Annotated in this window: 103 protein-coding genes (2 of these 103 only partly in view); 45 read left to right on the forward strand and 58 right to left on the reverse strand. The window is 66.9% G+C overall.

All coding sequences use genetic code 11. From position 1 onward, the window contains the following. The 4 genes in view from CHB86_RS19595 to CHB86_RS19610 are tightly spaced (each overlapping or abutting the next) and all read right to left on the reverse strand, a layout consistent with a single transcriptional unit that may run on beyond the window. On the reverse strand, positions 1 to 4,166 hold the 5' portion of the coding sequence (locus CHB86_RS19595; RefSeq protein ID WP_176442942.1) for a non-ribosomal peptide synthetase. 568 nt of this gene lie to the left of the window's left edge; the window shows 4,166 of its 4,734 coding nt (coding positions 1-4,166); its start codon is at positions 4,164 to 4,166; the stop codon falls past the left edge of the window. After that, entirely contained in the window at positions 4,163 to 8,341 is a 4,179-nt protein-coding gene (locus CHB86_RS19600) for a non-ribosomal peptide synthetase (RefSeq protein WP_089234808.1), read from the reverse strand. The genes CHB86_RS19595 and CHB86_RS19600 overlap by 4 nt, the downstream gene beginning before the upstream one ends. Beyond that, positions 8,338 to 8,571, reverse strand: coding sequence for an acyl carrier protein (locus CHB86_RS19605; RefSeq protein WP_089234809.1), 234 nt, complete (start codon positions 8,569 to 8,571; stop codon positions 8,338 to 8,340). Before CHB86_RS19605 ends, CHB86_RS19600 begins: the two co-directional genes overlap by 4 nt. Next, entirely contained in the window at positions 8,564 to 10,237 is a 1,674-nt protein-coding gene (locus CHB86_RS19610) for an amino acid adenylation domain-containing protein (protein WP_089234810.1), read from the reverse strand. Before CHB86_RS19610 ends, CHB86_RS19605 begins: the two co-directional genes overlap by 8 nt. A 603-nt stretch (positions 10,238 to 10,840) precedes the next feature. Between CHB86_RS19610 and CHB86_RS19615 the strand changes: the two genes are divergently transcribed. Continuing rightward, a complete protein-coding gene (locus CHB86_RS19615; protein WP_217898343.1) occupies positions 10,841 to 11,353 on the forward strand; it encodes a 4'-phosphopantetheinyl transferase family protein in 513 nt (170 codons plus the stop codon). A gap of 170 nt (positions 11,354 to 11,523) precedes the next feature. On the opposite strand, the gene CHB86_RS19620 is transcribed toward CHB86_RS19615, so the two are convergent. Beyond that, positions 11,524 to 11,922, reverse strand: coding sequence for a hypothetical protein (locus CHB86_RS19620; protein WP_089234812.1), 399 nt, complete (start codon positions 11,920 to 11,922; stop codon positions 11,524 to 11,526). Positions 11,923 to 12,462: 540 nt separating this feature from the next. Here CHB86_RS19620 and CHB86_RS19625 point away from each other — a divergent pair. The 3 genes from CHB86_RS19625 to CHB86_RS19635 are packed head-to-tail and all read left to right on the forward strand — an operon-like array spanning position 12,463 to position 16,030. Continuing rightward, positions 12,463 to 13,485: a TerC family protein gene (locus tag CHB86_RS19625; protein WP_089234813.1), complete on the forward strand. Its 1,023-nt coding sequence runs from the start codon at positions 12,463 to 12,465 to the stop codon at positions 13,483 to 13,485. Then, complete coding sequence (locus tag CHB86_RS19630) at positions 13,482 to 14,117, forward strand: exopolysaccharide biosynthesis protein (RefSeq protein WP_089234814.1); 636 nt, start codon at positions 13,482 to 13,484, stop codon at positions 14,115 to 14,117. The genes CHB86_RS19625 and CHB86_RS19630 overlap by 4 nt, the downstream gene beginning before the upstream one ends. Further along, positions 14,114 to 16,030, forward strand: coding sequence for a potassium transporter Kup (locus tag CHB86_RS19635; RefSeq protein ID WP_089234815.1), 1,917 nt, complete (start codon positions 14,114 to 14,116; stop codon positions 16,028 to 16,030). Before CHB86_RS19630 ends, CHB86_RS19635 begins: the two co-directional genes overlap by 4 nt. Positions 16,031 to 16,130: 100 nt before the next feature. Here the strand turns inward: CHB86_RS19635 and ftsH are convergent, their stop codons facing one another. The 6 genes from ftsH to CHB86_RS19660 form a co-directional block, all read right to left on the reverse strand. Next, the gene (gene ftsH / locus CHB86_RS19640; RefSeq protein ID WP_089234816.1) at positions 16,131 to 18,083 is read right to left on the reverse strand and encodes an ATP-dependent zinc metalloprotease FtsH; all 1,953 of its coding nucleotides are present in this window, start codon (positions 18,081 to 18,083) and stop codon (positions 16,131 to 16,133) included. 107 nt (positions 18,084 to 18,190) lie between these two features. Beyond that, the gene (locus CHB86_RS24750) at positions 18,191 to 18,340 is read right to left on the reverse strand and encodes a hypothetical protein (protein ID WP_176442944.1); all 150 of its coding nucleotides are present in this window, start codon (positions 18,338 to 18,340) and stop codon (positions 18,191 to 18,193) included. 78 nt (positions 18,341 to 18,418) lie between these two features. Beyond that, positions 18,419 to 18,916, reverse strand: a complete 498-nt coding sequence (locus CHB86_RS19645) for a c-type cytochrome (protein ID WP_089234817.1) — start codon at positions 18,914 to 18,916, stop codon at positions 18,419 to 18,421. A 48-nt stretch (positions 18,917 to 18,964) separates the two neighbouring features. Next, complete coding sequence (locus CHB86_RS19650; protein ID WP_089234818.1) at positions 18,965 to 20,323, reverse strand: FAD-binding oxidoreductase; 1,359 nt, start codon at positions 20,321 to 20,323, stop codon at positions 18,965 to 18,967. Positions 20,324 to 20,526: 203 nt separating this feature from the next. Next, on the reverse strand, positions 20,527 to 21,879 hold the full coding sequence (locus CHB86_RS19655) for a GAF domain-containing protein (protein ID WP_089234819.1): 1,353 nt from the start codon (positions 21,877 to 21,879) through the stop codon (positions 20,527 to 20,529). After that, a complete protein-coding gene (locus CHB86_RS19660) occupies positions 21,876 to 22,367 on the reverse strand; it encodes a hypothetical protein (protein ID WP_089234820.1) in 492 nt (163 codons plus the stop codon). The genes CHB86_RS19655 and CHB86_RS19660 overlap by 4 nt, the downstream gene beginning before the upstream one ends. A gap of 362 nt (positions 22,368 to 22,729) precedes the next feature. On the opposite strand from CHB86_RS19660, the gene CHB86_RS19665 reads away from it, so the two are divergent. From CHB86_RS19665 to CHB86_RS19680, 4 genes are all read left to right on the forward strand, one after another. Then, positions 22,730 to 23,737 (forward strand): AraC family transcriptional regulator, encoded by a 1,008-nt coding sequence (locus CHB86_RS19665; protein WP_089234821.1) that lies wholly within the window; start codon positions 22,730 to 22,732, stop codon positions 23,735 to 23,737. A 60-nt stretch (positions 23,738 to 23,797) separates the two neighbouring features. After that, positions 23,798 to 24,694, forward strand: a complete 897-nt coding sequence (locus CHB86_RS19670; RefSeq protein ID WP_089234822.1) for a LysR family transcriptional regulator — start codon at positions 23,798 to 23,800, stop codon at positions 24,692 to 24,694. Positions 24,695 to 24,789: 95 nt separating this feature from the next. Then, positions 24,790 to 25,413 carry an NAD(P)H:quinone oxidoreductase gene (wrbA, locus tag CHB86_RS19675; protein ID WP_089234823.1) on the forward strand — a complete coding sequence of 208 codons (624 nt, stop codon included), beginning with the start codon at positions 24,790 to 24,792 and terminating at the stop codon, positions 25,411 to 25,413. Positions 25,414 to 25,675: 262 nt separating this feature from the next. Continuing rightward, entirely contained in the window at positions 25,676 to 26,569 is an 894-nt protein-coding gene (locus CHB86_RS19680) for an EamA family transporter (protein ID WP_089234824.1), read from the forward strand. A 67-nt stretch (positions 26,570 to 26,636) separates the two neighbouring features. On the opposite strand, the gene CHB86_RS19685 is transcribed toward CHB86_RS19680, so the two are convergent. The 4 genes from CHB86_RS19685 to CHB86_RS19700 form a co-directional block, all read right to left on the reverse strand. Then, positions 26,637 to 27,131 carry a P-loop nucleotide/nucleoside kinase family protein gene (locus CHB86_RS19685; protein WP_089234825.1) on the reverse strand — a complete coding sequence of 165 codons (495 nt, stop codon included), beginning with the start codon at positions 27,129 to 27,131 and terminating at the stop codon, positions 26,637 to 26,639. A gap of 215 nt (positions 27,132 to 27,346) precedes the next feature. Beyond that, the gene (locus CHB86_RS19690) at positions 27,347 to 27,847 is read right to left on the reverse strand and encodes an anthrone oxygenase family protein (RefSeq protein WP_089234826.1); all 501 of its coding nucleotides are present in this window, start codon (positions 27,845 to 27,847) and stop codon (positions 27,347 to 27,349) included. A 69-nt stretch (positions 27,848 to 27,916) separates the two neighbouring features. Next, positions 27,917 to 28,342, reverse strand: coding sequence for a DUF4345 domain-containing protein (locus tag CHB86_RS19695; protein WP_089234827.1), 426 nt, complete (start codon positions 28,340 to 28,342; stop codon positions 27,917 to 27,919). A gap of 34 nt (positions 28,343 to 28,376) precedes the next feature. Further along, positions 28,377 to 29,204, reverse strand: coding sequence for an NAD(P)H-binding protein (locus tag CHB86_RS19700; protein ID WP_089234828.1), 828 nt, complete (start codon positions 29,202 to 29,204; stop codon positions 28,377 to 28,379). Positions 29,205 to 29,439: 235 nt separating this feature from the next. Here CHB86_RS19700 and CHB86_RS19705 point away from each other — a divergent pair, with 235 nt between their 5' ends. Together CHB86_RS19705 and CHB86_RS19710 are read left to right on the forward strand one after the other, a co-directional pair. Beyond that, positions 29,440 to 30,480, forward strand: coding sequence for an ABC transporter ATP-binding protein (locus tag CHB86_RS19705; protein WP_089234829.1), 1,041 nt, complete (start codon positions 29,440 to 29,442; stop codon positions 30,478 to 30,480). A 3-nt stretch (positions 30,481 to 30,483) separates the two neighbouring features. Next, positions 30,484 to 31,002 (forward strand): HD domain-containing protein, encoded by a 519-nt coding sequence (locus tag CHB86_RS19710; RefSeq protein WP_089234830.1) that lies wholly within the window; start codon positions 30,484 to 30,486, stop codon positions 31,000 to 31,002. A 3-nt stretch (positions 31,003 to 31,005) separates the two neighbouring features. Here the strand turns inward: CHB86_RS19710 and CHB86_RS19715 are convergent, their stop codons facing one another. The 9 genes from CHB86_RS19715 to CHB86_RS19755 all read right to left on the reverse strand — a co-directional run bounded on the left by CHB86_RS19715 (position 31,006) and on the right by CHB86_RS19755 (position 41,594). Further along, the gene (locus CHB86_RS19715) at positions 31,006 to 32,715 is read right to left on the reverse strand and encodes an ABC transporter permease (RefSeq protein ID WP_217898344.1); all 1,710 of its coding nucleotides are present in this window, start codon (positions 32,713 to 32,715) and stop codon (positions 31,006 to 31,008) included. Positions 32,716 to 32,719: 4 nt separating this feature from the next. Then, the gene (locus CHB86_RS19720) at positions 32,720 to 33,697 is read right to left on the reverse strand and encodes an ABC transporter substrate-binding protein (protein ID WP_089234831.1); all 978 of its coding nucleotides are present in this window, start codon (positions 33,695 to 33,697) and stop codon (positions 32,720 to 32,722) included. Positions 33,698 to 33,892: 195 nt separating this feature from the next. Then, on the reverse strand, positions 33,893 to 34,957 hold the full coding sequence (locus CHB86_RS19725) for a dipeptidase (RefSeq protein ID WP_089234832.1): 1,065 nt from the start codon (positions 34,955 to 34,957) through the stop codon (positions 33,893 to 33,895). Between the two features lie 274 nt (positions 34,958 to 35,231). Continuing rightward, the gene (locus CHB86_RS19730; RefSeq protein WP_176442945.1) at positions 35,232 to 36,212 is read right to left on the reverse strand and encodes an aldo/keto reductase; all 981 of its coding nucleotides are present in this window, start codon (positions 36,210 to 36,212) and stop codon (positions 35,232 to 35,234) included. Between the two features lie 40 nt (positions 36,213 to 36,252). Then, positions 36,253 to 37,488 carry a D-mannonate dehydratase ManD gene (manD, locus tag CHB86_RS19735; RefSeq protein WP_141134939.1) on the reverse strand — a complete coding sequence of 412 codons (1,236 nt, stop codon included), beginning with the start codon at positions 37,486 to 37,488 and terminating at the stop codon, positions 36,253 to 36,255. A gap of 27 nt (positions 37,489 to 37,515) precedes the next feature. Further along, positions 37,516 to 38,340 carry a sugar phosphate isomerase/epimerase family protein gene (locus CHB86_RS19740; protein WP_089234834.1) on the reverse strand — a complete coding sequence of 275 codons (825 nt, stop codon included), beginning with the start codon at positions 38,338 to 38,340 and terminating at the stop codon, positions 37,516 to 37,518. Between the two features lie 48 nt (positions 38,341 to 38,388). Then, positions 38,389 to 39,321 carry a carbohydrate ABC transporter permease gene (locus CHB86_RS19745; RefSeq protein ID WP_245838205.1) on the reverse strand — a complete coding sequence of 311 codons (933 nt, stop codon included), beginning with the start codon at positions 39,319 to 39,321 and terminating at the stop codon, positions 38,389 to 38,391. A gap of 6 nt (positions 39,322 to 39,327) precedes the next feature. Continuing rightward, positions 39,328 to 40,233, reverse strand: coding sequence for a carbohydrate ABC transporter permease (locus CHB86_RS19750; RefSeq protein ID WP_089234835.1), 906 nt, complete (start codon positions 40,231 to 40,233; stop codon positions 39,328 to 39,330). A gap of 107 nt (positions 40,234 to 40,340) precedes the next feature. Then, complete coding sequence (locus CHB86_RS19755) at positions 40,341 to 41,594, reverse strand: ABC transporter substrate-binding protein (RefSeq protein ID WP_217898345.1); 1,254 nt, start codon at positions 41,592 to 41,594, stop codon at positions 40,341 to 40,343. A gap of 479 nt (positions 41,595 to 42,073) precedes the next feature. Between CHB86_RS19755 and CHB86_RS19760 the strand changes: the two genes are divergently transcribed. From CHB86_RS19760 to CHB86_RS19775, 4 genes are read left to right on the forward strand one after another with little or no spacing between them, the layout of a single operon-like run. After that, positions 42,074 to 43,150, forward strand: a complete 1,077-nt coding sequence (locus tag CHB86_RS19760; RefSeq protein WP_089234837.1) for a LacI family DNA-binding transcriptional regulator — start codon at positions 42,074 to 42,076, stop codon at positions 43,148 to 43,150. Further along, on the forward strand, positions 43,147 to 43,884 hold the full coding sequence (locus CHB86_RS19765) for an SDR family oxidoreductase (RefSeq protein WP_089234838.1): 738 nt from the start codon (positions 43,147 to 43,149) through the stop codon (positions 43,882 to 43,884). The genes CHB86_RS19760 and CHB86_RS19765 overlap by 4 nt, the downstream gene beginning before the upstream one ends. Positions 43,885 to 43,920: 36 nt before the next feature. Further along, the gene (locus tag CHB86_RS19770; protein WP_089234839.1) at positions 43,921 to 44,949 is read left to right on the forward strand and encodes a hydroxyacid dehydrogenase; all 1,029 of its coding nucleotides are present in this window, start codon (positions 43,921 to 43,923) and stop codon (positions 44,947 to 44,949) included. A gap of 54 nt (positions 44,950 to 45,003) precedes the next feature. Then, on the forward strand, positions 45,004 to 46,074 hold the full coding sequence (locus CHB86_RS19775; protein ID WP_089234840.1) for an ABC transporter ATP-binding protein: 1,071 nt from the start codon (positions 45,004 to 45,006) through the stop codon (positions 46,072 to 46,074). Between the two features lie 58 nt (positions 46,075 to 46,132). On the opposite strand, the gene CHB86_RS19780 is transcribed toward CHB86_RS19775, so the two are convergent. After that, a complete protein-coding gene (locus CHB86_RS19780) occupies positions 46,133 to 47,077 on the reverse strand; it encodes an AraC family transcriptional regulator (RefSeq protein ID WP_141134940.1) in 945 nt (314 codons plus the stop codon). A 193-nt stretch (positions 47,078 to 47,270) separates the two neighbouring features. Here CHB86_RS19780 and CHB86_RS19785 point away from each other — a divergent pair, with 193 nt between their 5' ends. Then, a complete protein-coding gene (locus tag CHB86_RS19785) occupies positions 47,271 to 49,238 on the forward strand; it encodes a TonB-dependent receptor domain-containing protein (protein WP_176442946.1) in 1,968 nt (655 codons plus the stop codon). Positions 49,239 to 49,301: 63 nt separating this feature from the next. Here the strand turns inward: CHB86_RS19785 and CHB86_RS19790 are convergent, their stop codons facing one another. Next, positions 49,302 to 49,598, reverse strand: coding sequence for a DUF2218 domain-containing protein (locus tag CHB86_RS19790; RefSeq protein ID WP_089234843.1), 297 nt, complete (start codon positions 49,596 to 49,598; stop codon positions 49,302 to 49,304). Between the two features lie 129 nt (positions 49,599 to 49,727). On the opposite strand from CHB86_RS19790, the gene CHB86_RS19795 reads away from it, so the two are divergent. The 4 genes from CHB86_RS19795 to CHB86_RS19810 are packed head-to-tail and all read left to right on the forward strand — an operon-like array spanning position 49,728 to position 53,342. Continuing rightward, positions 49,728 to 50,636, forward strand: coding sequence for a siderophore ABC transporter substrate-binding protein (locus CHB86_RS19795; protein WP_089234844.1), 909 nt, complete (start codon positions 49,728 to 49,730; stop codon positions 50,634 to 50,636). Positions 50,637 to 50,687: 51 nt separating this feature from the next. Continuing rightward, a complete protein-coding gene (locus tag CHB86_RS19800; RefSeq protein ID WP_089234845.1) occupies positions 50,688 to 51,641 on the forward strand; it encodes an ABC transporter permease in 954 nt (317 codons plus the stop codon). After that, the gene (locus tag CHB86_RS19805) at positions 51,634 to 52,578 is read left to right on the forward strand and encodes an iron chelate uptake ABC transporter family permease subunit (protein WP_425445434.1); all 945 of its coding nucleotides are present in this window, start codon (positions 51,634 to 51,636) and stop codon (positions 52,576 to 52,578) included. Before CHB86_RS19800 ends, CHB86_RS19805 begins: the two co-directional genes overlap by 8 nt. Then, positions 52,575 to 53,342 (forward strand): iron ABC transporter ATP-binding protein, encoded by a 768-nt coding sequence (locus CHB86_RS19810; RefSeq protein WP_089234846.1) that lies wholly within the window; start codon positions 52,575 to 52,577, stop codon positions 53,340 to 53,342. Before CHB86_RS19805 ends, CHB86_RS19810 begins: the two co-directional genes overlap by 4 nt. 13 nt (positions 53,343 to 53,355) lie before the next feature. On the opposite strand, the gene CHB86_RS19815 is transcribed toward CHB86_RS19810, so the two are convergent. Genes CHB86_RS19815 through CHB86_RS19835 form a run of 5 tightly spaced genes read right to left on the reverse strand, consistent with a single transcriptional unit; the run spans position 53,356 to position 56,135 of the window. Then, positions 53,356 to 54,309, reverse strand: a complete 954-nt coding sequence (locus tag CHB86_RS19815) for a TonB family protein (protein ID WP_089234847.1) — start codon at positions 54,307 to 54,309, stop codon at positions 53,356 to 53,358. Next, positions 54,306 to 54,695, reverse strand: a complete 390-nt coding sequence (locus CHB86_RS19820; protein ID WP_089234848.1) for an ExbD/TolR family protein — start codon at positions 54,693 to 54,695, stop codon at positions 54,306 to 54,308. The genes CHB86_RS19815 and CHB86_RS19820 overlap by 4 nt, the downstream gene beginning before the upstream one ends. A 3-nt stretch (positions 54,696 to 54,698) precedes the next feature. Next, the gene (locus CHB86_RS19825) at positions 54,699 to 55,037 is read right to left on the reverse strand and encodes an ExbD/TolR family protein (RefSeq protein WP_089234849.1); all 339 of its coding nucleotides are present in this window, start codon (positions 55,035 to 55,037) and stop codon (positions 54,699 to 54,701) included. A 31-nt stretch (positions 55,038 to 55,068) separates the two neighbouring features. Continuing rightward, positions 55,069 to 55,752 (reverse strand): MotA/TolQ/ExbB proton channel family protein, encoded by a 684-nt coding sequence (locus tag CHB86_RS19830; protein WP_089234850.1) that lies wholly within the window; start codon positions 55,750 to 55,752, stop codon positions 55,069 to 55,071. Beyond that, entirely contained in the window at positions 55,749 to 56,135 is a 387-nt protein-coding gene (locus CHB86_RS19835; RefSeq protein WP_245838221.1) for a hypothetical protein, read from the reverse strand. The genes CHB86_RS19830 and CHB86_RS19835 overlap by 4 nt, the downstream gene beginning before the upstream one ends. A 509-nt stretch (positions 56,136 to 56,644) precedes the next feature. Here CHB86_RS19835 and CHB86_RS19840 point away from each other — a divergent pair. Beyond that, positions 56,645 to 58,141 carry a hypothetical protein gene (locus CHB86_RS19840; RefSeq protein ID WP_089234851.1) on the forward strand — a complete coding sequence of 499 codons (1,497 nt, stop codon included), beginning with the start codon at positions 56,645 to 56,647 and terminating at the stop codon, positions 58,139 to 58,141. Next, the gene (locus CHB86_RS19845; protein WP_089234852.1) at positions 58,138 to 58,545 is read left to right on the forward strand and encodes a GtrA family protein; all 408 of its coding nucleotides are present in this window, start codon (positions 58,138 to 58,140) and stop codon (positions 58,543 to 58,545) included. The genes CHB86_RS19840 and CHB86_RS19845 overlap by 4 nt, the downstream gene beginning before the upstream one ends. Positions 58,546 to 58,628: 83 nt before the next feature. Here the strand turns inward: CHB86_RS19845 and CHB86_RS19850 are convergent, their stop codons facing one another. From CHB86_RS19850 to dctP, 5 genes are all read right to left on the reverse strand, one after another. Then, entirely contained in the window at positions 58,629 to 60,035 is a 1,407-nt protein-coding gene (locus tag CHB86_RS19850) for an amidase (protein WP_089234853.1), read from the reverse strand. A gap of 126 nt (positions 60,036 to 60,161) precedes the next feature. Continuing rightward, complete coding sequence (locus tag CHB86_RS19855) at positions 60,162 to 60,866, reverse strand: cyclase family protein (RefSeq protein ID WP_089234854.1); 705 nt, start codon at positions 60,864 to 60,866, stop codon at positions 60,162 to 60,164. A gap of 70 nt (positions 60,867 to 60,936) precedes the next feature. Further along, on the reverse strand, positions 60,937 to 62,280 hold the full coding sequence (locus CHB86_RS19860; protein ID WP_089234855.1) for a TRAP transporter large permease: 1,344 nt from the start codon (positions 62,278 to 62,280) through the stop codon (positions 60,937 to 60,939). A 135-nt stretch (positions 62,281 to 62,415) separates the two neighbouring features. Continuing rightward, positions 62,416 to 62,946: a TRAP transporter small permease gene (locus tag CHB86_RS19865; protein ID WP_089234856.1), complete on the reverse strand. Its 531-nt coding sequence runs from the start codon at positions 62,944 to 62,946 to the stop codon at positions 62,416 to 62,418. A gap of 50 nt (positions 62,947 to 62,996) precedes the next feature. Beyond that, positions 62,997 to 64,064, reverse strand: a complete 1,068-nt coding sequence (gene dctP, locus CHB86_RS19870; RefSeq protein WP_089234857.1) for a TRAP transporter substrate-binding protein DctP — start codon at positions 64,062 to 64,064, stop codon at positions 62,997 to 62,999. Between the two features lie 131 nt (positions 64,065 to 64,195). On the opposite strand from dctP, the gene CHB86_RS19875 reads away from it, so the two are divergent. Beyond that, positions 64,196 to 65,119, forward strand: a complete 924-nt coding sequence (locus CHB86_RS19875) for a LysR family transcriptional regulator (protein WP_089234858.1) — start codon at positions 64,196 to 64,198, stop codon at positions 65,117 to 65,119. Positions 65,120 to 65,156: 37 nt separating this feature from the next. Here the strand turns inward: CHB86_RS19875 and CHB86_RS19880 are convergent, their stop codons facing one another. Together CHB86_RS19880 and CHB86_RS19885 are read right to left on the reverse strand one after the other, a co-directional pair. Further along, positions 65,157 to 65,486: a hypothetical protein gene (locus tag CHB86_RS19880; protein ID WP_141134941.1), complete on the reverse strand. Its 330-nt coding sequence runs from the start codon at positions 65,484 to 65,486 to the stop codon at positions 65,157 to 65,159. Positions 65,487 to 65,759: 273 nt separating this feature from the next. Next, positions 65,760 to 66,689 carry a LysR family transcriptional regulator gene (locus CHB86_RS19885; RefSeq protein WP_089234860.1) on the reverse strand — a complete coding sequence of 310 codons (930 nt, stop codon included), beginning with the start codon at positions 66,687 to 66,689 and terminating at the stop codon, positions 65,760 to 65,762. Positions 66,690 to 66,795: 106 nt separating this feature from the next. Here CHB86_RS19885 and CHB86_RS19890 point away from each other — a divergent pair, with 106 nt between their 5' ends. From CHB86_RS19890 to CHB86_RS19900, 3 genes are all read left to right on the forward strand, one after another. Further along, a complete protein-coding gene (locus CHB86_RS19890) occupies positions 66,796 to 69,231 on the forward strand; it encodes a GcvT family protein (protein WP_089234861.1) in 2,436 nt (811 codons plus the stop codon). 224 nt (positions 69,232 to 69,455) lie between these two features. Next, positions 69,456 to 70,193, forward strand: a complete 738-nt coding sequence (locus CHB86_RS19895) for a dienelactone hydrolase family protein (protein WP_089234862.1) — start codon at positions 69,456 to 69,458, stop codon at positions 70,191 to 70,193. Positions 70,194 to 70,290: 97 nt separating this feature from the next. Next, a complete protein-coding gene (locus tag CHB86_RS19900) occupies positions 70,291 to 70,827 on the forward strand; it encodes a histidine phosphatase family protein (RefSeq protein ID WP_089234863.1) in 537 nt (178 codons plus the stop codon). A gap of 24 nt (positions 70,828 to 70,851) precedes the next feature. Here CHB86_RS19900 and CHB86_RS19905 read toward each other — a convergent pair whose 3' ends face one another. The 6 genes from CHB86_RS19905 to CHB86_RS19925 form a co-directional block, all read right to left on the reverse strand. Further along, entirely contained in the window at positions 70,852 to 71,256 is a 405-nt protein-coding gene (locus tag CHB86_RS19905) for a c-type cytochrome (RefSeq protein ID WP_089234938.1), read from the reverse strand. A 107-nt stretch (positions 71,257 to 71,363) separates the two neighbouring features. Then, on the reverse strand, positions 71,364 to 72,566 hold the full coding sequence (locus CHB86_RS19910) for a lytic murein transglycosylase (RefSeq protein ID WP_089234939.1): 1,203 nt from the start codon (positions 72,564 to 72,566) through the stop codon (positions 71,364 to 71,366). 148 nt (positions 72,567 to 72,714) lie between these two features. Then, positions 72,715 to 73,254, reverse strand: coding sequence for a CIA30 family protein (locus CHB86_RS19915; RefSeq protein ID WP_245838208.1), 540 nt, complete (start codon positions 73,252 to 73,254; stop codon positions 72,715 to 72,717). 127 nt (positions 73,255 to 73,381) lie between these two features. Continuing rightward, positions 73,382 to 73,792 carry a Hint domain-containing protein gene (locus CHB86_RS19920; RefSeq protein WP_176442947.1) on the reverse strand — a complete coding sequence of 137 codons (411 nt, stop codon included), beginning with the start codon at positions 73,790 to 73,792 and terminating at the stop codon, positions 73,382 to 73,384. Between the two features lie 139 nt (positions 73,793 to 73,931). Continuing rightward, entirely contained in the window at positions 73,932 to 74,108 is a 177-nt protein-coding gene (locus CHB86_RS24755) for a hypothetical protein (protein WP_176442948.1), read from the reverse strand. Between the two features lie 219 nt (positions 74,109 to 74,327). Beyond that, positions 74,328 to 74,750: a GlcG/HbpS family heme-binding protein gene (locus CHB86_RS19925; protein WP_089234865.1), complete on the reverse strand. Its 423-nt coding sequence runs from the start codon at positions 74,748 to 74,750 to the stop codon at positions 74,328 to 74,330. Between the two features lie 307 nt (positions 74,751 to 75,057). Between CHB86_RS19925 and CHB86_RS19930 the strand changes: the two genes are divergently transcribed. Then, a complete protein-coding gene (locus CHB86_RS19930) occupies positions 75,058 to 76,164 on the forward strand; it encodes an alkene reductase (protein ID WP_089234866.1) in 1,107 nt (368 codons plus the stop codon). 26 nt (positions 76,165 to 76,190) lie between these two features. On the opposite strand, the gene CHB86_RS19935 is transcribed toward CHB86_RS19930, so the two are convergent. Next, complete coding sequence (locus tag CHB86_RS19935; RefSeq protein WP_089234867.1) at positions 76,191 to 77,138, reverse strand: NUDIX domain-containing protein; 948 nt, start codon at positions 77,136 to 77,138, stop codon at positions 76,191 to 76,193. Between the two features lie 62 nt (positions 77,139 to 77,200). Next, positions 77,201 to 78,388: a GAK system CofD-like protein gene (locus CHB86_RS19940; RefSeq protein WP_089234868.1), complete on the reverse strand. Its 1,188-nt coding sequence runs from the start codon at positions 78,386 to 78,388 to the stop codon at positions 77,201 to 77,203. A gap of 73 nt (positions 78,389 to 78,461) precedes the next feature. Here CHB86_RS19940 and CHB86_RS19945 point away from each other — a divergent pair, with 73 nt between their 5' ends. The 7 genes from CHB86_RS19945 to CHB86_RS19975 are packed head-to-tail and all read left to right on the forward strand — an operon-like array spanning position 78,462 to position 84,845. Further along, positions 78,462 to 78,911, forward strand: coding sequence for an NUDIX domain-containing protein (locus tag CHB86_RS19945; RefSeq protein ID WP_089234869.1), 450 nt, complete (start codon positions 78,462 to 78,464; stop codon positions 78,909 to 78,911). After that, on the forward strand, positions 78,904 to 80,541 hold the full coding sequence (locus CHB86_RS19950; protein WP_089234870.1) for a phosphotransferase: 1,638 nt from the start codon (positions 78,904 to 78,906) through the stop codon (positions 80,539 to 80,541). Before CHB86_RS19945 ends, CHB86_RS19950 begins: the two co-directional genes overlap by 8 nt. After that, a complete protein-coding gene (locus CHB86_RS19955) occupies positions 80,534 to 81,418 on the forward strand; it encodes a GAK system ATP-grasp enzyme (protein WP_089234871.1) in 885 nt (294 codons plus the stop codon). Before CHB86_RS19950 ends, CHB86_RS19955 begins: the two co-directional genes overlap by 8 nt. Continuing rightward, on the forward strand, positions 81,415 to 82,500 hold the full coding sequence (locus CHB86_RS19960; RefSeq protein ID WP_089234872.1) for an HprK-related kinase B: 1,086 nt from the start codon (positions 81,415 to 81,417) through the stop codon (positions 82,498 to 82,500). The genes CHB86_RS19955 and CHB86_RS19960 overlap by 4 nt, the downstream gene beginning before the upstream one ends. 3 nt (positions 82,501 to 82,503) lie before the next feature. Next, positions 82,504 to 83,208, forward strand: a complete 705-nt coding sequence (locus tag CHB86_RS19965) for a histidine phosphatase family protein (protein WP_089234873.1) — start codon at positions 82,504 to 82,506, stop codon at positions 83,206 to 83,208. Positions 83,209 to 83,232: 24 nt separating this feature from the next. Next, positions 83,233 to 84,582, forward strand: a complete 1,350-nt coding sequence (locus tag CHB86_RS19970; protein WP_089234941.1) for a metallophosphoesterase — start codon at positions 83,233 to 83,235, stop codon at positions 84,580 to 84,582. After that, positions 84,579 to 84,845 (forward strand): amphi-Trp domain-containing protein, encoded by a 267-nt coding sequence (locus CHB86_RS19975; RefSeq protein ID WP_089234874.1) that lies wholly within the window; start codon positions 84,579 to 84,581, stop codon positions 84,843 to 84,845. Before CHB86_RS19970 ends, CHB86_RS19975 begins: the two co-directional genes overlap by 4 nt. Before the next feature lie 89 nt (positions 84,846 to 84,934). Here CHB86_RS19975 and CHB86_RS19980 read toward each other — a convergent pair whose 3' ends face one another. After that, positions 84,935 to 85,915, reverse strand: a complete 981-nt coding sequence (locus CHB86_RS19980; protein WP_089234875.1) for a zinc-binding dehydrogenase — start codon at positions 85,913 to 85,915, stop codon at positions 84,935 to 84,937. A gap of 237 nt (positions 85,916 to 86,152) precedes the next feature. Here CHB86_RS19980 and CHB86_RS19985 point away from each other — a divergent pair, with 237 nt between their 5' ends. Continuing rightward, the gene (locus CHB86_RS19985; RefSeq protein WP_176442949.1) at positions 86,153 to 87,784 is read left to right on the forward strand and encodes an FAD/NAD(P)-binding protein; all 1,632 of its coding nucleotides are present in this window, start codon (positions 86,153 to 86,155) and stop codon (positions 87,782 to 87,784) included. A gap of 45 nt (positions 87,785 to 87,829) precedes the next feature. Here CHB86_RS19985 and CHB86_RS19990 read toward each other — a convergent pair whose 3' ends face one another. From CHB86_RS19990 to CHB86_RS20020, 7 genes are read right to left on the reverse strand one after another with little or no spacing between them, the layout of a single operon-like run. Beyond that, positions 87,830 to 88,807 carry an N-carbamoyl-D-amino-acid hydrolase gene (locus CHB86_RS19990; protein ID WP_089234877.1) on the reverse strand — a complete coding sequence of 326 codons (978 nt, stop codon included), beginning with the start codon at positions 88,805 to 88,807 and terminating at the stop codon, positions 87,830 to 87,832. Continuing rightward, positions 88,804 to 90,054 carry a Zn-dependent hydrolase gene (locus CHB86_RS19995; RefSeq protein ID WP_089234878.1) on the reverse strand — a complete coding sequence of 417 codons (1,251 nt, stop codon included), beginning with the start codon at positions 90,052 to 90,054 and terminating at the stop codon, positions 88,804 to 88,806. The genes CHB86_RS19990 and CHB86_RS19995 overlap by 4 nt, the downstream gene beginning before the upstream one ends. Beyond that, the gene (locus CHB86_RS20000; RefSeq protein ID WP_089234879.1) at positions 90,051 to 91,301 is read right to left on the reverse strand and encodes a diaminopropionate ammonia-lyase; all 1,251 of its coding nucleotides are present in this window, start codon (positions 91,299 to 91,301) and stop codon (positions 90,051 to 90,053) included. The genes CHB86_RS19995 and CHB86_RS20000 overlap by 4 nt, the downstream gene beginning before the upstream one ends. Before the next feature lie 13 nt (positions 91,302 to 91,314). Continuing rightward, a complete protein-coding gene (locus tag CHB86_RS20005; protein ID WP_089234880.1) occupies positions 91,315 to 92,088 on the reverse strand; it encodes an ABC transporter permease in 774 nt (257 codons plus the stop codon). Next, the gene (locus CHB86_RS20010) at positions 92,088 to 92,951 is read right to left on the reverse strand and encodes an ABC transporter permease (RefSeq protein ID WP_089234881.1); all 864 of its coding nucleotides are present in this window, start codon (positions 92,949 to 92,951) and stop codon (positions 92,088 to 92,090) included. Before CHB86_RS20010 ends, CHB86_RS20005 begins: the two co-directional genes overlap by 1 nt. Then, entirely contained in the window at positions 92,948 to 94,054 is a 1,107-nt protein-coding gene (locus CHB86_RS20015; RefSeq protein WP_089234882.1) for an ABC transporter ATP-binding protein, read from the reverse strand. Before CHB86_RS20015 ends, CHB86_RS20010 begins: the two co-directional genes overlap by 4 nt. A 1-nt stretch (position 94,055) precedes the next feature. After that, on the reverse strand, positions 94,056 to 95,123 hold the full coding sequence (locus CHB86_RS20020) for an extracellular solute-binding protein (protein WP_089234883.1): 1,068 nt from the start codon (positions 95,121 to 95,123) through the stop codon (positions 94,056 to 94,058). A gap of 323 nt (positions 95,124 to 95,446) precedes the next feature. On the opposite strand from CHB86_RS20020, the gene CHB86_RS20025 reads away from it, so the two are divergent. After that, complete coding sequence (locus CHB86_RS20025; protein ID WP_089234884.1) at positions 95,447 to 96,343, forward strand: MurR/RpiR family transcriptional regulator; 897 nt, start codon at positions 95,447 to 95,449, stop codon at positions 96,341 to 96,343. Positions 96,344 to 96,556: 213 nt separating this feature from the next. Here CHB86_RS20025 and pta read toward each other — a convergent pair whose 3' ends face one another. Further along, positions 96,557 to 98,692, reverse strand: coding sequence for a phosphate acetyltransferase (pta, locus tag CHB86_RS20030; protein ID WP_089234885.1), 2,136 nt, complete (start codon positions 98,690 to 98,692; stop codon positions 96,557 to 96,559). A 574-nt stretch (positions 98,693 to 99,266) separates the two neighbouring features. Here pta and CHB86_RS20035 point away from each other — a divergent pair. The 7 genes from CHB86_RS20035 (at position 99,267) to CHB86_RS20060 (ending at position 106,094) form a co-directional block, all read left to right on the forward strand. Beyond that, the gene (locus CHB86_RS20035) at positions 99,267 to 100,265 is read left to right on the forward strand and encodes a LacI family DNA-binding transcriptional regulator (RefSeq protein WP_089234886.1); all 999 of its coding nucleotides are present in this window, start codon (positions 99,267 to 99,269) and stop codon (positions 100,263 to 100,265) included. Continuing rightward, positions 100,262 to 101,284, forward strand: coding sequence for an ABC transporter substrate-binding protein (locus CHB86_RS20040; protein ID WP_089234887.1), 1,023 nt, complete (start codon positions 100,262 to 100,264; stop codon positions 101,282 to 101,284). Before CHB86_RS20035 ends, CHB86_RS20040 begins: the two co-directional genes overlap by 4 nt. A 4-nt stretch (positions 101,285 to 101,288) precedes the next feature. Next, positions 101,289 to 102,116 (forward strand): ABC transporter permease, encoded by an 828-nt coding sequence (locus CHB86_RS20045; RefSeq protein ID WP_089234888.1) that lies wholly within the window; start codon positions 101,289 to 101,291, stop codon positions 102,114 to 102,116. Next, positions 102,113 to 102,892 carry an ABC transporter permease gene (locus tag CHB86_RS20050; RefSeq protein ID WP_089234889.1) on the forward strand — a complete coding sequence of 260 codons (780 nt, stop codon included), beginning with the start codon at positions 102,113 to 102,115 and terminating at the stop codon, positions 102,890 to 102,892. Before CHB86_RS20045 ends, CHB86_RS20050 begins: the two co-directional genes overlap by 4 nt. 168 nt (positions 102,893 to 103,060) lie before the next feature. Further along, positions 103,061 to 104,026, forward strand: coding sequence for an ABC transporter ATP-binding protein (locus CHB86_RS20055; protein WP_089234890.1), 966 nt, complete (start codon positions 103,061 to 103,063; stop codon positions 104,024 to 104,026). Continuing rightward, the gene (locus CHB86_RS24935; RefSeq protein WP_217898347.1) at positions 104,026 to 104,334 is read left to right on the forward strand and encodes a hypothetical protein; all 309 of its coding nucleotides are present in this window, start codon (positions 104,026 to 104,028) and stop codon (positions 104,332 to 104,334) included. The genes CHB86_RS20055 and CHB86_RS24935 overlap by 1 nt, the downstream gene beginning before the upstream one ends. Next, complete coding sequence (locus CHB86_RS20060; RefSeq protein ID WP_217898348.1) at positions 104,331 to 106,094, forward strand: adenine deaminase; 1,764 nt, start codon at positions 104,331 to 104,333, stop codon at positions 106,092 to 106,094. Before CHB86_RS24935 ends, CHB86_RS20060 begins: the two co-directional genes overlap by 4 nt. Here CHB86_RS20060 and CHB86_RS20065 read toward each other — a convergent pair. Further along, positions 106,086 to 107,243, reverse strand: coding sequence for an amidohydrolase (locus CHB86_RS20065; RefSeq protein ID WP_089234892.1), 1,158 nt, complete (start codon positions 107,241 to 107,243; stop codon positions 106,086 to 106,088). The two genes, CHB86_RS20060 and CHB86_RS20065, sit on opposite strands and share 9 nt — an antisense overlap. 47 nt (positions 107,244 to 107,290) lie before the next feature. Here CHB86_RS20065 and CHB86_RS20070 point away from each other — a divergent pair, with 47 nt between their 5' ends. Beyond that, on the forward strand, positions 107,291 to 107,971 hold the full coding sequence (locus CHB86_RS20070; RefSeq protein ID WP_089234893.1) for a phosphoribosyltransferase: 681 nt from the start codon (positions 107,291 to 107,293) through the stop codon (positions 107,969 to 107,971). Between the two features lie 210 nt (positions 107,972 to 108,181). Continuing rightward, on the forward strand, positions 108,182 to 108,613 hold the full coding sequence (locus tag CHB86_RS20075; RefSeq protein WP_089234894.1) for an RbsD/FucU family protein: 432 nt from the start codon (positions 108,182 to 108,184) through the stop codon (positions 108,611 to 108,613). Between the two features lie 16 nt (positions 108,614 to 108,629). On the opposite strand, the gene CHB86_RS20080 is transcribed toward CHB86_RS20075, so the two are convergent. Together CHB86_RS20080 and CHB86_RS20085 are read right to left on the reverse strand one after the other, a co-directional pair. Beyond that, positions 108,630 to 110,258, reverse strand: a complete 1,629-nt coding sequence (locus CHB86_RS20080) for an FGGY-family carbohydrate kinase (protein ID WP_089234895.1) — start codon at positions 110,256 to 110,258, stop codon at positions 108,630 to 108,632. A 51-nt stretch (positions 110,259 to 110,309) separates the two neighbouring features. Beyond that, positions 110,310 to 111,905 carry a fucose isomerase gene (locus CHB86_RS20085; protein WP_089234896.1) on the reverse strand — a complete coding sequence of 532 codons (1,596 nt, stop codon included), beginning with the start codon at positions 111,903 to 111,905 and terminating at the stop codon, positions 110,310 to 110,312. Positions 111,906 to 112,362: 457 nt separating this feature from the next. On the opposite strand from CHB86_RS20085, the gene CHB86_RS20090 reads away from it, so the two are divergent. Then, positions 112,363 to 112,947, forward strand: the 5' portion of a protein-coding gene (locus CHB86_RS20090; protein ID WP_176442950.1) for a LacI family DNA-binding transcriptional regulator. Its footprint extends 432 nt past the window's final position; only the first 585 of its 1,017 coding nucleotides appear in the window; it begins with the start codon at positions 112,363 to 112,365; its stop codon lies off the right edge, out of view.

A 112,947-nucleotide genomic window follows, 5' to 3' on the forward strand; every position in this document is an offset into this window, starting at 1 on the left:
CTGAATTCGCCGTCGGCATCAGGCATTCGCACCGAGACGGGCACCCGCGCCTGCTCCCCCGGTGCGATCGTCCTTTGCAATGGTGTCCGATGTCCAATCCGGGCGATCTCTGGCCGAGCGCCCGTGACTGCACGGGCGACAAGGAATAGCCCGCTTCCCTCGCTTGGCGTCCAGACCTCCTGACCGAGGTTCCGGATCGAGACCTCCACCTCGAACACCGCGCCACGCGCCGCGGTTTCGGGCGCGCTCACATCCCCCCACTCCAGCAGATGAGCTCCGCGCGGAAGAGGCCAGCCGCCGCGTTTGCGGGCCTGCTCCAGCCGGTCTCGGATCTTGCCGGCAAGAAGCCGCTCGTTGCGGCCCCAGTACATGTCGGAATACCCGCAGGGCAGCGAGTCGACCGTCCAGCTGCGATAGAGCCTGTCCCAGGTCTCCTCCGGCCGTTCGAAACGGCTGTAGGGGTTCGTCATTGCATGCTGCGCAACGATCAGGTCCACGTGCCCGGAATAGGGGATCGGCGGCTCTCCCTGGACCAGGATCAGCGTCGCCACCGGCCGGCGCAGGTTCAGCAGCATGTTGGCGACATTCAAAGCGACGATGCCCCCTTGGCAATGCCCGCCGAGATAGAACGGCCCGGAGGGGTATGCGTCGAGAATGTCCCGGAGGTAATGCCGCGCGACACGATGCTGGGCCGAAAGCTGGAGATCCGTGTCCTTGCTCGGGATGACGCCGTTCGCCGCGCGCATGCCGTAGACAGGCTGATCCGGTCCAAGCTGCGCGCTGAGGCGCTCGAAATCCGCCCGGGCGGTGAACCAGAAAAACAGGGGCGGCAGGGTGCCGTCGCGGTTGAGAACCGAGATCAAAGACCCCTCGCGCACCGGGTCGGGCCAGGCCGTGAGATAGGCGTGAAGTTTTGCCTGCTCGGTCTCCACAAGGCCTCCGAGCGGGTCGGCTTCGGCGGAAGACGGAGCCTGCGTCTCTGGTTCTCTCTCCTCCGCCGGCTTCGGCGGCACCTCCGCGTCGGCATCGGCAAGCATTGCATCGAGCGCGACGGCCTGATGCCGGATCGTCGTCAGACGGCCCAGCCGGGCCACCGGGATCCGCAGGCCGAGGCCCGAGCCGATCTCTGTGATCAAACGCATGGCTGCAAGCGAATGGCCCCCGAGTTCGAAGAAATCCTCGTCGAGCTCGATCTCCCGCTCCAGCCAGAGCACCCGCTTCCAGATCTCCGCCAGCGCCTTTTCGGTCTCGCTTGAAGGCGGGACGATGGCCGCCGGTGCTATAGGCGCGGTCGGCGCGGCGAGGGCGCGGTAGTCGATCTTGCCGTTCGAGGTGCGCGGCAGTTCATCGACCATCAGTAGCTGCGACGGCACCATCGCGGCCGGCAGGGCCTCGGCCAGATGCGCAGCCAAGGCGCCGATCTCGGGCGGGTTCTCCGGTTCACCGACGATCCAGGCCACGAGCGCCCGCGCCTCGTCCTCGCCACGGGCGTCAACGGCCGCCTCCCGCACTTCGGGCATGTCCATGAGGAGGGTCTCGATCAGGGTCGGCTCGATCCGGACGCCCCGGACCTTCACCTGCCGGTCGATCCGGCCGAGGTATTCGAACATGCCGTCGGCGCGTCGCCGGACCCGATCGCCCGTACGATAGGCCTTTCCGCCGTCGCGCGTCGGATCTTCAACGAACCTCTCGGCGGTTGCCTCCGGCAGGTCGAGATACCCGAGGGACACGCCCGCACCGCCGACCCAGAGCTCTCCCGGCATTCCCGGCGGCACGGGGCGGTGCCGGCTGTCCCGGATCATCAGCCGGCTGCCGGGGATCGCACGCCCGATCGGCACAGGCCCCGTGCCTTCCAGCCGTCCGAGATCGCAGACCGAGCACCAGACCGTGGCTTCCGTGGGCCCGTATTCGTTGACGAGCCGGGCGGTGACACCGCTTTGCCGGTGCTGGTGAACTATCGCCCGACTGACGGCCTCGCCGGCGACGATCACCGTCTGCAGCGAGACCAGGGCACCCGCGTCGCTGGCCTCCAGGATCAGCTTGTAGAGCGACGGCAGGCAGAGCGTGTGGGTCACGCAGCGGGCCTGTATGAGCGCCCCGATCCGGAACGGGTCCCGCGCGGCACCCGGTTCGGCAAGAACCAGCGTGCCGCCGGTGCAGAGGGTCCAGTAGATCCCGGCAACCGAACTGTCGAAGGCGATGGAAGAGAGCACCAGAAAGGCTTCCGGCGTCTCCTTGTACCAAGCCAGACGCGCCTCGGTCGACGCTGACAGGTTGCGGTGGCTGACCAGAACCCCTTTGGGCGTGCCGGTGGAGCCGGAGGTAAAGAGCAGGTAGGCCGGGCTGTCGGGCGACACCTCCGGCAAAGTTGCGTCGCCCCCCACGTTGCCGAGATCGCCGACGACAACAGCCCCCCTGCCCGACCGCTCGACCCGCTCCACGTTCTGCCTGTCGGTCAACACGACCCGGACGCCCGCATGTTCGAGGATGCGCAGAACGTGGGCATCGGGATGTTCGGCGTTGAGCGGCACATAGGTCGCGCCGGCGAGCAGCGCTCCCAGCATCGCGACGAATGCGTCCGGCCCGACGGTGATCAGGATCGCAACCCTGTCTCCGGGGCCAATCCCTTTCTCGCCCAGGCAGACCGCGACGGATCGCGCTTGCTCGACGAGTTCGCGGTAGGTGACCGAGCGCTCCCCCGTCGCAACCGCCGTCGCATCGGGCCGTTCCTCGGCACGCGCAAGGATCTCTTGGTGCACAAGACCGAAGGTTCCGAGCTCGGCGGTGTCGCCAACATCCGGCTCGCTGACCGCGCCGGAGATGTTTGGCAGCACGGGGAGGTCCTGCGGCGGGCGATCCATGGAGTCAGGCAGGGCCGCCATACCCGCCGAGACCATGTCCAGAATGCAAGGCAGGTCCGACTGACCGATGCGCCGTCCATCTGCGATGAGCCGAATGCCAATCGCGTCCCCCGGTTCGACGATCATGGTAAGCGGGAAGCCGCTGCCCGGCCGGCTCTGAACGCTGTCGAAGAGGTCTGCCTTGCCGCTGCCGGCCCCGGAGGTGGATTTCAACGAAACGATGGATTCGAAGATCGGCGCGTTCGGCGCCACCCCCAGGAGCGTCTTGAGGCGGGTCAGCGAAAGCGACGCATTCTCGTGCGAGGCCGCGGCGGTCTCCATTCGGTCGGCGATCAGCGCGCGCATGCTGGAGAACTGCGTCAGGTCCAGCCCGGCGGGCAATGTTGTCACGAAGTTTCCGACCGCCCGGTCGATTCCCTCGATCTCCGCCGGGCGCATCGTGGTGGCGATTCCGAAGATCACCTCGTCCCGGTCCAGCAGCCGCCCGAGAACAGCCGCCCAGACCGCGGCGATGGCGGCTCCCAACGTCAGGCGGTTCTCCACCAGCGAGGCTGCCACCGCGCGGCTGATGTCCGTGGAAAGTTGGCGTTCGAGGATGAGCGTGGCCGGGCCCGCGCCATCTTGACCGGCATCCACCGGCGCATCGAAAGGCAGCCGGCCCTCGGCGTGAAGCCCGGCGAGCCTGTCCGTCCACCAGGCTTCGGTCGCTGCGTTGTCGCGTCCCGCGAGCCAGTCGGCCAGCGCGCGCACCGGGATCGCATCGCGCAGGATGGGCGCCGCTCCGGTCGCGGTCGCCGCTTCGTAGAACTCTCCGACCTCCTGCAGCACCACGGCAACCGACCAGTCGTCGAGCAACGCATGGTGGACCAGCCAGCAGAACCGGTACCCGCCTCCCGGCCAGCCGATCAGCACACCGCGCATGGCCGGCAGGCTCGAGATATCGAGCCCGGTGCGACGCAGATCCGAGATCAGATCGTCCAGCGCCGCCTCGGCCTCGGCCGACGTTCTGTCGCTCCAGTCGCGTTCCTCGATCTCCAGAGTGGATGTCTCCGCGATCAGTTGAACGGGAGTGTCGAGGGTCTCCCAGACGAGCGTGCTGCGCAGAGCCTGGTGCCGGTCGATGACCTGCTGCCACGCCCTTTCGAAGGCCGGGCGATCGAGCCCCTCCGGCAACGATCCGACGATCACGCCCAGGTAGTACCCCCTGCCGGGATTGGCGACGGATTGGAGAAGCATCCCCTCCTGCGAGGGCGAGAGCGGGAGCACATCCTCCAGCCCGGAGAATTCGAGCGGCGCCTCCGTCACGACTTCGGCTTCCCGAGCAGCGCCGCGAGCTTCTTCAGGTTGTCCGGGTCGACGCTGGCGCGGACCTGTTTCGCAGCCTCCCGAGGGGCCGCCGCGCCGTCGGCGAAAGCCGCGAGCGCCTGCAGGGTCTGGTGCCGGAAGATGTCGATGGGCGAGATCGCCAGCCCGGCCGCGCGGCATCGGGCGGCGATCTGGATCGCACCAATGGAATCGCCCCCGATCTCCAGGTAGTTGTCGGCCGTTCCGATGTTGGCGCGGTTGAGCACCTCGCCCCAGATCTCCGCCAATCGCCGCTCCGTCCGCGTGGCCGGCGCCACGAAGTCGGCATTCGCTTCCTCGCCTCCGCCCCGGGCCGGAGCCGGCAGGCGGGCATCGTCGATCTTGCCGTTGGCCGTCAGCGGCACGCGGGACAGGTGCACGAAGTGCTCCGGGATCATCTCTCGCGGCAGGCACTTCGCAAGGTGGCGTCGCACGTCGCCGGGCCCGGCCTCGCCCGTGTAGTAGCAGATCAACTCGCTGTCTTCGGCGTCCGGGCGGCGGATCTCGTAGCCGATTTCGTCGAGAATGCTCCGGACATGCGCCTCGTCGATCTCGTCGTCGAGTTCCGTCTGCGCCTCTTCGAGGGTCTTGTGGCCCATGCGCACGTCCCAACTGTAGGGAACGGCATAGTTGTGAAATCCCCGCTCGGTCTTGTGCACGTGAATGCCCGCATCGTTGATCAGGCAATTGGTCGACCGGCCGGTATCGACCGGACGGATCCAGGACATCTTCTCGTCGAGATAGCGGTAGACCTCCGAGACCGGCACATCGCAATAGCGGTAGAAATCGGCGAAGGTCACCTCGTCGAAGATCCGGTCGTCGTCGAACAGGTTTCCGTTCAGCCGTTGCGACGCGGTATCGGGGTAGCGGTGGTAAGCACGGCGGGCGGCGAGGACCATGTCGTCGATCTCGTCCGGATTCCGTGCCCGTGTTTCGAAGAGCTCCCGGGTGAGGCGGGTCTCGAACATCTGCCCGCGCGAAAGACCGGTCACGATCAACGGAATGCCCTCGTCCCGCGCCAGTTTCAGGCCAAGGGTATAGATCGTCTTGAAACAGCCGTTGCAGACGTTGGCATGGCGTTTCAGGCTGTCGACGAAGATCTCGTTCATGGCCGGGGTGGAGAGGAAACGGTGCTCGATTCCGAGGTCCGCCGTGACCCGCCGGATGTTTTCCTTCGCGCCCTCCGAAATGAACCCGTTGTCGAGGGTGGCGGCCAGGATGCGCGGGGTGACCTCCGCCAGGCGGCACAGGGCATAGCTGCTGTCCTTGCCGCCCGAAAGCAGCATCAGGCAATCGTAGTCGCCCCTGCGGAACCGCGCCCGATCCTTGACGATGCCGGCAAAGGCGCCGAGGTCGCCGAAGTATTCAGACGCGCGCTCGCGAAAGCTGTCGAAGCCGGAGCAGGTGGTGCAGACGCCAGTGTCGTCGATCTCGATCCCCGGGGTGTCTGTTCCGACACCGCACCGCGTGCAATGGGCGATCGATTTGCGCGGGGCGTTCATCCGAATGACGCAGGACCCGACGTCCGGATGCGCCATCGCCGCCGCGACGATCTCGGCCGGCTCGATCCGCACGCCGCGCAGCTTCAGCTGGGTATCGAGCCGGCCGTGGTACCGCAGCGTCCCGTCCCGCGCGACGGAGCCGAGATCGCCCGTGCGATAGATCCTGCGGCTGGGCGCGAACGGGTCCGGGAGGAAGACCTCGTCGGTTGCCTCGCTGTTGCGGAAGTATCCATCTGCCAGCCGCTCGATGCCTCCGACGAAGAGCTCTGCCGGCACCTCGTCGGGCGCGGGGTTGCCGCCTGCGTCGAGCAGGTAGATCGCCGTTGCCGCAGCAGGCCGGCCGATGGGAACCGCCCGGCCGGTGTCGCTCACCGGGTCGAAACGGTGCGACATGCAGCCGACGACAGCTTCCGTCGGGCCATACTCGTTCCAGATGTCGACATCCCTGCCGAAGGCCGCCTGCGCACGGCCGGCAAGCGCCGTGGTCAGCTCCTCTCCGCCGAGCACCAGTGACCGTATATTCTCCAGCCTGCGCGGCGTTTCCGTGACCAACGCGAGGTGCGCGGGCGTGAGTTTGACGACGTCGACCGCATCTTCCTCGAACACCCGCAGCACCGAGAGATCGGGGCCATCGGCCGGCTCGCGATAGCTCCGGATCTGTCCCCCGGCCACCAGCGGCGCGAAGATCGAAGTGATCGTGAGATCGAAACCGGTGGCCGAGTGCAGCGCCCACCGCGCCCGTGGCACCGGAGAAAACTCCCGGGCCGCCCAATGGGCATAGCGCGAAAGCGCGGCACGGCCGACGACGACGCCCTTCGGGGTGCCGGTCGAGCCGGAGGTGAAGATCACATAGGCCCTGTCACACGCCGAGCCCTCGGAGGGAGTGCCCGCTGTCCGCGGCGCGATATCGGCGAGATCGAGCCGGCGGGCCGCAGGCGCCCAACGTTCCGCCAGTGCCGCTTCGGAAAGGACCAGCGCGGGTCGCGCCTCCTCGGCGATCCGGTCGAGCCGCTGCGCAGGTTGCTGCGGATCGAAAGGCACGAACACGGCGCCGCGCTTCAGTGCGCCGAGCATGGCGGCGACCAGGTCGGGCGAACGCGTCAGATGCAGGCCCACGAGGTCCCCTTGCCCCACGCCGGCATACGCGAGCGCCGCCGCAATGGCATCGGACCGCGCCGCAAGTCCCTTGCGGTCGAGATCGCCGCCGTCGCCTGCGATCACCGGCGCGTCGGGATCATCGGCGAGGTGTTTGGCGAACGCATCCAGCACGTCCTGCACCGGGCTTGCCGCCTCGGCGCGGATCTCTGCCTGCCGCCGGGTGAGCCGGACCGACTGATCGTCTCCGTCGGCGAGATCGACCGAGCCGATCCGCGCGTCGGGATCATCCAGGAAGCGGTCGAGCAGGCGCAGGAAATGTAACTGCGCGGCCTCGCGCCGCGGCGCATCAAAGGTCGAGGCATTGAAAAGCCATTTGAGCTCGCCCCCCGCGCTCTCGCCGTAATCGCTGACGTTGAGACGAACCGCGTGGCGGGGATCGGAATGGCCGTTGTCGAGCCAGTCCGCGCGCCCGATCCCGGAAACGTCGGCAAAGCTCGCGGTGATGTGGTTCAACACGACGTTGAAGCCACCCTGCAGACCGGCGGTGCTGGCTCCGGGCGCCGCGTTCCGCAACAGGTCCATGCCGGTTTCGGCGACCTTTGCGTGCAGGCTGGCAAAGGTCTCGTCCGGGTCCAGCGCGGCGGCGAGCGGGAAAAGCTCGACCATGCATCCGGCGACATCCAGGTCGGTCGCGGCATGGCGCCCGTGGGTGACCGTTCCGAGCGAAAGCCTCTCCTGCCCGGAAACCCGGTGCATCCACGCCAACAGCGCCGTGGCATAGACGTTGAACGCGGCCTGATGGCGCGACAGGGCCGCGAACCTGTCCTGCGTGACAAGCTGCGAGAGCTTCTCGCTCCGCTCCGACCCGAGCGGGATGCGGACCACGGCCGCCGCGCTTTCCCCGGGCTCTCCGGATTGCCCGTAGAGGCGCGGCAGAGCGACGGCGTTGCGCTTGACGGCCGACCAGTGATCGCGCACGGCGTCCGGAATCGGGCGCGGCTCCAGAGCCCGTGGCAGGAACTGCGCCGCGCTGGCGGGCTCAGGCTCCCTGCCCGTCCGCAACGCCGCGATCCGCGCCGCAAGGTCCTCCAGCAACACCCGGCCGGACCAGGCGTCCGTGAAGATGTGATGCTGGCAGAAATAGAAGAGGCAGTCCCCGCTCCGGGTGCGCAGGCATGCAGCCTCGAAGGTTTCGCGGGAAAGATCGAAGCCACGGCCGATCCGCTGTTCCGCCCAGTGCCTTGCGGCGGCATCGTCCTCGACATCGACCGCCCCGAAGCGCCCCGCCGGCTGCCCGCTGTCGTATTGAGCGGGCTCCGCATCGGAAGTCCGGATCACCAGCCGCAAGGCATCTCGCGACCGGCACAGGCCGTCGAACGCACGCCGCACGGTTTCCGTGTCCGGGGAACCTTCCAGTTCCACCAGCCAGGCCATGTTGTAAAGCGGGCTGTTCGGCGCCATCTGCTGGCCCGCCCAGAGCATCTTCTGCGGCGACGTGAGGGGCGCCTCGGCCAGATGTCCGGCGCGCTCTGTCATGCGGCCGTCCTTTTGGCGACATAGGCCGCGATCGCGTTCAACGTCCCGAAGTTCGAGATCTTCAGGTCGCTTGCCGGGATCTTTATGCCGAAGCTCGCCTCCAGAAAGGCAACGATCCGCATCACGCCCAGCGAGTCGATCATGCCACTGAGCAGCAGCGGCTCATCGGCGGTGATTTCCCGTTCCAGTACAAGATCCGCCTCGATGAACTCCCGTATCGTCTCATGCATTTCCAACCACTCCCGATACCTGAGCCTCGCCCGACAACTGTTCCGCCAAAGCCCGGCGATCGATCTTTCCCGAGCCCGTTCGCGGAAACTCCGGCAAGAGTTCGATCCGGTCCGGACGGGCAAAATGCGGCAACAGGCGCGCCACCGCCGCAGCAAGGTCGCGCGCTCCAATCGTTTCGTCGGGGTTCAGAATTGCCGCGCCCCTGATGACGGTAACCCCCTCGCGCAACGCAACCGTGAAGGCCGCCGCCTCCGAGACCATCGGCAACCCCGCGATGGCGCGTTCGACCTCGTCGAGTTCCACCCGGAAGCCCCGTGACTTCACCATCCGGTCGCGGCGTCCGAGGAAATCGAGATTTCCGTCAGGGCGCTCAATCACGATGTCCCCGGTGCGGTAATAGCGCTGCGTCTCGCCACCGGCCCCGGCCCTTTCCAGGAACGCCGTCCGGTTCAGTTCCGGTTGCCGCCAGTAGCCTTGCATCATCGTCGGCGCGCGGACGGCGAGTTCACCGGTCTCCCCCGGGGCGACATCCGCATCGTCCTCGCCGATCACCAGGAGGTCGGCATTGGGACAGGCGGCACCGATGGGCACCGGCCCACGGTCGGCATTCCACCCTTCCGGAACGTTGAACCACGTGCACTGATTTGTTTCGGCCGGGCCATAGACATTGCCGATCAGCGCGTCGGGAAGAAGACGTCGCAATGTCTCGAGATGCTTCGGAACGAAAACCTCGCCGCCATAGAGGACGATCCTGAGGGCACTCAGGTCGCGCGAACCAAGATCGCCGAATTCGACAAGCTGCAGCAAGGCCAGGGGGACGGAGTACCAGACCGTCAACCGCTCCGCTTCGATCAGTTCCGCGAGGCTCGCCGGCAACTTGAGCCAGGGATCGGGAATGATCGTCGTGCTTGCCCCCACCAGGGTCGAGCAGAAGTAGTCGAGGGTCGACATGTCGAAATGCAGACCGCAGGCGTTGCTGAACCGGTCGTCGGCGCGAAGGCCATACAGGTTCGCAGCCATACAGGCATAGCTCATGCCGCTGGCGTGAGTGTGCATGATACCCTTGGGCGTGCCGGTCGAGCCCGAGGTGAACATGATGTACGCGAGGTCGGTTTCCGAGAGGACCTGCGCGCGCGCACCGAGGTCGGGAGACGACAACGCCTCCTCCCAGGAGATCACGTCGACCTCTGCCTCAAGCGGCTTCGACAGGCCGATGACGGCCGACATGCTGGCGGGAAAACCGCCTGGCAGCGCAGCCCGCTTTGCCTCGGTGGTGACAAGGCATCGTGCACCGCTCAGATCGAGGATCTCACGAACGCGCTGCTGCGAAGCACCGGGATCGATCGGCACATAGGCCGCCCCTGCCCGCAGGATCCCGAAGAGCGCAATGGTGGCCTGAAACGACCGATCGAGAAACAGAGCCACCCGATCCCCCCGGCGCACGCCGGCCTCCACCAATGTTCGCGCCATTCGGGAGCTCGTATCGGCGAGCTCGGAATAGGTCAGGCTGGCCCCGTCGAACCTGAAGGCGGGCTTGTCCGGGGTCGCGTCGGCCGCGAGTCCGAGCGGCGTGTGGAGAAGAGCGGGAAAAGTCGGTTGGATCATCTTCGAACCCAATGGCGAGGATGAACGCGGCCCGGGCCGCAACGTCGAATTGATTGCCATGCCTCCCACAACGCCACTCTTTCCGAAAACTACCGACTACACATCCCCTACATATAACATTGTACGTTGGGCAAGGTTTTCGGATCAATGTATTTCCCCAACAGCGCCTGCGGGCAGCCGGACGCCCGGAAATCGAATGCGGACGTCCATGGCGGATCGAGCTGCAACGGCGGCGGACAGGCGGATTTGATTGCCGGGAGACCGGCTCCTACTGTGGCGGGAGAGTAACCCCACAATCCGGACGCCGTCGCAGGATGGCCACGGGACAGCCCGCGAGGACCGATGCCAGCAAGGATGCCCGACAAGGACGTTCCAGTTTCCGTCCACCAGTGTGGGATGGAGGAGATCTGGGCGGAGCTCCGGACGTCAGAAGGGCAGACTGCCCCCTTTGCGATTGTCCTGTCCCTCGGCTCACCCGCGGATGCCGACTTGCCCGAAGCATCGCTCCTTTGCCCGGAGGAAACGAGCCGACACCGGCGCATACGGGAGCCGGTGTCGTCCTGGGCCTATCTCTGCAGTCATATTGCCTTGAGGCTTCTCGCCGGCCGGGCGTTGCGCCGGTCTCCCGCCGCGCTTGAATTCCTCAGCCCCGGCGCGCCCAACGTGGCACCCAGGCTCCGTGGTCAGGCACAGACCGGGCTTCAGGTCAGCCTCTCGCATTCGGGCGGGTGGGCAGCCATAGGGCTGCGGCAGGGCGGCCCCATCGGGATCGACGTCGAGCAGGTTTCGCGAGAGATCGACGCGCTTGCCGTCGCGGACCACTTCCTGACGCCGAACGAGTTGAACGAACTTCGCGCCCTGCCCGGTCATGCGCAAGGGCCATCGGCCTTGCGGTCCTGGTGCGCCAAGGAAGCGGTGCTGAAGGCGGCCGGCACGGGATTGTCGACCGATCCCCGAACCGTTCCGGTTCACTGGTCGGGACACGCCGGAACCAGCGCTCTGGACGGGGTCGGCTACGAACTTGCCCTCATAGGAGAGCGGTCCGCCGGGAAAGCCACGGGAGCAATCGCCGGCAAGGCGCCGGTCGGCCAGATCATCGAAGCGCATTCATCCTTCAACGAACTCCTGTCGCTCTTCCGCGAGTCGCAACCATGGTGGGAGACGCCCGTCGACTAGCCCCTGCCCGTCCCCGGGAACTGGCCATAGGGCGAGCCCGATTCATGGAAATGCCCGCCGGCGGATGAACCTGACAGGGCCGCCTTCGCCTCGCAAACGGTCGCGGCATCAAGGACCATCCCCGCGGACGGTCGTCTGTGAAGCCGTGTTCTTGCCCTCGCAGCGATCCCTCAGGCGGCCTTCTTGAAGGTCCCCGACGTGGAACTGGGCGACGAGGGTCGCGGCGAGAGCGGGGTCACGTTATCGGGGGCGTGCGTCCTGCGGTTCGTCGCTTTCAGCAGGGCGCGAAACACCACGAGGGTCGCGAGGGCCGCGCCGAGGCTGACAAGGTCTGCGCCCGCCGAAAGGACGACAGCAAGGGAAAAGCCGCCTGTCAGGACATTGGCGAGGCCGATCACAGACCCGACGAGCCCGAGCGGGAAGAACCCGACCAGGAGCGACAGCAGGATCATCGCGAGCATTTCACCACGCAGCCGGCTCCCGGGACTGGAGAGGATGTTGCAGTAGTAGATCGCGCAGACGAGGCCGAGGGAGCCGAGGCTGGCGGCAAGGATGGCGGCGTGGTGCATGTCTTCCTCGATGGGTTGGTGCCTCCGGGAAACGAAGGCGGTGGGATGTCTCTTGTTGGTTGATGAGCAGGCGGTGCGCCCGAGGATCCGGCAATCGCACCGGACAGAACATCGCGTGCGCCTGCTCTCCAGACTGCACGGGCAAGGGCTGAACGGGCGATCGTGCGAGGCAGCAATGGCGCGGAGCCGACCGTGGCCCCCAGGAGGAGCACGGGTTCACTTGCGACCGGACGCCGGGCGGGTGCCTTCAAGTTCGACCCTCTTGCGGCCCGCCTGGTCGGGGACGCGACGACCGTCCGTCGAAGGGGACAAGACCGGACGCGGATGCGCTCCGGCGTTTGGTCTGCGGCGGGCCGATGAGATATCTGTAGCGCCGGATCGGTTACAAGTGGGACCCGGAAAATATATTTCTCGCCGCCCCGATTGCATTGCCGCCGCGCCTTCCCACATCTCCGTCGCTCGGGTTCCGATCATGCGCCAGCGCGGCCAGGCCGCCGGTGCGGACCGCCGCTGCGAGTGCATCGAACCCGGAGTGGAAAATTGGACCTCCTGTTCCTCGACTTTCTCGGCAAACCGGCCTGGGCCTGGGTCTTCTTCCTGACAATCGTCCTTGCGCTCCTCGTCTTCGACCTCGGCGTTCTGCACCGCAAGAGCCATGAGATCGGCGTTCGCGAGAGCCTTCTCCTGTCGGCCTTCTACATTGGCGTGGGCCTGCTGTTCTCGGTCTGGATCTGGCAGCATATGAGAGAGCGGGCGGCGCTGCTGTATCTCACCGGTTTCGTCGTGGAGAAAAGCCTGGCGCTCGACAACATCTTCGTCATCGCGATGATCTTCGGCTATTTCGGCGTGCCCCGCGCCTATCAGCACCGGGTGCTCGTTTACGGGATCCTCGGCGTGATCCTGCTTCGGGGCGTCATGATCGGGGTGGGCGCCGCGGTGGTCGAGCGCTTCGAGTGGGTCCTGCTCCTCTTCGCGGCCTTCCTCATAATCACCGGCATTCGCATGCTGCGCGATGGAGGCGGTGAATATGACGTCGCGAAGAACCCGGTTCTGCGCTTCATGCGGTCGCGTTTCCGGGTCACCGACGACCTGCACGGCGACAGGTTCTTTGTGCGGCTGCCGCAGGAAACGACCGGGCAGATGGCCCTCTTCGTGACGCCGCTGTTCCTCGCGCTGGTAATGGTGGAACTGGCGGACGTGATCTTTGCCGTGGATTCGATCCCGGCGATCTTCGCGATCACGACCGATCCCTACATCGTCTACACGTCGAACATTTTCGCCATCCTCGGCCTCCGGGCGCTCTATTTCGCCCTCGCGGCCATGATGCACCGCTTCGTCTACCTGAAGACGGCTGTGTCTCTCGTGCTGATCTTCATCGGCGCCAAGGTGATCGGCGCCGAGGTTATGGGGATCGAGAAGGTTCCCGCGGAGATCTCTCTCGGGATCACCGCCCTCCTCCTTGGCGGCGGCATGGCGCTGTCGCTCTGGCGGACCCGGGCGCCTGTGGTGGACCCCGTGCCGGCACCGCTCCCGCCGACAGCTCCGATGGCGAGTTCCGAATGACCCTGCTCCATCCGGCCCGGCCGCTGGTTGCGCAGAACCCGGGGCAGCGGCTTTCCGGCGTGCTCCGGGATCTGGTCGCGGGAGGCGGCGAGAGGATCTCGGTGGGCGACCTCGTCGCAGCGCTGCGCGACCGGAGCTTCGCTCCGCTGATGATCCTGCTTGCCATCCCCAACCTGTTCTTCTTCGTTCCCGGCTCGTCGGTTTTCACCGGTCTGCCGCTGATGTTCCTCGCCCTGCAGTTCCTGACCGGCCGGCAGGATGTCTGGCTGCCGCGCCGGGTGGCCGACCTCTCGATCGACCGCGCGGCCTTCGCCAGGATCGTCGCCTCGTCCAGCCCCTACATCGAGCGGGTCGAAAGGTTGGCGCGGCCGCGCTGGTGGCCGTCCTCGCACCTCTTCGCCGAGCGGCTGATCGGCCTTGCAACGCTGGTCCTGTCGACGTTCCTGTTCCTGCCGATCCCCTTCGCGAACGGGTTGCCCGCCCTTTCGATCATCCTCCTTGCGCTCGGCCTGAGCGAACGGGACGGCTACTGGCTGGCCGCCGGCCTGCTGATGACACTGGTCTCCATCGCTCTTGTCGCGGGAATGGTCTCGCTCGGGGCCTTCGCCGTCGTGGAGTTCATCCTGAGATGACACCCCAATCCGTTGCCGGGCTGCCGCTGAACACGGCGGCTCCGCACGCCCCGGACCGCTCCGGGCCTGGCCGGACGGCCACGCTGACGCTGGGTGCGGTCGGCGTTGTCTATGGCGACATCGGCACCAGCCCGCTCTACGCCTTTCGCGAGGCCCTGCGGCCGGCCGCCGCCGACGGTGCGACGCAGGCAGAGATCATGGGCGTGGTGTCGCTTCTGCTCTGGGCGCTGATCCTGATCGTCACCCTCAAATACGTGCTGTTCCTGCTTCGGGCGGACAACCGCGGAGAAGGCGGCATCCTGGCGCTCTTCGCCCTGGTCCAGTCCTTTCCGCAGCGGTCCGGGGCGGTGTTCTTCCTTGGCGTGGCGGGGGCCGCGCTGTTTTTCGGCGACGCGATCATCACCCCCGCCATTTCGGTGCTGTCGGCGGTCGAGGGTCTCAAGCTCGTCACGCCGGTCTTCGAACCCTTCGTTCTGCCCATTGCCGTCGGTATTCTCGGTGGCTTGTTCCTCATCCAGAGCGGCGGCACCGGCCCGCTCGCGCGCTGGTTCGGCCCGATCACCGTGCTGTGGTTTCTGGCAATGGGGGCAGCCGGTGTCGTCCAGATCGTCGCGCAACCCGCAGTGCTGGGCGCACTCAACCCGGCGCATGCCATCGGCTTCCTCGGCGAGCACGGGCGCGTCGCCTTCGTGGTCCTCGGCGCGGTATTCCTTGCCGTGACCGGGGCCGAGGCGCTCTACGCGGATCTCGGCCACTTCGGGCGCCTGCCGATCCGCCTGGCGTGGTTCGCCCTGGTGTTCCCGGCGCTTTCCCTGAACTACCTCGGACAGGGCGCGCTCGTCCTCGGCAACCCGCAGGCGCTGTCGGACCCGTTCTTCCTCATGGTCCCGCCCTGGGCGCTTCCCGGCCTCGTCGTGCTCGCCACGCTCGCCACGGTGATCGCCAGCCAGGCCGTGATCACCGGCGCCTTCTCGATGACCCGCCAGGCAATTCAGCTCGGCCTGCTGCCGCGCTTCGAGATCCGCCACACTTCGGAAACGGAATCCGGCCAGATCTTTCTTCCGGCCATCAACGTTCTGCTGTTGACCGGGGTCTTGGTGCTGGTGAGCGAGTTCCGCACGTCCTCGGCGCTCGCCGCTGCCTATGGGATCGCCGTCAGCGGCACGATGATCGTGACGACCGCCCTCGCCTATCGGATGCTGCATCGCGTCCGGCGCTGGCACCCGCTGCTCGCCGCCGCCACCGTTGTGCCGGTGCTGCTGATCGAAGGCGCCTTCTTTGCAGCCAATTCCCTCAAGGTGCCGGACGGCGGCTACGTTCCGCTCCTCCTCGGCGCCGCGATCGTCGTGATGATGTGGACATGGGCCACCGGCACGCGCGAACTCTACAACCGGACCCACAAGCAGGCCATCTCGCTTGAGCAATTCGTCCGGAGCATCGAGAAAGGCTCGGCGGCGCGAACGCCCGGTGTCGCCGTCTTCCTGACCAGCGACCCGAGCGCGACGCCGCCCGCATTGCTTCACAACCTCAAGCACAACGGCGTCCTGCACGAGCACATCATCGTGGTGACCGTGGAAACGTCATACCGGCCGAGGCTGGACGACGCCGACCGTGTGCAGATCGATCGCCTGAGCGACCGGTTCGACCGCGTCCGCCTGAGGTTCGGCTTCATGGAAACCCCGAACGTCAACCGCGCTCTCGGCCTTTGCCGCAGACGCGGGCTGGACTTCGAGGGGCGGAAGACATCGTTCTTCCTCGGCCGTCGCAAGCTGGTCGCGCGGCCCGAAATTGGCATGCCCGCATGGCAGGACAGGCTTTACATCCTGATGTCGCGCTTCGCCGCCGACCCCAGCGACTTCTACCACCTGCCCCGCGATCGCGTGGTGGAACTCGGTTCACAGGTGGCGGTGTGATGCGGTCGAGACAGGGGGGTCGTGATTGGCGCCCCACATTCGTTCGCTCGGTCTCGCGCCGGATGGAGTGCAGCGAAACCCTCCCGTCCATCAATCGCCGTCAGGTCCCGGAACTCGGATCATCCCGGCTGCCTTTCTCACAATCCTCGGGACGCTTGCCGGTTTCCGAAATCGAGGGCGGCTCAAGGCGAGGCTTCATCGGGCGGACCTTCTCGCCCGCGTCGAGGCACAGGCGGATCTCGTCGGCTTCCAGCACCTCGCGCTTCTCCAGTTCCCGGATCAGGAAGCTGACCGCGTCCTCGTTCCGGGACAGGATGTCCTCGGCCTGGGCCTCGGCTTTCTTCAAAAGGGTCATCACGGCCAGATCCACGCGCGCGGCGGTTTCATCGGCATGTTCGCGGGGCTGCGCGATGGACTGCCCGAGGAAGGGGTGATCCTCGCTCTGGCGCAGGTCGACCGGCCCCAGTTCCTCGGTCATGCCCCAGCGGGCCACCATCGAGCGCGCAAGTTCGGTCGCGCGCTTGATGTCGTCGTCGGCTCCCGAACTCACGCTGCCGAGGAAATGCCGCTCGGCCGCGCGACCGGCCAGCAGGATCGCGAGCTGCGCCCGGAGGTAGCCTTCGGGAAGCGTATGGTGTTCCTCGCGGCTCAGCATGTGGGTGCCGCCTAGGCTGCGGCCACGCGGGATGATGGTGACCTTGTAGAGCGGGTCAGCCTCGGGCGTGAAATGGGCGACCGCCGTGTGACCGGCTTCGTGGACGGCCAGGCGGTGACGTTCCTGCGGCTGTATGGCCAGCGTGCGGACCGTGCCGAGTATGATCTTGTCGCGCGCTTCCTGGAGGTCGGCTGCGTCGACAAGGTCGCCCTGACGCCGTGCCGCGAGGATCGCCGCCTCGTTGAGAAGGTTCCTGAGGTCTGCCCCCGAAAAGCCGGGCGTGCCGGCCGCAACGTCGTCGAGATCGGCGGTGTTGGACAACGGGATGTCCCGGGCGTGGATGTCCAGGATGGCCCTGCGCGCCTTCTGGTCGGGCAGGTTCAGGGTCACGTGGCGGTCGAACCGGCCCGGTCGCAGCAGGGCGGGGTCGAGGACGTCCGGGCGGTTGGTGGCGGCCAGCACCACCACGGCCTCCCGCCCGGTGAACCCGTCGAGCTCGGCGAGGATCTGGTTCAGTGTCTGCTCGCGCTCGTCGTGGCCGCCGCCGAGACCCGTCCCGCGGGTGCGCCCGATACTGTCGAGCTCGTCGATGAAGATGACGGACGGCGCGCTCTTGCGGGCGGCATCGAACATCGCCCGCACCCGTCCGGCGCCGACGCCGACAAAGACCTCGATGAACTCCGACCCGGACGTGGAGAAGAACGGCACCCCGGCCTCTCCCGCGAGCGCCCGCGCCAGGAGCGTCTTGCCGGTGCCCGGCGGCCCCATGAGCAGCACGCCGCGGGGCACGACCGCGCCGACCCTCTGGAACCGCTCCGGCTCGCGCAGGAACTCCACCAGTTCGGCGACTTCCTTCTTGGCCTGTTCCTGACCGGCGACGTCGGCAAACGTGGTGTCCGAGTGCGACGCCGTCGGTTGCGAGAAACGCCCGCTGAACATCCCGCCGATGCCGCGACTGTCGATGCCGCCGATCTGGCTGAACATCCGTCGTTGCAGCCAGACATAGACGCCCAGGATCACGATCCACGGCAGGAACAGAAGCAGCAGCGAGTCGCCTGCGGGCGCCTCTGCCGTGATCTCGACATCCGCGGCCTCCAGCATCGCAAGAAGGTCGGGATCCGGCTGGACGGGCGTGACGGCCTTGTACCGCGCCACCTCGCCGGTCGTGTCGGCGGCAAGGGTGACCGTGATCGCGTTTTCGCCGAGCACGGCTTCGGCAACCGCACCGGTGCCGATCAACCGCTTCATTTCGCTGTAGGATACGGTTTCGACGGCGGCTCCGGGCTGCAGCATGGAGAACATCACCAGCAGCAGGAGCGCGAACGCCCATGGGATGAGCATGGACTCGGCCCACGGGGAATTGGGGCCATTCGGTCGCTTGTTCGGGTCGTCGGACATGGCTGTTCCACTCCGAGATCGAGGATGCCATGGCTCGAGGCTGCACGCGTTGACGCAGGTCAACGCGCGCGAGGCCGAAGGCGCCCCGTCAACGGGACGCCCATTTGCTACCAGATCGCCGGCCAGGGGATGCGCCCCGGATCGACCTGCGGTTCCAGCCCGAGGTCGCGCAGGCGATGCGGCGAGAGCTCCGGTCCGAGGATCCGGGGCGTTGGGCGGCGGCGTCGGACCGACCACCCGAGATATCTCAACAACATTCTGAAATCCTTTTGTGAAAAGATGGGGCGGCCCGGCGGGCATCAAGGTTCCCGATGCCCGCAGAGCGTGGCGGGGCGTCAGTTCGCCGGCATGGTCACCCGGTAGAAGGGCGCGCTGGCCGCCGCACTCGCCGCGACAGGTTCCAGCCGCTGCGCCTCCGTCGGAGGCAGCGACCGGAGATAGGCGACGAGCGCAGCGACATCCTCGTCGGACAGCTCCGCATAGGCCGGCCAGGGCATCGCGGGCGCCAACAAGCGCCCGTCCGGCCGCTGACCGGTCCGGATCGCATCCGCGATCTGCGTGTCGGTCCAGTCGCCGAGACCGGAGGTGCTCGGGGTCAGGTTGGGGGGCCAGAAGATCCCGAGCCCGGGGATCTCGAAGCCGATGTTGCCGCCGGACAGGCCGGCGTCCATAACCGGCGCACCATCGGCCCCACGCGGCATGTGACAGCCGGCGCAATCCATGATGCGGGCCAGGTAGCCGCCGCGCGCGATGGCATCGCCCTCGGCATCGGCGCGATGGCCGACAGACAGGAGCGCCGCTGTGGTCAGCGCCACAAGCTGCATTGGTCTCATTTCTGTTCTCCTTGAGGAATGCCCGGGCAGCGCCCGGGCCGTGACGTTTCAGGCGGCGGATTGGCCGCTGTGACCGGGGCGCGCGCCGAAGCGGCCCGCGGGATCGTGAACAAGGCGCAGATCCGACAGTCGGCTGGCTGCCTCGGCGGAGAGCGTCGGCAACGCGGCCGTGGAGCGTTCGAGATCGGACTCGCCGACATAACTGCCGGTTGCGAAGCCGCGGCAGGTTTCGACGGAGCTGCGAAGCCACGCCAGGTTCTCCTTGTCCTGCGCGGCCTCCGGCCAGATCCCGTAGAGTGTCGCGAACACGCGGCCGTCGCGGCTGAAGGCGGCATCGCCCGGCAGAGGGACGGCGTTCGAACGCAGCGCGACGAGACCGAAGCTCCGGGAGGACGGGGCCCGATCGATGCTGCGCAGGACGCGCGCAAGCGCCTCTCCGAAGGCCCCGTCGGACCACAGGCAGTCCACCCCGTATCGCGCGCCTTTCGGCGTCGACTGTCCGGTCATCTCGTAGAGCGCCGAGATCGGCGTGGGCATCGGCCCGGCGACCTCCACCGCCCCCTCGGGTGCATCGCGCCAGAGATCGGCGCAGATCCTGCGCGCCTCGGCCTCCTCGGTTGCGAAGACATTCGCGATGGCCGCGATGACGGCCCCTTCCGGCCCGGCAGCGATCTTGGCCGTGAACTCGACATTGGCAGGCGCGCGGCCAACGGCCGCCTCCGCCCATGCCGCGACCGCCTCGGCCTCGCCCGCAGGATAGACCCGGACCACCGACGTCAACGCGCGCGGCGCCTCAAAGAGCCGGACCCGGAACGCGGTGACGATGCCGAAGAACCCGGGGCCGGCGCCGCGGGCGGCCCAGAAGATGTCGGGATGCTCTGTCGCCGTGGCGGTCAGCAACCGGCCATCGGCCATCACCACGTCGACCCCTTGCACGGAGAAGCAGGCGATGCCCCAGGCACCGGAGTTCCAGCCGACCCCGCCGCCGAGCAGGTAGCCGCTGACGGTCACGTCACCGCAATGGCCAACCGGAAACGCCAGCCCGTGGCGATCCAGCGCCGCGGCGAGCCGCGCGTTGGACACGGCCGGTCCGAGGATGGCGCTACGCTCGGTCACATCGATCCGCAGCCCGTCCAGTGCGCCCAGGTCGACGACCATATCGGCGCGGGCGGCGATGCCCGTGAACTGGTGCCCGCCGCCTCTTGCGGAGACGCTCAGGCCGTGTTCGCTGGCGTAGCGGACGGCCGTCTGGACATCGGCCGCGTCTGCCGCGCGGACGATCACCCGCGCCTGGCGCTGCGGCTTGCGGCCGTTCCAGATCAGGGCGTCGCAGGCCTCGGCATGGTCGGGATCGAACACGGTAATCACCGTCCCGCGGATGCGGGACTTCAGGGTCTCGAAAGTCATTTAGAAGGTCTCTGCAATGCTTGGGCGCCCGTCCCGCCGAAACCGGCCGTTGGGATCGGGTGCCCCGATGGGAAATGAAGAACGATCGGGGCGCTTCGGCGAAGGTTCGGCGACCGCGTCCCTGGGAGGTGCAATACGCCCGCAGCCTGGCGCGGGCATGCTAAGTGTTCGCTCGCGAAATGCTCACGAATGCTAAGAGATTGCTAAACGGCGACCTCGCCCGCGTCGGGCTCCTCAAGCGCCACCCGGCAGGCCGCGACCAGCCTGAACCGTCCGCGCCCCGCCTTCTCGATCCTGAGGCATGCGGACCGCTCCTCGAGCCGCTTGCGCAGGAGGATCAGGCGGGCATCGAGGTTCTCGGCATGTGCCGGCAGCCGCAGTGCCGGGTCGAGGCGCAGCTCGCGGGTGGTGAACTCCGTGCGCCCGGTGGCGCGATGCTCGCACAGCAGCCGCCACAGGATCGCACCGGCCACGCCCTTGATGAGGTATTCGTTCTCCAGAAAGACGCTCTGGTCGAGCCGGAAGTAGCGCAGGGTCACCTGGCCACTCGCCGCGACCGGGGCCGTCGCGTCACCGGCAACTTCGTCGGCAGCGTCCTGACGCAGCAGGGACATCCGCGCGCCGACATGGCCGGCGACCAGCGCGAGCGCATCCTCCTCCTCGTAGCCGAAACGGTTGATCTCGTCGTCCTCGGCAAACAGCACCCCGACCACGACCCCGCCTTCGGTGATCGGAAGCGCGATCTGGCTGCGCGGGGCCTCCAGACCGGGGAAGGCAATGAGCCGGGGCGCGTCGCAGACGATACCGTGGCGGCGCGCGGCGTCGCTGATCGCGGCGCCATAGCGGTATTCCCGGGTCATGTGACCGATGCGGATCGGTGCGTTCTCCCGCGCCGCGACGCCGATCACGCCCTCACCCAGCGCCACCTCGGCCCCGACACCGGTATGGGGATAGCCATGCGATGCGACGGTGTAGAGCCGACCGGCCTCCGCACCCGCCATCAGGACCATCGACCAGGAGATCCCGAAGTCGCGCTCGAGGCAGGCCGTCACGCAATCCAGAAGCTCTTCGAGGTCGGCGCAGCCATCGAGAGCCGAACAGGTGCGCCGCGTCGCCGCCAGAAGCGAAGGGCGGTTCGCCACGGGCAGCACGACCGGGCCCGGCACCGCCTCGATCGACTGTACTCGGTAGATATCCGCGCCGAGCAGCCGGAACACATCCTCGACCCCGTGGTGCGAAGCGATCCCCGCGAGCTTTGCCTTCATGCCTTCGAACAGCGGACCGCCGATCTGCGTCTCCTCGTAGGAGAGCGACAGCCGGAAATGCTCGAGCGTTTCAGGATCGGTCACCAGCACGATCGCGCGGCGTGTGGCCATAACGTTGCGGCGCGTCTTGTTGAAGAACTGGTAGGAGAGCGCGACGTGTTCCGGGTCCACGTAATGAACCTGGCTGATCATCGAGACATTCGGAATACCATCGGCATCGCAGGTCGCAAGAACCGAGGCCATCACCCCCTCGAGCGCCCGTCGGAGCCCGTCTATGCGAAGGCCCGTCATCTCGGCAGCTCCGCGCCGGCGCCGGGACCGGGGGTCTGAGTGAACACCCGCTCGGGCGTCAGTTCCAGCGCCACCAGATCCGCCGGATCATAGGCGCAATACCCCGCCGCCTGGACGCGCGAGTAGCCGATCTCCACCAGCCCGTCCTGGAAAAGCACGCTCTGCCGGTCCATTTCGGGCAGGTCATCCGAACAGGCCGGGCAGATCCTGGCATGGGACGCCTTCACCTGAAAGGAACTGTGGTCCCGCGTCGCCGTGAACGTGACGGCCACCGGACGTTGCAATTCCACCGCCAGCAGGACCGCCGCATTGGCCGCCTGACCCAGCAATACCCGCACCACGCTCCCCGGCATGATGCGACAGCCGACTCCGAGACCGACGACCGGCGCGCCATTGTCGTCGCCCGATGCGATCGAGACCCCACAGCCCCCCTGCGCGAGCGCAACGAGATCGCCGGGAAGCTGCGCATGGCTTATCGCGGTGGGCATGGAGAATGCCGGTTGCACATCGCCGGTCCGACTTCGGGCCTTTCGGACCAAAGCGCGGCATTGTCTGGCAGGACCGTCCTGCAAGTTTCTGGCAGCCGGAAAGGCCGCCGCAGCACGGCAGCGCCTGTTTCCATATCGGGATCGAGCGGCATCCTGATGAGAGCCAGCATCGCCTTTTGCCATTCGATTTCGCGACCGATTGCACGACGGTCTCATCAAGCAGCCCATCCGTCATGCTTGAACCCGACATCGGCGTCGCAATTCGCATCCGCCCTGCCCGTCTGCCTGTCTTTCCGGCGCAGTGGGTGCCAGGGAATGGCACAGCCTATGTCGGATCGCCCGCATGGGGTATTGAGAGGGGCATGGGAACCGTCACCTCACTCTTTCTACGCAAGATGGTTGCGGCGGCCGGGCCGGAGGTCGATCAGGCAGGGCTGCTGCGGTCGGTCGGCCTCGCCCCGGACGCCGAGACCGATCCTAAGACCATGATCGCGGATACCGAGTATTACCGACTGCTGGAGCGCATCGCGGCCGAGATCGACGTCACCGACCTGCCCCTGCGCACCGGGGCCTCGATGCGGCTCGACGATTACGGGGCGCTCGGGCTGGCGTTCAAGTCGGCCACGACGCTCGGCGGTTCCTTTGCCCGGGTCACCCGGTTTGCGCGGCTCTGGACCAGCGTCGTCGAATATTCTCTGGAGCCCGAGGGGGAAGACAGCTGGTTTCACCTGCACCGCGCCGGGCCGCCTCGGCTAGGCCTTCGGCTGTCGAACGAGGCGACACTGGCCAGCGCGACGGCCATCGCCCGCGAGGTTTCGCAGACCGGCAGCTTTTCCCCGCTGGAAGTTCACATCCGGCACGCGGCACCGTCCGGCACCGCGCAGCACGAGGCCTATTTCGGATGCCCGGTCGTCTTCGGCTCGGATCGCGACGCACTGCTGATCGCCCGAGCCTCGTTGGACAGCCCCAACCGGCTTGGCGACCGGGGCATCACACGGTTTCTCGACAGCCACCTGGAACAGGAACTCTCCCTGCTCGCCGAGACCCGGCCTATCGCCGACCGCACCCGGGATGTTATCGCGCGGGCTCTCAGCGAAGGGCTTCCCAGGATGGAGGATGTCGCCCGCCGGCTGGGACTGAGCGCGCGTTCCCTGCACCGCCGGCTGGCCGAGGATGGCCTGACCTTCCAGTTGCTGACCGATGACACCCGCCGGGAACTGGCCGAGGGCCTGCTGCGTGACGAGCAATATTCCATCGCCGAGATCGCCTATCTGACCGGCTTCTCCGAACAGAGTGCCTTCAACCGCGCCTTCAAGCGCTGGACGGGCGCAACGCCGGCCGGCTTCCGAAGCGGCAAACCTCGCTCGTGAGCGCCTCCACGGCAGGAAAAGCGTCGACAAGCTGCCCGTCGCGGTCAACATGTCGAGACCATGGACAAGCTTTCCGTCATGCACGCCTATTGCCGCATCGTCGAGCGCGGCAGCTTCGCCCGCGCCGCCGAGGATCTTGGCGTTTCCGCGGCGCTTCTCAGCCGTGAGGTCAAACTGCTGGAGGAAAGCCTCGGCAGCACGCTCCTGACCCGCACCACGCGCTCCATGTCCCTGACCGATGCCGGGCGGCTCTACTACGAGGAGGCGCTCGGGATCCTCGATGCGGTGGGACGGGTGGAGGACCATATCCGCGACGGCGCAGGACGGGTTCAGGGGCATCTGAAGGTCAACGCCTCGAGCTCCTTCGGGCAGATGGTGATCGCGCCGATCCTGCCCTCCTTTCTCGACGCGTATCCGGATCTTCGGCTGACGCTGTCGATGGACGATCGCGTGGTGGACATGATCGAAGGCGGTTTCGACGTCTCCATCCGAATCCGGCCCGCGATGCCGGATTCCTCGCTGGTGGCGCGGCGGATCGGGATCATGCGGCAGAGGATCTTTGCCGCACCGGGCTATCTGGAGCACGCGGGCACGCCGCAGAGCCCTGACGATCTGTCCCGGCATCGCATCGTCGGCTTCCTGCTCGCCGAGCACCTGACGGAATGGGCCCTCTCGGGACCGGACGGCCCCTGCACCGTCCAGATCGACCCGCCCTTGCGGGTGGGAAACAGCCTGGTCCTGCGCGACCTGCTCGTCGCCGGACAAGGGATCGGCACCCTGCCCGATTTCGTCTCCGACGGCCCGGAAGCGCGCGGCGAGCTGGTTCGCCTGCTGCCGGATTACGAGTTGCCCGCGCCGGAGATCTTCGCCGTCACCGCGTCCCGGCTCGGCATGGACGCCAGGGTCTCGGCCTTTCTCGAGCACCTGCGCACCGCGCTCCGGCCCGCGCATTCATAACCTGGTGTAAAGAATGATTTGCGCGCGGGTCGCTTATTCCCGCCCGCCCGATCACCGATCTTCCCGGCAACGAAACACCGACCGGAGACGATCCCATGCCCCGCATTCTCGTGCTTTACTATTCCAGCTACGGCCATGTCCGCGACATGGCGCTGGCCGCGGCGGAGGGCGCGCGCAGCGTTCCCGGCGCGCGCGTCGATATACGCCGCATTCCCGAAACCGTGCCCGAAGCCGTGCGGCGGAGCGCTGGCTACATTGCGGACGACACACCCGAGGCCGCACCCGCCGATCTGGCGGATTATGACGGCCTGCTGCTCGGCACGCCCACCCGCTTCGGCATGATGGCCGGCCAGGTGAAGCAGTTCCTCGACCAGGCCGGCGGACTCTGGGCGCGGAATGCGCTGGTCGGCAAGGTGGCCGGGGTCTTTGCCTCCACCGGCTCGCAGCACGGCGGCCACGAGGCGACGCTGCTCTCCACGCAGATCCCGCTGCAGCATTTCGGGATGCTGATCGCCGGCCTGCCCTATTCCTTCGCCGGCCAGACCTCGCGCGACGGCATCATCGGCGGCGCGCCTTATGGCGCGGGCACCATCGCCGGGGCCGATGGCGCGCTCCGTCCCACCGAGACCGATCTTGCCGGCGCGCGGTTCCAGGGCGCCCATGTGGCCGAACTGGCCGCCCGCCTCGCCCTCGGCGAACGCATGCGCGAGGCCGCCTGAGTCAACGGCCGTCATGGCTCCGGTACTCCGCGCACGCCGCGGAGAGTGCCGGGCTCTTCCCCCCGAACCTGAAAGGGCCTTCCCATGAGCTTCCCCTTCCGCCTCCCCGTCAGACGTCGGCTTCGCCACCGGCGGCGAGCCGTTTCCCGCGATCTCTCTCCCCGGCAGATGCGCGACATCGGTCTTGTCCCGTGGCCGGACCAGCCGCCCGTCTTCCCGCGCCACCTCTGGTAAGCGCCCGCGCCGCAAAGGACACCCGACCATGACCCGCCCGACCGACATCCTCCTCACCGCGCTCGCCCCGGCGATCTGGGGCAGCACCTACCTCGTCACGACCGAGGCCCTTCCCCCGGGTTACCCCGTCACCCTCGCGGTGCTGCGCGCGCTGCCGGCCGGGCTTCTGTTGCTGGCCGTCACCCGCTGCCTGCCGCCGCGGGCCTGGCTGGGCCGCGTCTTCGCACTGGGGGCGCTGAACTTCGCCATCTTCTGGACGCTGCTCTTCGTGGCGGCCTACCGGCTCCCCGGCGGCGTCGCGGCGACGCTCGGATCCTTGCAGGCGCTGATCGTCATTGGGCTCGCGCGCGGCGTGCTCGGCACGCCGGTCCGCGGGATGGCGGTGCTTGCGGCCCTCACCGGTGTCGCCGGCGTGGCCCTGCTCCTGCTCGGCCCGGAGGCCGCGCTCGACCCGATCGGCATCGTCGCCGGGATCGGCGGCGCCGCCTCGATGGCCGCGGGCACCGTGTTGAGCCGCAAGTGGCAACCGCCCGTGCCCGCGCTGAGCTTCACCGCCTGGCAGTTGACCGCGGGAGGGCTGATCCTGCTGCCCGTCGCGCTCGTGCTCGAGCCTCCCCTGCCGCCTCTCGATGCCGCGAATCTCGCCGGCCTCGCGTGGCTCGGGCTCGTTGGCGCGGCGCTGACCTACTGGCTGTGGTTCCGCGGCGTCGCCCGGATCGAGCCCGGCGCGGTCTCGATGCTCGGCATGATGAGCCCGGTCACCGCCGTCGCCCTCGGCTGGCTGTGGCTCGGTCAGGCGCTGAGCCCGCTGCAGGCCCTGGGCGCGGTGATCGTGCTCGGTTCGGTCTGGGTGGGCCAGGTCATCAACCGACCCCGGCTCCGAAAGGCCCAAGTCACGTCAGGCCGCGCCCTCTCGGCCTGAACGACCGGCCCATCCAGTCAACAAGACCGGCCGCGCGGGAGCAGACCTCGCGCGGCCAAAATCTTTTTCAATCAGCGCCATGCACGACGATATTGAGACCTTCCTCGGGGCTTGGAGGAACGAAGTGCCCGCTCAGCTGCGCAAACTGTTCGTCCGAGACCTCGAACGGATGATCGCCGCCCGCGTTGCGCGCCCGCAACCGCGCCAGGCAGACCTCGTCCGGCACGTCGAGGAAGTGCAGTTCGTGAGCCGCAGCCGAGGCCTCGACAAGGCCGCGCATCCAGGCGCGTCGGGCAAGGGTGTTCGCCTGGAAGTCGAGCACGACGGAGACGCCCGCCCGCAGCAGCGAGACGACGTGAGGGCCGATGGCGGCCTCAAGCCGGGCGGAGCAGCGAACGTAATCGGCGATCGTGGCCATCTGCTCGCCGTAGAGGGCGGCAAGCAGCGCATCCTCGGAGAGGACGACGGTTCCCGGCTGGCGTCCCAGCTTCCCGGTCAGGGTCGATTTTCCGGAAGCGGGTTTGCCGCAGAGGAGATGGAGCGTGGGCACGTTGGGTGACATGAGACAGACCTGTCGAGGCGCAAGGCGCGTTTCGTGGAAATTCGGATACAGGGAACCCGGCCCGGCGAGTCAGGCCGGGATGGTAATTCGAGCCGGGAGCTTGCCGGCGGGTATCCGAAACACGGTCGTCATGCGGGCGTGGTGCCATGCGGGCGGCGGGATGTCCATGCCGGCGCGCCGGTCATGCCTGATAGCTGGGCGCCCCGACCACCGCGTCACGCCAGCCCCTGCGCCGTCCAAAGCAGGCCGAGCAGGAGCAAGGCCGCGGAGAGCACACAGGCCAGCGTGCGAACCGTGTTCCAGAAGGTCCAGCGGGGCAGATAGGTGCCGGTCCAGTAGCTGCGGGCGGCATCGGAGGACCGGTCCATGCCCGCAAGAGCTTCGTTCATCGGCACGTTGAAAAACACCGTGACGCCGAAGCACCCTACGAGGTAGACGATGCCAGCCGCCAGGACGAGGCCGCGCTCGGGCCCGCTCATGCCGAATGCCGCGACGCCGGCAACCCCCAGCGAGACGACGGCCATGCCGAGAAACAGGGTCATGAAGACCCAACGGTAGACCTCCCGGTTGATGACCTGCATGGCCTCCACGCCACCGCTGCCGCCGGTCAGCGACAGCGACCGCATGATGAAATCCGAGAAGGCGAGGAAAACACCGCCGACCAGCGCGTAGGCCAGGATGGCCGCCTGCATCAGCACGAAGAAGAACGGGGACATATGTGAAACCTCCTTGAGGGGTCGATGGGCGGCGGGACGGCGCGGCCATCCCGCCGCGAGCGTGACGGTTCAGGCGGCCGGATAGCCTCGGCGCAGCCGCTCGGGCGCGCGGAGCCTGTGGCGAAAGGCGACCAGGCAAAGGGCGGCGATGGCCAGTTCGACGACCAGCGCGCCAAGGATGCCACCGGAGGGCATGCCGTCGGCCACGATCCCGAAGAGTCGCCCGGCCGGAAAGGCCAGGAAGACGGTCAGCGCCACGATCATCGACACCCGGCTCAGCGTGCCCCGGACGATCCCGGCCAGCATGAGCGCTCCGAAGGCGGCGAGGCCAGCGGCCGGGGCGCGCAGCTCGCTCAGCAGGCTGGCGTCGCTGCCGAGCGCGATGCCGTAGCTCGCGTAGAAAACATGCGGCGCAGCAAGGATGCAGCCACCGATGGCGAGAGCCGTGACGCCGGAGATGCCAAGCGCAGCCTTTTCAAGTCGGGTAAGGGTCATGGGATGTCCTTTCGGTATCGAAGTCGTTTGACGGTCAGGCGGCCACCGGCCATGCGCCCGCCTGTGCGGCGGCTTTGGCGAAATCCGCGAAATCGCGCGGCGGCCGGCCAAGGGCGCGCTCGACGCCGTCGCTCAGGCTGGCATTGCGTCCATCCAGCGTCTCCCGCGCGATCGCGGTGAAGACGTCGGCCACGAAGTCTCCACCCGTCGCCGCGATCCCGGCGTGGAAATCCTCGAACGTGATCGGGACATGCCGGATCGGCAGGCCGGTGGCGGCGGACAGCTCGCCAGCCATGTCGGCGAAGGTCAGGAGCCGCGGCCCTGTCACCTCGTAGAGTTCGCCCCGGTGCCCTTCTTCGGTCAGCGCCGCCACCACCACATCGGCGATGTCGTCGATGTCGATGATCGGCTCGGCGACGTCGCCCCCCGGCATCGGCAGCACGCCGGAGAGGATCGGCTCCCGCAGGTAGCCCTCGGAGAAGTTCTGCGCGAACCAGGCCGAGCGGACGATGGTGAAATCCACGCCCGAGTTGCGCACGACCTCCTCGCCCAGTCGCGCGTGATGCTCCCCGCGACCGGACAGCAGGACGAGGTGCTCGACGCCCGCGGCCTTCGCAGCGGCACAGAGCGCCTCGAGCTTCTCGACCGCACCGGGAAAAGCCAGATCGGGGAAATAGGTGACATAGGCCGACCGGACGCCCTCCAGAGCGGCGCCCCAGGTTTCCGGCGCGTCCCAGTCGAAGGGCGTGCCGGAGCTGCGGGAGCCGTGGCGAACCGGAAGGCCCTTCGCCTCCAGTCGGGCGATGACGCGCGCGCCTGTCTTGCCGGTGGCGCCGATGACGAGAATGGGTTTGACGTGCATGGATGATCTCCCTGGCTTTGCGTGATGGCCAAGGGATAGCCGCCCCGAAGCGCCGGGGTATTGACCGAACCTGCCATGGTTTTGACCGGAAATGCCACGCTGGCTGGCGCGGGGCGTTGATCCGTCCACATCGCTGCCGGCACCGCCCGCATCGCAGCCGTCACGAAACGGTTACACGGCTGCCCGAAGAAGGCCCGCAAACCGGAATGACGAAAGATGCGGGAGCAGAGGCGACATGGCAGGCGGGATCGAGGTGGGTGCGGTTGGCAAGGATTTCGCGGGGCTCGCCGCCGTCGACAACGTGACCTTCGATGTCGAACCGGAGGAATTGTTCGTCATCGTCGGTGAATCCGGTTGCGGGAAGAGCACGCTCCTGCGGCTGATTGCCGGGCTCGAAGCACCGGACCGCGGCGAGATCCGGCTGCACGGCGAACTCGTGGCCAACAGTTCGACCATGGTCCCGCCGGAAGAACGGGGAACCGGGTTCGTCTTCCAATCCTACGCGCTCTGGCCCCACCTGTCGGTCAGGAACAACGTCGCCTTTCCGCTCGAAGCCGGCGGGATGGGGCGCAAGGCGGCGGCACGGGCCGTGGAGCCGCATCTCGCCACTGTCTCGCTGCAGGACTACGCCGACCGCAAGCCGGAGGCGCTATCGGGCGGGCAACGACAGCGGGTGGCGCTGGCGCGATGCCTGGCCGGCGGCGCCCGCACGATCCTGATGGACGAGCCGCTGGCCAACCTGGACCCACATCTGCGCGCGACCATGGAGCGGGAATTGCTGGCCTTTCACCGGTCCTCCGGCGCGACGACGATCTACATCACCCACGACCAGCGCGAGGCAATGGCGTTGGCCGACCGGATGGCGGTCATGCGGGCCGGCCGGTTTCTTCAGGTCGGCACCCCCCAGGCGATCTACGAACGCCCCGTTTCGCCGGAGGTGGCGGGCTTCATCGGCCATGGCGCGGTCGTGCCGCTGCGCTATGCCGATGGCATCGCCGAACTCGGCGGCGGCCGTTTCCCGGCGGAGGCCGCACCTGGCCAACCCGCCGGACCGGCCCGCGCCCTGCTGCGCCCCGAGGGCATCGAGATCCTGCCCGATGCGACGCCCGGCGGGCTTGCCGGCACCGTGCGCAGCGTTTTCTATCGGGGCGGCACCTGGGAAGCGGAGCTGCAGATCGCCGATGGCGTGGTGCTGACGATCTCCCACGGCGCGCCGCTTCACCCCGGGCAGCCGGTGTCCGTTCGCATTCGCCGCGCCTGGATTCTGCCGGAGTAGACCATGCGACGGCCCGACGACCATTTCGATGCCGGTTCCGACCGGCTGGCGCATATCCGCAAGGTCATGCAGACCGCCCGCAGCATCGAGGCGCGGCGTTCCTTTGGCGGTCGGCTCGTGATTGCCGCCGCCTATCACGACATCGGCTATGCGCCAGACCTTGCAACCACCGGCTTTCACCCGGTCGACGGCGCGCTGGTCGCCCGCTCCGACGGCCTCGACGACGAGATCGTGGAGGCCGTGCTGCACCATTCCGGCGCACGGGCGCTGGCCCAGAGGACGCGGCCGGACCTGATGCCCCATTACGGCCCGGAATGCCGGATGATGCGCCGCGCGCTCAGCCGGGCACTGACCTTCTGCGACACCCATTCCGGCCCGCGCGGCGAGACGTTCACCCTGTCCGAACGGATCGCGGAGATCCGCCAGCGTCACACCGGAAACGCACCGCTCCTTGCGTCTCTGGAGCAGCACCGTCCGGATTACGAGGCGCTCGAGGCCGAGTTCCTGCCGCTCCTGCGCTGACCGTCAGATCCGCCAGGGCACGACGCCCGGCGGGGCGCGTCGGCCCAACTGGTCGAGCAGGACCATGAGCAGGATCGTGGCCAGGACCGTCACCGAAGACATCGCGGCCGCGAGCGTGGTGTAACCGCCGTCCTCGTAGTTGTAGATCGTGGTGCCGATGGTCTCGTTGCCCGTGGACCAGAGCAGGGCCGAGACCGTGACCTCGTTGTAGGCCGTCAGAAAGACCAGGATCGCGCCCGAGGCCGCGGCCGGGGCGATCAGCGGGAGGAAGATGCGCCGCATCCGGAACATGTAGCGCCCGCCCGCGATCCGCGCCGCCTCGTCCAGCGCCGGGTCGAGCTGGACATAGGCCGCGCTGACCGGCTTCAACGCGATCGAGAAGAAGGCGCAGAGATAGGCAAGGAAGATGATGCCGAGCGTATTGTAGAGAGAGACGCCAAGCACCGGCAGCGGCTTGATGAAGGCCAGGATGAAGGCGATGGAGATCACCAGCCCGGGGATCGCATAGGTCATCTCGGCCAGCGTCGCCAGGCTGACGGCGGTGCGCCGCACCGGCCGGCGGCGGGAGCACATGAAGCGTGCGAGGAAGACACAGCCGATGGCGATGATCCCGGCCGCCGCCGCTGCGGTCAGCGTGGAGTTCAGAAAGGCCCGCGCGGTGACCGACTGGCGAAACAGGATCTCGATGAAGTTGTCGAGGGTGATCGTCTCGGCATTGAGCGGAAGGCCATAGGTCCGCACCAGCGCCGTCGCCACGAGCGCCGTCATCGGCAGCACCAGCGTCGCCGCGACCAGCCCCGCCAGGGCTCCTTCGGCCCAGGGTCGCGCAGCGCCGAGCGCCAGGTGGAGCGGTGGCTGCGGCGGCCCGATCAGCGTCGCACGGCTGCGAACCAGCAGCGCCATCTGCGCCAGGATCACCAAGACAGCCACCAGCGCGAGCAGGGCCGCGATCACCGCCACGTCGGTCAGCACACTCGGTCCGAAGCTCGCAAGCCGCTGCCAGATCAGCACCGGCAGCGTGATGTAGCGCGCCGGGATGCCGAGCAGCGCCTGGATGCCGAAATTGCCGAGGGCCGAGACGAAGGCCAGCGCCCAGGCGGCGATCAGAATCGGCGCGAGCAGCGGCAGCAGGATCCGGAGCAGCAGCCGGACAGGCCTCGCGCCCGCAATCCGCGCCGCGTCGCTCATCTCGCGCGGCAGCGTCCGCAGCGCAGCCAGAACCACGAGAAACACCAGCGGCGTGTGCTGCACCCCGAGAAGGAATATCATGCCTCCCGGCGAATAGAGCGGATGTGTGCTGCCCAGTTCCGGCGCCATCCCGAGGCTGCGCAGGATCGGCGAGGACGGTCCCATCGCCTGGATCCAGGCAATCGCGGTGACGTGCGGCGGGATCATCATCGGGATCAGCAGCAGGAAGGTGAAAGCCCCCTTCCACCGGATGTCCGTCAACCCCATGACAAGGGCGATCGCCGTACCCGCGACCAGCGACAGGCAGGCGGACAGCGTCGCGGTCACCAGCGAATGCCCAAGCGCGCGGAGTACCGAACGGGACGCCAGCGCCTCGCCCAGCGGCGCCAGCGACAGGCCCTCCTCTCCGGTCAGGCCGACGCGGGCCAGCAGGCCGAGCGGAAAGACGAACAGCGCCAGCGCCAGAAACGTCACAGCGGCAAGGGTCATCCCCTCGCCGCTGCGCAGGTATTTCGTCAGTCGCAAGGTGTCAGCCGCCGAAGATCTCGGTGAACTTCATCTTGTTGGCCTGATCCTCGGCCAGCGCCCGGGCCGGATCGAAGTCGAGCAGTTTGATATCGGTCAGCGCCGGGAACCCTTCGGGCGGGGTGACGCCCGGATGCGCCGGCAGGTAGCCCATGTCGGCGGCAAGCTGCTGGCCTTCCTCGGAGATCAGGAAGTCGACGAAGGCCTTGGCCGCGTCGGGGTTCTGGGCTGTCGAGAGGATCGCGACGGGCTCGGTCACCGCCGAGACGCCCTCCTCGGGGAAGACGAACTGGACCGGCGCGCCGTTGGCGATCTCGCGGATCGGCAGGAAGTCCACGACGAAGCCGTAGAGCTTCTCGCCGCCGGCCACCGCCTTGTAGGTGCCGCCGTTGCCGCCTTCGGGGATTGCGCCCTGGTCGGCGAGGCCTTCGTAGAAGCTCCACCCCAGATCGGGATTGGACGTGATCGCCGCCATGTGGATCGTCGCGGCGCCGGAGGTCAGCGGCGAGGGCATTGCCAGCTTGTCCTTCGCCTCGGCCTTGAGCAGGTCCTTGTAGGACGTCGGCACCATCTCGGCGCCGGTATTGTAGACGATGCCGGTGGTGATGAGCTTGGTCGAGAAGTAATGACCCTCGTCGTCCATCAGCGCGGCGTCGTAGGCCGAGGTGTCGGCCTCCGGGTAGGCCATCAGCCGGCCCTCGGCCTCGAGGCCCTCCATCGTGACCATGTCGGCGATGAGAAGCACGTCGGGCTGCGGTGCTCCGGCCTCGAACTCGGCGCGCAGCTTGGCCATGACCTTGGTGGTGCCGTCCCGGATCCACTCGACCTCGACCTCGGGATACTTCGCCTGGAACGCATCGACGGTCTGCTGGGCATCGGCATTCGGCTGCGACGTGTAAAGAACGAGCTTGCCGGAGACATCGGCGGCGAGGGCGGAGGTGGAAAGAAGGGCGGCGGCGATCGCCGGGAGGACAAGACGCATGGGAAACCCCGTGGATGGATTGTTGTCCCGCCGCGCTAGCAGAGGCGTGTGACAGTTTTTCAACGCATCAGGATCTCGCCCGGCGAATTCGGCCGCAGGACACAGGGGATGATCACAGCCTTGGCAGAGCGGCCCCGCATCCGTGGAGGCCGCGCCTGCGCTTCAACAGGGGGGGGTGAGCCGGCAAGCCCCGCTTCAGCCCCAGACGCGATCGAGGCAGGCCAGCCAGTTCTCGCGCGCCAGCTTCCGCAACAGCGCGTCGTCGTATCCATGCGCCGCCATCGCCTCGAAGAGCGCGGGCACGCCGGTCACGTCTCCGATCACGTCGGGCACGACACAGCCGTCGAAATCCGACCCGAGGCCCACGTGATCCTCGCCCAATTGGTCGATAAGGTGATCGAGGTGCCGCAGCATCGCCTCCCAACCGCCATCGGCGGCAGTGCTGCCGTCGGCATTCAGGAAGAAGGTCGCAAAATTGAGACCCACCATGCCGCCACGCTCGCGCATCATGTGGAGTTGCCGGTCGGTGAGGTTGCGGGGCGACGGGCAGAGCGCGTGGGCGTTGGAATGGGTCGCGACCAGCGGCGCGCTGGAATGGGCCGCCACATCGTCGAACCCGGCCTCGTTGAGATGCGACAGGTCGATCAGGATGCCTAGGGAGTCGCATAGCCGGACGAGGTCCTTGCCCTTTTCGGTAAGCCCAGGCCCGGTGTCCGGCGTTCCGGGAAAGGCCATCGGGACCCCGTGGCCAAAGACCGTCGGGCGGCTCCAGACCGGACCGAGCGACCGCAGCCCCATCTCGTGGAAGAGGTAGAGCGCGTCGAGGTCTGGGCCGATCGCCTCGGCACCCTCCATGTGCATCACCCCGGCGATGGCGCCGGTGCCCATGGCGTCGCGGATCTCGCGCACAGAGCGGCAGACCCGGAAATCCTCCGGCGCAGCGCGCTGCATCCAGTGGAGCAACCCGGCCATTGTCATGGCGTCGGGCTGCGCGGTGGCATGATCCATCTGGGGCGGCAGCGGCACCTCGAACGGGGGATTTGCCATCATGGCCCGGAGATCGGACAGCGATCCGCTCGCGCGCGGCGGCACGAAGATCGCGAACAGCCCGCCCGCAAAGCCCGCCGCCTTCATCCGCGGCAGGTCCAGATGCCCTGCCCCGCCGGTTCCGAGCCAGACATCTTCCCTCGGCCCCGGCGCATTCATCAGGCGCAGGAGGAAATCGTTGTGACCATCGAAGAAGGGGAGAGGCGCGGTCATGGTAGCTCCTTGTCTGGCACGGGACTGGGTATGCTCGGTCATCCCGGGCCTTGCGCATCGGAAACACGCGTGCCGCGCGGAGGACGCCGAGCGCTGTGCCTGTTCCTAACCCGGAAAACGGGCGGCACGCCAGAGAGGCGAGGACCTTCGGGCAGGCTGTCAGCCCGGAAAAGATCGCCCTGAACACGAAGGGTTGCGGCCTCGCACAGGAGACCGCGACCACAGCAGAGAGGACGGGCGTGCCTGTCGCCCGATCAACCTTGATGAAGGGACCTTACCGGGTTCTGCCCTTGCCCCACATGTCGATATCGGTTCCCAGCTCGGTCTTGAGCCGGTCGGACGCGTCGCTCAGGCTCTTGAGCACGGCCTCGTCGAGGGTGACGTCGAGCAGCTTCTTCAGACCACGGCTCTGCGCGCCGTTGCGGGTTCCGACGATGACGCCGCCGACGGCCGGGCGGCTCTTCAGCCAGCCGATCGCCAGTTCTTCCATGCTCAGGCCGGTCTCGTCCACCAGCTTCCAGAGCGCGTCCAGCAGTTCCTGCCCCGCCTCCTCGGCGCCTTCCTCCTTGTGCACGACCTCCGCCCATTTGCGATGGTCGAACATCCGGGTCCGCGCGCGGTCCACCGGGAAATCCTGCAGCGACTTGTACTTGCCGGCCAGCAGCCCCTGCATCAGCGAGGAATAGCACATGATCGGCACGCCGGCGGCCTCGCACTTGGGCTGGACCTCGAACTCGATGGCGCGGAAGAACAGGTGGTAGGGAAGCTGGTTGACCGAGATCTCGCCGAGCGCCGTCGCCTCGTCGAGATCGAGGCTGCCGAAGTTCGACACGCCGTACCAGCGGATCTTGCCGTCTTCCTTGAGCTTCTTCAGGGCGCCGATGCTGTCGGCCAGCGGCACGTCGCGGTTGGGCCAGTGCAGCATGTAGAGGTCGATGTAATCCGAACCGAGGTTCTGCAGGCTGCGGTCGCAGGCAGCGATGATGTCGTCGGGCGCGAGGTTCTCGCGCGCCACCTTGGAGGAGATCACCAGCTCGGAACGCTTGTCGCCCAGGGCACGCCCGAGGAGTTGTTCCGAATAGCCGTTGCCGTAGGCCTCGGCGGTGTCGAAGAAGTTGATCCCGACGTTGAAGGCTTCCTGCAGCGCCTCGATGGAATCCTTTTCCTCCTGGGCGCCGAAGGCCCCCGCGCCGCCCATGCAGCCATAGACGATGGGGCTGGTCTCGAGATCGGTGTTGCCGAAGTTGCGGTTCATAGTGCTTGCCTCGCTTTGAGTGTTCGGGGTGCCATGCGGATTACCAGCTCCACAGGGTTCCATCTTCCAGACGGGTCACCGGCAGATAGGATCGGTTGTAGGGATACTTCGCCGCGGCGTCCTCGTCGAAATCGACGCCCAGCCCGGGGCTGTCGCCGACGTGAATCATGCCCTCCTTGACCGACATGTCATAGGAGAACACCTCGTTCGACGCATCGGTTCCGAAACCGACGTATTCCTGGATGCCGAAGTTCGGCGCCCAGAGATCGACATGGGCCTGCGCCGCGTGGCAGATCGGCGACAGGTCCGGCGCGCCGTGAGGGGCCGTGCGGACGTGGAACAGGGCGGCGAAATCCGCGATGCGCCGAAGCGCGGTGATGCCGCCGGCGTGGGTGGCGGCGGTGCGGATGTAGTCGATCCACTGGTTCTGGATCATGTCCTTGCAGTCCCAGATCGTGTTGTAGATCTCGCCGATCGCCAGCGGCGTCGTGGTGTGATCCCGCACGATGCGATAGCTGTCCTGGTTTTCGGCGGCAACCGCGTCCTCGAGGAACAGCAGGTCGAATGGTTCCAGCATCTTGCCAAGCCGTGCGGCCTCGATCGGGGTCAGGCGGCTGTGGACGTCGTGCAGAAGTTCGACCTCCTTGCCGAACCGGGCGCGGGCTTCGACGAACAGCTCCTCGATGGAGTTCATGTACTTGCGGGTCGACCAGGGCAGCTCCGGCGGAAGGGGGCGGTCGTTCTGGAGCTGGAAGTAATCCTTCTTGTCGCCCAGAACGCCGTAACTTCCGTCGAGCCCGGGCACGGCGGTCTGCAGACGGACGGCCTTGAACCCCTGCTCCAGCAATGCCGCCGCCCGGTCCAGCGTATCGTCGACCGTGTTGCCGGTCGCGTGGGCATAGACGCCGACCGCCTTGCGGCTCCTGCCGCCGAGCAGCTCGTAGACCGGCAGCCCCGCGGCCTTGCCCTTGATGTCCCACAGCGCCATGTCGACGCCGCCGATCGAGGCCATGTTGATCGGTCCCTTGCGCCAGTAGACGCCCTTGTAGAGGTATTGCCAGATGTCCTCGATCTGGTGCGCGTCGCGTCCGATCAGGCATGGCGCGACGTGGTCCTGCAGATAGGTCGCGACGGCCATTTCCCGTCCGTTGACCGTGGCGTCGCCGACGCCGTAGATGCCGCATTCGGTGACGATCTTGACCGTCACGAAGTTCCGGCCCGGGCAGCTGACACTCACCCTGACATCCGAGATGGTCAGATTCTTGTCGGTTTTCATTGGCTTCGTTTCCGCTCGTCTGCGTGGTCAGGCGTAGATCTCGTCGATCAGCGCCTTGAGGTGAGCGATGTCCTTGCGCAGGAAGGGAAGGATCTCGTCGCCCATGCGCTGGCCGGTGCGCCCGGCCTGCTGGCTGTACTCGGCGGGCATGCAGAAGGCGCCGGTGACGCCCGCGCCATGCAGGGCCGACACCAGGTCGCGCCAGTTGTAGCCGCCGTGGTCATGGGTCGTCCAATGCACCACGTAATCGGCCTCCATCTCGGGCCCGTTCGCGCGCAGATGGCAGGCGCTCTTGAAGTTCACCAGCCCGTTGAGATGCGGCCGGGCAATGTCCACGGCCATCCGCACCGGCTCGCCGTCGACCGCGCAATGGGCCATGTCAAGGACGGCGCAAATCTGCTTGGGGTCGTATCCCGACAGCAGATGCGCAAGGCCCACGGCGCTCCCCACGTTCTCGCCATAGTGGTTCTGCACGCCGATCGCGACGCCGGTCCGCTCCAGGACGGGGAGAAGCGCGTCGAAGCGGCGCCGGTAGCGGTCGATGGAGGCGAGGTAACCCGCCTCCATGTCGATCGGCGCGCAGATCCGGATGATGCCCACGCCGGCGGCGCCGCAGGCTTCGATGGTGGCCTCGTCAGGCTCGCTGGCGATGCTGGCCGTCTTCAGCCCGCGCTCCTCCAGCAGCCTGACTGCCCCCGGCAGGTCGGCGGTCACCATCTCCGGCACCACCTGGTAGCCGGGGCGCACCGCAAGTTCGACACCGTCGAATCCGAGGCCCGCCAGCTTGTCCGCCAGTGCAGGCAAGGGCTCGGTCCAGGGCTTGGTGAAGACGGTGATCAACGGTCTTTCCATTGACTCAGACTTTCTTTCGTTTGGGGTGATTGGGCTCACGGCGCGCGATCAGCCCTTGAGGCCGGTGGTCGCGATCCCGTCGATGAGCTTCCTCTGGAAGATAAAGAAGACGATGAACATCGGCACCAGCGACAGAAGGGACATCGCCAGCATCGGCCCCCAGGAACTCGCCCCCCGCGCGGCCTGCAGCAGGCGCAGGCCCTGCGGCACCACGTAGTTCTCGATCGAGGTCAGGTAGATCAGCGGCGTCAGGAAATCCTCGTAGGTCCACAGGAACGAGAACACCGCCGTGGTGACGAGGGCCGGCGACATCAGCGGCAGGATGATCGAGAAATAGATCCGGATCGGCCCCGCGCCGTCGATCGCCGCCGCCTCGTCCAGCTCCCGCGGAATGCCCCGGATGAACTGCACCATGAGGAAGATGAAGAACGCTTCCACCGCGAGTAACTTGGGGGTCACGATCGGCAGGATCGTGTTCACCCATCCAAAGGCGTTGAACAGGATGTACTGCGGGATCAGCGAGGCATGGACCGGCAGCATGATGGTCATCAGCATCAGCGCAAAAAGCGGCTTCTTGAACGCGAAATCCAGCCGCGCGAATGCATAGGCCACGAAGGAGCAGGACAGGACGTTGCCGATCACCGCGAGGGTCGCGATGACGAAGCTGTTGGCGAAAAAGATCTTGAAGGGCGCCGCGACGCCGGCCCAGCCCCGGGCGTAGTTCTCCCATTCGAAGTGCCGGGGAATGATGCTGGTGTCGGAAAAGATGATCTCGGACGGCTTGAAGGAACTCACCGCCAGCCAGATCAGCGGATAGAGCATGAGCAGCCCGAAGACGATCAGGAACAGGTGCATGATCAGTCGGCCCCGCGCCTTGGACCGGGCGGTGACATGGTTGATGTTGGAGGTCGGCGCAGCCGTCGGCTGGGCGGTGAACTGGTCGGTTTCGGAGGTCATGTCGTCATATCCCGCGTTGGCCATGTGCCGTTACCCCTCGTCCCCGTAGTGCACCCAGTACTTGGCGCTGAGAAAGGAGATCGAGGTCGCGATCGCGATGATGCCCACCAGCACCCAGGCGATTGCCGATGCGTAGCCCATCTCGAAGTCGGTGAAGGCCTGCTCGTAGAGGTAGAGCGTGTAGAAAAGGGTGGAATCGGCCGGCCCGCCGGTGCCGTCGGAGATGATGTAGGAGGGCGTGAACGCCTGGAACGAGCCGATTGTCTGCATCACGAAGTTGAAGAAGATGATCGGCGTCAGCAGCGGGATCGTCACGTAGAAGAACTGCTGGACCGGACGCGCGCCATCGATGGCGGCCGCATCGTACATGTCCTGCGGGATCTGCTTCAGCCCGGCCAGGAAGATGACCATCGGCGCGCCGAACTGCCAGGCCGCCAGAAGGACCAGCGTTCCAAGCGCGTAATCGGGGTTGGTGATCCAGCTCGGGGCGTCGTAGCCGAGATAGGTCCAGAGGAAGTGGTTGATGATCCCGTCGTAGGAAAAGATCTGCCGCCACATCAGCGCCACCGCGACGCTGCCGCCCAGCAAGGACGGAAGGTAGAACACCGAGCGGTAGAACCCGAGCCCGCGCAGCCCGCGATTGAGGATCAGCGCGATGAACAGCGCGAAGCCCAGCTTCAGCGGCACCGAGAACAGGACGTAGGTGAACGTGACCTTGAGCGACTGGATGTAGCGCGGATCTCCACCCATCAGCTTCCGGTAGTTGTCGAACCCCGTCCAGACCGGCGGGTTGAACAGGTCGTAATTCGTGAAGGACAGGTACATGGAGCCGAGGATCGGGCCCAGCGTCAGCAGGAAGAACCCGACGAGCCAGGGCGACAGGAACAGGAATGCAACCCCGTTCTGCCGTTTTGACAGGTTTTTGGTCGTACTCATGAGTCCACGCCATCTCCGTTAGCAGGCAATGCGCTCCGCGCCCCAAGGGCACGGGAGGAAAGGGACAGGGCGGGCCTTGCGGGCCGCCCTGCCCCGGATGGACGCCGTCAGGCCTTGAGCGCCGCGAGCTTCTCGTTGATCTCGGCCACAAGCGCCTCCGCGGCTTCGAGCGGAGTCGCGTCGCCAAAGGCGACGGCCTCGTTGCCGCGGCGGAACATCCCGCCAAGACCGCCGACACCCGGACGACGCGACGGCGCCGGATCCTCGCGGAGCATCCGCAGGTAGGCGACGAGCTTCTTCTCTTCTTCGGTGCCGCTGGTGCCGAACTTCTCCAGACCCTCTGTCGAGGCCGGGATCATGCCGCTGCCGGTGTAGTAGAGTTCGACCCCTTCCGGGTCGAAATGCATGAAGCGGATGATGTCGACGCAGAGCGCCTTGTCCGGCGCGTTGGCCCAGATGCCGGTGGAGTTCCCGGCGTAGTCGTAGAGATGCTGTTTCATCTCGCCGCCGTCAAACCCGTTCGGCAGCATCATCAGGTCGAGCGGGTCTTCCATGAGCGCGCCGATGCCGATGAAGCTGTCGGTGGTCTGGACCAGCATGCCGGCCCGGCCACGCACGATGCCGAGCGAGGCGGAGTTGTCGCCGGCCTGGGCCTGCACATCCGCCGGCGGGCAGCCGCCGGACTGGCGCATGTCTTCCCAGTACTGGAACCAGGCCGCGCCGTCCTCGGCGTCGAAGCCGATGGTGTGTTCCGGCGTGAACAGCGCCTTGCCGCGCGCCCTGAGAAAGATATCGCACGGCAGGTTGTTGCCGCCGCCGTCCTCGATGCCCCAGAAGCCGCGCCCATGCGCCTCGCTCAGCGCGACGGCGGTCTCCTGGAGGGTCTCCCACGTGTAGAACTTGTCGGGGACGGCAACGCCGACCTCTTCGAACTTCCTGGGGTTGAAGAAGATCGCCGTGGCAATCGCGTCGTTCGGCATCGCGTACATCTGACCGTCGTAGGTGCAGGAGAACACGCTGCCGTCCTGGTAGGACGACACGTCGAGCGGATCCGGGATGTATTCGGTCAAGGGCGCCAGCACGCCGCGCGCGGCGTACTCGGCCAGCAGGTCGACGTTCACGCTGAACATGTCGGGCGCGTTGCCGCCCGCGGCTTCGGTCGCCAGCTTGTCGGTGAAGGACCGGAAGGTGGAGAACTCCGGGACGATCTCCACACCCGGGTTCTTGGCCTCATAGGCCTTGAGCACCTTCAGCGTCGTCGCCAGCTGCTCCTCCGATTCCACGAACCCGCTGAAGCGAACCCGCGTCTTGCCCTGCGCCATCGCGCCCTTCGACAGCACCGTCAGCGCGAAGCCTCCCATGACGGCGGAGCCTTGTTTCAGAAAATTCCTGCGTGATTGAGTTGCGGCCATTTCATCCTCCCTGAAAGCGACCAGTCACGGGGCCGAGAGCGCGAAACACCGCGATTCGGGCAACCCTTCCGGCGACATTAGTAAAACGTTACACTTCTGTCGACTCCCCTTTCCCACAAATTCCCCAGGCACCCGGCCGCGCCCCGATCCACGTAGAATCCCCAAGCAAACCAAGCCAAAAACATATTGTAATAAAGCAATAATTCGAATGATTGCAGCGAATCCCCCTTCCGCGCCGCAGCATTTTTCCTGCGCCCGCAAGGAGAACGGGTCCCAGCTCGCCTCCAGAAACGACGCCGAAATTTTCAGTTGCACGAAAGTTCTAGTGTAACGTATTACCACGTCCAAGCTGTCCGATTGACGCCGACGACCGATGACCGGAAGCTGCTCCGCACCCCGGTTTCGGCAGAATGGACGAGAGAACGACGATGGTAGGGATCAAGGACGTAGCAGCGAGGGCCGGCGTGTCCGTCAGCACGGTTTCCAACGTGATCAACGGACGGCATGCCAAGATGCGCGCCGAGACCCTGCAACGGGTCCAGGCGGCGATCGCCGAACTCAACTACACGCCCAATGCCGTCGCCCGGCAGCTCCAGTCCGGGCATATCAAGACGCTGGGCCTTGTCGTGCCCTCGGTGGCCAACCCCTTCTGGGGAAACGTCTCGCAGCTCATCGAGAAGGAAGCGCAACAGCGGGGATACCAGGTGATGATCTGCAACGCGGAGCGGGACCCGAAGCTGGAGGCCGACTATCTCAAGTCGCTCTACGGTTCCTCCATCCGCGGGGTCATCCTCGGCTCCTCGCCGCTGTCGCTAAGCCACCTGTCCGAGCACATCAGCAAGGATATGCGCATCGCCGCATTCGACAGGAAAACCCGCGCCGGCAACGACGTGATCTCCTGCTCCGTGAGCGTCGACCAGGATCTCGGCGCGCGCCTCGCGACCCGGCACCTGATCGGACTGGGACACACCCGGATCGGGTTCATCTCCGGCCCCATCGGCACCGCGAGCCGGACCGGTCGCCTGGCGGGGATGCGGGCGGAAATGGAACGCTCCGGAATCGAGATCGACGAAAGCCTGATCTGGCTCGCCCCCGACGCCGCGGGCTTCGGCGACAGCCATGCCGCCGAACTCGGCCGGATCGGGATCCGCGAACTTCTCACGCTGGACGACCCGCCGACCGCGGTCTTCAGCGTCAACGACATGTACGCGATCGGCGCGCTCTCCGGAGCGCGCGAACTCGGCTACCGCGTGCCCGAAGACCTTTCCGTCGTGGGGTTCGACGATATCTACCTCGCCAAGGTCATGCACCCTCCCCTCACCACCATCCGCCAACCCGCTGACCTGATGGCCGAATTGGTGGTGAGCCGCCTGATCGACCAGCTGGAAGGCACGGACGAGATCGCGGAGCCGCATGTCGTCCTGCGGCCGGACCTCGTGGTGAGATCCTCGACCACCGCCCCCGCAGGCGCAATCCGTTCCCATCCAAGGTTCCACACACAATGAGCGAGACCAGAGAGTTTTCGGGCCGCAACATCCTGATCGCAGGCGCGTCGAGCGGCATGGGTCGGGCGACGGCCCGCGCGGCCGCCGCCGCGGGGGCCGGGCTGATCCTGCTGGGTCGCGACACTGCGCGGCTGGAACAGGTCGCGTCCGAAGCCCGCGCGCTCGGCGCGGCCTCCGTGACCTGCATCGAGGCGGATGCTGCCGACGCTACCACGCTCACCGAGGCGCTGGCCGCGCATCGGGCGGCATTGGCGGCGGTCGACACGCTGGTCAATTCCGTCGGAGTGAACCTCGTCCGCCGTGCCTTCGTCGAACTGACCGCGGAGAGCTGGTCGTCGATGGTCGACACCAATCTCACCGCCGCCTTCAACCTTGCCAGCGCCATCGTGCCGGCCTTTCGCGCCCGAGGTGGCGGCCTTCTGGTCAACATCTCCTCCACCGCCGCCCGAAAGCCCGACCTCTCGGGCGCGGCCTACCAGGCCACCAAGGCCGGCGTGATGGCGATGACCCACGCGATCATGGAGGAGGAGTGGCAGAACGGCATCCGGGCCACCGCGATCCTGCCGGGCATGACCGACACGCCGCTGCTCGAGAAACGGCCCGTTCCCCCGACCGAGGAGATGCGCGCCAGGGCGCTGCAGCCGGAGGACGTGGCCGAGGCCTGCATGTTCGTGATGCGCCTGCCCGCCAGGGCGCATGTTTCGGAGCTGACGATACAACCCGCGATCCGCTGATCGCACCCGACGGAGCTCGGGGAGGAGGAGACCCACATGGATGGCCCGATACACAGCGACACCCGCCCGGACGTCGCCGTTCTGATCCCGGAAGCGATGCGCGCCCGCATCTGTCCCAAGCCGGTGATGGAGGCGCTTGCGGCCTTTGCCCACCCGGTGATCCCGACCGATGCGGAGCTCGCCGGGTCAAACCTTCAAGACCGCCTCAAGGGCGTGACCGCGGTCATCACCGGCTGGAGAAGCCCGCCCATCCCGCGCGCGGCGCTGGCGCCGGAGGGAAGCGTCGCCTTCGTGTCCCATGCCGCCGGATCGGTGAAGCCGCTCGGGGTGCTTGACGCGCTCGAGTCCGGCCACGTCCGGGTCAGCCACGCGGCCCCCGTGATCGCCCATGCGGTCGCGGAATTCACCCTCGCCCAGATCCTCGCCCACCTGCGCCGACACCGGGAGATGGACGCGGGCCTGCGCAGCGGAACGCCATGGTTCGACCTGCGGGACACCAACCTCGGCCAGCTTCTCGGGGCCCAGGACGTGGGGATCGTGGGGCTCGGCTATGTCGGCCGGCTCGTGCTCGAATTGCTGCGCCCGTTCGGCTGCACCGTCTGCGTCTGCGACCCGTTCATCGGCGAGGCGCAGGCGGCGGAACTTGACGTGACGCTGATGAGCCTCGAAGCGCTGTTCGACCGGTGCTCTGTCGTCAGTCTGCACGCCGCCAACCTCCCGGCCACAGAAGGCATGATCACGCGAAAGCATCTCGATCTGCTCCCCGAGGGCGGCCTGCTGGTCAACACGGCGCGCGCCGGTCTGATCGAACCCGGCGCCATGCTCGCCGCCCTGCAGACAGGGCGTATCCATGCCGCGCTGGACGCGTTCGACATCGAGCCGCTTCCAGAGGAAGACGCCTTGCGCGCGCTGCCGAATGTCTACCTGTCGCCGCATTGCGCCGGCCACACCCGCGAAAGCTACGTCCGGCAGGGCCTGTCGGCGGTGGAGGAGGTGCGGCGGCACCTGGGAGGGCTGCCGGGACGGCAGGAAATCCTTCGCGAGAAAGCCGCCGCGCTCGCGTGACACGCATACCGCCCGTTTCGGGCAGAACCAGTTGAAAGGGAAAGGGAGGAGACCATGGCCTCAGTAGAAATTTCCGGCCTCAAGAAGTCCTTCGGCGCCGTCGAAGTGATCCACAGCGTCGACCTTCAGATCGAGGACGGAGAGTTCGTGGCGCTGGTCGGACCGTCCGGCTGCGGGAAATCCACCCTGCTGCGCATCATCTCGGGGCTTGAGCCGGCCTCCGACGGCGAAATCCGGATCGGCGGCAAGGTCGTCAACCACCTCAACCCGCGCGAGCGAAACATCGCGATGGTGTTCCAGAACTACGCGCTCTACCCGCACATGTCGGTGGCGCAGAACATGGGGTTCAACCTCAAGCTCTCCGGGTTGAAGCGCGGCGACATCGACGCCCGCGTCCGGGAAGTGGCGAAGCTCCTCGAACTCGACACCCTGCTCGACCGCAAGCCCGGCCAGCTTTCGGGCGGTCAGCGACAGCGGGTGGCGATGGGCCGGGCAATCGTCCGCAACCCGGAGGCCTTCCTGTTCGACGAGCCGCTTTCCAACCTCGACGCCAAGCTGCGGGTCCAGATGCGCGCCGAGATCAAGACCCTGCATCAGCGCGTCAAGACCACCTCGATCTACGTTACCCACGACCAGATCGAGGCGATGACCCTCGCCGACCGCGTGGTGATCCTCAGCGGCGGTCGGATCGAGCAGGTCGGCCGCCCGATCGATCTCTACAATCATCCCGACAACCTGTTCGTCGCCGGCTTCATCGGAACCCCGTCGATGAACCTGATCGACGCCACGATCACCCCGTCCGACGCCGGCCTGGCGGCGCAGTTCTCCTGCGGCCAGTCGGTGCCGCTCGGCCCCGAGCACGCACTCCGCGAGGGTCAGAAAGTCGTGATCGGAATGCGCCCCGAGCATTTCGCGATCGGCGCTTCCGGCGCGCCGATCGCGGGCGAAACCACGCTTGTCGAACCCACCGGCGCCCAGACCCACCTGACGTTCCGGATGGCCGGCGGCACCGCGACCGCGGTGATCGATGGCGGGGTGGACATCGGTGTCGGCCAGATCCTGACGGTCGCCATCGACCCCGCCAAGATCCACGTCTTCGACAGGGAAACCGGCCGCCGTCTCTGAAAGGATCCACCGACAAGGCCCCGTTAGAGGCTGACGCGTGGTCCCGGTCGCCGGCTGGTCAAACTGGCGGCATCCGGGCCTTCGACCTGGCGAGGTGCGACGGCGCGAGCCCCGTCGCCCTCCGAAACGCCGTGGCGAAATTGGCCGGCGAGCGGTAGCCTGCAAGGTGGGCGGCCTCGGCCACCGTCACGCCGTCCCGTTCGAGCGCGACGCGGGCACGTGCCAGCCGGGTGCCGCGCACGTATTGCTGCACCGTGCAGCCGTGGGCGGCCCGGAACATCCGCCGCATGGTCGAGAGGCTGACATTGCCGATCCGGGCGATCTCCGACAGTTCGGGCAGATCCCCCTGCCCTGCCTCTATGAACTGCTCCATGCGCGCCAGCTTGCGCCTGTCGTCGCGGCCCATCCCCGCGCCGCACCCTGCCCGACCTGCGAACTCGGCGCAGGTGCTGCAGATCAACCGCAACGCCAGCGCCTCGACCTCGAGACGCGCCAGCGGCGTGTCCTCGGGCATCAGGCGGATCAGCCGCTCCAGCAGCCGGACATCTTCAGGAAGCACGCTCCCGCAAGTCCGTCGAAGCGACGGCTTTGCCCCGTCAGCCAGAGCTCCAAGGCCGTTCGCGCGAAGCCAGGCATGCGACATCTCCACGTTGACCCCGCGCACACGGTCGCCCGCGCTACCGCGGCGGCGAAACGCCATGGAGTCGTTGGCCGCGCTCATGACCATCCGAACCGGCTCTCCCGCCCCCCGCCCGAGTTCGAGCGCCTCCCCGCCGAGCGACGCCCGAACCCGGCCTTCCAGCACGAAGTGCAGCATCACCCCCGCCGCCCGGACTCCGCACACCTCGAAGGGTGCCCGCACCCTGACATCCTGCGCGGAGAGCGACAGCCCCTCCCGCAGCACCCGCTTGATGTAATGCCCGTCCAGCGCGGCGAAACCCGGCCGCCAATCGCCATCGAATCGCTCACCGCAGCGGCTGCCGCGAGGACCCCGGTGTTCCATGCAATCGCCATCCGGCATCGCCAACCCCTCGAATATTTCGTTGCGGAAAGGCACCTTGGGCTGGCTCCGGCGATGCTTTGACCTTCTGGCAAAGACATCTGGCGCGCCTGCAAAGGCCGCCGACTGGCTCCGTGCAATCTCTGCACGGTAAATACCTGTCTAATTTAGTCAACTACAAGATGGGACAGAGATCATGAGAGCACGAAGAGCCTTGCTGCTCGGCGCTTCCACGCTGGTTGCCACGGCCGGTTGGGCACAGGAACCCGAAGAGGCCTACTACCTTGGCGAGATCCGCATCGACTCCAGCGGGGCGCAGAGCCTGCTCGGGAACAGCGAGATCACGACCGAAGAGCTCGAGGACCGCAACGCCGGCTCGATGGCAGAGGTGTTCGACGGACAGACGCAGATCACCTCCAGCGGCGGCGCGGCGATCGGGCAGAAGGTCTTTGTCCAGGGGATCGAGGAAAGCCTGCTGTCGGTGACGATCGACGGCGCGCGGCAGAACAAGTCGGCCTTCCACCATGCCGGCAACGTCCTGATGGACCCGGCCATGCTCAAGCGGGTCGAGATCAGCGCCGGCCTCGCCCCGGCCGACGCGGGCCCCGGCGGTCTCGGCGGCTCCATCGCCTACGAGACCAAGGACGCACGGGATTTCCTCGAGCCCGGCGACGATTTCGGCGGCATGCTGTCCTATACCTACTCGACCAACGAGAACGAGAACCGCGGCACGCTCGCCGCCTGGGGGCGCAGCGGCGGCTTCGAGTACCTTCTGAGCGGCACGCGCGACACGGGTGACGATTACGTCGACGGCGACGGCAACACGATTGACGGCACCGGACCCGACCTGACCGACTACCTCGCCAAGCTGGCCTTCAACATGGAAGGCGGCGGACGGCTGGAATTCTCTGCTTCGCAGACCACGGATGACGGCGACCGCGCCGGCCAGGAAGGCCCCTTCGGGCTCTACTTCGCGCGGCCGGACTTCGCGGGCGTGGTCGGCCGCGATACCGTCTTCATCGACGCGATTTCCAAGCGGACGTCCTACACGCTGACCTATACCGACGAGCAGCCCGATGGCTGGCTCAACCCCGAGTTCCAGCTCAGCTATAACGAACAGGAGATGGACGTCGGCGGAGTGGAGGGGATCAACACCAGCCTCAGCGGCACTATCAAGAACGTCTTCGACGTGGGCAACGGCACCGTCACCGCCGGTCTCGACTTCTTCCACGACACCGCGGAAGGCTGGACCAATGCGGAGGCCCCCTACGACTTCAGCGGCGAGGAGAGCCTCTCCGATGTCGGCGTCTTCGCGCAGGCGCGGCAGGACCTGAGCGACAGGGTTTCCGTCTCCTACGGCGCCCGCGCCGATTTCCAGACGTTCGAAGGTGCCGACGGCAGCACGTTCGAGGAGTCCGGCCTGAGCGCCAACGGCACCATCGACGTGATCCTGACCGACACGCTGACATTCAACGCCGGCCTCGCGACCACCTGGGGCGGTTTCGAACTGGGCGAGGCGGCGCTGATCAACTACGGCACCGACTGGTATTACGACGGCCTCAAACCGTCGCGGTCGCAGAGTGGCCGTGTCGGCCTGCGGTATCTCAACGGTCCGTGGGAAGCCAACGCCGCCTATTTCGAAACCGACATCGACAACGTGGCCGCGGTTCTGCCGACCTCCGGCTACCGCTCAGAGATGACCGACATCGACACCCGCGGCGTCGACGCCTCGCTCGCCTATGTCGGAACGGAGGGCTACCTGCGGTTCAATTACACCTATGCCGACGTGAAAGCGGATGACGCGACCATCGCCACCACCGCCTATTACCTCGGCCGCCCCGTCGGGCATCTGTTCGGCATCGAGGGTGCGGTCAACATCAACAGCCAGTTCCGGATCGGCGGTACGGCCGACATCGCGCTGGAGAATACCGACACCGAAGATGCCGACGCCGGGATCGACGCCCTGCCGGGCTACGAGGTGGTCAACCTGTTCGGCGAGTACCGCCCGGAACAGATGGACAACCTGACAGTGCGGCTCGACATCAGGAACCTGTTCAACCAGACCTACGCGAGCCGCAGTTCGGACGGGATCGGGCTGAGCAACATCGAAGAGCTGAACGAGCCGGGCCGGAGCTTCAACCTGACCGCGCGGATCATGTTCTGAAACGCAACCGGCCGCGGGATGATGTCCCGCGGCCGGTCTGTCCTGCAAGCCGGGTGGCCGGGGTCATGCCGGTACGGGCTCTGCCCAGTCCATGCCCGAGAACGCCTCCCGAAACGCGAAACGCTCCAGGTGGCGGTCGATCACGTCCCGCGCCTTCTCCAGTGCGTCCTCGCGATCCACGTTCATGCGGATCCGAAGGGCCGCGGCGTCGGCCGACAGCTCGGCCTTGCCGAAGGGAAAGGCGACGCTGCCCCATTGCTCGTCGAAGCTGACCTCGACCTTGTGGGCGAAGTGCTTGCAGAGCTGCTGGAGGTATTTGCTGGCGTTCGGGGTGCCGTAAGTGCCGTCTATCGTGTACATGTGCATTCCTGATTATTTTGCTCAGATTATTGTCTGGACCTCGCGATTTCAAGCCGCTAGAGACGCTCCGAAGCGGGACGCCAGCCTGATGCCAGCACCACGCCGCGCAGACAGATCAGGAGCATCCCGATGAACAGGATTACCGGTGGCACCGCCGCCGCCTTCGCCCTTGCCGCCATGCTCTCGACCGCCTCGGCGGCGGAGACCGTATCGATCGAGACCGCCCGTGGCCCGGTCGAGGCGCCGGAAGTCCCCGCGACCATCGCCGCCTTCGATGTCGCCGCCATCGATACGCTCGATGCGCTCGGCGTGACCGTCGCGGCTGTGCCGCAGCCACTCTACGTCCCGTATCTCGAGGATCTGACCGGCATCGCACAGCCTGTCGGCAGCCTGTTCGAACCGGATTTCGAGGCACTCGCGATCCTCGCCCCCGACCTGATCGTGGCGGGTGGTCGGTCCTCCTCCCAGGTTGACGCGCTGGCCCGCATCGCGCCGACGCTCGACATGACGATCAGCGGCGATACGCTGATCGCCGACGCCAAGGCCCGCATTGACGCCTACGGCACGCTCATGGGCCTCGAGGACAAGGCGGCCGAGTTGAAGGCCGGCCTCGACGCCAAGCTCACGCAAGCCCGTGCCGCCGTGGACGGCAAGGGCGACGCGCTGATCCTCATGGCGAACGGTCCCAAGATCTCCGCCTACGGCGCCGGGTCCCGTTTCGGCTGGCTGCACCGGGAGCTGGCCCTCCCCGAGGCGGTCGAGGGCGTGGACGTGCAGACCCACGGCGAGGCCGTCTCCTTCGAGTTCGTGGCGGAGGCCGACCCGGACTGGCTGATCGTCGTGGATCGCGGCGCGGCAATCGGCGAAGAGGGCGCGGGCGCCGCCGAGACGCTCGACAACCAGTTGGTCGCCGGCACCAAGGCCTGGAAGAACGGCCATGTCATCTACGTGGACCCGGCATCGATCTATATCGCGGGCGGCGGCGTCCAGTCGATCACCGGGATCCTCGACCAGCTGATCGCGGCCTTCGAAGGCTGACCCGACCACCGGTCCGGGCTTCCGCGCCCGGACCCTTCGGCACGATCCCGGATGCGCCTTTCCTACCTTCTCACCGCCACGGCCCTGCTCGTGCTGTCGCTGCTGTCGGTCCTCGTTGGCGCTGCCGATTTTCGCCTCCAGGACGTGACGGCCGACCCGGACGCGCTCCGGCTGCTCCTGACGAGCCGCCTGCCCCGCACCTTCGCCGCGCTGCTGACCGGGGCCTCGATGGCGGTGGCCGGGGTCATCATGCAGCTCCTGGTGCGCAACCGTTTCGTCGAACCCGGAACCACCGGCACGACGGAGGCCGCGATGCTGGGCCTGCTCTGCGTCACCCTGCTGGCTCCGGGCGCGCCGATCCTGCTCAAGATGATCGCCTCGGCAATGGCCGCGCTGGTCGGCATGGCCGGATTCCTGCTGCTCCTGCGTCGCCTGCCGCCCGCGCAGCCGCTGCTGGTGCCACTGGTCGGGCTGATCTACAGCGGGATCATCGGCGCAGGCGCAACCTTCATCGCCTACCAGGCCGACCTGCTGCAATACCTCGGCGTCTGGATGAGCGGCGAGTTCTCTGGCGTTCTGGCAGGCCGTTACGAATTGCTCTGGCTTGCAGGCGCCCTGGCCCTCGTCGCCTATGTGGCAGCCGACCAGTTCACCATCGCGGGCCTTGGCCGCGCGACCTCGGTCTCGCTCGGTCTCAACCATGCGCAGATCGTGGTGCTCGGCCTCGTCACCGTCTCGCTGGTCACGGCGCTTGTCGTGGTCACCGTGGGAATGGTGCCTTTCGTCGGGCTGGTCGTGCCGAACATCGTCGCACGCACCATGGGCGACAACCTGCGTGCCTCGCTTCCGGTCGTCGCGGGCCTTGGCGGCGGCCTGGTGCTGGCGGCCGACCTGTTCGGACGCGTGATCCGCTATCCCTATGAAGTTCCCGCCGGCACGGTCTTTGGCGTGATGGGCGCCGCGGTCTTCCTCTGGCTCCTGCTGGGGAGGCCTGCCCGTGCCTGAGCGCCGCCTGATGCTGCTCGCAGCCCTGCTGACCGCCGCGAGCGCGTTCTTCCTGTTCTGGGGCCTCAAGGGGCCGGTCGGGTTTATCCTGGAGCTTCGGGCAACCAAGCTCGCCGCGCTTCTGGTGGTCGGAGTGGCCCTTGGCACCAGCACCGTCGTCTTTCAGACCATCACCGGCAACCGTATCCTGACGCCCGCGATCATGGGGTTCGACGCGCTTTTCCTTCTGATGCAGACAGTGCTCGTGTTCCTGCTCGGCGGAATCGGCTACGCAACGCTTCCCGGCGGGGCAAAGTTCCTGCTGGAGACGCTGGTGATGATGGGCGCGGCGATGTTGCTCTTTGCCCTCCTCATGGGCCGCGGTCGGCAGGACATGCACCGCATGTTGCTGGTGGGCGTGATCTTCGGCGTGCTCTTCCGCTCCCTCACCGCCTTCCTGCAACGCATTATCGATCCGTCCGAGTTCGCGGTCGTGCAAGGCGCAATGTTCGCCAGTTTCGGCGCGGTCGATCCACTGCAACTCGCCATCGCGGGGGCGGTCACGGTGCTGGCGCTTGCCGTGCTGTGGCGTATCGCCGGGGAGCTCGACGTCGTCGCACTCGGGCGCAATGCGGCGATCGGGCTCGGGCTGCCCTTCGACCGGCTGGTGCTGGGCCTCCTGGCGCTTGTCGCCGCGCTGGTCTCCGTCTCGACCGCGCTTGTCGGACCGATCACCTTTCTCGGCCTGCTGGTGGCGGCGCTGGCGCACGGGATCATGCGCACCCACCGCCACGCCTTTCTGCTGCCCGCAGCCGGGATGCTGGCCGCGCTGGTCCTCGTGGCGGGCCAGTCGCTCTTCGAGCGCGTGCTCAGGATGCAATCCACCCTCTCCGTGATCGTGGAATTCCTCGGCGGCCTTTTCTTCCTCTACCTCGTACTCAGGGGACGCATCCGATGATCTCCATCCGCAATGTCAGCCACCGCATCGGCCAGTCGCAGATCCTGCGGGACGTCTCCGCCGACATCCCCGACGCCGGCATCACCGCACTGATCGGGCCGAACGGCGCGGGCAAGTCGACACTTCTGAACCTCGTCGCGCGGCTGCTGACGCTCCAGACCGGGCGGATCGAGATCGATGGACAGGACATCGCCCGAACCTCCTCGCGAGACCTCGCCCTCAAGCTCGCCATCGTCGCGCAGCAGCTGGGCGTGGCGTCGCGGCTGCGGGTGCGCGACCTCGTGGGCTTCGGCCGTTGGCCGCATCACCGTGGCCGCCCCGGTCCGGAGGACGAGGCCACCGTGGCCGAGGCGATCGCGTCCTTCGACCTCGGCGCACTCCAGCACAGGTTTCTCGACGAGTTGTCCGGTGGCCAGCAGCAGCGCGCCTTCGTCGCCATGGGGTTTGCGCAGGGCACGGACTGGCTCCTGCTCGACGAACCACTCAACAACCTGGACATGTTCCACGCGCGCGCCCTCATGGCCCGCGTTCACGCGCTGAGCCGGCCCGAGGCGCCGCGCCCCCGGCGCGTGGTCATGGTCGTCCACGAGATCAACTACGCCGCCGCCTGGGCCGACCATATCATCGCCCTCAAGGATGGCGCGGTCGCTGCCTGCGGGGCGCCGACGGAGGTTCTGACAAACCCGGTGCTTTCGGCGCTCTTCGGGATGGAAATCCGGGTCGAGGAATTGCACGGCCGCCCCCTCATCCTGCACCACATCTGAGCCGTTCCGGGCCTCATCGCCCGCTGATCTTCACCGTATACGCCCGTCGCGCGCCCTGCGGCGGCGGGGGAAAAGGCGCGGCGCGGCGGACCTGCGCCAATGCGGCCTCGTCCAGGCTGGGCGAGCCGGAACTGCGCGCGATCGAGATCGACGCAAGCGCACCATTGGCGCCGATGGCAAAGGCCACCACGGTTTCCCCCCGCGCGTTGGTGGCCGAGCGCCGCACCCGGTTGATCCGGGAGAAGACCTTGCCGGGGTAGTTGGACGCGGCCGCATTGCCCTGCCTGCTCGTCCGCCCCTCCGCTGCGCCGGAGGCATTGGCCGTCGCCTCCGCCCGGCCCGTCGCCACACCTGCACGGGCGTTGGTGTCGGAATTCCCCTGTGCGCTCGCGGCGGCCCGTTTGGGCGGCTCAGCCTGCGTTTTCGTCGGTGCCGGCCTTGCAACCTCCACGCGCGGCGGGCGCTCGGGCGGGCGCGCGGCCTGCGTCGGCGCGCGTTCGGTGGGGGCGTCCTCTGCGGCTTCCTCGTCCGGCCTCTCCACCTCGGGCTCCATCGGCGCCGGCGCGGCGGCCTCGGTCATCGCAGCCTGCTCGACAGGTCTTGCCGCCTGAAGGACCGGGACGTCAGACGGCGCCTGCACCGTCGGCGCAACGCGGGCGGGCTGCGACACTTGGGCGGCATGGGACGTCAGCGGCTTGGCCGTTGGGGCCGTCGGGGCGAGGCGCGCACTGGAGACAGGCGGCGTCGTGTCCGAGACAGGCTCACTGACCGCTTCGTTTGCGACCTCGGGAGACAGGATGCCCGCGGACATGTCGGCAAAGGAATTGCCTGGCACCGCCATTTCCCCTGCCGCGCCGCCTTCGATCTCGATCCGTGGCTGCGCAGCCTGGACCAGCAGAACCCCGCCATGTGCGGCCGCCGCCAGGGCCAGGGCCGCAAGCGCGGCACCTCTCGATCTCGGGATCATTGCAGCGCCCTCTCGGTCACGACCAGCACGCCGACAGCCCCGGGCGCCCGCAACTCACCTCCGATGCGGACGAGATCCGCCGCCGGCAATTCCCGGTCCGGCACGACGCGGATTGCGCCATGCCTCACGTCCTCAGGCAGCTCGGCCAGAAAGCGCTCGACAGATTCCACCGTCCGCCCCCGCAGCGACAGCCGCCCGTCGGGATGGATGACCAGCGTGTCCGGCGGCTCGCGCGCCTCCAACCCGCTCGTCTCGACAAGCGACAGGTCGCTGTCGAGCGGCGGCGCCAGTGTCCCCGCGATCATGAAGAAGATCAGCATCAGGAACACCACGTTGATCAGCGCGATGGTCGGCTCCTTGCGGGCGGCGGATTTGCGGCGGACCATGGGTTACCCCAGCACACTGGCGGCAAGCCCATCGACCCCGCGCAAGAGCGCGAGAAGATCGACAAGCCGTTGGGAGGACGCCTCCGGCGTCAGGCTGATCAGCACGTTCCGCTCTTCCCCGCCCATCAGCTCCGCCAGCGTCTCGGGGAGGGCGTCGAAGGCGACCGGTCGCCCGTTCAGCAGCAGGTCCTCCGCGGAAAGACGCAGGAACAGCACCGGCCGATCGCCGGCCAAGCCCCCTGCCCCGGAGCCATTGAGCTCGATCTCGCCGTACCTGGAGAACGTCGAGGACAGCATGAAGAACAGCAGCAACAGGAAGATGACGTCGATCAGCGACGTCATGGACAGCCGCCCCCGCCGCCGGCGAACCGTCTCAAGCGCCATTGGGCACCCGGTCCGTCCGCCACCCGGAACGCGGCGCGACCTCCCCCTTGGCTGGCGAGAACACGGTGCGCAGCGCGCGGTTGGCGAAGACGCGCTCGCGCTGCATCCGTGCCTCGAACCAGTTCAGGACCAGCGAAGTCGGCATCGCGACGGCGAGCCCCGCCGCGGTGGTCAGAAGCGCCACCCAGATGCCGCCCGCCAAGAGCGAGGGATCGACCGAAGACCCCGCCGTCTGCAACTGACGGAACGCCTCGATCATGCCGAGCACGGTTCCGAATAGCCCCAGAAGCGGCGCCAGCTGGGCGACCATGTCCAGCGTCCCGAGCCCGTGTTCGAGCCGGGAGAAACGCTCCTCGGCCTCGGCATCGACACGCGCGGACAACGCGGGATCGTTGCCCCCCTCGCGCTCGATGGCCATTCGGATCACCGGGGCGAGGTAGCTGCGGCTGTCTTCCAGCATGCGCAGGGCGAGTGCCGCGTCGCCGCGGTCCCATGCTTCGACAGCGTTGCCGAGCGCAAGGTGCCGGCCGACATGCGCCGCCTTGTACTGCCAGAGCTTGTAGAGGATCAGCGCCAGGGTGGCGACCGACACGAGGATCAGCGTCACAACCACCGGTCCGCCGAGCTCGAACACCCCGACCATCGCGGACCAAATCCGTTCGAGCGGGGTCATCCGAGGAGCTCCACGTCCGTCCGCGTCGTCAGCTCGAGCCCGTCGATGCAGGCGCCCACGGCCAGCCCCTCGCCCTCGCACGCATGCGCGCCATTGATCAGCACCGATCCGATCTCGGCGCATTCCAACCCGTCGAACTGGAACTGCCGGACACGGGGCCGGCCGGCTGGCAGATCCTTGAGGTCGAGAAGGGTCATCAGCGCGACCTGCCCTTCGCGGGAGAAGAGCACCGTCTCGTAAACGGCCTGATCGATATCCAGCGCGGAGCCGTTCCGGATCAGGAAACTCATCCGGCAGGTACCCGGGAGCTCCTCGGCCGAGCTGAGTTCGATCGAGAGCCCGGCCGGAGCCTCGTCGCTCGCCGCATACGCCGGGGAGACCACGAGCAAGGCCAGAACGCCTCCCAGAACGTGCCTGATGCGGCAAGCCGAACGCAGACTGGCGCATCGCCCCGCGCCCCGGCTCACGGGCACGCATTCGCCCCCGGACCCCGATTTGCCCTGATACAGCCTCAACGTCCATCTCCTCGTTTCCGGTCCCGCCGGCACGCACACCATCGGGCACCCCAACCATGCGGGGCGGGATCATTCGTTCGTTTCTGGGAAGGCTGGAACACCTCGGTGTCTGGCTATCGCCTTATCCGATGGAATTAGTCGGAATCGCAAGGGATTTCCTCGGACCGTCCCGGTCTGGGCACTTCGTTTCGGAAACTGCTCGTCGCCCAGTTGATGCGGATCTGCAACGATGCGCACCGTTTCAAGGCCGATTGGACAACGACCCGGCCTGAGAGGCGGGTGTCGGACTTGACCTCGCGACAGCCAAGAAGCCACTAAAACTTTAGAAGATTAGTCTTTGACGGATATTGGCAAAATGAATTGGGAGCTTCCCTTGCATGAGCCGAAACGCGATTGACCTGCGGCAAGGCGATGCGGGGCGTCTGATTTTCTCTTACGCGTACCTCGGCCTGCCGCTGCTGATCTTTGGATTGGGCTGGCTGCGGCCGGGGTTCGGCGCGATCCTCTTCGCCGTGGTTCTGATCGGGTTCATGCTCCTGATCCGGCAATTGCGGACCATCGACGTATCGGATCCGCCGCCGGCGGGCCTCTCACTTCGCCAGTTCACGCCGATCGCAGCCATTCTGTTCTGCTGGTCTATCTTCTCCGGGATCGGCGGGTTCGGTTTCCAGAATTCCGACTGGATCGCGCACAACGGCCTGTTGAACCACCTCTCCAGGGAATCCTGGCCGCTCATCCTCCACCCACCGGGAGATCCGACCGGAGAACCGTTTTATTACGTCTACTACGTTGCGTTCTACCTTCCCGCAGCGCTCGTCGGGAAACTGGCCGGGTGGACTGCCGCAAACGTCGCCCTCTTTCTCTGGGCGTTCTTCGGACTGCTGCTGGCCATGGCATGGTTTCTGCGCCTGCTCGACCTCGACGCCGGAACGCGCGGGATCTTCCTGGTGGCTCCGGTCTTCGCCCTCTTCAGCGGGCTGGATATCGTGGGGTGGGTCCTGGTTCGCGGCGGCCTTCCGGAACTCGGCGAACACATCGAGTGGTGGACGGGCAAACCGCTGCAATATTCGTCCATCAGCACGCTTCTCTTCTGGGTACCGCAACATGCGATCGCGGCCTGGATCCTGACCGGCGTGACGATGTTCTACATCCTGTCCGGCCTTGCGCCGATCTCGGTAGGGGTGTTCTACGCATTCTCCGCCTTGTGGACGCCCTTCGCGGTCGTCGGTGCGCTGCCCTTTGCGGTGTTGGCGCTGGTGATCGCGCTGCGGCGGCACAGGATCTCCGAGGTGTTCAGCCTGTCGAACCTCGTCCTTGCACCGCTTGCCCTCGCGCCCGTCGCGCTTTTCATCACCGCGAACACGTTCAGCTTTCCATTCCAGTTTGCCATTGACGAAGACTGGCCGTCGTTTCTGCGGACCTACTCGCTGTTCATCCTGCTGGAGATCGGCGTCTTTATCCCGCCCCTCTGGTTTCTGGCCCGGGACCGATTGCTCAAAGCACCCCACGCGCCCTGGTTCTGGGTCTCCGTTTTCGTTTTCCTGGCGCTGCCATTGATCGTGATGGGCTTCGCGAATGACATTGTCATGCGCGGGTCGATACCGGCGTTCTTCGTGCTCGGCATGTTATGTGCCTATGCACTGCTCGGCACGGGGCCAATGCTTGCGCGCCTTTTTCTCATTGCCGCGCTTTGCGTGGGGGCCATGACGCCCCTGGCGGAGATCGTGCGGAGCGCTCAGGGATACACTCTGCCACCGCCACAGATCGAAGAGGTCCGGCATTTCCTGACACAACGCGACACTTATGTGATCCAACGGAAGGGTGATCGAGAGGCGTTCTTCTTCCGCACCCTCGCGAGGACGAACGCCCCATGAGCACGCCACGCACCCTGATGAAACTGCCTCCGGAGTTCTTGCAGTTCCTGAAGTTCTCGACGGTCGGCACGTCGAACAGCCTGATCCACTACGTGGTTTTTCTGTTCATGTTCCGCATTTTCGCGATCAACTACCTGATCGCGTGCTGCATGGGATATGCCGCCGGATTGACCAACAGCTTTTTCTGGAACCGGCGCTGGACCTTTCGCTACGCGGGGGAGTCGGATCGCGCGACGCTCGCGAGGTTCGTCATCATCAATCTGACCGCGCTCTGCTCGACCCTCGCATTCCTGTTCCTTCTGGTGAATGGCTTCGAGATACGGGAAGAGTTCGCCCAGTTCTTCACCATCGGCGTCTCGATGATGATCAACTTCCTTGGCAACAAGTACTGGACGTTCAGATAACTGGTCCCGAAGGCGACCGCCGGAAAACCGGGATCGCCCCGGGTGCCCGCGGCATGCCTGGCAGGATCGTCGTTTTCCGGAGTTCAACTGACCGTTGGCGGGCGTCGGGACAGCAGGTCCGGCCGGTCGGCTTCCAGATGCGCGGCCAGCGACAGGATCGACATCTCGTCGTGCGCTGCCGACACCGCCTGCAGGCCCACCGGCAGCCCCGCGCTCGTGAAGCCGGCCGGGATGGAGGCGGCGGGTTGCCCGGTGAGGTTGAAGGGATAGGTGAAGGACGCCCATGAAACGATGGATTTGTCCTCGTAGCCCGGCGGCCGATCGAGACCCGTCGCAAAGGCAGGAACCGGCAGGGTCGGAGAGAGCAGAAGATCGAACTCCTCGAAAAAGGCCCGCATCCGTTCGCGAAAATCGTAGCGGGCAAAGACGCTTTGATAATATTCGCGCATCTCCTGCATCAGCGCCGGGCGCAGGACCTCCAGAACGGCCGGGTCGATGGCCTCGGGATGTTCTTCGATGGTGGCGCGCAGACGCGTGCCGACGCCGGCATAGAACTCCGCCACCCAGAGATCGATCGGGTCTTCCATGACGTGGTCGACCTCCTCGATCTCGTATCCGAGTGCTGCGATCCTCTCGACCGTTGCACGGGTCAACGCCATGACCTCGGGATCGACGCGCGCATAGCCCAGGGTCGGCGACCAGGCGATACGGCGCAATTGACGATGATGGCGCGTGGCGGAGACGTAGTCGGGCTGCGCCGCCGTCACCGCGAACGGGTCGCGCCGGTCGCGCCCTCCGATCACCGACAGCGCGATGGCGGCATCCTCGACATTGCGCGCCAGCGGCCCCACATGGGCGAGCGTCGGGGTGGCGGAGGTCGGGTAGACGCCGACTCGTCCGAAATGCGCCTTGATCCCGAACAGCCCGCAGAGCGAGGCGGGGATCCGCACCGAGCCGCCGCCATCCGTGCCGATCGCGAAGGGCACCAGCCCTGCCGCGACCATCGACGCCGCTCCGGCCGAGGAGCCGCCGGGCGTGGTGTCTGTGTTCCAGGGGTTGCGCGTGATCCCGGTCAGCGGGCTGTCGCCCACGGCCTTGCACCCGAACTCGCTCGTCGTGGACTTGCCGAGGATCACCGCCCCCGCCGCACGCAGACGCTGAGAGGCCGGAGCGTCGACGGTCATCGCGTCCTCCGACGAGGCGCGCGAGCCGAAGCGCTGCGGCATGCCCCGGACCGCGATCAGGTCCTTGATCGACGTGGGGATCCCGTCGAGCGGGCCCAACGCCTGGCGCTTGCGAAGGCGATCCTCCGCGGCGCGGGCGGCAGCGCGGGCACCGTCGAAATCGGTGTAGGCAAAGGTGTTGAGCCGCGGTTCCAGAACCTCGAGGCGCGCCAGGACGTCGTCGAGCAGGTCGACCGGCGACAGCTCGCCGCTTGAAAAGGCAGCGCGGATTTCGCGGATCGTCAGGAAAGCCAGGTCGGACGTCATGCAATGTCTCGTTCGTTAAAGGTTCCGGGTGGCATTGGGAGGGCGACCGCCGCGGCCGATCCGCCCGCAGCGGACCTGCGGACGGAGGCCTGTCGGCCGCCGCGACTGGTGCGTGGCCGGGTCGATCTAGGCGTCGAGCACCGCGATGGCGCGCACCGGCGAGCCGGAACCGTCCTTGAACTTGATCGGCAAGCCGATGAACTCGAACTCGCCCTCGCCGATCAGCTCTTCGAGGTTCACCAGCCATTCGTAATGCGAGATCCCGAGGTCGCGGCACAGGCGGTGCTGGGCGAAGATGTTGTTGGACGGCTTGTCGGTCGAGGGGCCCTCCACGCCGTGCATCCTGGAGCCGCGGTCATAAAGCCACCGCGTCGCCTCGGTGGTCAGGCCGGGATTGCCCCAGACCAGCTTCTGCGGGTCGTTGATGTTGCGCTTGTGGAAGCCCGTGCAGAGCAGGACGATGTGTCCATCGACCTTGACCCCGGATTTCTCCTCGGCCTCTTCCATGTGCGCGACGGTGATGTCCTCGAGGTCGCCGATATGCTGCAGATCGAAGCAGACGGCCTTGCCCATGAACATCTCGAGCGGCATCTGGTCGACCGAGGCGCCCTTCGGGTTGGTATGCAGGAAGGCGTCGACATGGGTGCCGACGTGGTCGAGCATCCCGATGAAGTTCGTCTGGAATGTCATCGGATCGCCCTCGACACCGAGCCCGAAGGCGAGCGTCTGCTCGTGGGTCTGCGCCGGCAGGTAGATCGGGCTCTGGAAGAGCTTGTGCGACGGCATGTTGTCCTCGATCAGCATGCTGAGGTCGATGATGCGTTTGGCCATGGGATGTCCTTTCGTCGTGGCTTGGATTTGGGTGGCGGTGCCGGCCGGGGAGCTATCCGGCCCGTGGCGGTCACATCTGGGAGGGCAGCCAGGTGGCGATGCCGGGGAAAACGGCAACGAGCGCGACCAGGATCAGCAGGATGACCCAGTACGGGATCGCGCCCCGAAAAATTCGCGCCAGCGTCGCCTCCGGGTCGTTGACGGACCCCTTGACGGTGTAGACGCACAGCCCCAGCGGCGGGGTCAGCAGCCCGGCCTCGATCGCGACGATGCCGATGATGGCAAAGGCAATCGGGTCGAAGCCCATGTTGGCGGCAAGCGGCGCAAAGATCGGGACGGTGAGCAGGATGATCGAGGTGGAGTCGATCACCATCCCCAGCACGAACCAGATCAGGATCATCAGCATCAGGATCACCGACGGCGCGTCCGAGATCGACAGGAACATGCCCTGGATGACGTCGTTGATGCCGCCGAGGGCCAGCAGCCGGGCATACATCTGCGCCGTGATCAGCAGGAACAGCAGCGGCGCCGAGATCCGGCCGGCCTCGAGCACGGCATCGCCGACCTCGCGCAGGCTGACGCCTTTGATCACCGCCAGGGCCAGCGCAAAGATCACGCCGACGCCGGCCGCCTCGGTGGGGGTGAAGACCCCGAACCAGATGCCGCCGAGAACCAGCACGATCAGGACCATGACGCCGAACGCACCCCGGACCTCGCGCCGGCGCTCGCTGCGCTCGGCCTCGGTTTCCGGCGCATCCGCCGCTGCCCCGGGCTGAGTGTCGGCGCCGGCACCGAAGGCTTGCGGCTTCCACCATGCGGAGACGATGATGAAGAGGAAGAACATGCCCGCGAGCAGCAGCCCGGGCAGCACACCGGCCACGAAGAGTCGCCCGATCGACTGCTCGGAGACCACGCCCCAGACGATCATCAGCACCGACGGCGGCAGCAGCATGCCCAGTGACGCGCTGCCCGCTATCGAGCCGAGCGCCACGGACTTGTCGTAGGCGTAGCGCACCATCTGCGGGTAGGCGATCCGCGAGAAGGCCGCCGCGGAGGCGATCGAGACGCCGGTCACGGCCCCGAAGACCGCATTGCCGCCGACCGTCGCAAGAGCCAGCCGGCCGGGGAGCCGTTTGAAGCCGCGGTTGATGATCCCGTAAAGGTCGCTCGCCGTGCCCGATCTCGAGATCAGCTCGCCCATCAGCACGAACAGCGGGATCACCGCAAAGACGTAGTCCCGCAGCGCCTCGTAGGCGGTATTGGACAGCAGCGACCCGGGCACCCGGGTCGAACCGGTCAGCCACGCCAGGCCGAAGTAGCTGCACAGGCCGAGAGCCACGACGACCGGGACGCTGAGAAGGATCAGGACGACCAAGATGACGACGATGGCGATGGCAAATTCTGGTCCGCCCATGGGAGACTCCTGGAAGTTGGTCGCGGTGCGCCCTCCGACCGGACGGGCATCCGGCAGCCGGTTCGGGCGGTGGAAAAGCGGTGGATCGTTGGAGAAGGAGGCCCGGCCGAGACGCGGTGGCGGCCGGACCGGCGGTTACAGCGCGGGAGCAGCATCGACCGGGCGTGGCCTGACCCCGATCAGAGCGGTGCGCAGCGCGATCAGCAGGTAGGCCGCGATGGCGAGGATGGAGCCGGTCTCGATCACCACGCGCACCGGCCAGACCGGCATCTGGAAGCCCGAGTAGCCTGCGAATTCCTTGGTTTCGATGGCGCGGATCATCGGGGACCAGGAGGCCCGGGCGATGAGGTAGAAGAGCAAGGCCCCCAACAGCGCGCTCACCGTTTCGGCAATGCGCAGGCCAACCGGTCCGAGCCTCGTGAGCAGAAGCTCGGACCGCAGCATCGCCCCGGATGTCACCGCATAGGTCACCTGGAGGAAGGCGATGACGACGATGCCGTTGGCGACGATCTCCGCCACCCCGTCGATGGGATGGCTGAAGACCGCGCGCCCCAGAACGTCCGCCGAGATCAGCAGCGAAACCGCGAGCAGCAGCGCCGCCGCCAGGTATTTCAAGGTCCGCCCGACAAGGTCGACGAGGCGTTCGGCGAGGAGGATCAGTCGCATGGTGAAAATCCCTGGCGGAAGCTGCTGGTGGGGCTAAAGGAGGCTGGCGATCACTCGACCGCGTAGCGGTAGGGCCATGCGTGACCGAGTTCCTCGAGCTTGCTGATGTAGAAGTTCAGCACCTCGGAGCCCGGTTGACCGCGGCCATTGAGTTCGTCTGCCATGCGCTGCGGGAAGTCTGCCAGCGCCTCGGCCCATTCCGCCTGGGCTTCCGCCGAAATCGCGGTGACTTCGACCCCGAGATCCGCAAGGCGCGCCTCGCCCTCGGCATCGTTGCGGTCACAGATCTCGGCCGTCACGCCACCCCATTCCTCGCCCATCTCCATCAGGATCTGCTGCACGTCCTCGGGAAGGGCCTCCCAGGTGTCCTTGTTGATCGTCACCGCGGACACGTATTGCGCGCCGAAGTCCACGCTCTTGAAGTGCGGGGCCACCTCGTTGAGCTTGAAGGTCTGCCACCAGGCCGAGGCGCTGATGTAGCCTTCGTAGACGCCCGACTGGATCGACTGGTAGGCCTCGTTGAGGTTGGAGGCGACCGGCGTCGCGCCGACGATCCATTCGAGGTTGGTACCGGCGCCGGCGATGCGGTGCCCCTGAAGTTCCGAGAACTGCTCCCAGCCGAAATCGGAGCCCAGCCCGTAGTTCTCCGCACAGGCCCCGCCGAGGTAGATCTGGTTGTGCTCGTCAGCGAAGGATTGCGACATCTCGGGGAAGGCTTCGAACGTCGCCTTGGAGGCCTCGGTGGTCAGCGCCGCACTGGGCGAGGAGAACGGGAGAAACAGGGTGAAGGTCTGGAGATAGGCCTTCGACGGCTCGAAGATCAGGCTCATGAAGCCGATGTCGAGAATGCCGTCCTGCGTCGCTTCGAGAACTTCGGTCACCTTGGCGACCTGGCCGGCATGGAATTCCTGGATCGTGATCGTGTGCTCGGTCTCTTCCTCGATCCGCCGCCGAAGTTCCGGCGCAAACCATTCATGCGCGGTTTCGGTATAGGCGAGCAGGCCGATCGGGTGGCCCGAGCCCATTCGGATCGTCAGGTCTTCCGCAGACGCAAAACTGGTTCCGGCCAGGAGCGCGACGCTGGAGAGGCAGGCGGCGCGGGGAGGTAGCATGAACATGTCGAATGCCCTGTTCTGTGGTTCGGTTTATGGCTCAACCATATTCACCCCCAGAACAGCGGACTATTCCCTGATTCAAAATACGTGATATAAACAGTATTAATATCTACGGCGCGCGGGGGCGTATACAGATGGAGTTGAAGCAACTCAAGACCCTGATAGCGATCGCGGAGGCGGGCAGCCTGTCTTCCGCGGCGGTTCGGTTAAAACTTACGCAACCGGCGCTTTCCGCATCACTTCGAAGGCTGGAGGATGAATTGGGCGTCTCGCTGGTGCGCCGCCATCCGAGGGGCGCCACCCTGACCCGGGAGGGACGAATCGTGCTGCAGAGCGCCTACGAGGTCATGCACGAGGTGTCCGAAATCGCCTCGGTGACCGCAGCACTGCAGGAAACCCCCGTGGGCCGTGTCCGCCTTGGCCTGCCGACCACGGTGGCCGGCGGGTTGATACCCGAGTTGCTGCCCGCCCTTCGCGACCGGTTCCCCCAGGTCACGATCTACCTGCTCGAAGCGATGAGCGGCGTGCTGAGTGAAAAGCTGCAGCTCGGGCACCTCGACATGGCCATCCTCTACGACATCGAGCCCATGGCGGGCTTGCGCAGCCAGGCGTTGCTGAAGGAGCGGCTGTCCCTGCTCGTCCCGCCGGGCCACCGGCTGGCCGAGCGCGGTCGCATTCGTCTGACCGAAGTTGCTGATCTGGAGATTGCCCTGCCCAGCAGCGCCCACTCGATCCGCCGCCAGATCGAGACCGTCTGTCAGATCGAGGGGGTCCAACTGTCGGTGGCGGCAGACATCGACAGCCTTTCGGGGGTGATCAATCTGGTCCGAAAGGGTGTGCCCACGATCCTGCCGGTCTACCGCGTCGTCGAGAAGATCGCGGCAGGCGAGATTGTCGCGATCGACATCGAGCGCCCGCGCCTGGAATGGACCGTGCACCTCGCGATGCGCCAGGACGCGAACCGCCCGCGCGCGGCACTGGCCGTATCGGAACTGGTGAGCGAGATCTGCCTGCGACTGGTGACGGAGGGCCACTGGCCCGGCGAGGTCGTGAGATAGCGCCGGCCTTCTAGGGGCGCGGCGCAAACTGGCCCTGTCACCGAGGGCAACCCGCGTGCCAGCAAATCGTGGCGGGATCGCCAATGGTCGTTTCCCGAATGATGGCCTTGTTCTCCTCGGCAAGGCAAATCACCTCGATCTTCAGGCGGCCGTCCCGGTTGGTAATCGTACTCTCCAACCTTTCGGCCGTGTCCACCGTGTATTGGCCGAGCCGCCCTGTCAGGGCACCGGCAAGCGCCTGCGTGTAGCTTCTGCAATCACCAAATGACATTTGCTCCTCGGAGACCTTGGTCACCTCTGGACCGGACACGCCCGCCCCACAGGCAGACAAGATCGCGACTGCAATTACTGCTGCTGTTTTCTTCACACGGCTGCCCTCAAATGCATTGTATGTTGAGTGTCCGTAGAGAGCGACTTTGGCCAAACTTTGGCAGCGTCATTCATGGCAGCGGCCTGACGTTGCGGAACCGGCCATAGCCCCCCGAAACCGTTCTGGATGACCCCTCTCAAGGCGTGCGCAAACGCATCGCCAATCGCTGCCAATAGCCACGGGCCCTGTTGCCGCAATATCGTCAGACGAATGAACCGCGCCCGTTGTTGCCTGACATCCTTCAGGCGATGTTCCGCAATGCCTCTGCTGTCACCTCTGGGCGGAGACGATGAATTCCGCCCCGTCCGGCCCCTCGAAAAACGCCACGCAGGCGTCCATGAAGATCTGCGCCAGCTGCCGCGTTGGCCCCGGCGCGCAGCCGAGCGACAGCAGGACGCCGTTGGTGGCTCCGGCCAGGGGCAGGCAGCGGAGCGCCTTGCCGGAATAGGCCGGCATGTCCCGTGGGCGCATGTTCAGGAGGGAAAGGCCGAGGCCTTGCGCGACCAGGGAGCGGACCATCTCGGTTGAATTGGCGGTCGCGGCGATCCTGAACGGCGCGCCGCCCTGGGCCAGGAGTTCCATGTAGTAGCTGCGTGCAGCGGGTCGGTCGAGCAGGATGAGCGGCTCGCGCACGATCTCAGGGATCGACACCGCGTCCTTCTGCGCAAGAGCATGGTCTGCCGGGCAGAGGCAATACGTCGGCGCGAAGATCAACGGGCGGGTGGCGATCTGCGGGGTCGGCAGGTCCTCGACGAACAGGATGACATCGAACTGCCCGTCCACCAGCCCCGCCCGGATCGACATGTTGTCGCCCTCGCTGAAGGAGAGCGTCACCTCGGGATGCGCCTTCAGAAGTTGCGCGGTGATCGCCGGGAAGAACGCCGGCGCGATCGGCGCGTTGTACCCGATGGCGAGGGAGCCCGACACGCCCGCCCGCAGGTCGGAGACATCCGCCAGCAGCGCTTCGTACCGCTCCAGCAGGTCGTCGATACGCCGCTGCACGTCGCGCCCCGCCGCGGTCGGGAAGATGCCCTTGGCCCGCGCTCGGGTCACCAGGGCCATGCCGAAGGTGTCCTCGGCTTGCGCCAGCGCCGTCGAGATCGCGGATGGCGCGACGTTCATCGCGTCGGCGGCGGCCGAGATGCTGCCCTTCTGGAGCGCCGCCTGAACATAGCGCATCGCGCGCAGGGACAAGGTCATCGCCAAAACCTCTGATTCTCAGACTAATTTTAGCTGATAAGTCTGTTTTTCAAAGGATGCGACCTCTGCCAGACTGCTTGCAGTCGTGACAACGGGAACGCAGAGCATGAAATCCAGAACCAAGGTCGTGGTCATCGGCGGCGGGATCGCCGGATGTTCGACATTGTACCACCTGACGCAGGAAGGCTGGTCCGACGTGGTCCTGGTCGAGCGCGATGAACTGACCTCCGGCACCACCTGGCACTCCGCCGCGCAGGTCACGAATTTCGGCATGACACAGACGATGGTCGGCCTGAAATCCCACTCCATCGCGCTCTACAAGCAGCTCCGGGACGATCCCGACTACCCGGTGGGTTACCACCACGGCGATGGCGGGATCCGGCTGGCCAACACCGAGGCCCAGATGCAGGGGTATCGGCACTTCGCCTCGATGGCCCGCGGCATGGGAGTGGAATACGAGGTGATCGACGCGGCGGAATGCGCCCGTCGCCACCCGCTGATCTCGACCGAGAACCTCCTCGGCGGCCTCTGGGACGGCGAGGATGGCGATATCGACCCGGCGCAGCTCTGCCAGGCGCTGGCCTTCCACGCCCGCAAGGCCGGGGCGGAGGTCTATCGCAACACCCCCGTGACGGGCCTGACGCAGCGCAGCGACGACACCTGGACCGTGCATACCGCCAAGGGCGACATCGACTGCGATATCGTCGTGAACGCCTGCGGCTACCGCGTGAACGAGGTCGGCGCGATGATGGGCGTGCAACATCCTGTCGCCTCGATGGAGCACCAGTATTTCGTCACCGAAGACATTCCGGCCATCGCGGCCGCCGGGCACCGGATGCCGCTGCTGCGCTGCCCGATCAGCGACTACTACTGCCGGCAGGAGAAGGACGGGCTTCTGATCGGGTTCTACGAACAGGAGTGCAAGACCTGGGGCATGGACGGCATCGACCCCGGCTTTTCCAACGACCTGTGCCCGGACGATCTCGACCGGATCATGGACGTGCTGGTGGGCGCCTTCGCCCGGATGCCGGTTCTCACCGAAGTCGGCATCAAGCGCGTCGTCAACGGGCCGATCACCTATACGATCGACGGCGCCCCCCTGGTCGGCCCCATCCCCGGCAAACGCAATGCCTATTGCATCATCGGCCTGCGCGCCGGCCTCGGTGAAGGCGGAGGGCACGGATGGTTGCTGGCCCAGCAGATCGTCCATGGCGAGGCCTGCTACGACACCTGGGTGATCGACCCGCGGCGTTTCACCGGTCACGCGACCGTGGAACTGACCGCACTCAAGGCGATCGAGGACTACCAGAACGAGTTCCGCTTCCACTTCCCGCACGAGCACCGCCCCGCCGGGCGTCCCGCCAAGACCACGCCCCTGACCCCGGTGCTTGCCGCCGAAGGGGCCGACTTCACGGTGGTGAACGGCTGGGAGCGGATGGATTACATCAAGCCGTCACCCGATTTCCACTTCACACCCAGTTTCGATTTCGACGAGACCTTCGATCTCGTCGCCGCCGAGGTCCGCAATGTCGCCGAGAATGTCGGGCTGACCGAGGTCAACGGGTTCAACCGGATCGAGATAACCGGCGCGGATCGCCACGCCTTTCTCGACCGGCTGTTCTGCGGCGCCGTGAAGAAGCGCGAGGGCGGTGTCGGGCTCGGCTATCTGCTGAACCACCTCGGCAACATCAAGGCCGAAGCGACGCTGGCGAACCTGCCGGCCTCGGACCGGGGCCCGGCACGGGTCTGGTACGGGTCGGCTGCGGCGTCGGAATACCACGACATGGATTGGCTGAACGCCCATCTGCGACCGGACGAGGATGTCCAGCTGCGCAGCCTGACCAACGATCAGACCATCCTGGTCCTCGCGGGCCCGAAGGCGCGGGCGGTGCTCTCTGGCTGCGCCCGTGGGGATTGGTCGGCGGAGGCCTTTCCCTGGCTGTCGGTGCGCGAATGCCACGTCGGCTTTGCGCCCGCGACGATCCTTGGGGTCAGCTTCTCGGGCGAGCTCGCCTACGAGATCCACGTCCCCAACGCGTCGCTCCATGCCGCCTACCTGGCGCTTCGTGCGGCGGGCGAAGCCCATGGCCTGAAACTCTTCGGGGCCCGGGCCGTCGAGTCGATGCGGTTGGAGAAAGGCTTCCTGCACTGGAAGGCGGAGCTAATCACCGAGTTCGATCCTTTCGAGACCGGCCTGTCCCGGTTCGTGAAACGGGACAAGGGAGACTTCGTCGGGAAGGCCGCCCTGCTGGAGCGTCATTCGGAAGGACCGCGCCGGAAGCTGGTCACGCTGAAAATCTACGCCAGCGACGCCCCGGCACACCCCGGCGCATCCCTGATGCACGGCGGTAGGGTGGTCGGGACGATCACATCGGCTGCCTACGGGCATCGCGTGGGCCTGAACCTCGCCCTTGCCTTCGTCGAGCCCGAATACGCGGCGATCGGCTCCGTGACGCAGGCGGATCTCTGCGGCAGGCTCGTGGCCGCCGAAGTCATCCCTTCATCCCCCTACGACCCGACCTCCGGCCGGATGCGTAGCTGACGGAACGCATTGCGGGGAACCGCTCATTTCCCGCCCCGCGGCCCCGCCGCCCTCGCCGCGGGGCGCGCTTTTCCGAAGGCCGAGCAGGTTTGACCGCCTCGGGAGACTGCCTCCCCCGGTCTCGCCGGCCTCCGCGAAGATTTGCCAGAGCTGTCCGCAGCGCTACCTCCCCGTCCATCGAAGACTGACCGCCGCGGATCGCGGCACCGAGGATTGGAGGAACCATGCGCGCTGCAACGATCATTCTGGCATCCGCCTTTGCCGCCACGTCCGCCTGGGCGGAAGACGTCCCCTACACCATCGATGGCGAAGCCTTCACCGGTTACTGGGCCGAGGCCGCCGATCCCAAGGGCCTCGTGGTCATCGTGCACGACTGGGATGGCATGACCGACTACGAGCGGCAGCGCGCCGACATGCTGGCCGAGATGGGATACAACGCCTTTGCGCTGGACATGTTCGGCAATGACACCCCGACCGACACGGTCGATCACCGGCGGGCCGCGACGGGCGCGCTCTACCAGGATCGGGAGCGCATGAGGGCCCTGCTGCAGGCCGGGGTGGAACAGGCCCGCGAGCGCTCCAGCGTCGACGAGATGGTGGTGAAGGGCTACTGCTTCGGTGGCGCCGTCGCGCTCGAAATGGCGCGCAGCGACATGGGCGACCTGGCTCAGGGCTACGCGACCTTCCACGGAGGCCTCAGCACGCCGGAGGGACAGTCGTGGAACGGCGACGAGCCGCCGCTGCTGGTGCTGCATGGCGGCGCCGATACCTCGATCACGATGCAGGATGTCGCCACGCTTGCGACGGAACTCGAGGAATCCGGCAACACCTACACGATCGAGGTCTATTCCAACGCGCCGCACGCGTTCACGGTGTTCGGCTCGGACCGCTACCAGGAACGTGCGGACGCCGCGAGCTGGGAGGCCTTTTCGAAGTTTCTCGGAGACCAGCTCCAGGGGTGATCCCATTCGATCGTCTCCCGTCGGCCGCAAGGGCCGGCGAGGACATGACAATCTCGCCGTCAATGTGGCCGCAAGGACCTTACCAGCAGGACTGAAGATGAAGTATCTCGTCATCGCCCTTTGCGTATTTGCATCGATGGCAAGCGCCGACGATTGGGATGCCCTGACCGAGCCGGGCGCCATTGCCGTCATGCGCCACGCCCTCGCGCCGGGCACCGGCGATCCGGCGGCCTTCACCCTTGGGGATTGCTCGACCCAGCGAAACCTCGACGAGCGCGGGCGCGAGCAGGCGCGGAAGATCGGAGCGGCGTTGCGCGAGCGTGGCATCACCTTCGACCGGGTTCTCACGAGCCAATGGTGCCGGACGCGGGAAACGGCCGAACTTCTCGATGTCGGCTCCGTCTCCGATGCACCCGTCCTGAATTCCTTCTTCCAGGATTTCTCGACACGAGAGCGTCAGACGCGAGAGGCACTTGACCTGATCGCGCAATCCGACGGGCGTATCCTGCTCGTTTCCCACCAGGTCAACATTTCGGCGCTGACCGGGCGCGGCACCCGGTCGGGGGAGATCCTCGCGATACAGGTGACCGACGACGGTGTGGACGTGACAGGCAGCGTTCTGATCGACCCGTAACCGCCGGACGACCGCCGGGACCGGTCACTGCGCCTGCAGCGTCTCGAGATAGGCCACCACGTTGGCGAGGGTCAGGCTCATCATCATCGACTGGCCGCTCGGCAGGCGGACAAGCACGCTCTCACCCACGTCGAAGAACTGCCCGAAGAGCGGCATGTCCCCGCCATGCGCCAAGAGCGGCGTCCGCCCGTCGATCTTCATCGCCACCGTGTCGGTCGGAAAGGCGCCCCCGTTCCGCGCGGCAAGGCCCGTCAAATCCGGCGTGACCACGGAGAGGATCTCCGCCATCGGACCCACGCCCTGCGCGTCGAAGCCGTGGCATTGCGCGCAATAGGACATGTAGATGTCCCGCCCGAGTTCCGGGTCCGGCTCCTGGGCCGAGACCCCGCCCGCGGCCAGCAGAGCCGCAACGATCAATCGCTTCCGCATCCGATCCACCTCCCATGTCCCGGTACGCCCGCTGGCGATCATACCCGATCTCCCGAACCTTCGCAGCAACCGGCGCACAGGCAACGACCGGGGATTGCATGGCTCGTTCAAGGGCGGAGGCTGTCCTTCATTCGCGCCTCCGGGAAACAGGTCGCCGGACGCCCCGACGCCTCCTGCCACCGACCGATCGAACGGCGTGTCTTGAACCCCGGCAGCCCGTCCACGCCGCCGACATCATGGCCCTGCGCCTCCAGCGCGCGCTGCATCTCGGCCACGTCCGACCGGTAGAGACCGCCGACCTCGCCCCAGCGGCCGGCAAAATCCCCCATCCCGTACTGAATGCGGTCCCCGACATGACCGACGAAGAGCGCGTAGAGATCGCTCATGTTGTAATCCTTCAGAACGTAGAAGTTCGGTGTCACGACGAAGGCCGGCCCGTTGCGCCCGGCCGGCATCAGCAGGAACCCCTCTGCCCCGCGTTCGGCCTCGGGAAACGGACGCCCGGAAACCCGCGCGATTCCCATGCTCTCCCAGTCCCTGATCGGGCGCCCCTGGTCCGGGCCCTCCAGCGTGCAGGAGACGGAGGGCGGCACGACGACCTCGAATCCCCAGTCCCGGCCGGCATCCCAGCCGTGGCGCGCGAGGTAGGTTCCGATCGACGCGATGGTATCGGCCTCGGACCCCCAGATATCCGCGCGCCCATCGCCGTCGCCGTCGGCGGCGTAACCGAGAAAACTCGACGGCATGAACTGCGGCTGGCCAAGCGCGCCGGCCCAGCTGCTCTTCATCGAGCGGGCCGAGACGTGGCCTGCCTCGGCGATGACCAGCGCGGCGATCAGCTCGTCGGTGAAATACCCCGCCCGGGTGCTCATGAAGCCCTTCGTGCCAAGCACCTCGAAGGCATCGTGCGGGATGTCCACACGACCGTACCCGCTCTCGCGCCCCCAGACAGCGAGGATGATCCGCCCCGGAACCCCGGTGCGTTTCTCGACGGCCGCCAGCGTGGCGGCATGGCGACGGGCCATGTCCCTGCCGACCGACGTCGCCCCATCGATCGCGCCGCGGCTGAAGTAACGTCCGGGCAAGCCGAACTCCGCTTGCCGCTGTCGCTTGGGCGTCGCCGGCTTCGATCCGGGCGGGACGAGGTCCGGCAAGTCCCAGTTCAGTTTCACACCGTCGAATGCCGCTTCGAATGTGCTTCGGCTGACGCCCTTCGCGCTGGCCCGCGGCCACACCGTCTGCTCGAGCCACGTGCGGTATTGCTGTGCGACCTGCGCACGGTCCTGGGCCATACCGGGCTCGGCTGCCATCAGGAGAGCGGCCAGCAACAGCCGGCGGATGGCACTGGATCGAGGCGTCATTTCTCTGGCAATCGGCATCGTGCATGGCCCTGGGATTGTCCTGTTGCCCCCACCATCGCAGCCGCCCGCACCGATGCAACCCGGCATCTTCGGGCGGTCATGCTTCCGGCCGACCGCCGCCGTAGAACCGGATATCCGCAATGGCGACGTCGGCCTCGAAGGCTCGCCCGATGGCGACCACGCCGATCCTGCGCAGCCGTTCCAGCCTGAGCGGTTGATCCGTGCGGTGCGGAGTGAATTCCGCGAAAGGCAGTAAGACCGTCGTCCAGTCGGGCGTGGCGCGGAAGGCGTGACGGAAGGATTCCCACGGGCGACGGATGTCCGACGTACGGAGGTGCAGGTTGTAGTCCTGGTCATTGCCGAACACGTCGAGCCGCAGCCCGGTCCAGCGGCGCGCATCCACCGCCTCGCCGTCGCTCGCGAGATCGAGCGCGAGTTGCAGGAAGCCGCCGTTGTTCTCGAGGCTGACGGCTCCCTGGAGGCGGATCGCGTCCCGACCGGCGATCCGCTCCCGCGACATCGCACCGGAGGAGACGCCTCCCATGACGCGGTCGGAGACCAGCGACCAGCGGGTCCCAACCGCCGCGACCGGAGGCTCGGCCCGCAGATCGTCGATCACTTCCGCCGCTTCGCGCACCTCGCGAACCTCCACAAGGACCCGGCGCTCCGGGCCAGCATGATCCGGAATGTAACATGGCGGGCGCCAAAGGCACCCGCCACAGTTGAATGGGCCAGCGATGTCAGGTCAGAAGGTCGGAGAACGGCTAGGCGTCCGGGCCCGCGCATTTCAGGCCGACGCCCTCGATCGGGACGAATTCCTCCGTATCGAAGATCAGTCGCACGTAAGTGAGCGGTCCGGTGGAGTCAGGGGTCGCCTCGGCGTATTTCCCGATGTCGATGGCGGGCACCACGCGGACCGCGTCCCTCGAACGCGCACCGGCCACGAGCACCGGCTGGCCGGGCGCAAGTTGAAGCTTTCTCGGAGCGGACCGGAGATGCGAGGCGGCGCTCGCCACCTCGACAGGCCGCGCCTCGGGCTGCGCCTCGAGGAAGTCCTCGTCGAAACTGTAGGTCCGCACGGCCCGGACGGGCTTGAAACGCCCCTTGCCCACGTGCACCGGATCTCCCTTGCGGATCAGGTGCGCCGGAACCATGCCGAAGGAGGTCTCGACCAAAGTCGGTCCGGCAATCCCCTGCAGCTTGCGATAGGCGCTCTCACCCGCCGGCTGCCCAGTTCGCCCGGAGGAAGACGGAGCGCGCGCCGGCCTTTGGCGGCCCAGTGAATGTCTCTCGAAAAGCCCGGCCATGGCTGGCTCACGCCTCTGCCGTGGAGCCACGCCCGCCAAGAAGGCGGCGGGCTGCGCAGGTAGGCAGGATCATAGAGATGGTGGCGTCGAACACGGCCCGGGCATCGGCGCGCAGGCTGCGGTCGGGAACGATCAGGGCGGCGAAAAACGCAACCATAACGATCAACGGGACAAACTCGTACATGTACAGAACCCTCACAAAACGAACACTGGCAGACAAACAGGAATTGGCTCGCCTTGAATTAACCAAAACAGATCGTGACGCAACGTTCACCATAACAATTGGTGCAGGAACGCTGCAGTTTACCTTACGATATCCTGCAGCGCGCCAAACTGTTTCCCGGATCGCGTTAAAAGGGCCGAGTGCCTGTCAAACGGCCCGGGTCGCGCCCATGGCCGGGGCTTACGCCCGAGACATCAGCCGGTCGATGCCGGCCTGTGCGACCTCCATGTCCTGTGCGGGCGTTCCCGAACTGACACCGATGCCACCCACGACATCGCCACCGTCCATCACAGGCAGACCGCCCCCGACCACCATCAGGCGCCCGCCGATTGCCGAGGCGATCCCGTAAGCGGGCGCGCCCGGCTGGCTGGCGGCGCCGTATTCATGGGTCGCCTTCTTCGCACCCGACGCGGTGTAGCTCTTGTCGATGGCGATGGTGATCGAGGTCACCTTTCCGCCGGTCATCCGCTCGAAGGCCAGCAGGTTGCCGGCTTCATCGGTGATGGCGATGCACATCGGCACGCCGATCTCTTCTGCCTTCTCGCGCGCCCCCGCGATGAGAATGCGGGCGTCTTCCACGTCCAGGCTTCTGATTGTTCGCATTGTACCTTCTTCCTCCTCATGCCGGCCCGCAGGCCGGTTTCGTCATACGGTCTCGCACGGCGGCGCGCGCCATGCGAAAGCGGTTCGGTCGTGCTCGGGGACTGGATAGGCTCCAGTGGTCTGCCCCACTGAGCGGTCCATGGCCACCATTAATGCATGCCGGGCCCCGGTTCTACCGGGATGATGGTTCCGGGGCCGCTCTGCCTGTGTCCGCCCCCGTCCGGCGCGACGCTTGCGATGCCGGTTTGCAGGGCATAGCGTCTGCGAGAAGCAATCCCACCGGCCAGCTTGAAAGGCGACTGATACGATGACGGATCTCTTCTCGACGCTGGACATGGGCGATCTCAGCCTGGGTCACCGGGTGATCATGGCACCGCTCACCCGGATGCGCGCCGTCGCTCCCGCCTATGCCCCCACGGACATGATGGTTGAGTACTATTCCCAGCGGGCGAACCCAGGCGGCATGATCATCACGGAAGCGACCCTGATTTCGCAATCCGCGCGAGGCGCTCCGGACACGCCCGGCATCTACACCCCCGAGCAGGTGGACGGATGGCGTCGGGTGGCCGAGGCAATTCACGCCAGGGGCGGCATCGGGGTCATGCAACTCTGGCACATGGGACGGCTTTCGCACCCGTCCTACCAGCCGGACGGTGGCGCGCCCTTCGCGCCCTCCCCGGTCCGCGCAGACGTGGATGTCGTGCTTCCGGACCGGCGGCGCGAGCCCTGCCCCATGCCGCGGCAGATCGAAACAGCGGACATTCCCGCGCTGATCGAGACCTATGTCTCGGCGGCCCGCAGCGCCGTTGCAGCCGGCTTTGACGGCGTCGAGATCCATGCCGCCAATGGCTACCTCCTCGAGCAGTTCCTCCAGTCCCGCAGCAATCGCCGGACCGACGCATACGGCGGCTCGATCGAAGCGCGGTGCAGGATTGTCATCGAGATCGCCCGGGCCATCGCAAGCGCCGTGGGCGCCGCACGTGTCGGCATCCGCCTGTCGCCCTTCGGTATTGCGAATGACAGTGGCGAGGACGATCCCTTCCCGCTTTATGCTCATCTGATCGGCGAGCTGGACAGGCTCGGCCTTGCCTATCTGCACCTGATCGAGCCTCGCGCCAGCGGGGCCGGCCAGAAGGATGTGGATCATCAGGACGTGCCGTCGGCCGCGCGTCTGTATCGTCCGATCTGGAACGGCGCGTTGGTTGCCGCGGGCAACTTCAACGGTGAGAGCGCCCGCGCCATGATCGCCGAGGGAGTGGCCGACGCCATCGCGTTCGGGCGGTATTTCATCTCCAACCCGGACCTCCCCGAACGGCTCAGGCTTGGCGCCGGGCTTACGCCCTATAACCGGCCGACGTTCTACACGCCCGGCGCAGAGGGCTACACCGACTATCCCCGGCTGGGAACGACCTGAATCTGCACCCGCAGGCAGGCCGGACGTCAGCGACGGGATGCCGAGGCAAAGGCCGCCACCAGCGCCCGCAGCCCATCGTCCCTCAGCCGCGCCACGGCCTGTTCGGGAGAGGCCCAGATGCGTGTGCGGTGGCGCTCCTTCCATCGGTCCTCGCCTAGCACCCGGGTCACCTTCATCGGATAGACGGTGACGGTGCAGGTCGCGCCCCACTTGGCGACCTCGTAGCGTCCCAGCGGTTCCGCGGCGACCTCGCCAAGGATGCCCGCCTCCTCCTCGGCTTCGTGCGCGGCGGAGTCTTGCGCCGAGTATCCCGGGTCGTGGATGCCCTTCGGCACGACCCAGTGGTTTCGCTTGCTCGACCGGATCAGAAGCAACTCCGGCCCTTTCTCCCCCTGGCGATAGGGAAGAACCGCAGACTGCCGGTAGTAGTATGCGGGGCGGTCGCGCCACTCGCGGCCATCAGGCCCGTCGAACAGGAATTTCTCGGGCAGATCCTCGGGCCGGACCAGATCCACCAGCGACGCGGCGCCCGGGGCAAGGGCCGACCAGTCATCCGGAAGGCGAAGGTGCGCCATACACCCCGTCCCAAGGTCTGTCGCCGCGACCGGCAGGAGATGGCCCAGCAGGCTTTCCGCCATCTTCCGGTCCAGGACCAGCATCCCCAACCCGCCCTCTGCGCCGAAGTCTCGCAGCGCGTCGAGCGCACCGGCTGGCTTGGCGCCGTCAAGGCGGCGGTCACGCCGGATGCCCTGCGCCCCCATCCCCCCGGCCTTGAGCGCCTTCTGCGCCGAGACCACCGCCCGTTCCGTGGTGGCGGTGACGACCCGGGCCGGGACGAGGTCGTGCTCCGCCAGCCAGACGCCGATACGCTGGACCTGCCGCTTGCCGGCATCCCTGAGCGGGCGCTTGCGCTTCGGCCCGTCCCATCCCCTGGCGGCCTTGCCGGATCTCAGCAGGAGCAGGTCTCGGGTCATGGTGGCCTCCGGTCTTCGTGTCGCTTGTCCATGAAGCCTACATCCGTTCGCGCCCGGTCAGATCAGGTCAGCGAGACCAACGCGTCGCACAGGCGATCCGGGTCGTATCGGTCCGGCCGGTCAGCGCTGGCGAGGTCCGCGGGCACACAGGTGACGGCGTGATCGGCCGCGACGTCTCGGATTGCCTTCGGCTCGACGCTGCGCGCATCGTAGAGCACGAGCGAGAGGAGCTTGCCGGTCGGGCAATCCTCTCCCGCATCCCGGCGCAGGGCCGAGAGCAATGCCGCGACCTGCCCCGAGAGATCGAGGCCGACGCATTCCGGGTCGGTCCCGAGGCTCGGCACGTAGACCTTCGGTACGGACCGGGCCGCGATGGAGGTGCCGACCCGCTGCGGCAGAAGGTTCGCGATGACGCTGGTGAACAGGCTGCCCGGCGGGTAGCAGATCAGGTCGGCGCTCTCGATCAGGCGGCGGTTGCGCTTCGGCAGGCGAACCTTCCGCGGATCGATCTCCCGCTCCCCGTCGGACAGGTAGACGCGCCGGATGGACTGGCTCAGCGGCGCCGTCTCCTTGCCGGTGAGGTTGCGCTGCCCGACGATGTGGGAGCCATCGGCGAGCTCCGCGCCGATCTGCAGGTTCTCGTCGACGATCGCACGCACGGTGCCCTGCACCGCCACCATCTTCGACATCAGGAACAGGACCGGCTCCAGCGCCCGCTCGTTCGTCAGGTAGCCCCCGGCAAGGATCAGGTTGCCGATGCTGGCGTGCCGCAGGTCGAACCCGTCCGGCATGTCCTGCGCAAAGGCATGCAGCGGCCGCAGGATCAGGCTGCGCATCGGCTGGAAAACGTCGCGCATGAGCTTGTGGCTGCCGTCGAGAAGCGCGCGGAACTCGGCCTCGAGTTCGTCGCGCGAGGCCTCCGCCGGCAAACGGTGATTGAACAGCGCGAAGATGTCGGGCTGGCCCAGGTCGGACTCGTCGGCCAGCGCCATCAACCGGCTGCGCAAGTCGCCCACTGCCGGCATGTCGAAAGCGAGCCGCAGGATCTGGCTGGACCCGCCGCTGTCGAACGGCGTGATCAGGTGGGCCGAATTGTGGGTATAGGCCTTCAGGCGGCGCGAAATGCCGTTGAGCGCGGAACCTCCGGAAAAGAACAGCAGCCGGGGGCCCAGGTTCGGCGAGGCTTTCGCCCGGGCAATCCGCAGCGCGTCGGGGATTTCCGCGTTGCGGGATATGTTGAGGTCTGACACCTTGGCCTCTCTCACTGGCAGGTACTGTCACGAACTTGTCCCATACACTGCATATGCTCGATTGAATACGCCGATGGCCAGCTTTCTCGCCCCCATACGCCCGACCGTACGGGCCGTGATCTTCAGGGAGGGGAAGCTGCTGGTCCAGGTGAAGATAAAGCAAGGTGCGCCGGAATACCTGACATTGCCCGGCGGCAAGCAGGAGCCGGGAGAGACCATGCAGTCCAGCCTCGCGCGGGAATGTCTCGAGGAAGTCGGCGCCGACGTCATCGTCGGCCGGCTACTGCACGTGGCCGAGGTGTTCAAGCCGAAGGACCTCGGAACGCGCCACCAGGTCGAGATGCTCTTTGCCTGCGAGGTGGGGCCGGATTACACGCCGCGCGTTGGCCACCATCCAGACCCGTCGCAGATCGACACGATCTGGGCATCGCCCCTCGACCACGCAGACCGGTTCCGCCCGGCCTTCGCGCTGCATCTCGCGTCGGGTGACGCCCCCGTCTACCTCGGGGCGTTCGATGGCTAGGCTGCCGCGTGCGATCGAGGAAAACCTGCACTTCCTCTGTGCCGAGCTCGACGGGCAACTCGCCGGCCTCCAGGCCTATTTCGAGGCCCCCGAGACCGGGGCGGCGCAAAAGGTGATCCAGCGGGCGGGCTATGCCGACAACCTGCGCTCGCGGGTACACAACGCCAGCCAGCGCGGACTGTCTGCGAAAAAGGTCACCGACACCCAGCGGCTCCTGCTCCAGAACATGGACATGGTGGGCCGGAACCTCGACCTGATCAGCCGCCTCGCCCGGCGCAGCCTGATCCACGCCGAGGACGTCCGCCTGAAGGAACTGCTGCGGCCGGAGGCCTATCCCAAGGTCATCAAGCGCGTGCGCGCGGCGGTGAAGCTGATCCTGCCCGCGATCCTCGAAAGCGACAGCGCCGAGGCGATCCGGATCGGCCAGACCAAGGCCCGGCTGGACGATCTCTACGACCGGCTGTTCCGCACCTACACGCGCGACATGCGCAAGTCCAAGCACACCGAGGACCTCTCCAACAGCCTGCTCGCCGCGAACGAGATCCGCCGCATGGGTGATGCGCTGCAGGGCGTGAGCGAGGCGATCCTGTCGGCCAGCATCGGCCAGTCGGTGCAGTTCGAACGCTACTTCACCCTCCGCAGCATCCTGTCGGACGGCAACGGCGGCAACGAGGATCTCGAGCTCGAACCGATCGCCGAGACCCGCTCCGGCAGCGCGATCTCGGCGGTGCGCTCGCGCGAGGATCGTGGCGGCGCGATCGACGCGGTGTTCAAGGACGGCGAGCTTCGGAAGGTCCGCGAGGAACGCGCGGGCATGAAGAGCTGGCATTCGATCTATCCCGGGCTCGCGCCCAAGATCCTCTCCTACGAGAAACGCGGCGGCTCGGCCGCGCTGCTGATCGAGCACCTGCCGGGCCACACCTTCGAACGCATCCTGCTGAACGAGAGCGAAGCCCTGCTGCGGGACGCCCAGAAGGCGCTGTCGAAGACCCTGCGCGACATCTGGAAAAGCACCCGCACGGACGAGCCTGCCGAGATGGCCTCGATGCGCCAGCTTTCCACCCGAATGAAGGACGTGCGCCGGATCCATCCGGAATTCGGCCCGGCGGAAAAACGGATCGGCGGCCTCGACATCGAAGGGTATGACGATCTTGTCGCCCGGGCGGATAGGCGGGAAAGATCCCTTCCCGCGCCCTTCTCCGTCTACATCCACGGCGATTTCAACCTCGACAACGTGATCTACGACCCCGTCGAGCGGAAGATCCGGTTCATCGACCTGCACCGCTCGCGCTACATGGACTACGTGCAGGATGTCTCGGTCTTCATGGTCTCGAACTACCGCCTGCAGGTGCAGGACGGCCCAATCCGCCGGCGCATCGCCGACGTGACCTGTGATTTCTACGCGATGTCGGCGAAATTCGCCCGCAGCCAGAAGGACGGGACCTTCGAATACCGCCTCGCGCTCGGGCTGGCCCGGTCCTTTGCCACCTCGACACGCTTCATTTACGACACGGCGCATGCGCGACGCATGTTCCTGCGGTCGCGTTTCCTGCTCGAGCTGGCGCTTGCCTGTCCGGCGAACCGTGTCGACCGTTTCAAACTGCCCATCAGGGAGCTGTTCAGTGACTGAACCAAGGATCGGGGTCGTCGGCATCCCGGGAAAGTGGTCGACCGAGGCCCTCGCGGATGCGGTCGAGGCGAAGACGGGCTTCCGGCTTGTCATCGACATGGGGCGCGTGACGCTCGACCTGGCCAGCGGGGCGCTGCTCCATGACGGTATCGACCTCTGCCAGCTCGACGGGCTGATCATCAAGAAGATCTCCGAGATCTACAGCCCCCACGTGCTGGACCGGCTGGAGATGCTGCGCTTCGCCGAGGCGCGCGGGGTGAAGATCTTCAGTCGCCCGGAATCGGTGCTGCGGCTCATCGACCGGCTGGCCTGCACCGTCTCGCTTGCCGCCGCCGAGGTGCCGATGCCCGCAACCCGGATCACCGAGGACCGGGACGCCGCCCTTCAGGCGGCTCGGGAATTCGGCGCGGCGGTGTTCAAGCCGCTCTACTCTACCAAGGCGCGCGGCATGACACTGATCGACGGCGACGACCCCACCGCCCCGGACCGGATCGCCGCCTTTGCCGCCGAGCATCCGGTGATGTACATCCAGCAGAAGATGGACCTCTCGGGACAGGACCTCGGGATAGTGTTTCTCGGCGGGGCCTATGTCTGCACCTATGCCCGGGTTAAACAGGGCGACACGTGGAACACAACGATCCATTCTGGCGGGAAATACGCGCCCTTCGAGCCCGACGACGCGCTTATCGAACTCGCCCGCCGCGCACAGGCACCCTTCGGCCTCGACTTCACGACCGTCGACGTCGCCCTGACCCAGATCGGGCCGATCGTCTTCGAGGTCTCGGCATTCGGCGGCTTTCGAGGCGTCAAGGAAGGCTGCGGCCTCGATGCCGCCGCGATGCTGGTGGAGCACGTCCTCGCGCGGGTGTCCGCATGAGCCTTCGGACCACGCAGGACGTGCTGGACCGTCTCGACACCGCGCCGATAAAGGGTGCGGAGCCGATCTTCCTGCAGGTCGGTCCCCTGCGGGCGCGGCTGGATTGCGTGGACCCGCTCCGGACGGAATTGCACGCCTATTTCGAGGATGCGCTGGCAGGCCCCGGCCTCGTGGACACCGTGATCGAGGTGCTCGACGGCCAGTCGCTCGATCCTCAGCCGGATTGGATCGACTGGGCGCGGGAACCCGGCAAGACCGGGCGCAAGGACGCGATCTTCGACCTTCGCGACGGGCGGCTGGTGCACAAGGTGCGCACCGGCGTCACCTTCCTGCAATCCGCCGACCGGGCAATCGCCTTCGGTCCCTGCGCCGCCCACCCCAACCAGGTGATCAACTTCGTCAACACGCAGTTCCTGAACGCCTGTCAACGGCAGGGATGGGAGATCTGCCACGCCGCCGCCCTGACCGATGGCAACCGGACTCTCGCCATTGCAGGGCTGTCCGGCGGCGGCAAGTCCACGACCGTGCTGCGGCTGATGGATCTGGACGGCGTGGCCTATGTCAGCAACGACCGGCTTCTGGTGCGCGCGGGCACGCCGCCCGACGCGCTCGGCATCCCAAAGCTGCCGCGGATCAACCCGGGCACCATCCTGCACAACTCGCGCCTCGCGCCGATGCTGGACGCAGACCGGCGAGCGGACCTTGCCGCGATGGCGCCAGAGGACCTCTGGAAGCTCGAGGACAAGCACGACCTGTCGATCTCCCGTGTCTATGGCGAGGGCCGCGTGCAATTCGAAGCGGCGCTCACCCATTTCTGGGTGCTGAACTGGTCCCGCGACGGCACGACACCGACGGAGGTGCGCCCGGTTCGGCTCGCGGAGCGCCCCGACCTGCTGTCGGCGATCATGAAAAGCCCGGGGCCGTTCTACCAGAAGCCAAATGGCGCTTTCCTGACGGACAGCGAGCATCCCGAGCCCGCCGGCTATCTCGCCGCGCTGGAGGGCGTCGAGGTCTTCGAGGTGACCGGCCGGATCGATTTCGAGGCGGTCTTCGACGCCGGCCGCGCGCTGTTCGGGGGCTAGGGGATGGCCGATCATCACCTCGCCCTGATCCGTCACGGCGCCTACCACCAGCGCGCCGGCGCGCCTAGCGCACTGCAGCCTTACCCGCTGACAAACGAGGGCGCGCAGCAGGCGCGCGACTGCGGCACCGAGATCGCGCAGCTTCTGGAAGGTTCGGCCTTCCGGCTCGATTCCGTGGTGCATTCCTCCTGCCAGCTCCGAGCCTGGCAGACGGCTCGGATCGCGTCGGACGTGCTGTTGGAGCGCGGGTTCGAAATCACCGAGATCCATCAGAGCCCGGCGCTTTCCGAACGCTCCGTGGGCAGCGCCGCCAACCTGACCCTCGAAGAGATCGAGGCCGTACTGGCCGAGGACCCACGCTTTGACACGCCCCCGCCCGGCTGGAAATCCGACAGCGACTACCGCCTTCCGCTCCAGGGCGCCGAGAGCATGACGATGGCGGGGACGCGGGTGGCCGGCTATCTCAGGCACATCGTCGAGACCGCCAGCACCAACGGGCACGCCCCGCTTCTGACGCTCATTTTCGGCCACGGCGCCTCGTTTCGACATGCCGCCCGGAACCTGGGCGTGCTGCGGCGATCGGACATCCCGAAACTCAGCATGTATCACGCGCGACCGTTACGGCTGTGTTACAATCAGGATGGTAGTTGGGCTCACTCCGGAGGCCACTGGAAGCAGCGCCGCGGAGGGGAGATAGCCACGGACTAGAAGCGGAGTTTGCGCGCGGTGATCATGCATTCGGACAGGGTACCGACCTCCCCGCTGCCCCCCGTCTTCGACGACCATCGGGAACTCGCCCACCTTCCGCGAGAGACCGAGCCCTGGCGCGTCTCCGCCCCGCATTCCGGCGCGGGCACGGACAGGGCGCTTGGCGACGTGATCACCAGCCTCAAGGCTGCCAGCGCCCATGGCCATTGGCAATGGCCCGAGACCCCGGTCGTCTTCGTCTCCGACACCCATGCCGACCACGACGGCTTCCTGCGCTCGCTTGCGGCCGCCGGTGCCCTGCGCCGCACCGGCGGCGGTCCGCGGGACTTCACGCTCACCGCTTTCGGCGAGACCTGCCAAATCGTCATCGGCGGAGACTGTCTCGACAAGGGGCCGAGCAATCTCGACATGCTCGACGCCCTCGGCGCGCTGCTGGAGGCCCGGCCCGACACGCGGCTGCTCGCAGGCAACCACGACCTGCGGCTGCGGCTCGCGATCACCGGCCTGACCGGGCCGCGCTCTCCGCTGACCGATTACCTGTTTCTGCGGATGGGCCGGAAGCTCCTGCCCCTCCTGCGCGAGGTGTGGGACCGTTTCCTGCGCCACGGGCAAGGTTTGATCGGCGTACCGGACGAAGATACCTGCCGGCAGATGCTGGTGCCCGCCGACGACTGGTTCGAGCTCTTCCCGCGCGAAGCCGCGCGTTACCTGTCCGGGCACGCGATCGCCCGGGAAGTGAGGCGGCTGCGCGACAAGCGGCGCGCGTTCGACACCGACCTCGCGCGCGCCGGCCTGACCACCCGCCAGGTCGTGGCGGCGGGGCTTCATTGCCGGAAGCTCTTTCTGGAGCCCGCCGGTCCCTATGGCTGGTTCTATGCCAGGATGGATGCCGCCTGCCGGATCGGCTCGCTGCTGTTCGTCCACGCCGGGATCGATGACGAGATCTGCAATCTCGTCTCCCGGAACGGCACGGCAGCCGTGAACGCCCGCTACCGGCGGGAACTGAATGACCACCCACTCGCCTTCTACTTCGGCTCGGTGGCGAACCTTGCGCGCACGAAATATCGCCCGAGCGACCACCCGCTGAGCCAGGCAGGCGTCGCCGCGCTGCACCGTGCCGGGATCAAGATGGTCGTGCATGGGCATGTCAACAATCACGCCGGCCAGCGCCTGCTGGCCCACGGCGGGCTGCTGCATCTGGAGGGCGACGTGACGCTCGACAGCGCCTCTCGGAGGCGCGAGGGGTTGCCCGGCCTCGGTGCAGGTGCAACCTTGGTGTTTCCCAGCGGCGACGTGGTCGGGCTAAGCGCCGACTACCCGCGCGCGAAACTGTTCAACCCCTCGGGGATACTCTGGAAGCACGGCACCTCATGAAGAACGACGGCGAATTCCGGCACGAGTCGCTGCAATCCCGCAAGACGATCAAGGCGCTCCTGGAGGCCGTCACCAAGGGCATCGGCAAGGGGCAGCTGACCCTGAGCGACGACGAGAACGAGATCGTGCTGGAGCCCGACGGACTGCTTACGCTGCGGCTTCGCGGAAACCGCAACGGCGGCAATTGCCGGCTCGACATCCGGATCACCTGGAGCGACGAGCCGGATGCGCAGGCCGACCGCCCTGCGCCGAAGGTCTCCTGACCCCTCGGGACGGACGGATCACGCGGCCGATGAGAAAGGCCCTGCATCGCACGCCCTCCGGCAAGGAGCCGAAGGGGGGCTTGAACTGGTTACGGACGGATCATGATCTTGCCGCCGCGCCCGGGCGTCAGCGCCGCCTTCACGGCATCGGCAATGTCCTCGATCGCGAAATGCCCACCGTCGTCCAGCGCGATCTTGCCGCTTGCGGCAAGGGTCACGAGTTCGCCGATCAACCGTACGCGCATCTGCGGATCCATCTCTCGGCTGACACGCGCGCCCCAGAAGCCCTTGACCGTGATGTGCTTCATGATCAGCGCGCCCGAAGACAGCGGCATCGGAGCGCCGGTGGCCGTGCCAAAGACGACCAGCTCGCCATCCTCGCCCAGAAGTTCGACGAGATCGCCCGCCGTCTCGCCGCCCACCGAGTCGATTGCCGAAGCGGCTCCATCCGCACCAACCAGTTCGCGCGCGCGGTCCAGCCAGTCCGGCTCCGAGGTCGACAGGACGTTCTCAGCCCCGATCTGCCGGAGCTCCTCCGCCGCCTCGGGCCGGCGCACCAGGTTCAGCAGGTGAATGCCCCGGGCCTTCGCGAGCGAGACCATGATCTTGCCCACCGCGCCGTTGGCCGCCGTCTGGACGATCCAGTCGCCCTCCTTCGCCCGCAACGTCTCGAGCAGCGACAACGCCGAGAACGGCATGGCGATCAGCTGAGCGCCCGCGGAATCCGGAATGGCGTCCGGCAAGGGCAGGATGGTTCCGGCCGGCGCCGTGAAGAACTCCGCCCAGGTGCCATGCACGCCGGCGACGGCAACCCGCTTTCCGACCATCGCGGCATCGACGCCCTCGCCCACCGCCTCGACGGCGCCGAGCGCCTCGGTCCCGCCGATGGCGCCGGGCAGCTCGGGTTTGTAGCCGTAGTTGCCGCGCACCGTCCAAAGGTCGTGGTTGTGGATCGGCGAGAGCTTCATTCGAACAAGCACCTCGCCCGCACCGGGTTTCGGCGTGTCGACGTCACGGGCGACAAGGACTTCGGCGGGATCACCGAAAGTATCGTGGACTGCAGCTTTCACGGGTAAGTTCCTTTCAAATCTGGCCTTTTCCGCCGGGAGGACAGCGGAGCTGATCGTCATGTAGGTATGCGGGCAGGGCCGAGCACCCCATCGAAGGCTTGACCAAACGTAACAGATCGCCCCGCACGGGTCTCGACCGGCCTTTGAACAAAACCCGTTCTCAAGGCGTTGCCTTGGTCAGCGGGTGGAAGAGCCTCACATCGTCGGACGGGCAATACGCAGGAGAGGGACGCGACATTGAACAGGTTTGGTGACACGGCACGGATTGCGGTGATCGGCCTCGGGCCTCGGGGGCTCGGCGCGCTGGAAGCCCTGGCTGAAGGCTGCCCCGCGGGAATCGGCCCGATCCGGGTCGATGTCTTCGACCCGTTCCCGGCGCCCGGCGCGGGGCCCAACTTCGCGCCGGACGAAAGCCCGCTCTGCCTCCTGAACATCCCGATCCGGGATATCGCCATCCGCCCACCCGGCTATTCCCGCTGCGGTGACTTCGCGGACTGGCTCGCACAGGACGCCGAGCCCGACACCTTCCCCACCCGGGCGGACCTTGGCCGCTACCTTCAGATCCGGCTGGGGGAACTTCTGGCGCACGAGGCCCTCTCCATCACACTGATTCCGGAGCCCGTGGAAGGGCTCACCCGCGCGCCCGATGGCTGGCGAGTGCAGGCGAAAGGCGCGCGGCCGGCGCCCTACGACGAGGTCCTGCTGACACCGGGCCAGCCGGCGGTCACACCAGACCAGCAATGGGCCGGCTGGCAGGACCACGCCGCGCATTCGATGGCCGAGGTGCACCAAGCCTATCCGGCGACACGGCTGATCGAGGCGGCGGGAGGCTGGAACGGAAAGACGGTGGGCATTCGCGGCATGGGTCTCTCGGCCTATGACGTGCTGCGCTGCCTGACCACCGCACAGGGCGGCGTGTTCCGCGATGGGCGATACATCCCGTCCGGACGCGAACCCGCGCGGATCGTACCCTTCTCACTCGACGGCAAGCCGCCCTTCCCCAAGCCGGAGACCGAGGCGCTCGATGCGCGATTCACCCCGCTGGAGGCCGAAACGCTGGCGTTCTCGATGGCCATCGCGGAGGCCGCCGAAGCGGCGCCGGACAGCGCAAGGCAGCGCGTCACCGAGGCGCTGGCGCCGGTCGTCGCGCGCATCCTGGCGGAGACCGGAGCGACCAAAGAGGCATGCCACGTCGCCGACTGGCTGCAGACCGAATGGAACGCCCCCGGCACGCAGGAGACCCGCGGATCACTCGACATGCTGCATCATGGCATTGCGCTTGCCGAAGGGGCGGAGCCACCGACCATTGGTTACGTCGTCGGACAGGTCTGGCGCAAATGGCAGGACCAGATCCGGGCGGGTTTCAATCCCGCGCAGACATCGCCCGAAACGGCGCGCCTTCTGATCGGGTTCGACGAGGGGCTGAAACGGTACTCCTACGGCCCGCCGGTGTCCTCCGCGCGCGAGATGGCGGCGCTGGTCGAGGCGGGACTGGCAGACCTGGACCTCGCCACCGATCCGGAAATCGAGATGTGCGACGCTGGGTGGAGGCTCGAGAGCAAGGGGCGGCGCACCGAGGTCTCGGTGATGATCGACGCGGTCCTGCCGTCGCCGGATCTCGCGGCCGTCAAGGACCCGCTCATATCGGACCTTGTGTCCAAGGGGCACCTCACCGCGGCCGGGGACGATCTCGCGGCGTCGATCAACCCCGAGGGTCAGGCGATCGGACGCGACGGATCGGTGCGCGACGGGCTGTGCCTGCTCGGGCGACTGGCGCTCGGGAGCGTCATCGCGGTGGATTCCCTGCACGACTGCTTTGGCGAGGCCTCCAGGCGTTGGGCACAAGGCGTGCTGCGGCGTCTCGGCTGAGAGATCCTCACCCCCAGCGCGACGCCATCGGCACCCTTCATTCGCTCAGCGCCGAGCCGTGAACCGGCTCTCTTCGGTGATCCGCGCGCGAGCCTCTGCGCGCTCCTCGGCACCGTCGCAGATCGGTCCGTAATCGCCCGGCTCCCGGTGCAGGGCGAAGTTGAACACGTTCTTGCGCAACTCGCTGCACCGGTCGAGGTCGATTTCCGCCACCGCGATCTCGTCGCCCAGACCCTGGGTGCGGGCAATGATCTCGCCCGTGGGCGCGATGATGCAGCTGCCGCCGATCAGGTCGCATCCCTCTTCGCGCCCGGCCTTTGCGGTGCCTATCACCCAGCAGCCGTTGGCATAGGCGCCGGCCTGCATGCTCAGGTGGTTGTGGAAATCCTGCAGGTGGTCGTGCTCGGGCGCCTGCGGATAATGGACCGGCGTGTTGTAGCCCAGCATGACCAGCTCTGCCCCACGCAGGCCGAGAACGCGGAACGTTTCGGGCCAGCGGCGGTCGTTACACAGGCACATGCCGAGCTTGCCGCCCATGGCGTCGAACACCGGGAAGCCCAGATCGCCATGTTCGAAATAGCGCTTCTCCAGATGCTGGAACGGGCGCCATTCCTCCGGGTTGAAATGGCCCGGCAGGTGCACCTTGCGGTACTTGCCGACAATCTCGCCGGTCCGGTCGACGATGATCGAGGTGTTGAACCGCCGTTTCACCCCGCCCTCGCGGACCAGTTCCGCATAGCCCAGGTAGAAGCCCACCCCAAGCCGCCGCGCAGCCTCGAAGAGCGGCGTCGTCTCGGGCCCCGGCATCTCGGTTTCGAAGAAGCGGTCGAGGTCGGCTTCGTCCTCGATATACCAGCGCGGAAAGAAGGTCGTGAGCGCGAGTTCGGGGAAGACCACCAGTTCCGCGCCGCGTCGATGGGCCTTTTCCAGCAACGCGATCATCCGGTTGACGGCCGAGGAGCGCGGTTCCTCGCGGGCGATTGGGCCAAGCTGGGCCGTGGCGGCGACAAGGGTTCGGCTCATGCGGTCTGTCCTTCCGGCTGCACCACTCCGGCGCGTGCAAGCGCCACCTCGGCCAGCAGGCGGACGCCGTTGGCGAGGTCATGTGGAGCGGTGTACTCGTGAATGTTGTGGCTGATGCCGTCCTGCGACGGCACGAAGATCATCGCGGCGGGGCAGGTCGGCGCGAACATCTGGGCATCATGGCCGGCCCCGGACGGCATCCGCCGATGGCTGAGCCCGAGCCGCTTCGCGCCTTCCTCGATCTCATCGACCAGACCGGAGTCGAAGGACACCGGCTCGAAGCGGGCAAGGCTGCGGCGGGAGAGCGTGCAGCCTTCGGCCTCGGCCAACGCCTCGGCGGCGGCGACAAGGCGGGCTTCCGCGGCCTGCAGAACTGCCTCGTCAGTGTGGCGCAGATCGACGGTCAGCACCGCCTCCTCCGGCACCACGTTGACGATATCCGGGGCAAAGCGCATCCGCCCAACTGTGGCCACCTGCGGCGGGCCGAAGTCCCGCGCGATCGCCCGGGCCTCCATCGCGATCCCGGCCGCCACGGCCCCGGCATCCTGGCGCAGCGCCATCGGCGTCGTGCCCGCATGGGCGGACCGGCCGGCGATGGCGAACTCGGTCCATGAGATGCCCTGGACGCCGGTGACCACGCCGATCTCGGTGCCCTCGGCTTCCAGCACCGGACCCTGCTCGATGTGCAACTCCAGGTAGGCGCACGGCGCCAGCGCGCCCACCGGCTCCCGGCCCCGCGCCCCGATCTCTTCGAGCGCATCGGCCACGCTCACCCCGTCGATGCCGACCTTCGCCAGCATCTCTTCGAGATCGAGCGCGCCCTGGCTGACGCCGGAGCCCATCATGTCCGGCGCGAACCGCGCGCCCTCCTCGTTGGTAAAGAAGGCCACCGCCAGAGGATGGTCCGTCTCTATGCCGGCGTCGATGACGCTCTCGATCACCTCGAGTCCGCCGAGCACGCCGAGCACCCCGTCATAGAGCCCGCCAGTCGCGACCGTGTCTATGTGCGAGCCCATGACCAGGGGCGGCAGATCCTTCTGGCCGGGCCGGATGGCCCAGCAATTGCCGATCACGTCGGTGTAGACGTCCAGTTCCAGGTCGCGGAACCAGCCGCTGACCAGCGCGCGGCCCGCCGCGTCCTCTGCGCTCAGGGCCAGCCGCTTGCAGCCGCCGCCGGGGAGCGCGCCGATCCGGCCGAGCGCCTCGATCCGCGCCAACAGCCGTTCCGTGTTGATCTCGATCCTCATGCGCCCGCCCTCACCGCGTCGGCGCTCTTCCCGACAAGCTCCTCGTAGAGCGCGGGGTCGGTGTCGGCCTCGGTCCCGAAGACGAGGACCCGCGATGCCGCGTCGAGGCCGAGGGCCGCCCGCGCCTCGGCATTCCCTGCGGCGGCAAGAAACGCCGCGAGACCGGCCACCGCGGATTCCCCGGCCACGACCGCCGGATCCCCGGCCACCGGCTGCGCAAGCCGGCGCATGGAGGCGACCGCATCGGCATCGGCCACCGAGATCGTGGCGAAACACAGCGGCTTCAGCACGTCCCAGGCCAGCAGAGATATCTCGCCACAGGCCAGCCCGGCCATGAGCGTGTCGAGATCGCCGGTGACGGCGGTCGGCTCGCCATTGCGGATCGTCTCCAGCCAGCAGGCGCTGTCCTCCGGATCGGCCAGGATAACACGCGGAACCTGCGCCCCGCCGTAGCGGCGGCGGAGCTGGGCCGCGACCGCGGCGGCCACGCCGCCGACACCGGTCTGCACGAAGACATGGGTCGGCGCTGCGTCGAGCTGCTCCGCCGCCTCGGCGGCCATCACCTCGTAGCCCTGCATCACGTCCTTCGGGATCTCGGTGTAACCGGGGTAGGAGGTGTCGGAGACAACGAACCAGCCCTCGGCCCTTGCCGTCTCGTCGGCCTCGCGCACGCTATCGTCGTAATTCCCGGCGCAGCGCCGCACCTCGGCTCCATAGGCCTCGATCGCGGACTTGCGCCCGTCCGAAACCGTGGCGTGGATGAAGATCACGCATTTGCAGCCAAAGGTCCGCGCCCCCCAGGCCACCGAGCGGCCATGGTTGCCGTCGGTCGCGCAGCAGACGGTGATGGCCGAGATCACGTCGTCATGGACGCCGGCCAGGATCTCCTCGATCTGCGGCGCGTCGACCCCCTTCCGCGCGGCGACCTCGCGGGTCAAAAGGCGCAACACGGCATAGGCGCCGCCGAGCGCCTTGAAGCTTCCCAGGCCAAAGCGCCCGCCCTCGTCCTTGTAGTGCAGCGCTGCGACGCCCGCCTCCGCCGCGATCCCCGGCAAGCCAAGAAGCGGCGTCGTCGCGTAGCCCGGCCAGGCGGAGATGGTGGCGCGGGCGGTTTCGAAGGCCGCATCGTTCAGGACGGCCGCCTGCTCGTCGCTGTAGTCGGCGCCCTGATTGAAATGCCGGTTGAACACGATCTCGGTCGATGCGTCCTGCCCGAGGGTGTTGGGGTACTTGATTGGGTCCTGCATTTGGTCCTGCCAGTCAGTTCGTGCGCCCGGACCGGCAGCGGATGCTTTCCGCCAGCACGACAAGCGCGATGTTTCCCAGCACGATCAGCACGGCAAGCGCATTCAGGCTGGGGGAGAGGTCGAAACGGAAATCGGAGGCGACGAGCACGGAGAGCGGCTGCTCCCGCCCCGAAAGAAACGCCGTCAGCACGTATTCGGAAGAGGACAGCACGAAGGCGATCACCCAGGAGGCCAGAAGCCCGTTGCCCATCAGCGGCAGCACCACCCGGCGGAAGCACGACCAGCCCGGGGCACCCAGGTCCGCCGCCGCCTCGATCAGACGCCGGTCTATCCGGATCAGCACCGAGACGATGATCAGGGTGGAGAAGGGCAGGATGATGATCGACTGCCCCGCGATGACCGTCCAGAGCGAGCGGTCGATCCCGGCCTCCTTGAACAGGATGAGCTGGGAGACGGCCAGGATGAGCCGCGGCACGAGAAACGGCATCAGCAACGCCGCAACGAAGAGCCCCCTGCCCCGCACCGGGTAGAGCGTAAGCGCCAGCGCGGCCGCCGCGCCGAAGAGCGTGGTCAGGATCGCCACCGGAAAGGCCACGAGGAGCGTGGTGAGGAAACCGCCCCCGAGCCGGCCATCGGCGAGGATCGCGCCGTACCATTCCGTCGTGAAGCCGCGCAGCGGGAAGGCCATCACGTCCGACGCGTTCAGCGAGAACAGCAGGATCATGGCGATCGGCAGATACATGAAACCGAATACCAGCCAGACCCAAAACGTTGCCAGCCGGGACATCACACGCCCTCCGAAACGAGCGCGGTGCGGCGGATCGCCAGCGCACCCGCGCCGAAGCAGAGCATCAGGATCGCCAGCATCGTCCAGGCGATGGCCGAGCCGAGCGGCCAGTCGAAGGCGGTGCCGAAGAGGTCGTTGACCGCCGAGATGATGGTGATGCCCGACGCGCCCCCAAGCAGTTGCGGCGTCAGGTAGTCGCCTGCCACCATGACAAAGACCATCAGCCCGCCCGCGATCAGCCCCGGCGAGGTGAGCGGCAGCGTCACGCGGCGGAACCGGTCGGCCGCAGGCGCGCCGAGATCCGCCGCTGCCTCGAGCCAGGCGTCGTCGAGGCTTTCGAAGGCGAGCCAGAGGCCGATCACCATGAAAGGCAGGTAATTGTAGGTCAGCGCGATATGGGTCGCGAGCGGGCTGAAGAGCAGCCCGGCCAGAGGCTCGGTGGTCAGCCCGAGCCACATGAGCGTGCGGTTGATCGCGCCCTCCGCACCCAGCAAGACCCGCCAGGCAAAGATCCGCACCAGGTCGCCGGAATAGAGCGGCACCAGCAAGAGCGTCAGCAGGGTGGACTTCGCCCCGGTCACCCGCTTGGCGATGAACCAGGCGACCGGGTAGCCGATGACGGCGGTGATCGCGACCACGAGAAGAGCGGAGCCGAAGGCGCGTGCGATCAGGCCGCGGTAGGTCTCGGAGCCGGCGATCTTGACGTAGTTGGCAAAGGTCGGATCGCGCGAGATGGCGACGAAATCCACCTGGAAGAAACTGTAGGCCAGCAGGATCAGCAGCGGCGCGAGGCAGAGCGCGACAAGCGCCGCCACCACCGGCATCGCCAGCCAGGTGCCGATCTGTCCCGGCAGTCCCCTCATGCGCTTACGCCCTGTTCTGCCGCTGCCGCCCAGGCGCGGGCGGGATCGAAGCTCAGCTTCACATCCGAGCCCGGCGGCGGCGGCGTGTCGAGTGCCGTGGCCTGCAGAAGCTGCCCCGCGCTCTCGCACTCCACGATCCAGTCCGAGCCGCGATAGACGCAATGGGTCACGCGGGCCGGCAAGCCGTCGGAGGCGAGCGAGAGGTTTTCCGGACGCAGGCACAGCACCGCTGCCATGCCGGCCGTGAGTGGTGGCGCGCCCGGAATCTGGAAACGGCCCAAGGCCGTGTCGAGGATCACGTCGACCGCCTGCCGGTCGACGACCTCGCCCGGCACGCAGACCGCCCCGCCGATGAAATCGGCGACATAGGCGGTGTTCGGGCGGGCGTAGATATGGTCCGGCCTTCCCTGCTGCTCGATCCGGCCGTTGCGCATGACGATGATGCGGTCGGAGAGCGCGAAGGCCTCTTCCTGGTCGTGGGTGACATGCAGAAATGTCATCCCGAGGCGACGTTGCAGGTCCTTCAGTTCGATCTGCATGTCCTTGCGCATCCGCCGGTCAAGCGCCGACAGCGGCTCGTCGAGCAGCAGCAACCGCGGTTCGTTGACGATGGCGCGGGCCAGCGCCACGCGCTGTTGCTGTCCGCCCGAGAGCTGGCGCGGCCGACGGTCGGCCATCGCTTCCATACGGACGGTCTTGAGCGCCTCCAGCGCCGTGGGCCGGATGCGCGACCTGGGAATGCCGCGATAGCTCAGCCCGAAGGCGACGTTGTCCAGCACCGACAGGTGAGGAAAGAGCGCGTAGCTCTGGAATACCGTGTTGATCGGCCGCCGCGCCGCCGGGATCTCATCGAGGCGTGCACCGTCGAGGGTCAGCGCGCCGGAGGTGATCTCCTCGAAACCGCCGATCATTCGCAGGATCGAGGTCTTGCCGCAGCCCGAAGGCCCCAGCAGCGTCACATAGCTGTTGCCGTCGAGCGCGAAATCCACGCCGGAGACAGCGTCGACCTCGCCGTAGCTCTTGTAGAGCCCCTTGGCTTCGAGGAGCGGGCGCTGCGCGCGCCCGCTCCCGTCCGTCTCTGCCCGAAGATCAGGCGTCGTCATGTCAGCTGGCCTTCACTTCGTTCCAGAGGGCCACCCATTCGTTGTAGCGCGGCGGGTTCTTCTTCCAGACGAAGCTGTCCATGATCGATAGATCGCTGATGAAGATCTTCTCCTGCTCCTCGGCGCTCAGCATGTCGCGCGCGGCCGAGGTCGACTGGGCATAGGGACCGCCGACGGCGAGCATCTTGCCGTAGTCCGGGCCGAGCAGGTAGTCGACCAGCTTGAAGGTCGCGTCGAGCCGCTCGCCTTCCACGCCCTTGGGCACCGCGATGGTATCGCACCAGCCGATCACGCCCTCCTTGGGCTTGGCCATACCCATGTCGATCCCCTTCGCCCGCAGGTCGTAATAGGGCGGCACCCAGGAGAAGGCACAGACCACCTCGCCGGTGGCGAACAGGTTGGTCAGGTCGCCGATGGAATTCCAGTAGGTCCGTAGCTTGGACTTCTGGATCATCAGGACCTTCTTGACCTCGGCCAGCTGCGCGTCGTCGAGATCGAACATCTCGCTCTCGGGGATGCCCAGGTACATCGCGGCGATCATGATGCCCTCGAGCGCGTAGTCCCGCATCGCGAGTTTGCCGTTGTACTTGTCGCCCTCGAAGAACACGGACCAGTCCGGCTCCTCGTCCATCAGGTCGGCCCGGTACACGATCGGGTTGATGCCCCAGTAGAACGGGATGCCGTAGGTCTCGCCATCGACCTTGCCCAGCGGCGTCTTCTTGAAGGTGTCATAGAGCAACGCGGCGTTCGGCACCTTGTCGAAATCGATCGGCTGGAGCAGGTCGGAGGCGGTGTAGAACTCCACCTTGTCGAGACCGGGCGTGATCAGGTCCACCGAGGACGCACCACCGGCGCGCAGCTTGGCGAACTGCTCGTCATCGGTGCCGATGAAGGTCTTGGTCAGCGCCACGTCGTTGGCGGCGAAGAAGGGCGCGAGGTAGTCGTCCTTGGCGAGGTTCTCCCACGTCATCCAGAGGATGTCGGTCGCGGCGTAGGCACGGGAGGCGGGGCCAAGCGCCCCGAGCGCGGCCCCGGCAAGGGCGGTCCTGAGGAGGTCTCGGCGGTACATGGTCGGTCCTTTCGTTCTGTGGCCGGAAAGTCGAGCACCCTCAGGCTTTCATGAAATTCAATTTTCACATAATATCAAATCATGAAAATCACCACACATTTCGCGAGTGCCCAAGAATGCGCCGCCCCGGGCAGGCAGATGCCCAAAAACCAACGCGTCGTCGCGGAGGTTGTCAGCCAGACAGGCCGGTTATTCCAGCCGCAGCTCCGACTCGACCGGTGCAGATTGGCTGCAGCCCCTGCCAATTGGCGCGGCCGCGCGAACACCGGTTTGCAGCCGGCGCGCAAACGAGAAAACCTGCGCAGGCAACGAGCGAAGAGCACATGACCAGCGAACCAGCCACCCAGGGATCCCTTCTGCGCCGCATCCACGAAGCCTACGCCGCCCTTCCCGACAGCGAGCGGCGGGTGGCGGACACGATCCTGAACGCGCCCGCCGAGATGCCCGTCTGGACCGCCACCGAATTGGCCGGACATGCCCAGGTCTCCAACGCGACTGTCAGCCGGCTGGTGCAACGGTTGGGCTACCGCAGCTTCGAACAGGCCCGGCAGGACGCCCGCACCTTGCGCGAAACCGGCTCGCCCCTGTTCATGAAGGAAACCTCCGCGCGCGGCACGGGCGGCGAACCGAATGCCGATCTCCTCCGCACCGAGGCCGGCTTGATCGAAGCCACCCTGGCACGGCTCGATGCCGGCGCCCTCCGGGAGGCGTCCCGGGCGATTGCGGGCGCCCGACAGGTCCGCCTGATGGGCTTTCGCAACAGCCGTTTCCTGTCGGACTACCTGACCGCCCAGCTGGCCCAGTTGCGCCACGATGTTGCGCCCCTCGGTCTCTACGGCCAGACGATCGCCGAAGGGATCGCCGGCCTCGGGCCGCAGGACGTCGCGGTGGTCGTCGGGTTCCGCAGGCGTCCGGCGCGATTCAGCCAAATCATCCGGCTGATCGCAGAACGCCAGTCGCGGGTGATCCTGATCGCCGACAAAAGCCTGCGCGAAGCCCCGGCCTTCGCCACCTGGACCTTCACCTGCAGCGTCGAGACGCCCCTGCCCATCGACTCCTATGTCGGTGCGCTTACGCTGCTGCGGATGCTGGCGACCGAGACCGCCGCCGAACTCGAAGACCGGGGCATTCACCACCTGAACGAGGTCGAGACCCTGCGCGAGACCCTCGGGGAACTGGAATCCGCCCCCTCGGCTGCCGGACCCGCCACGAAGGGCTGACCGGTCGGATCGCGGTGCTTGCAAGAGTTCGGTGGGGGGCTGGAAGTCCGTGTGGCAAACCATGTCTACGCGGTGGCGCATTAACGGGGCCACCCTGCGCAATCATACGAGCCGACGCCCCTGAAGGCGGGAGGACGGCGGTCGAGCGCCGACCACAATGGGTTTTCGCGTCTGGATTGGCCCCGCCCGGATGGCTTCAGGCGGGGCGCACACTCAGATCGCTTCGGCGACGGAGACGGCCGGCACCTCGGGCGCGGCGGCCTGAATGGCGGTCAGGGCGATGGTGTAGACGATGTCCTCGACAAGCGCGCCGCGCGACAGGTCGTTCACCGGCTTGCGCAGGCCCTGCAGCATCGGACCGACGCTGACCACACCGGCAGAGCGTTGCACCGCCTTGTAGGTCGTGTTGCCGGTGTTGAGGTCGGGGAAGATGAACACGTTCGCCCGGCCCGCAACCGCGCTGTCCGGCGCTTTCTGCTTGCCGACGCTGGCGACGGAGGCGGCGTCGTATTGCAACGGGCCGTCGATCAGCAGATCGGGGCGCAGGCTCTGGGCCAGACGCGTCGCATCCCGCACCTTCTCGACGTCAGAGCCGATGCCCGACCCGCCGGTCGAGTAGGAGATCATCGCGACACGCGGCTCGATCCCGAAGGCGATCGCGGTTTCAGCCGACTGGATGGCGATGGTGGCGAGTTCCTCGGCCGAGGGATCGGGGTTGATGGCGCAGTCGCCGTAGATCAGCACCTCGGTCGGCATCAGCATGAAGAACACGCTGGAGACGATCTTGGCGCCTGGCTTGGTCTTGATCAGCTGAAGCGCCGGCCGCACCGTGTCGGCTGTCGTGTGGACCGCGCCGGAGACCAGCCCGTCCACGTCGCCCGCGGTTACCATCATGGTGCCGAGAATCACCGTGTCTTCCAGCTGCGCGTCGGCCTGCTCCGGGGTCAGTCCCTTGTGCTTGCGCATCTCCACCATCGGCGCGACGTAGCGCGCGCGGATCGAGGCCGGATCGACGATCTCCAGATTCGACGGCAGCACATGGCCCAGCTTGGCGGCCTTGGCGGCGATGGCGTCGGGGTCGCCCAGCAGCACGCAATTGGCGATCTGCTTCTGGGCGCACTTGATCGCCGCCTCGATGGTGCGCGGCTCCTCGCCCTCGGGCAGGACGATCCGACGGTCCGCCGAGCGGGCAAGCTGCACCAGCTGGTGCCGGAACGCCGAGGGAGACAGCAGCGGCTTGGTCGCGGCCCCAAGCCTGGGCAGGAGCGCGGACACGTCGATGCGGTCGGCAATCGACGTAATCACGCGTTCCATCTGGTGACGGTCGTCGGCGGAGACGTGGCAATCGAGCTGCGCAAGCTGCGCGGCCACGTTGTAGGTGTCATCGGTGGCCAGGAAGATCGGCAGGCCGGCCTCGGCCGCCGGTCGCATGATCTCGCTCACCACCGCGTCGGGCCGGCTACCGCAAGTGAGCAGCAGGCCGGCGAGCCGGGTGCCGTTCAGGAAGGAGAGCGAAGCGGCCAGGCAGATGTCCGCCCGGTCGCCCGGGGTGACGAGCAGGGCGCCCGGCACCAGGCAAGGCAACACCAGTTCGACCGAGCGCGCGGCGACGACGACTTCGCTGACCCGTCCGGACTCCATCGCGCCCGCGTTGACCACGGTCAGGTTCATCGCGTCGACCATCTCCTGCAGCCGCGGGGCATAGAGGCTGGGGTCGAATGGGACGGTTCCGAGGATTGGGAGGTTCGGACCGAGATCGGCCTGCATCAGGCCGTGCAGACTGTCCGGATCGGTGTCTTCCGGCACCTTGTTGACGAGAATGCCGGCAAATCCGCCGTCGACATCAAGCGTGTCGTCATTCCCTCCGAACTGCCGGGCCACGCGGCGGACCAGCGATCCGATATCCGAAGCCGACGGGCGGTTGGCGTTGACCACCGGCACGAGATCCGCGCCGAGCGCCCGACACATCGCGGCGTTGACCGGCAGCGCCAGCGTGTCGGTCTCGACCGCGACCAGCCCCTCGACCACAAGCACGTCGTAATCGCCGTGGAGCTCGTCCATCAGGTCGACGACCTCGTCCATCAGCCCGTCGATATCACCTGCGGCGACGAGGTCCGAGGCCCGCGTAAGCGGCAGGGAACCGGTGACCGGCAGGTTGCAGAGATCGCGGGCGAAGGCGATGGACGGGTCGGCCGTCCCACCGGCCCCGAGAGGCGACTGCCCGATGGGCTTGGAAAAGGCCACGTTCAGCCCCTCCCGCTGCAGGGCCCGCGCGAGCCCGAGGGCCATGGAGGTCAGGCCCGCTTCAAGATTGGCCGAGGCGAGGAAAAGAACTTTTTTCGATGGCATGCCGGATATCCAGGGTTGTTGAGGAACGCGAGCGGCGCTCAACCGGCCCGAAAGGGTCCGCGAGCACACATCGCTGAAGCTTGTCGACAAATATACGGACGCGATCTCCACACACTACCCGCCGCCAGTGCACACCGGCATGCCGCCTGCTGCATATGCATTGTCGCAGCGCAGAAAATACAGGCATCTCGGGGCTATCGGCGGCAAAAGGCAGGCAGCGTGAAGGTGCGGTGGTTCGTCACGGCCACGGCAGTTCCTGCCCGTCCTGTCACACGGCGGAAGGGTCGAAAGGCTTCACCTGTCCCGCCCAGAGTCAACGCAGATGGCAGATCATTCCGCACAATAATAGGGCAAATGATCAAGCCTCGGGAGTTCGGGCGACGCCAGCGCGGCGACGTTCAACGCGGGGTGGCACCTGCAAACATCTGAATCCTTTCCCGAATGATACGATGATCACCGGATCTCAGTCCCGAGATCCTGCCTTTCGCCGAACAACTCAAAGTTGACAGACAGATGGATGATTCTAGTGTGATTAAACGATTTTTCATCCCCAACCGACCGCCCTTCACCCGCCATGCAACCGAAGCTGAAAGACATCGCGAAAGAGCTCGGCGTCTCGACGGCGACCGTGTCCAACGTGCTGTCCGGCAAGGGGCGGGTCTCGGAAGAAACGCGCAGGCTGATCAGCGAGAAGATCCGCGAGATCGGCTACCGGCCCGGCGGCCCGGGCCGGGCGCTTCGCACCGGACGCAGCGGCGTGCTGGGGCTGGTGCTGCCCGATATCTCGAACCCGCTGTTCCCCGCCTTCGCGCAGGCCATCGAGGCAGCCGCCTCGCGCACCGGCCACGGCATCCTGATCGCGGACTCCCATGGTGACCCGACCGCCCAGACCGAAGCCCTGGAGCGCATCATGCAGCGCGGGGCAGATGGCATCGTCATCGTGCCCTGCCGCGGCACGCAGGTCAGCGGCCTGAGCTTGCCCACCGCCATCATCGATTCCGCCGCGACCCCGGGCAACAGCGTCTGCGCCGACCATTTCCAGGGCGGACGCATCGCCGTCGAGCATCTGCAGGCGCTCGGACACAGGCGGCTTGTGCTGCTCGGCCATAGCCGGCGCTCCTCGGTTCAGACCGCCCGGATCGCCGGCATGCAGGCCGCGCTCGCCCCGGAAACGCGCGCCGATGTCTATTGGCTGGAAGAGGCCGCACCCGATTTCGCGGCGCTGGCGGGCGATGGCGCAACGGCCTTTGCCGCCACGTCCGATTTGCACGCTCTGACCGCCCTGACCCGCCTGCAGGGCGCAGGGCTCTCGGTTCCCGGCGACGTCAGCGTACTCGGCTTCGACGATCTCAGCTTCTCGGCGCAGATCACGCCCGGGCTGACCACGCTCGCCCAGAACATGCCGGAGATCGCGGCGGCGGCAGTTCAGCATCTCTTGCTGCAGCTCGAAGCCGTCCCCCTGCCTGCTCCCCGGCTGGTCCCGATGAAGCTGCTGGTGCGCGGCTCCACCGGCCCGGCCCCGAACGACCCAAAGCATAACAAGACGACCCAACAAGGAGATGTGACGACATGATCAAGACCCTGGCACTGGCCGGCGCCTCGACGCTGGCGCTCTCGGCCGCGGCGATGGCGGCCGACAAGACCCTGACCATCTCGGTCTATTCCTTCGCGCAGGACGAGTTCAAGGAACTGGTCTACGACCCGTTCGAGGAGATCTGCGGCTGCGAGATCGTCGTGGAGACCGGCAATTCGATCGAGCGGATCGCCAAGATCGAGGCCAACAAGGACGCCCCCGTGATCGACATGGCCGTCCTGTCGACGCACGACGCGCTCGGCGCCGCACGCAAGGGGCTGCTGCAGCCGATCGACGTGGCCAAACTGTCCAACCACGCAAAGCTCTACGACATCGCCAAGGACCCGCTCGGCGACAACATGGGCATTGGCTACACCTTCTACGCCACCTCCATCGTCTACCGCTCGGACAAGGTCACCGTGGACAGCTGGGCCGACCTGCTCTCGCCGGAGCTTGCCGGCAACGTCGCCTTTCCGGACATCACCACCAACCAGGGACCGCCCGCGCTCTACATGCTCGGCAAGGCCATGGGCGAAACCGGCGCAGACCTGACCGCGCCGATCGAGGCCGTGGGAGAGAAGGCCGACGATATCGTCACCTTCTACGTTCGCTCCTCCCAGCTCGCCCAGCTGATGCAGCAGGAAGAGATCTGGGCCGCTCCCGTGGGGCGCTTCGCCTGGGGACAGTTCAAGGACAACGGCCTGCCGATGGCCTGGGCCACGCCCGCGGAAGGCCAGACCGGCGGCATGAACGTGATGGTGATGACCGCGAACAACGGAAACGAGGAGCTGGCGCTGCAGTTCATGGACTTCTGGCTCTCGACCGAGATCCAGTCCGCCCTCGCCAACGCGCTGGTCGACAGCCCCGCGAATGCCGAGGTCGAGGTCTCCGACGACATCGCAGCCAACCTGACCTACGGCGCCGAGACCGTGTCGCAACTCGACCTTCTCGCCCCGGCCACCATTCTCGACGAGCGCGAGAGCTGGCTGGAGCAGTGGAACACGAAGGTCGTGAAGTAAGGCCATGTTTGAAAACCGGGCAATCGGTCTGGCCCTGGTCCTGCCCGCGGCGATCTTCGCCGCGGCGCTCTTCCTGCTGCCGGTCGGCATCCTCCTGTCAGAAGCTTTCCGGACCGAGACGGGATGGTCGCTGTCTGCCTATGGCGAATTCTTCGCGTCGCCGCGCAACCAGACGGTGTTCTTCCGCACGCTGAAGCTTGCAACGCTCGTCGCCGCTGTGTCGGCAGTGATCGGCTACGCGGCGGCCTTCGCCATCGTCAGCCTGCCGCCCACGTCGCGCGGCCGCATGTTCGGCCTGGTGACGCTGCCGCTGATGATCTCGCCGGTTGCCCGCACCTACGCCTGGCTGGTGATCCTCGGCCGCACCGGCTTCGTGAACCAGATCCTCGTCGACCTCGGCCTCATCGAGACGCCGATCCGCATCCTCTTCACCGAAACCGCCGTCTTCATCGGCCTGCTCCAGCTTTTCCTGCCGCTCATGATCATCTCGCTGGTCTCGGCGATGGAAAACATGCCGCGCGACGCGGTACCGGCCGCCCGTATCCTCGGGGCGAACTGGCTCCAGGTGTTCTGGAAGGTGATCCTGCCGCTCACCCGCGAAGGGCTGGTGATCGGCGGCACGCTGGTCTTCACCGGCTCCATGACGGCCTATATCACGCCCGCCATCCTCGGCGGTTCCAAGGTGCTGATGCTGGAAACCCTGCTCTACCAGCGGGTGACCGTGGCGAACGATTTCGTCGCCGCCTCCGTCATTGCCATGATCCTGATCGTCATGAGCTTCTCCGCCAACCTGCTGCTCAAGCGGCTCGCGACGGCGAGGAAATCGCGATGAACAGCCGCCTGTCCACCTGGATCATCCTCGGCCTGACCCTGACCTTCCTGATCGGGCCGTTCCTCATCATCATCGCCGCCGCGCTCTCGGCCGGCAACAACCTCGCCTTCCCGCCGCAGGGCCTGTCGCTCAAGTGGTTCATCAAGGTCTTCGAGGTGGAGAGCTTCCGCGCCAGCTTCGGGGTCTCGATGTTCCTTGCCATCTTCGGCACACTGGCTGCACTGGTGCTTGGAATCCCCGCCGCCTACGCGATGACCCGCTTCAAGGTGCCCGGCGCCGAGACGGTCAAGCTGATCGTGTCCTCGCCGATCATCGTGCCGGGTATCATCGTGGGCCTGGCCCTGCTGCAGTATTTCGTCATCCCGCTCGGCGTCGGCATCGGCCTGGCCCTGTTTCTCGCGCATACGGCGCTGATCCTGCCCTACGCGGTGCGCGTCGTCTCCGCCTCCATGGAGAACCTTCGGGTCGACATGGAGGAGGCCGCGCTGATGCTCGGCTGCACCCGTTTCGGGGCCTTTCGCCGGATCGTGTTGCCCAACATCCGCGGCGGCGTGCTGGCGGCCTTCATCCTCGGCTTCGTCACCTCGTTCAACCAGGTGCCGGTGTCGCTCTTTCTCTCGGGGCCGGGTCTGCGCACCCTGCCCATCGACATGATCGCCTACATGGAGATCAACTACGATCCCTCGGTGGCGGCGCTCTCGGCACTGCTGGCGTTCATGTCGATCGGCATCGTCTTTGCCGCCGAACGTTTTATCGGATTGTCCCGCTATGTCTGATCCGATCCCAGATGCACTGCCTCTCCATGGCGCCTCACTCCCGTGCGCTCGGTGGCAAGTGCCGGCAGCCTCCGCCCCATCCCCCCTTCCCGGGGTGGGGGCTGCCACAGAAACCGCGGCCGTGCGTCGCCCATCGTCCCACTGCCCGCCGGCCGGAAGTACGCTCCCATGACCAACGAGAATTTCGTCTCCCTCCGGGATCTGACGCTCGCCTATGACAAGACCGTCGCGGTCGACCGCCTCGACCTGGACATCCGCAAGGGCGAGTTGATCGCGCTGCTCGGCCCGTCGGGCTGCGGCAAGACCACGACGATGCGAGCCATCGCGGGGCTTCTGACGCCCCGCAGCGGATCCGTCCATATCGACGGCCGCGACGTGACGCGCCTGCCGCCGAGCCGCCGCGAGGTCGGCCTGGTGTTCCAGTCCTACGCGCTCTTTCCCCATCTGAGCGTCTTCGAGAACGTCGCCTTCGGCCTGCGGCTGCGGCGCGAGCCCGACCTCGACGCCAAGGTGATGGCAGGGTTGGAGACCGTCGGCCTCACGGATTTCGCCAAGCGCCAGCCGGCCGACCTGTCCGGCGGCCAGCAGCAGCGCGTCTCGCTGGCACGGTCGCTGGTGATGCACCCCAAGGTGCTGCTGCTCGACGAGCCCCTCAGCAACCTCGACGCCCGCCTGCGGCTCGAGATGCGGACAGAGCTGCAGCGCGTGCAGCGCGAGACCGGCATCACCATGGTCTTCGTGACCCACGACCAGTCCGAGGCCCTGGCGCTGGCGGACCGCATCGTGCTGATGCGCAACGGCGCCATCGAACAGGCCGGCACCGCGGAGGAGATCTATAACGCCCCCGTCTCCGGCTTCGCGGCCGATTTCATGGGCTTCGAGACGATCCTTCCGAACGAGGCAGGCGGCGGGCTGGCCTGGCGCCCCGGCGCGGTGGTCCTTGGCAGCGGCCCGCATCATGGCGAGATCCGCGGCGCCTCTTTCGCCGGGGAGCGGCGGGAATACGTGCTCGAAAGCGCGCTCGGCACGATCAAGGCAGATGTTCCGGTCTCGCTGCCGCGCTACGAGATCGGGCAGACGATCGCCTTCGACCTGCCCCGAGAGACAGCGGTGGAACTGGCGCGGTTGGATTGATGGGCATCTGGGTCGACATGGTGGGCGACGACATTTCCGCGATCCTGAGCGCCGATCAGGCCCGACAGATCGACGGCATGTCGCTCAGCTTTGGCAGGGTTTCCACGCCGCAGGTTCGCGGGACCGCGAGCGGCGCGGTGCGATCGATCCCCGGAAATATCACCATCGAGCCGGCAGGCACGCACAGGCGCGGGCGCGGCATCGTGGTTCAGCGCAGCCCGGATCGCTCCATTGCGCCCATAGCGCGAAACCCCGACGCGCCTGCTGTCGGATCGCTCTGCCTTGGCGCCTTGGAGGCACGACCGTGAGCGTGGAGCCGCAAGACCTCGACGAAACCGCCCTTCGCGACCGTGCCGTGGCCGCAGCAAGCGGGGATGCCCCGTTCGACAGGCTCATTCTGGGAGCGACGCTGGCCGACGTGGTCACCGGGGAGCTGCGCCCGGCCGATATCGGGCTGAGCGGCCCCCTGATCGCCTCGGTCCACCTGCCGGGCACGCGTGGCGATGCGACCGACATTGTCGACGCCACCGGCCTCGTCGCCGCCCCCGGCCTGATCGACACGCATATGCATGTCGAAAGCTCCATGGTCACGCCCGAAACCTATGCCGCCGCCGTGCTGCCCCGGGGCGTCACCACTGTCGTCTGGGACCCGCACGAATTCGGCAATGTCGCGGGGCTTGCCGGGGTCGGCTATGCGCTCGACAGCGCCGCAAGGTCGGCGCTGCGCATCCTGCCGCTTGCCCCGTCCTGCGTGCCCTCCGCGCCCGGGTACGAGACCGCCGGGGCCGACTTCGAAGCGCCGGTGATCGCCGGGATGCTGTCGGACCCCGGCATCCACGGACTGGCCGAAGTGATGGACATGCGCGCCGTCACGTCCCGCACCGAGCGGATGCGCGGGATCGTGCAGGCCGGGTTGCACTCACGCAAGATGGTCTGTGGCCATGCCCGCAGCCTGACCGGACCGGACCTGCAGGCCTATGCCGCCGCCGGCATCACTTCCGACCACGAGGTGACCTCTGCCGATGACCTGATGGAGAAGCTCCGCGCCGGGCTGACCATCGAGCTTCGGGGATCGCATCCCTACCTGCTGCCGGAGTTCGCCCGCAGGTTGCAATCGTTGCCTCAGATGCCCCCTACCGTGACCTTCTGCTCGGATGACGTCTTTCCTGACGACCTGCTGGCCAACGGCGGCGTCGACGAGATGCTGCGCAAGATGATCGCCCACGGGCTCGCCCCGATGCGGGCGTTGCAGGCTGCAACGCTGAACGCGGCAATCCGGATCGGCCGACCGGATCTCGGCCTGATCGGCCCCGGCAAACGCGCGGATATCCTGCTGATGGAAGACCTGACGGAGGTCCGCGTACGCCACGTGCTGCGCAACGGCGCGCCCATTGATGTCGATGGGGCCAGCTCCCGTTACCCGGACGCCTTTCTCGACACCTGCGCGCTGCCCCCTGTCAGGCCAGACGATTTCGATGTGCCAGCCAAGGGGCCAACCGTCCGCCTCGCCACGATCGCCCGCCCGCGCTTCACCGAATGGGGCGAGATCACTGCCGAGGTGAGGAGCGGCGTCGTCGTGCCCCCGCCCGGCACGACAAGGATCGCCGTGATCAACCGGCACGGCGGCGACCCTGAGCCGAAGCTGGGGTTCCTGCAGGGGTGGGGCCAGTGGAACGGCGCCTTCGCGACGACGGTCAGCCACGACAGCCACAACCTGACCGTTTTCGGGAACTCTCCCCAGGATATGGCCGCCGCCGCCAACGCCGTGATCGCGGCGCACGGCGGCATGGCGGTCGCGCAGGACGGGGCGGTGACAGCCGTCCTGCCGTTGCCGGTAGCGGGGCTCGTCTCGGATGCGCCTCTGGAGCAGGTCGCAGAGGCCTTTTCCGGCCTGCGCGCCGCGATGGGGCGCGTGGTGGACTGGGAGCCGCCCTACCTGACCTTCAAGGCGCTTGTCGGCGCAACGCTCGCCTGCAACGCCGGCCCGCACCAGACCGACCTCGGCATAGCCGATCCCCACGCCGGCATCCTGCGACGCTCGCCGATCCTCGCGGACGGATCAGGCTGACAGGGCCCGCCGCGCCACCTCCGCCCAGAAGGCGACGCCCGTCCCGATCGCGGAATCGTTGAAATCGTAGCCGGTGTTGTGATGAAGAGCGCCATCGACCGCCGGGCCATTTCCGAGCCAGACATAGGCGCCCGGCACCGCCTCTCCGAAAAAGGCGAAATCGTCCCCCGCGGTGGAGGGCGGAAAGTCGGTGCGTACGCCGCCATGTGACACGGCCTGCGCCGCCGCCAGCGCCACCGCCGTCGCGCCGGCGTCGTTCACAACGGGGGGAATGCGGCGAGTGAACCGGTACTCGGCGCGCACGCCCATTGCCTGCGCCATGCCCGCGGCGAGCTGGCCGATCTCCGTTTCGAGCTGATCGCGCACATGGGGGGAATAGGCCCGGGCGGTGCCTCCGATCTCAACAAAATCCGGGATCACGTTCAGCGCCTCGGGATCGCCGGCCGCCACCGAGCAGGCGCTGACCACCGCCGGCTGCAAGGGATCGATCACCCGGCCCGGAATGGTCTGCAACGCCGCGAGGAAGTGCCCGGCCACGGTCACCGGATCGCGGCCGAGATGCGGCTTGGCCCCGTGCGTGCCGACCCCGCGGAAGGTCACCCGCCAGCTGTCCGACGAGGCGAGCTGCGGACCGGCGACCACGGCCATCTCGTCCACGGCGAGCCCCGGCATGTTGTGGAGTCCGAAGACCATGTCGCAGGTAAAGCGTTCGAAGAGCCCATCTTCGACCATACGCTTTGCCCCGCCGCGCCCTTCCTCGGCGGGTTGGAAGATAAAATACACCGTGCCCTGCGGCGGATCCGCGACGAGCGCGGCGGCTGCGCCGAGCAGCATCGTGGTGTGCCCGTCGTGGCCGCAGGCATGCATCTTGCCCGGCACGGTCGAGGCCCAGGGCGGCGTGCCGGTTTCCGGCATCGCCAGCGCGTCCATATCGGCCCGAAGACCGACCGCCCTGCCATCGCCGTTCCGCAGGGCACCGACGACACCGGTTCCGCCGATGCCCTCCGTCACCTCCAGCCCGAGGTCGCGCAAAAAGCCGGCAACGATCGCGGCGGTGCGCGTTTCCTCGAACCCGAGCTCGGGATGGGCGTGCAGATCGCGACGGATTTCGATGAGGCGCGGAAGGTCGATGGACGATGGCTCTGTCATGCCGCTATGTGTACCCAACGCTTCGAGGATTGAACAGGACACAGCACATGGAACCGCATGAATTCTGGCAGGAAATCCACCCGCCCGAGGATGCCGTTCCGCCCCCCTGGCAGGATCGCTTCCCGGCGCGCCTGCCCGATGGGCGCATCCTGTTCCTGCCGATCCGCGCGCTCGGAGACGGCACCACGGGCATTGCCTCGCTCATCCTCAACCAGGCCGGCTTCGACGTGGAGACCACGCTCGCCGAGATGCTCGCCGCGCAGCTCGCGCCGCTGGATCTCGACATCGTGGTCGGCCTGCCCACGCTCGGCCTGTCGCTGGCCCGATCGGTGGCCGAGCGGCTGGGGCACGCGCGCTATGTGCCGCTCGGCACCTCGCGGAAGTTCTGGTACCGCGACGAGCTGTCCATCCCGCTCACCTCGATCACCAGCCCCGGTGCCACAAAGCGCCTCTACATCGACCCCCGGCTGCTCCCGCTTCTCGAAGGTGCCCGCGTTGCCCTGATCGACGACGTTATCAGCTCGGGAACCTCGATCACCGCGGGGCTGGACCTGCTGAAACTCGCGGGGCACAGGCCGGAGACCGTCGGCGCCGCGATGCTGCAGACGACTCGCTGGAAAGACATGCTTTCCGAGGGGCACGGTCTAGGCGAGGACCACGTCAAAGGCGTGATCCGAACGCCGCTGCTGCGCAGGACGCCCGAGGGATGGCAGCCGGAGGAGTCCTGACCGAGAAAGCCAGCGTCCGGAGTGCCGTCCAATCCTCTTTGACGGATATACCCGTGGTGCCGCTGTCGGTCGCACTGCAGAGCTTGCAACCACTCACACCGGGGGCGAATATCCTCCACGCGAACCCGCTTGTCGCCAGCGGCTCAACGGGCGGTCCGGATTTCTACGGGTCGCGCCTGCTGATCCGACGCACGTGATTGGAGATCCGACATGCTGATAGGAATCGATCCCGTCCTTTCGCCCGACCTGCTGCGCATCCTGCGCGCGATGGGGCATGGAGATGTCATCGCGGTGGTCGACGCGAATTTCCCCGCCGATTCCTGCGCCAAGCGGCTTGTGCGGGCAGACGGGCTGTCGGCGACCCGTGTCTTGCAGGCGATCCTCTCGGTCATGCCGCTCGACCACATGTCGGACCCCGCCGCCTTTTCGATGGAGGTCGTGGGCGACCCGGCTGCCATTCCGCCGGCGGTGGCGGATTTCCAGGAGATGATCGACAGCACGGCCGACACCCCGTCCCGCATCGGGCCGGTCGAACGGTTCGCCTTCTACGAGAAGGCGCGGGATGCCTACGCCATCGTGCAGACGGGCGAGCGGCGGCTCTACGGGAACATCCTGCTGGTCAAGGGCGTGGTTCAGCCCTGAACGAGCCTCGGGGACGTCAGTCGGCTTTTCCCTCCATCAACGCAGCGTAGGCCGCGAAATCCTCCTGCATCCGCCTGAAAACCAGGTACTTCCTGTCGTGGAATGCGGCGATCTTGCCAGTCCGTGGCGCGATCTCGATCCCCGGTCCGCTCATCGCGGCCATCGCCGCGGGAAGGTCGGCGTAGCGGCCGCCCGCCACGGCGCCAAGCATGGCCGAGCCAAGTAGTACCGGCTCCTTCTGCTCCGGCACGATCACCTTGCACCCGCAGGCATCCGCCATCTCGCGGAGGAACAGCGTGTTGCGGGCGAGCCCGCCGCTGACCACCATCGTCGTGACCTTCACCCCCTGCGCCGCCATCTCCTCCAGCACATGCCGCGTACCGTAGGAAAGAGCCTGAAGCGTGGCGAGGTAGTCGAGCGCGAGGTCCTCGCCCCCGTGATCGAGCGACAGCCCGCTGATCGCCCCGCGCCGGGTCGGGTCCGCCAGAGGCGCGCGGTTGCCGTGGAAATCCGGCTGCACATGGCGGTGCGTCGTGAGCACCGCCGTCTCCTCCCCCATCCCGGCCAGCACTTCCGCCAGAAGCGCATGGATCGACCGGCCCTCCACCTCGGCTCTGGCGCAGAGGGCGGCACCCGCCGAATGCCGCGCGACGACCGCGTCGATCAGCGCACCGGCCGCGGATTGCCCGCCTTCCAGCGCCCAGAGCTCCGGCAAGAGGACCGAGTAATATGGCCCCCAGACGCCGGGCACGAAGGCGGGCTCGGGCGTTACGGTGATGTGGCAGGTCGAGGTGCCTGCGATAACGGCCATCCGTTCGGTCAGAGCGGCACCGCCCGGCATCGCGCCGAGGGTGCCGAGGGCTCCGGAATAGGCGTCGATCAGGCCCGCGGCGACAGGGGTTCCCTCGGCCAGCCCAAGTTCCTCCGCGGCCCGCGAGTCCAGACAGCCTGCACTCTCCTCGGGCGAAAGGAACTCGGTCCCGATCTTCCCGTGCCCGGCGCCGGCGAGTTCTTCCAGCCCGATCTCGGCCAGGAAGGCATCGTCCCAGCCCTCTCCGCCGCGCCCCTTCTGGGCCATGTAGGTCCATTTGCAGGTGCTGGAGCAGAGCGAACGCACTTGGCTGCCCGTTGCCCGCCAGACCAGCCAGTCCGGCAGATCGAAGAACAGACCCGCGCGCGCCCAGGCCTCGGGAAGGTTGCGCTTCAGCCAGCGCAGCTTGGGCATCTCCATCTCCGGCGAGATCACGTTGCCGACATAGCGCAGCACGTCCGCACCGGTGGCGTTGATCGCATCGGCATCGGCGACGGCCCGATGATCCATCCAAAGGATGATGTCCTGCTCCCGCGCCCCGTCGGGGCTGACGCTCACCGGCTTGCCGTCGGCATCGCAGACCACGAGCGAGCAGGTCGCATCGAAGCCGATCCCGCCGATCTCCGCAGGGGACAGCCCCGCCTGCGCCATCGCCGCGCGCACGGAGACGCAGATCGCCTCCCAGATGTCGGCCGAGGATTGCTGGATGAAGTCCGGCTGCGGCCGGAATGCCGCCGTCTCGCGCGACGCGACCCCGAGCAGCTTCCCACTCGCATCGAAGACACCGGCACGGGCGCTGCCCGTTCCGACGTCGATCCCAAGATAAAACGTCACGTCGTTTCCTCCCGTTCCTCCGGATAGCCTGGTGATCGCCCTGATGGTTGCTCAGACCGGCTTCACGCCACAGAAGCTCACGTTGATGCCAAGCTCCTTGGCCAGCGCGGCCCTGGCCATCATGGCGCGGTCGGCCTCGGCGGCGGAGGTCGCATATGCGAGCTGGATATGGTTCGCCTTGTGCCGCGCCATCATCTGGTCGCGGGTGACGCCGGTCAGCACCGCATGCATGATCGGCCACTGCGGCGTGGTCGCCTCGAGCCTGCGCCGGGTCTCCTCTTCGGGCAGCGAGATCGCCTGCCCGCGCCCGATGTCCATGTGGAGCGCCCCGCCCTCGACAAAGATCCGGGACCAGATGATCTCGCCCGGCTTCGCGACGCCGTGCAGGGTGCCGCCGCCATTCGGGAAGAACATTGGCGGCTGCCGGAAGCTATCCGACCCGGCCCAACCGCCTTCATTGTGGGCCGGCGGCACTGCGCCGGAGATCAGGAAGACCCAGACGTATTCGTCGGTACTGCCGCTCTCGTCGGGTCCCCCCCACCGCAGGTCGTGCAGCGTGTTCTCGACCGGCTGCCCGAGTGCCTTGTGAAGGCGGTTGATCAACAGGCCGTCGAGCCCCGCGCATTCATCGACCTCGTTGAAATGGGGGATCGGCTCGCCCTTGCGGATCACGCCGTTCGGTCCGGCCACGTCCGGCCGGTCGCTGTTGTTGAGCGTGCCCTCCACCAGGTCGGAAGCCGGCATCAGGTCCTTCAGGCCTTGCTGGTACTGGATCCCGATGGCTTCGCAGCCGAATTCGTCGGCCATGCGGACCGCGGCGATGTACATCCGGCACTGGTCGAGCACCTGCGCCTCGGTCAGGTCCTCTTCGTGGTTCTCGCCCAAGTGGAACCTGAACCCCTTCGCCAGATACCATTCGTAGACGGCCCGCGCCTCGGCCTCGGGCACCTGCATGGCGGCGTAGTAGAGCGCCGATTGCGACAGACGCTCCTTGAAGACGCCCATCGGCAGGAGCAGTTCGTCGGGGATGATGGCGTTGTGCATCCCCATGCACCCCTCGTCGAAGACGCCCATGATGACCTTCTCGCGCAGCATCGACTGAACGATGGAACTCACGATGGCAACATCCGCCTCCGGCAGGTTCAGATCCGGACACGGGGTGACGTGGTCCGTCTCGTGGGTGACCTTGCCGGTCTCGAGCCACTCATCGAGCGCGCGCTCGAAATAGGGGTCGTCGAAATTCTCGCTCCAGATCGTGGAATAGGGCACACCGGCCTTGGTGAGGGAGCCGTTCAGGTTGAGCATCCCCACCAGCCCCGGCCACTGGCCGGACCAGTTGGCCAGCGTCAGGATCGGGCCGCGGTGATGGTAAAGCCCGGCAAGGACGTGATGCGAGTATTGCCAGACCGCCTCGGCCACGATCAGCGGCGCATCCGGGTCGATGCCGGCAAAAACGTCCATCCCCTCGCGCTGGCTGCCGATGAAGCCGTGGCCCTGCGGCTTGACCGGATGCCCGCGGGTGATCGTGCGGCCCTTCGCGGCGACCACCTCCATCAGGCGATCTTCCATCGCCTTCTGGGCCGGCCAGCAGACCATATTCGCGCTCTCGCGCAGGTCTCCGTTGGCAATCAGAACGATGTCTTTCATCGGAATCCCCTCCTGGCTCCTCTTCCGGTCGGGTCGCAGCAGGCGTGCTGCGGCGCCGTATTTCCTCCGACCCGCGACAACGCGAAGGCCGGCGCGCACAGGTCGGGCCAATCGGCCATGACCGGTCGCGGCTCATCTGCGGTGAAGGGATTGCGCCGAGCGGAAGGGGCCGGGCACGCCGCGCCCATCGCCCCGAAACACGGCATCACTCCTCCCTCCAGCACCATACCACCACTGCTTCACCCCCCTTGCCCCAAGGGATCACAGGGCAACACGCCTCAGCCACGTGGCGAGTCGAAATCGAAACGTTTCTACAGCCAAGGAACTCCACGCACCCCATGCTGTCAAGTCCGCGCAACAACAGCGCGTCAGCAATAAGCGCCCCCCGGAGGAATTGCCAAGGAACCGGTTTCTCTGTACCGAGATGAGACAACAGTATCCCGGAGGCTCGAACGGCATGGCAACGATCCGCGATGTGGCAAAGGCCGCCGGCGTTTCCGTTTCGACCGTATCTCTGGCGCTGAACCAGAAGGAACGGGTCAGCAGTAAAACGTTTCGAAAGATCATGGACGCGGCCGAGGCGACGGGCTATGTCGCCAACCCGATTGCCAAGAGCCTCCGCAAGGGCCGCAGCCCGTTCGTCAGCCTGATCGTATCTGATATCCGAACCTATTTCGCGCAGATGTTCCTCGCGGAGTTCGAACACCGTGCCTTCGAGAAAGGCTACCTCCTGACGCTCTCCGACAAGTCCGGCGTCGCCAGCGACGAGGCGGCGGTGATCCGGCAGCTGATCGCGCAACGGGTTGCCGGGGTCATGATCTCTCCCACGCAGCAGACGGCCGACCTGTTGCCCCGGCTCGACGCCGCGGGCATTCCCGTGGTGCTGTTCGACCACCAGGTGCCCGGCACGCCCTATGATTTCGTGGGGCTCGACAACCGACTGGCGGTGAGCATGCTCGTTCGGCACCTCTTCGGGCTCGGCCATCGTCGGATCGCGTTCATCGGCGGGGAGACCGGGCATTGGTCGGCCGTCGAGCGCGAG

Source organism: Tropicimonas sediminicola (assembly GCF_900188335.1).
Lineage (GTDB): Bacteria > Pseudomonadota > Alphaproteobacteria > Rhodobacterales > Rhodobacteraceae > Tropicimonas > Tropicimonas sediminicola.

Excerpts from the sequence above, each read along its gene's own strand:
- CHB86_RS20065 (WP_089234892.1), bottom strand. The coding sequence starts at position 107,243 with ATGACAGAGCCATCGTCCATCGACCTTCCGCGCCTCATCGAAATCCGT.
- CHB86_RS19855 (WP_089234854.1), bottom strand. The coding sequence starts at position 60,866 with ATGGCCAAACGCATCATCGACCTCAGCATGCTGATCGAGGACAACATG.
- CHB86_RS19930 (WP_089234866.1), top strand. The coding sequence starts at position 75,058 with ATGACGGATCTCTTCTCGACGCTGGACATGGGCGATCTCAGCCTGGGT.
- CHB86_RS19680 (WP_089234824.1), top strand. The coding sequence starts at position 25,676 with ATGACCCGCCCGACCGACATCCTCCTCACCGCGCTCGCCCCGGCGATC.
- CHB86_RS19970 (WP_089234941.1), top strand. The coding sequence starts at position 83,233 with ATGCATTCGGACAGGGTACCGACCTCCCCGCTGCCCCCCGTCTTCGAC.
- CHB86_RS19740 (WP_089234834.1), bottom strand. The coding sequence starts at position 38,340 with ATGGAAAGACCGTTGATCACCGTCTTCACCAAGCCCTGGACCGAGCCC.
- CHB86_RS20000 (WP_089234879.1), bottom strand. The coding sequence starts at position 91,301 with ATGCAGGACCCAATCAAGTACCCCAACACCCTCGGGCAGGACGCATCG.
- CHB86_RS19695 (WP_089234827.1), bottom strand. The coding sequence starts at position 28,342 with ATGACCCTTACCCGACTTGAAAAGGCTGCGCTTGGCATCTCCGGCGTC.
- CHB86_RS19745 (WP_245838205.1), bottom strand. The coding sequence starts at position 39,321 with ATGGCCAACGCGGGATATGACGACATGACCTCCGAAACCGACCAGTTC.
- CHB86_RS19685 (WP_089234825.1), bottom strand. The coding sequence starts at position 27,131 with ATGTCACCCAACGTGCCCACGCTCCATCTCCTCTGCGGCAAACCCGCT.
- wrbA (WP_089234823.1), top strand. The coding sequence starts at position 24,790 with ATGCCCCGCATTCTCGTGCTTTACTATTCCAGCTACGGCCATGTCCGC.
- CHB86_RS19705 (WP_089234829.1), top strand. The coding sequence starts at position 29,440 with ATGGCAGGCGGGATCGAGGTGGGTGCGGTTGGCAAGGATTTCGCGGGG.
- dctP (WP_089234857.1), bottom strand. The coding sequence starts at position 64,064 with ATGTTCATGCTACCTCCCCGCGCCGCCTGCCTCTCCAGCGTCGCGCTC.
- CHB86_RS19690 (WP_089234826.1), bottom strand. The coding sequence starts at position 27,847 with ATGTCCCCGTTCTTCTTCGTGCTGATGCAGGCGGCCATCCTGGCCTAC.
- CHB86_RS19875 (WP_089234858.1), top strand. The coding sequence starts at position 64,196 with ATGGAGTTGAAGCAACTCAAGACCCTGATAGCGATCGCGGAGGCGGGC.
- CHB86_RS20025 (WP_089234884.1), top strand. The coding sequence starts at position 95,447 with ATGACCAGCGAACCAGCCACCCAGGGATCCCTTCTGCGCCGCATCCAC.
- CHB86_RS19860 (WP_089234855.1), bottom strand. The coding sequence starts at position 62,280 with ATGGGCGGACCAGAATTTGCCATCGCCATCGTCGTCATCTTGGTCGTC.
- CHB86_RS19815 (WP_089234847.1), bottom strand. The coding sequence starts at position 54,309 with ATGATCCCGAGATCGAGAGGTGCCGCGCTTGCGGCCCTGGCCCTGGCG.
- CHB86_RS19780 (WP_141134940.1), bottom strand. The coding sequence starts at position 47,077 with ATGGAACACCGGGGTCCTCGCGGCAGCCGCTGCGGTGAGCGATTCGAT.
- CHB86_RS19635 (WP_089234815.1), top strand. The coding sequence starts at position 14,114 with ATGACACCCCAATCCGTTGCCGGGCTGCCGCTGAACACGGCGGCTCCG.
- CHB86_RS19610 (WP_089234810.1), bottom strand. The coding sequence starts at position 10,237 with ATGGCAATCAATTCGACGTTGCGGCCCGGGCCGCGTTCATCCTCGCCA.
- CHB86_RS19645 (WP_089234817.1), bottom strand. The coding sequence starts at position 18,916 with ATGAGACCAATGCAGCTTGTGGCGCTGACCACAGCGGCGCTCCTGTCT.
- CHB86_RS19710 (WP_089234830.1), top strand. The coding sequence starts at position 30,484 with ATGCGACGGCCCGACGACCATTTCGATGCCGGTTCCGACCGGCTGGCG.
- CHB86_RS20040 (WP_089234887.1), top strand. The coding sequence starts at position 100,262 with ATGATCAAGACCCTGGCACTGGCCGGCGCCTCGACGCTGGCGCTCTCG.
- CHB86_RS19785 (WP_176442946.1), top strand. The coding sequence starts at position 47,271 with ATGAGAGCACGAAGAGCCTTGCTGCTCGGCGCTTCCACGCTGGTTGCC.
- CHB86_RS19995 (WP_089234878.1), bottom strand. The coding sequence starts at position 90,054 with ATGAGGATCGAGATCAACACGGAACGGCTGTTGGCGCGGATCGAGGCG.
- CHB86_RS19975 (WP_089234874.1), top strand. The coding sequence starts at position 84,579 with ATGAAGAACGACGGCGAATTCCGGCACGAGTCGCTGCAATCCCGCAAG.
- CHB86_RS20020 (WP_089234883.1), bottom strand. The coding sequence starts at position 95,123 with ATGTACCGCCGAGACCTCCTCAGGACCGCCCTTGCCGGGGCCGCGCTC.
- CHB86_RS19660 (WP_089234820.1), bottom strand. The coding sequence starts at position 22,367 with ATGCCCACCGCGATAAGCCATGCGCAGCTTCCCGGCGATCTCGTTGCG.
- CHB86_RS19730 (WP_176442945.1), bottom strand. The coding sequence starts at position 36,212 with ATGAACCGCAACTTCGGCAACACCGATCTCGAGACCAGCCCCATCGTC.
- CHB86_RS19825 (WP_089234849.1), bottom strand. The coding sequence starts at position 55,037 with ATGACGTCGCTGATCGACGTCATCTTCCTGTTGCTGCTGTTCTTCATG.
- CHB86_RS19790 (WP_089234843.1), bottom strand. The coding sequence starts at position 49,598 with ATGTACACGATAGACGGCACTTACGGCACCCCGAACGCCAGCAAATAC.
- CHB86_RS24750 (WP_176442944.1), bottom strand. The coding sequence starts at position 18,340 with ATGTTGTTGAGATATCTCGGGTGGTCGGTCCGACGCCGCCGCCCAACG.
- CHB86_RS20045 (WP_089234888.1), top strand. The coding sequence starts at position 101,289 with ATGTTTGAAAACCGGGCAATCGGTCTGGCCCTGGTCCTGCCCGCGGCG.
- CHB86_RS19820 (WP_089234848.1), bottom strand. The coding sequence starts at position 54,695 with ATGGTCCGCCGCAAATCCGCCGCCCGCAAGGAGCCGACCATCGCGCTG.
- CHB86_RS19945 (WP_089234869.1), top strand. The coding sequence starts at position 78,462 with ATGGCCAGCTTTCTCGCCCCCATACGCCCGACCGTACGGGCCGTGATC.
- CHB86_RS19965 (WP_089234873.1), top strand. The coding sequence starts at position 82,504 with ATGGCCGATCATCACCTCGCCCTGATCCGTCACGGCGCCTACCACCAG.
- CHB86_RS19950 (WP_089234870.1), top strand. The coding sequence starts at position 78,904 with ATGGCTAGGCTGCCGCGTGCGATCGAGGAAAACCTGCACTTCCTCTGT.
- ftsH (WP_089234816.1), bottom strand. The coding sequence starts at position 18,083 with ATGTCCGACGACCCGAACAAGCGACCGAATGGCCCCAATTCCCCGTGG.
- CHB86_RS19850 (WP_089234853.1), bottom strand. The coding sequence starts at position 60,035 with ATGACGTCCGACCTGGCTTTCCTGACGATCCGCGAAATCCGCGCTGCC.
- CHB86_RS19885 (WP_089234860.1), bottom strand. The coding sequence starts at position 66,689 with ATGACCTTGTCCCTGCGCGCGATGCGCTATGTTCAGGCGGCGCTCCAG.
- CHB86_RS20015 (WP_089234882.1), bottom strand. The coding sequence starts at position 94,054 with ATGACGACGCCTGATCTTCGGGCAGAGACGGACGGGAGCGGGCGCGCG.
- manD (WP_141134939.1), bottom strand. The coding sequence starts at position 37,488 with ATGAAAACCGACAAGAATCTGACCATCTCGGATGTCAGGGTGAGTGTC.
- CHB86_RS19655 (WP_089234819.1), bottom strand. The coding sequence starts at position 21,879 with ATGACGGGCCTTCGCATAGACGGGCTCCGACGGGCGCTCGAGGGGGTG.
- CHB86_RS20070 (WP_089234893.1), top strand. The coding sequence starts at position 107,291 with ATGGAACCGCATGAATTCTGGCAGGAAATCCACCCGCCCGAGGATGCC.
- CHB86_RS19630 (WP_089234814.1), top strand. The coding sequence starts at position 13,482 with ATGACCCTGCTCCATCCGGCCCGGCCGCTGGTTGCGCAGAACCCGGGG.
- CHB86_RS20050 (WP_089234889.1), top strand. The coding sequence starts at position 102,113 with ATGAACAGCCGCCTGTCCACCTGGATCATCCTCGGCCTGACCCTGACC.
- pta (WP_089234885.1), bottom strand. The coding sequence starts at position 98,692 with ATGCCATCGAAAAAAGTTCTTTTCCTCGCCTCGGCCAATCTTGAAGCG.
- CHB86_RS19725 (WP_089234832.1), bottom strand. The coding sequence starts at position 34,957 with ATGACCGCGCCTCTCCCCTTCTTCGATGGTCACAACGATTTCCTCCTG.
- CHB86_RS19765 (WP_089234838.1), top strand. The coding sequence starts at position 43,147 with ATGAGCGAGACCAGAGAGTTTTCGGGCCGCAACATCCTGATCGCAGGC.
- CHB86_RS20005 (WP_089234880.1), bottom strand. The coding sequence starts at position 92,088 with ATGTCCCGGCTGGCAACGTTTTGGGTCTGGCTGGTATTCGGTTTCATG.
- CHB86_RS19665 (WP_089234821.1), top strand. The coding sequence starts at position 22,730 with ATGGGAACCGTCACCTCACTCTTTCTACGCAAGATGGTTGCGGCGGCC.
- CHB86_RS19775 (WP_089234840.1), top strand. The coding sequence starts at position 45,004 with ATGGCCTCAGTAGAAATTTCCGGCCTCAAGAAGTCCTTCGGCGCCGTC.
- CHB86_RS20010 (WP_089234881.1), bottom strand. The coding sequence starts at position 92,951 with ATGAGGGGACTGCCGGGACAGATCGGCACCTGGCTGGCGATGCCGGTG.
- CHB86_RS19910 (WP_089234939.1), bottom strand. The coding sequence starts at position 72,566 with ATGGCAGCCGAGCCCGGTATGGCCCAGGACCGTGCGCAGGTCGCACAG.
- CHB86_RS19600 (WP_089234808.1), bottom strand. The coding sequence starts at position 8,341 with ATGACAGAGCGCGCCGGACATCTGGCCGAGGCGCCCCTCACGTCGCCG.
- CHB86_RS20075 (WP_089234894.1), top strand. The coding sequence starts at position 108,182 with ATGCTGATAGGAATCGATCCCGTCCTTTCGCCCGACCTGCTGCGCATC.
- CHB86_RS19770 (WP_089234839.1), top strand. The coding sequence starts at position 43,921 with ATGGATGGCCCGATACACAGCGACACCCGCCCGGACGTCGCCGTTCTG.
- CHB86_RS19925 (WP_089234865.1), bottom strand. The coding sequence starts at position 74,750 with ATGCGAACAATCAGAAGCCTGGACGTGGAAGACGCCCGCATTCTCATC.
- CHB86_RS19755 (WP_217898345.1), bottom strand. The coding sequence starts at position 41,594 with ATGGGAGGCTTCGCGCTGACGGTGCTGTCGAAGGGCGCGATGGCGCAG.
- CHB86_RS19830 (WP_089234850.1), bottom strand. The coding sequence starts at position 55,752 with ATGACCCCGCTCGAACGGATTTGGTCCGCGATGGTCGGGGTGTTCGAG.
- CHB86_RS20055 (WP_089234890.1), top strand. The coding sequence starts at position 103,061 with ATGACCAACGAGAATTTCGTCTCCCTCCGGGATCTGACGCTCGCCTAT.
- CHB86_RS19620 (WP_089234812.1), bottom strand. The coding sequence starts at position 11,922 with ATGCACCACGCCGCCATCCTTGCCGCCAGCCTCGGCTCCCTCGGCCTC.
- CHB86_RS19935 (WP_089234867.1), bottom strand. The coding sequence starts at position 77,138 with ATGACCCGAGACCTGCTCCTGCTGAGATCCGGCAAGGCCGCCAGGGGA.
- CHB86_RS19845 (WP_089234852.1), top strand. The coding sequence starts at position 58,138 with ATGAGCACGCCACGCACCCTGATGAAACTGCCTCCGGAGTTCTTGCAG.
- CHB86_RS19810 (WP_089234846.1), top strand. The coding sequence starts at position 52,575 with ATGATCTCCATCCGCAATGTCAGCCACCGCATCGGCCAGTCGCAGATC.
- CHB86_RS19795 (WP_089234844.1), top strand. The coding sequence starts at position 49,728 with ATGAACAGGATTACCGGTGGCACCGCCGCCGCCTTCGCCCTTGCCGCC.
- CHB86_RS19960 (WP_089234872.1), top strand. The coding sequence starts at position 81,415 with ATGAGCCTTCGGACCACGCAGGACGTGCTGGACCGTCTCGACACCGCG.
- CHB86_RS24935 (WP_217898347.1), top strand. The coding sequence starts at position 104,026 with ATGGGCATCTGGGTCGACATGGTGGGCGACGACATTTCCGCGATCCTG.
- CHB86_RS19800 (WP_089234845.1), top strand. The coding sequence starts at position 50,688 with ATGCGCCTTTCCTACCTTCTCACCGCCACGGCCCTGCTCGTGCTGTCG.
- CHB86_RS19760 (WP_089234837.1), top strand. The coding sequence starts at position 42,074 with ATGGTAGGGATCAAGGACGTAGCAGCGAGGGCCGGCGTGTCCGTCAGC.
- CHB86_RS19990 (WP_089234877.1), bottom strand. The coding sequence starts at position 88,807 with ATGAGCCGAACCCTTGTCGCCGCCACGGCCCAGCTTGGCCCAATCGCC.
- CHB86_RS19650 (WP_089234818.1), bottom strand. The coding sequence starts at position 20,323 with ATGACTTTCGAGACCCTGAAGTCCCGCATCCGCGGGACGGTGATTACC.
- CHB86_RS19905 (WP_089234938.1), bottom strand. The coding sequence starts at position 71,256 with ATGCGGAAGCGATTGATCGTTGCGGCTCTGCTGGCCGCGGGCGGGGTC.
- CHB86_RS19890 (WP_089234861.1), top strand. The coding sequence starts at position 66,796 with ATGAAATCCAGAACCAAGGTCGTGGTCATCGGCGGCGGGATCGCCGGA.
- CHB86_RS19865 (WP_089234856.1), bottom strand. The coding sequence starts at position 62,946 with ATGCGACTGATCCTCCTCGCCGAACGCCTCGTCGACCTTGTCGGGCGG.
- CHB86_RS20085 (WP_089234896.1), bottom strand. The coding sequence starts at position 111,905 with ATGAAAGACATCGTTCTGATTGCCAACGGAGACCTGCGCGAGAGCGCG.
- CHB86_RS19605 (WP_089234809.1), bottom strand. The coding sequence starts at position 8,571 with ATGCATGAGACGATACGGGAGTTCATCGAGGCGGATCTTGTACTGGAA.
- CHB86_RS24755 (WP_176442948.1), bottom strand. The coding sequence starts at position 74,108 with ATGTACGAGTTTGTCCCGTTGATCGTTATGGTTGCGTTTTTCGCCGCC.
- CHB86_RS19840 (WP_089234851.1), top strand. The coding sequence starts at position 56,645 with ATGAGCCGAAACGCGATTGACCTGCGGCAAGGCGATGCGGGGCGTCTG.
- CHB86_RS20035 (WP_089234886.1), top strand. The coding sequence starts at position 99,267 with ATGCAACCGAAGCTGAAAGACATCGCGAAAGAGCTCGGCGTCTCGACG.
- CHB86_RS19670 (WP_089234822.1), top strand. The coding sequence starts at position 23,798 with ATGGACAAGCTTTCCGTCATGCACGCCTATTGCCGCATCGTCGAGCGC.
- CHB86_RS19720 (WP_089234831.1), bottom strand. The coding sequence starts at position 33,697 with ATGCGTCTTGTCCTCCCGGCGATCGCCGCCGCCCTTCTTTCCACCTCC.
- CHB86_RS19900 (WP_089234863.1), top strand. The coding sequence starts at position 70,291 with ATGAAGTATCTCGTCATCGCCCTTTGCGTATTTGCATCGATGGCAAGC.
- CHB86_RS19895 (WP_089234862.1), top strand. The coding sequence starts at position 69,456 with ATGCGCGCTGCAACGATCATTCTGGCATCCGCCTTTGCCGCCACGTCC.
- CHB86_RS19750 (WP_089234835.1), bottom strand. The coding sequence starts at position 40,233 with ATGAGTACGACCAAAAACCTGTCAAAACGGCAGAACGGGGTTGCATTC.
- CHB86_RS19700 (WP_089234828.1), bottom strand. The coding sequence starts at position 29,204 with ATGCACGTCAAACCCATTCTCGTCATCGGCGCCACCGGCAAGACAGGC.